110 protein-coding genes and 5 pseudogenes (1 of these 115 only partly in view) are annotated in these 111,699 nt (G+C 62.8%); 72 read left to right on the forward strand and 43 right to left on the reverse strand.

Translation table 11 applies throughout. The features are described 5' to 3' along the window. Positions 1-1,434 precede the first annotated feature (1,434 nt). From IVB36_RS16160 to IVB36_RS16175, 4 genes and pseudogenes are all read right to left on the reverse strand, one after another. Entirely contained in the window at positions 1,435-2,001 is a 567-nt protein-coding gene (locus IVB36_RS16160; RefSeq protein ID WP_247369580.1) for a DNA ligase, read from the reverse strand. A gap of 889 nt (positions 2,002-2,890) precedes the next feature. After that, positions 2,891-3,067, reverse strand: a complete 177-nt coding sequence (locus IVB36_RS16165) for a hypothetical protein (protein ID WP_247361395.1) — start codon at positions 3,065-3,067, stop codon at positions 2,891-2,893. Between the two features lie 77 nt (positions 3,068-3,144). Beyond that, the gene (locus tag IVB36_RS16170; RefSeq protein WP_247361397.1) at positions 3,145-3,975 is read right to left on the reverse strand and encodes an alpha/beta fold hydrolase; all 831 of its coding nucleotides are present in this window, start codon (positions 3,973-3,975) and stop codon (positions 3,145-3,147) included. A 156-nt stretch (positions 3,976-4,131) separates the two neighbouring features. After that, positions 4,132-5,927: pseudogene (locus IVB36_RS16175) on the reverse strand (POTRA domain-containing protein). A gap of 129 nt (positions 5,928-6,056) precedes the next feature. Between IVB36_RS16175 and IVB36_RS16180 the strand changes: the two are divergent. Beyond that, positions 6,057-7,349, forward strand: a complete 1,293-nt coding sequence (locus IVB36_RS16180) for a FecR family protein (protein ID WP_247369584.1) — start codon at positions 6,057-6,059, stop codon at positions 7,347-7,349. 59 nt (positions 7,350-7,408) lie between these two features. Beyond that, positions 7,409-10,147 (forward strand): EAL domain-containing protein, encoded by a 2,739-nt coding sequence (locus IVB36_RS16185; protein WP_247392151.1) that lies wholly within the window; start codon positions 7,409-7,411, stop codon positions 10,145-10,147. 197 nt (positions 10,148-10,344) lie between these two features. On the opposite strand, the gene IVB36_RS16190 is transcribed toward IVB36_RS16185, so the two are convergent. The 6 genes from IVB36_RS16190 to IVB36_RS16215 all read right to left on the reverse strand — a co-directional run bounded on the left by IVB36_RS16190 (position 10,345) and on the right by IVB36_RS16215 (position 14,312). After that, the gene (locus IVB36_RS16190) at positions 10,345-11,088 is read right to left on the reverse strand and encodes a hypothetical protein (protein ID WP_247392153.1); all 744 of its coding nucleotides are present in this window, start codon (positions 11,086-11,088) and stop codon (positions 10,345-10,347) included. Further along, on the reverse strand, positions 11,085-11,501 hold the full coding sequence (locus tag IVB36_RS16195) for a phage holin family protein (RefSeq protein ID WP_247392155.1): 417 nt from the start codon (positions 11,499-11,501) through the stop codon (positions 11,085-11,087). The genes IVB36_RS16190 and IVB36_RS16195 overlap by 4 nt, the downstream gene beginning before the upstream one ends. Further along, positions 11,498-12,097, reverse strand: a complete 600-nt coding sequence (locus IVB36_RS16200; protein ID WP_247296978.1) for a hypothetical protein — start codon at positions 12,095-12,097, stop codon at positions 11,498-11,500. Before IVB36_RS16200 ends, IVB36_RS16195 begins: the two co-directional genes overlap by 4 nt. A 92-nt stretch (positions 12,098-12,189) precedes the next feature. Beyond that, entirely contained in the window at positions 12,190-13,173 is a 984-nt protein-coding gene (locus IVB36_RS16205) for a DUF3618 domain-containing protein (RefSeq protein WP_247392157.1), read from the reverse strand. Positions 13,174-13,579: 406 nt separating this feature from the next. Then, positions 13,580-13,765, reverse strand: a complete 186-nt coding sequence (locus tag IVB36_RS16210) for a hypothetical protein (protein ID WP_085395299.1) — start codon at positions 13,763-13,765, stop codon at positions 13,580-13,582. 262 nt (positions 13,766-14,027) lie between these two features. Further along, on the reverse strand, positions 14,028-14,312 hold the full coding sequence (locus tag IVB36_RS16215; RefSeq protein ID WP_085361071.1) for a hypothetical protein: 285 nt from the start codon (positions 14,310-14,312) through the stop codon (positions 14,028-14,030). A gap of 244 nt (positions 14,313-14,556) precedes the next feature. On the opposite strand from IVB36_RS16215, the gene rocF reads away from it, so the two are divergent. The 4 genes from rocF (at position 14,557) to IVB36_RS16235 (ending at position 17,895) form a co-directional block, all read left to right on the forward strand. Next, positions 14,557-15,534 (forward strand): arginase, encoded by a 978-nt coding sequence (gene rocF, locus IVB36_RS16220; protein WP_026232832.1) that lies wholly within the window; start codon positions 14,557-14,559, stop codon positions 15,532-15,534. A 161-nt stretch (positions 15,535-15,695) separates the two neighbouring features. After that, positions 15,696-16,967 (forward strand): sulfite dehydrogenase, encoded by a 1,272-nt coding sequence (gene soxC / locus IVB36_RS16225; RefSeq protein ID WP_247392166.1) that lies wholly within the window; start codon positions 15,696-15,698, stop codon positions 16,965-16,967. Further along, entirely contained in the window at positions 16,954-17,496 is a 543-nt protein-coding gene (locus IVB36_RS16230; protein ID WP_247392168.1) for a cytochrome c, read from the forward strand. Before soxC ends, IVB36_RS16230 begins: the two co-directional genes overlap by 14 nt. Before the next feature lie 102 nt (positions 17,497-17,598). Further along, positions 17,599-17,895 carry a hypothetical protein gene (locus tag IVB36_RS16235; protein WP_018454872.1) on the forward strand — a complete coding sequence of 99 codons (297 nt, stop codon included), beginning with the start codon at positions 17,599-17,601 and terminating at the stop codon, positions 17,893-17,895. 6 nt (positions 17,896-17,901) lie between these two features. Here IVB36_RS16235 and IVB36_RS16240 read toward each other — a convergent pair whose 3' ends face one another. Further along, complete coding sequence (locus IVB36_RS16240; protein ID WP_247392170.1) at positions 17,902-19,116, reverse strand: mandelate racemase/muconate lactonizing enzyme family protein; 1,215 nt, start codon at positions 19,114-19,116, stop codon at positions 17,902-17,904. 167 nt (positions 19,117-19,283) lie between these two features. Here IVB36_RS16240 and IVB36_RS16245 point away from each other — a divergent pair, with 167 nt between their 5' ends. After that, positions 19,284-19,472, forward strand: coding sequence for a hypothetical protein (locus IVB36_RS16245; protein ID WP_247392173.1), 189 nt, complete (start codon positions 19,284-19,286; stop codon positions 19,470-19,472). A gap of 153 nt (positions 19,473-19,625) precedes the next feature. Here the strand turns inward: IVB36_RS16245 and IVB36_RS16250 are convergent, their stop codons facing one another. Beyond that, positions 19,626-20,912, reverse strand: coding sequence for a divalent metal cation transporter (locus tag IVB36_RS16250; RefSeq protein ID WP_247392175.1), 1,287 nt, complete (start codon positions 20,910-20,912; stop codon positions 19,626-19,628). A 269-nt stretch (positions 20,913-21,181) separates the two neighbouring features. After that, positions 21,182-21,367, reverse strand: a complete 186-nt coding sequence (locus IVB36_RS16255; protein WP_018454867.1) for a hypothetical protein — start codon at positions 21,365-21,367, stop codon at positions 21,182-21,184. Between the two features lie 250 nt (positions 21,368-21,617). Between IVB36_RS16255 and IVB36_RS16260 the strand changes: the two genes are divergently transcribed. The 6 genes from IVB36_RS16260 (at position 21,618) to IVB36_RS16285 (ending at position 24,003) form a co-directional block, all read left to right on the forward strand. Then, on the forward strand, positions 21,618-21,833 hold the full coding sequence (locus IVB36_RS16260) for a hypothetical protein (RefSeq protein ID WP_085350652.1): 216 nt from the start codon (positions 21,618-21,620) through the stop codon (positions 21,831-21,833). A 473-nt stretch (positions 21,834-22,306) separates the two neighbouring features. After that, positions 22,307-22,498: an SANT/Myb-like DNA-binding domain-containing protein gene (locus IVB36_RS16265; RefSeq protein ID WP_247335279.1), complete on the forward strand. Its 192-nt coding sequence runs from the start codon at positions 22,307-22,309 to the stop codon at positions 22,496-22,498. A 107-nt stretch (positions 22,499-22,605) separates the two neighbouring features. Beyond that, on the forward strand, positions 22,606-22,782 hold the full coding sequence (locus IVB36_RS16270) for a hypothetical protein (protein ID WP_198293354.1): 177 nt from the start codon (positions 22,606-22,608) through the stop codon (positions 22,780-22,782). A gap of 426 nt (positions 22,783-23,208) precedes the next feature. Next, the gene (locus tag IVB36_RS16275) at positions 23,209-23,364 is read left to right on the forward strand and encodes a hypothetical protein (RefSeq protein WP_247392177.1); all 156 of its coding nucleotides are present in this window, start codon (positions 23,209-23,211) and stop codon (positions 23,362-23,364) included. Further along, positions 23,352-23,570: a hypothetical protein gene (locus tag IVB36_RS16280; protein WP_245288401.1), complete on the forward strand. Its 219-nt coding sequence runs from the start codon at positions 23,352-23,354 to the stop codon at positions 23,568-23,570. Before IVB36_RS16275 ends, IVB36_RS16280 begins: the two co-directional genes overlap by 13 nt. Positions 23,571-23,733: 163 nt before the next feature. Beyond that, positions 23,734-24,003: a hypothetical protein gene (locus IVB36_RS16285; RefSeq protein ID WP_247392179.1), complete on the forward strand. Its 270-nt coding sequence runs from the start codon at positions 23,734-23,736 to the stop codon at positions 24,001-24,003. Here the strand turns inward: IVB36_RS16285 and IVB36_RS16290 are convergent. From IVB36_RS16290 to ligD, 7 genes and pseudogenes are all read right to left on the reverse strand, one after another. Next, a complete protein-coding gene (locus IVB36_RS16290; RefSeq protein WP_018454859.1) occupies positions 23,997-24,203 on the reverse strand; it encodes a hypothetical protein in 207 nt (68 codons plus the stop codon). The two genes, IVB36_RS16285 and IVB36_RS16290, sit on opposite strands and share 7 nt — an antisense overlap. Then, complete coding sequence (locus tag IVB36_RS16295; RefSeq protein ID WP_018454858.1) at positions 24,200-24,400, reverse strand: hypothetical protein; 201 nt, start codon at positions 24,398-24,400, stop codon at positions 24,200-24,202. The genes IVB36_RS16290 and IVB36_RS16295 overlap by 4 nt, the downstream gene beginning before the upstream one ends. Before the next feature lie 258 nt (positions 24,401-24,658). Next, the gene (locus IVB36_RS16300; protein ID WP_018454857.1) at positions 24,659-25,336 is read right to left on the reverse strand and encodes an SOS response-associated peptidase; all 678 of its coding nucleotides are present in this window, start codon (positions 25,334-25,336) and stop codon (positions 24,659-24,661) included. Positions 25,337-25,350: 14 nt separating this feature from the next. Continuing rightward, positions 25,351-25,764: a hypothetical protein gene (locus IVB36_RS16305; protein ID WP_018454856.1), complete on the reverse strand. Its 414-nt coding sequence runs from the start codon at positions 25,762-25,764 to the stop codon at positions 25,351-25,353. Positions 25,765-25,872: 108 nt separating this feature from the next. Beyond that, entirely contained in the window at positions 25,873-26,121 is a 249-nt protein-coding gene (locus tag IVB36_RS16310; RefSeq protein ID WP_157642926.1) for a hypothetical protein, read from the reverse strand. After that, a complete protein-coding gene (locus tag IVB36_RS16315; RefSeq protein WP_018454854.1) occupies positions 26,099-26,329 on the reverse strand; it encodes a hypothetical protein in 231 nt (76 codons plus the stop codon). The genes IVB36_RS16310 and IVB36_RS16315 overlap by 23 nt, the downstream gene beginning before the upstream one ends. Beyond that, positions 26,329-27,242, reverse strand: a pseudogene (ligD, locus tag IVB36_RS16320) (non-homologous end-joining DNA ligase). Before ligD ends, IVB36_RS16315 begins: the two are co-directional and overlap by 1 nt. Positions 27,243-27,375: 133 nt before the next feature. On the opposite strand from ligD, the gene IVB36_RS16325 reads away from it, so the two are divergent. The 4 genes from IVB36_RS16325 to IVB36_RS16340 all read left to right on the forward strand — a co-directional run bounded on the left by IVB36_RS16325 (position 27,376) and on the right by IVB36_RS16340 (position 29,039). Next, positions 27,376-27,561, forward strand: a complete 186-nt coding sequence (locus tag IVB36_RS16325) for a DUF3606 domain-containing protein (RefSeq protein ID WP_007601546.1) — start codon at positions 27,376-27,378, stop codon at positions 27,559-27,561. Positions 27,562-27,602: 41 nt separating this feature from the next. Then, positions 27,603-28,136: a hypothetical protein gene (locus tag IVB36_RS16330; RefSeq protein ID WP_245288400.1), complete on the forward strand. Its 534-nt coding sequence runs from the start codon at positions 27,603-27,605 to the stop codon at positions 28,134-28,136. Positions 28,137-28,333: 197 nt separating this feature from the next. After that, on the forward strand, positions 28,334-28,540 hold the full coding sequence (locus IVB36_RS16335) for a GDCCVxC domain-containing (seleno)protein (RefSeq protein WP_026232829.1): 207 nt from the start codon (positions 28,334-28,336) through the stop codon (positions 28,538-28,540). A gap of 151 nt (positions 28,541-28,691) precedes the next feature. Next, a complete protein-coding gene (locus IVB36_RS16340) occupies positions 28,692-29,039 on the forward strand; it encodes a hypothetical protein (protein ID WP_018454850.1) in 348 nt (115 codons plus the stop codon). A 242-nt stretch (positions 29,040-29,281) separates the two neighbouring features. On the opposite strand, the gene IVB36_RS16345 is transcribed toward IVB36_RS16340, so the two are convergent. The 3 genes from IVB36_RS16345 to IVB36_RS16355 all read right to left on the reverse strand — a co-directional run bounded on the left by IVB36_RS16345 (position 29,282) and on the right by IVB36_RS16355 (position 31,722). Further along, on the reverse strand, positions 29,282-30,805 hold the full coding sequence (locus IVB36_RS16345; protein WP_247384057.1) for an FAD-dependent monooxygenase: 1,524 nt from the start codon (positions 30,803-30,805) through the stop codon (positions 29,282-29,284). Between the two features lie 269 nt (positions 30,806-31,074). After that, positions 31,075-31,419, reverse strand: coding sequence for a response regulator (locus IVB36_RS16350; RefSeq protein WP_018454848.1), 345 nt, complete (start codon positions 31,417-31,419; stop codon positions 31,075-31,077). Between the two features lie 105 nt (positions 31,420-31,524). Then, the gene (locus IVB36_RS16355; RefSeq protein WP_018454847.1) at positions 31,525-31,722 is read right to left on the reverse strand and encodes a hypothetical protein; all 198 of its coding nucleotides are present in this window, start codon (positions 31,720-31,722) and stop codon (positions 31,525-31,527) included. 549 nt (positions 31,723-32,271) lie between these two features. Between IVB36_RS16355 and IVB36_RS16360 the strand changes: the two genes are divergently transcribed. The 6 genes and pseudogenes from IVB36_RS16360 to IVB36_RS16385 all read left to right on the forward strand — a co-directional run bounded on the left by IVB36_RS16360 (position 32,272) and on the right by IVB36_RS16385 (position 36,930). After that, the gene (locus IVB36_RS16360; RefSeq protein WP_026232828.1) at positions 32,272-32,610 is read left to right on the forward strand and encodes a hypothetical protein; all 339 of its coding nucleotides are present in this window, start codon (positions 32,272-32,274) and stop codon (positions 32,608-32,610) included. A 29-nt stretch (positions 32,611-32,639) separates the two neighbouring features. After that, a complete protein-coding gene (locus tag IVB36_RS16365) occupies positions 32,640-32,966 on the forward strand; it encodes a phage terminase large subunit (protein WP_247392181.1) in 327 nt (108 codons plus the stop codon). A gap of 63 nt (positions 32,967-33,029) precedes the next feature. Beyond that, positions 33,030-33,455, forward strand: a pseudogene (locus IVB36_RS16370) (GNAT family N-acetyltransferase). A gap of 236 nt (positions 33,456-33,691) precedes the next feature. After that, on the forward strand, positions 33,692-34,960 hold the full coding sequence (locus IVB36_RS16375; protein WP_247361441.1) for a CoA transferase: 1,269 nt from the start codon (positions 33,692-33,694) through the stop codon (positions 34,958-34,960). Between the two features lie 185 nt (positions 34,961-35,145). Next, entirely contained in the window at positions 35,146-36,375 is a 1,230-nt protein-coding gene (locus IVB36_RS16380; RefSeq protein ID WP_247361443.1) for an acyl-CoA dehydrogenase family protein, read from the forward strand. Positions 36,376-36,384: 9 nt separating this feature from the next. Further along, on the forward strand, positions 36,385-36,930 hold the full coding sequence (locus tag IVB36_RS16385; protein ID WP_247361445.1) for a flavin reductase family protein: 546 nt from the start codon (positions 36,385-36,387) through the stop codon (positions 36,928-36,930). 25 nt (positions 36,931-36,955) lie between these two features. On the opposite strand, the gene IVB36_RS16390 is transcribed toward IVB36_RS16385, so the two are convergent. After that, entirely contained in the window at positions 36,956-37,882 is a 927-nt protein-coding gene (locus tag IVB36_RS16390; RefSeq protein ID WP_247361448.1) for an NAD(P)-dependent oxidoreductase, read from the reverse strand. 177 nt (positions 37,883-38,059) lie between these two features. Between IVB36_RS16390 and IVB36_RS16395 the strand changes: the two genes are divergently transcribed. The 6 genes from IVB36_RS16395 (at position 38,060) to IVB36_RS16420 (ending at position 44,406) form a co-directional block, all read left to right on the forward strand. Next, positions 38,060-39,043 (forward strand): ABC transporter substrate-binding protein, encoded by a 984-nt coding sequence (locus tag IVB36_RS16395; protein ID WP_027566680.1) that lies wholly within the window; start codon positions 38,060-38,062, stop codon positions 39,041-39,043. A 78-nt stretch (positions 39,044-39,121) separates the two neighbouring features. Then, positions 39,122-40,816 carry a dihydroxy-acid dehydratase gene (gene ilvD / locus IVB36_RS16400; RefSeq protein ID WP_247392184.1) on the forward strand — a complete coding sequence of 565 codons (1,695 nt, stop codon included), beginning with the start codon at positions 39,122-39,124 and terminating at the stop codon, positions 40,814-40,816. A 115-nt stretch (positions 40,817-40,931) separates the two neighbouring features. Continuing rightward, positions 40,932-41,777, forward strand: coding sequence for an ABC transporter ATP-binding protein (locus tag IVB36_RS16405; protein ID WP_247392186.1), 846 nt, complete (start codon positions 40,932-40,934; stop codon positions 41,775-41,777). Then, positions 41,774-42,559: an ABC transporter permease gene (locus IVB36_RS16410; RefSeq protein ID WP_247361454.1), complete on the forward strand. Its 786-nt coding sequence runs from the start codon at positions 41,774-41,776 to the stop codon at positions 42,557-42,559. Before IVB36_RS16405 ends, IVB36_RS16410 begins: the two co-directional genes overlap by 4 nt. Next, positions 42,556-43,323 carry an ABC transporter permease subunit gene (locus tag IVB36_RS16415; protein ID WP_247361456.1) on the forward strand — a complete coding sequence of 256 codons (768 nt, stop codon included), beginning with the start codon at positions 42,556-42,558 and terminating at the stop codon, positions 43,321-43,323. Before IVB36_RS16410 ends, IVB36_RS16415 begins: the two co-directional genes overlap by 4 nt. A gap of 36 nt (positions 43,324-43,359) precedes the next feature. Next, a complete protein-coding gene (locus IVB36_RS16420; protein ID WP_247361459.1) occupies positions 43,360-44,406 on the forward strand; it encodes a peptidase M29 in 1,047 nt (348 codons plus the stop codon). Here IVB36_RS16420 and IVB36_RS16425 read toward each other — a convergent pair. Genes IVB36_RS16425 through IVB36_RS16445 form a run of 5 tightly spaced genes read right to left on the reverse strand, consistent with a single transcriptional unit; the run spans position 44,403 to position 50,109 of the window. After that, positions 44,403-45,395, reverse strand: a complete 993-nt coding sequence (locus IVB36_RS16425) for a 3-hydroxybutyryl-CoA dehydrogenase (RefSeq protein ID WP_247392188.1) — start codon at positions 45,393-45,395, stop codon at positions 44,403-44,405. The genes IVB36_RS16420 and IVB36_RS16425 overlap by 4 nt on opposite strands. Positions 45,396-45,398: 3 nt before the next feature. Further along, a complete protein-coding gene (locus IVB36_RS16430; protein ID WP_247375006.1) occupies positions 45,399-46,487 on the reverse strand; it encodes an NAD/NADP-dependent octopine/nopaline dehydrogenase family protein in 1,089 nt (362 codons plus the stop codon). Further along, on the reverse strand, positions 46,484-48,007 hold the full coding sequence (locus IVB36_RS16435) for a long-chain fatty acid--CoA ligase (protein ID WP_247392190.1): 1,524 nt from the start codon (positions 48,005-48,007) through the stop codon (positions 46,484-46,486). The genes IVB36_RS16430 and IVB36_RS16435 overlap by 4 nt, the downstream gene beginning before the upstream one ends. A gap of 2 nt (positions 48,008-48,009) precedes the next feature. Further along, entirely contained in the window at positions 48,010-49,299 is a 1,290-nt protein-coding gene (locus tag IVB36_RS16440) for an acyl-CoA dehydrogenase family protein (RefSeq protein ID WP_247361466.1), read from the reverse strand. Between the two features lie 12 nt (positions 49,300-49,311). Continuing rightward, entirely contained in the window at positions 49,312-50,109 is a 798-nt protein-coding gene (locus IVB36_RS16445; protein WP_247392199.1) for an alpha/beta hydrolase, read from the reverse strand. A 216-nt stretch (positions 50,110-50,325) separates the two neighbouring features. On the opposite strand from IVB36_RS16445, the gene IVB36_RS16450 reads away from it, so the two are divergent. From IVB36_RS16450 to IVB36_RS16465, 4 genes are all read left to right on the forward strand, one after another. Further along, entirely contained in the window at positions 50,326-51,087 is a 762-nt protein-coding gene (locus IVB36_RS16450) for an SDR family oxidoreductase (protein WP_247361470.1), read from the forward strand. Positions 51,088-51,130: 43 nt separating this feature from the next. Then, a complete protein-coding gene (locus tag IVB36_RS16455) occupies positions 51,131-51,967 on the forward strand; it encodes an enoyl-CoA hydratase family protein (RefSeq protein ID WP_247361471.1) in 837 nt (278 codons plus the stop codon). A 94-nt stretch (positions 51,968-52,061) separates the two neighbouring features. Then, complete coding sequence (locus IVB36_RS16460; RefSeq protein WP_247392201.1) at positions 52,062-54,413, forward strand: bifunctional salicylyl-CoA 5-hydroxylase/oxidoreductase; 2,352 nt, start codon at positions 52,062-52,064, stop codon at positions 54,411-54,413. Between the two features lie 55 nt (positions 54,414-54,468). Next, positions 54,469-55,719 carry a flavin-dependent oxidoreductase gene (locus IVB36_RS16465; RefSeq protein ID WP_247369609.1) on the forward strand — a complete coding sequence of 417 codons (1,251 nt, stop codon included), beginning with the start codon at positions 54,469-54,471 and terminating at the stop codon, positions 55,717-55,719. Positions 55,720-55,728: 9 nt separating this feature from the next. Here IVB36_RS16465 and IVB36_RS16470 read toward each other — a convergent pair whose 3' ends face one another. Together IVB36_RS16470 and IVB36_RS16475 are read right to left on the reverse strand one after the other, a co-directional pair. Then, positions 55,729-56,184, reverse strand: a complete 456-nt coding sequence (locus tag IVB36_RS16470; protein WP_247361477.1) for a cupin domain-containing protein — start codon at positions 56,182-56,184, stop codon at positions 55,729-55,731. Positions 56,185-56,213: 29 nt separating this feature from the next. Continuing rightward, positions 56,214-57,389, reverse strand: a complete 1,176-nt coding sequence (locus IVB36_RS16475) for an ABC transporter substrate-binding protein (RefSeq protein ID WP_247384078.1) — start codon at positions 57,387-57,389, stop codon at positions 56,214-56,216. A gap of 249 nt (positions 57,390-57,638) precedes the next feature. Here IVB36_RS16475 and IVB36_RS16480 point away from each other — a divergent pair, with 249 nt between their 5' ends. From IVB36_RS16480 to IVB36_RS16490, 3 genes are all read left to right on the forward strand, one after another. Further along, positions 57,639-58,157 carry a MarR family transcriptional regulator gene (locus IVB36_RS16480; RefSeq protein ID WP_204511875.1) on the forward strand — a complete coding sequence of 173 codons (519 nt, stop codon included), beginning with the start codon at positions 57,639-57,641 and terminating at the stop codon, positions 58,155-58,157. Positions 58,158-58,302: 145 nt separating this feature from the next. Then, on the forward strand, positions 58,303-59,994 hold the full coding sequence (locus IVB36_RS16485; RefSeq protein ID WP_247335200.1) for a benzoate-CoA ligase family protein: 1,692 nt from the start codon (positions 58,303-58,305) through the stop codon (positions 59,992-59,994). A 12-nt stretch (positions 59,995-60,006) separates the two neighbouring features. Next, positions 60,007-60,471 carry a RidA family protein gene (locus tag IVB36_RS16490; RefSeq protein ID WP_247335199.1) on the forward strand — a complete coding sequence of 155 codons (465 nt, stop codon included), beginning with the start codon at positions 60,007-60,009 and terminating at the stop codon, positions 60,469-60,471. Positions 60,472-60,507: 36 nt separating this feature from the next. On the opposite strand, the gene IVB36_RS16495 is transcribed toward IVB36_RS16490, so the two are convergent. Together IVB36_RS16495 and IVB36_RS16500 are read right to left on the reverse strand one after the other, a co-directional pair. Then, the gene (locus IVB36_RS16495) at positions 60,508-61,479 is read right to left on the reverse strand and encodes a CHAD domain-containing protein (protein ID WP_247335197.1); all 972 of its coding nucleotides are present in this window, start codon (positions 61,477-61,479) and stop codon (positions 60,508-60,510) included. Positions 61,480-61,491: 12 nt separating this feature from the next. Then, positions 61,492-63,024 (reverse strand): bifunctional aminoglycoside phosphotransferase/ATP-binding protein, encoded by a 1,533-nt coding sequence (locus IVB36_RS16500; protein WP_247361481.1) that lies wholly within the window; start codon positions 63,022-63,024, stop codon positions 61,492-61,494. A gap of 191 nt (positions 63,025-63,215) precedes the next feature. Between IVB36_RS16500 and IVB36_RS16505 the strand changes: the two genes are divergently transcribed. The 5 genes from IVB36_RS16505 (at position 63,216) to IVB36_RS16525 (ending at position 69,923) form a co-directional block, all read left to right on the forward strand. After that, positions 63,216-64,046 (forward strand): universal stress protein, encoded by an 831-nt coding sequence (locus IVB36_RS16505; RefSeq protein WP_085394644.1) that lies wholly within the window; start codon positions 63,216-63,218, stop codon positions 64,044-64,046. Between the two features lie 66 nt (positions 64,047-64,112). After that, positions 64,113-66,806 carry a bifunctional acetate--CoA ligase family protein/GNAT family N-acetyltransferase gene (locus IVB36_RS16510; protein WP_247372915.1) on the forward strand — a complete coding sequence of 898 codons (2,694 nt, stop codon included), beginning with the start codon at positions 64,113-64,115 and terminating at the stop codon, positions 66,804-66,806. A gap of 103 nt (positions 66,807-66,909) precedes the next feature. Then, positions 66,910-68,046: an MlaE family lipid ABC transporter permease subunit gene (locus IVB36_RS16515; protein WP_247372918.1), complete on the forward strand. Its 1,137-nt coding sequence runs from the start codon at positions 66,910-66,912 to the stop codon at positions 68,044-68,046. 2 nt (positions 68,047-68,048) lie between these two features. Continuing rightward, a complete protein-coding gene (locus tag IVB36_RS16520) occupies positions 68,049-68,816 on the forward strand; it encodes an ATP-binding cassette domain-containing protein (protein ID WP_247335188.1) in 768 nt (255 codons plus the stop codon). A 3-nt stretch (positions 68,817-68,819) separates the two neighbouring features. Beyond that, the gene (locus tag IVB36_RS16525; protein WP_247392203.1) at positions 68,820-69,923 is read left to right on the forward strand and encodes an MlaD family protein; all 1,104 of its coding nucleotides are present in this window, start codon (positions 68,820-68,822) and stop codon (positions 69,921-69,923) included. A 6-nt stretch (positions 69,924-69,929) separates the two neighbouring features. On the opposite strand, the gene IVB36_RS16530 is transcribed toward IVB36_RS16525, so the two are convergent. After that, complete coding sequence (locus IVB36_RS16530; protein WP_247392204.1) at positions 69,930-70,247, reverse strand: cytochrome c; 318 nt, start codon at positions 70,245-70,247, stop codon at positions 69,930-69,932. A 148-nt stretch (positions 70,248-70,395) separates the two neighbouring features. Here IVB36_RS16530 and IVB36_RS16535 point away from each other — a divergent pair, with 148 nt between their 5' ends. After that, entirely contained in the window at positions 70,396-71,106 is a 711-nt protein-coding gene (locus tag IVB36_RS16535) for a helix-turn-helix domain-containing protein (RefSeq protein ID WP_247372922.1), read from the forward strand. Between the two features lie 497 nt (positions 71,107-71,603). Further along, on the forward strand, positions 71,604-72,332 hold the full coding sequence (locus tag IVB36_RS16540; RefSeq protein ID WP_018454810.1) for a Crp/Fnr family transcriptional regulator: 729 nt from the start codon (positions 71,604-71,606) through the stop codon (positions 72,330-72,332). On the opposite strand, the gene IVB36_RS16545 is transcribed toward IVB36_RS16540, so the two are convergent. Continuing rightward, positions 72,329-73,105, reverse strand: coding sequence for a cyclase family protein (locus IVB36_RS16545; protein ID WP_018454809.1), 777 nt, complete (start codon positions 73,103-73,105; stop codon positions 72,329-72,331). The two genes, IVB36_RS16540 and IVB36_RS16545, sit on opposite strands and share 4 nt — an antisense overlap. A gap of 322 nt (positions 73,106-73,427) precedes the next feature. Between IVB36_RS16545 and IVB36_RS16550 the strand changes: the two genes are divergently transcribed. From IVB36_RS16550 to IVB36_RS16565, 4 genes are all read left to right on the forward strand, one after another. Further along, the gene (locus tag IVB36_RS16550; RefSeq protein WP_247392206.1) at positions 73,428-74,399 is read left to right on the forward strand and encodes a TRAP transporter substrate-binding protein; all 972 of its coding nucleotides are present in this window, start codon (positions 73,428-73,430) and stop codon (positions 74,397-74,399) included. 86 nt (positions 74,400-74,485) lie between these two features. Further along, a complete protein-coding gene (locus IVB36_RS16555) occupies positions 74,486-75,034 on the forward strand; it encodes a TRAP transporter small permease (RefSeq protein ID WP_026232817.1) in 549 nt (182 codons plus the stop codon). Next, positions 75,025-76,317, forward strand: coding sequence for a TRAP transporter large permease (locus IVB36_RS16560; RefSeq protein WP_247297019.1), 1,293 nt, complete (start codon positions 75,025-75,027; stop codon positions 76,315-76,317). The genes IVB36_RS16555 and IVB36_RS16560 overlap by 10 nt, the downstream gene beginning before the upstream one ends. 23 nt (positions 76,318-76,340) lie before the next feature. Then, the gene (locus IVB36_RS16565) at positions 76,341-77,147 is read left to right on the forward strand and encodes an SDR family oxidoreductase (RefSeq protein ID WP_247392208.1); all 807 of its coding nucleotides are present in this window, start codon (positions 76,341-76,343) and stop codon (positions 77,145-77,147) included. A gap of 9 nt (positions 77,148-77,156) precedes the next feature. Here IVB36_RS16565 and IVB36_RS16570 read toward each other — a convergent pair whose 3' ends face one another. Genes IVB36_RS16570 through IVB36_RS16585 form a run of 4 tightly spaced genes read right to left on the reverse strand, consistent with a single transcriptional unit; the run spans position 77,157 to position 81,426 of the window. Beyond that, complete coding sequence (locus IVB36_RS16570) at positions 77,157-77,855, reverse strand: substrate-binding domain-containing protein (protein ID WP_247384107.1); 699 nt, start codon at positions 77,853-77,855, stop codon at positions 77,157-77,159. Next, positions 77,852-79,987: a molybdopterin cofactor-binding domain-containing protein gene (locus tag IVB36_RS16575; RefSeq protein WP_247392209.1), complete on the reverse strand. Its 2,136-nt coding sequence runs from the start codon at positions 79,985-79,987 to the stop codon at positions 77,852-77,854. Before IVB36_RS16575 ends, IVB36_RS16570 begins: the two co-directional genes overlap by 4 nt. Beyond that, positions 79,984-80,454, reverse strand: a complete 471-nt coding sequence (locus tag IVB36_RS16580; RefSeq protein ID WP_247392211.1) for a (2Fe-2S)-binding protein — start codon at positions 80,452-80,454, stop codon at positions 79,984-79,986. Before IVB36_RS16580 ends, IVB36_RS16575 begins: the two co-directional genes overlap by 4 nt. 15 nt (positions 80,455-80,469) lie before the next feature. Next, on the reverse strand, positions 80,470-81,426 hold the full coding sequence (locus IVB36_RS16585) for a tripartite tricarboxylate transporter substrate binding protein (RefSeq protein ID WP_247392688.1): 957 nt from the start codon (positions 81,424-81,426) through the stop codon (positions 80,470-80,472). 252 nt (positions 81,427-81,678) lie between these two features. On the opposite strand from IVB36_RS16585, the gene IVB36_RS16590 reads away from it, so the two are divergent. Next, positions 81,679-83,769, forward strand: coding sequence for a molybdopterin-dependent oxidoreductase (locus tag IVB36_RS16590; protein ID WP_247392212.1), 2,091 nt, complete (start codon positions 81,679-81,681; stop codon positions 83,767-83,769). 140 nt (positions 83,770-83,909) lie between these two features. After that, positions 83,910-84,686, forward strand: a complete 777-nt coding sequence (locus IVB36_RS16595) for an enoyl-CoA hydratase/isomerase family protein (RefSeq protein WP_247392213.1) — start codon at positions 83,910-83,912, stop codon at positions 84,684-84,686. A gap of 48 nt (positions 84,687-84,734) precedes the next feature. Here the strand turns inward: IVB36_RS16595 and IVB36_RS16600 are convergent, their stop codons facing one another. Further along, positions 84,735-85,799 carry a hypothetical protein gene (locus IVB36_RS16600; RefSeq protein WP_247392215.1) on the reverse strand — a complete coding sequence of 355 codons (1,065 nt, stop codon included), beginning with the start codon at positions 85,797-85,799 and terminating at the stop codon, positions 84,735-84,737. A gap of 1,665 nt (positions 85,800-87,464) precedes the next feature. Between IVB36_RS16600 and IVB36_RS16605 the strand changes: the two genes are divergently transcribed. From IVB36_RS16605 to IVB36_RS16630, 5 genes are all read left to right on the forward strand, one after another. Next, entirely contained in the window at positions 87,465-88,415 is a 951-nt protein-coding gene (locus tag IVB36_RS16605) for a zincin-like metallopeptidase domain-containing protein (protein ID WP_247392223.1), read from the forward strand. A gap of 108 nt (positions 88,416-88,523) precedes the next feature. After that, positions 88,524-88,766, forward strand: a complete 243-nt coding sequence (locus IVB36_RS16610) for a hypothetical protein (RefSeq protein WP_247392225.1) — start codon at positions 88,524-88,526, stop codon at positions 88,764-88,766. Further along, positions 88,766-89,827 carry a toprim domain-containing protein gene (locus IVB36_RS16615; protein WP_247392234.1) on the forward strand — a complete coding sequence of 354 codons (1,062 nt, stop codon included), beginning with the start codon at positions 88,766-88,768 and terminating at the stop codon, positions 89,825-89,827. The genes IVB36_RS16610 and IVB36_RS16615 overlap by 1 nt, the downstream gene beginning before the upstream one ends. Before the next feature lie 329 nt (positions 89,828-90,156). Beyond that, positions 90,157-91,080 (forward strand): SLOG family protein, encoded by a 924-nt coding sequence (locus tag IVB36_RS16620; RefSeq protein WP_247392236.1) that lies wholly within the window; start codon positions 90,157-90,159, stop codon positions 91,078-91,080. A 1,168-nt stretch (positions 91,081-92,248) separates the two neighbouring features. Further along, entirely contained in the window at positions 92,249-92,569 is a 321-nt protein-coding gene (locus tag IVB36_RS16630) for a DUF736 domain-containing protein (RefSeq protein ID WP_247392237.1), read from the forward strand. Positions 92,570-92,717: 148 nt separating this feature from the next. On the opposite strand, the gene IVB36_RS16635 is transcribed toward IVB36_RS16630, so the two are convergent. Continuing rightward, positions 92,718-92,945: a helix-turn-helix transcriptional regulator gene (locus IVB36_RS16635; protein ID WP_007594546.1), complete on the reverse strand. Its 228-nt coding sequence runs from the start codon at positions 92,943-92,945 to the stop codon at positions 92,718-92,720. A 230-nt stretch (positions 92,946-93,175) separates the two neighbouring features. Between IVB36_RS16635 and IVB36_RS16640 the strand changes: the two genes are divergently transcribed. The 13 genes and pseudogenes from IVB36_RS16640 to IVB36_RS16705 all read left to right on the forward strand — a co-directional run bounded on the left by IVB36_RS16640 (position 93,176) and on the right by IVB36_RS16705 (position 105,366). Beyond that, positions 93,176-93,448, forward strand: coding sequence for a DUF2285 domain-containing protein (locus IVB36_RS16640; protein WP_247392239.1), 273 nt, complete (start codon positions 93,176-93,178; stop codon positions 93,446-93,448). 164 nt (positions 93,449-93,612) lie between these two features. Next, positions 93,613-93,807: a DUF6499 domain-containing protein gene (locus tag IVB36_RS16645; protein WP_247299373.1), complete on the forward strand. Its 195-nt coding sequence runs from the start codon at positions 93,613-93,615 to the stop codon at positions 93,805-93,807. Positions 93,808-94,114: 307 nt separating this feature from the next. After that, positions 94,115-94,387, forward strand: coding sequence for a DUF2285 domain-containing protein (locus IVB36_RS16650; RefSeq protein WP_247392689.1), 273 nt, complete (start codon positions 94,115-94,117; stop codon positions 94,385-94,387). Positions 94,388-94,517: 130 nt separating this feature from the next. Next, positions 94,518-94,799, forward strand: a complete 282-nt coding sequence (locus tag IVB36_RS16655; RefSeq protein WP_247392240.1) for a helix-turn-helix domain-containing protein — start codon at positions 94,518-94,520, stop codon at positions 94,797-94,799. A gap of 21 nt (positions 94,800-94,820) precedes the next feature. After that, the gene (locus IVB36_RS16660; protein WP_247392242.1) at positions 94,821-95,996 is read left to right on the forward strand and encodes a replication initiator protein A; all 1,176 of its coding nucleotides are present in this window, start codon (positions 94,821-94,823) and stop codon (positions 95,994-95,996) included. After that, the gene (locus IVB36_RS16665; protein WP_247392244.1) at positions 95,993-96,457 is read left to right on the forward strand and encodes a DUF2840 domain-containing protein; all 465 of its coding nucleotides are present in this window, start codon (positions 95,993-95,995) and stop codon (positions 96,455-96,457) included. The genes IVB36_RS16660 and IVB36_RS16665 overlap by 4 nt, the downstream gene beginning before the upstream one ends. Next, positions 96,454-96,966 (forward strand): S26 family signal peptidase, encoded by a 513-nt coding sequence (locus IVB36_RS16670; protein ID WP_247392245.1) that lies wholly within the window; start codon positions 96,454-96,456, stop codon positions 96,964-96,966. Before IVB36_RS16665 ends, IVB36_RS16670 begins: the two co-directional genes overlap by 4 nt. A 173-nt stretch (positions 96,967-97,139) precedes the next feature. After that, positions 97,140-97,862 carry a lytic transglycosylase domain-containing protein gene (locus tag IVB36_RS16675; protein WP_247392248.1) on the forward strand — a complete coding sequence of 241 codons (723 nt, stop codon included), beginning with the start codon at positions 97,140-97,142 and terminating at the stop codon, positions 97,860-97,862. Positions 97,863-98,055: 193 nt separating this feature from the next. Beyond that, positions 98,056-99,145 (forward strand): annotated as a pseudogene (locus IVB36_RS16680) (IS110 family transposase). Positions 99,146-99,696: 551 nt separating this feature from the next. Further along, positions 99,697-101,461 (forward strand): annotated as a pseudogene (locus tag IVB36_RS40005) (DUF3363 domain-containing protein). A 37-nt stretch (positions 101,462-101,498) separates the two neighbouring features. Next, positions 101,499-103,484 (forward strand): conjugal transfer protein TraG, encoded by a 1,986-nt coding sequence (locus tag IVB36_RS16695; protein WP_247392249.1) that lies wholly within the window; start codon positions 101,499-101,501, stop codon positions 103,482-103,484. A 6-nt stretch (positions 103,485-103,490) separates the two neighbouring features. Further along, the gene (locus tag IVB36_RS16700) at positions 103,491-103,919 is read left to right on the forward strand and encodes a CopG family transcriptional regulator (RefSeq protein ID WP_018454780.1); all 429 of its coding nucleotides are present in this window, start codon (positions 103,491-103,493) and stop codon (positions 103,917-103,919) included. A gap of 130 nt (positions 103,920-104,049) precedes the next feature. After that, on the forward strand, positions 104,050-105,366 hold the full coding sequence (locus IVB36_RS16705; RefSeq protein ID WP_051112976.1) for an MFS transporter: 1,317 nt from the start codon (positions 104,050-104,052) through the stop codon (positions 105,364-105,366). Positions 105,367-105,376: 10 nt separating this feature from the next. Here IVB36_RS16705 and IVB36_RS16710 read toward each other — a convergent pair whose 3' ends face one another. Then, positions 105,377-106,696 carry a type II toxin-antitoxin system HipA family toxin gene (locus IVB36_RS16710; protein WP_247392251.1) on the reverse strand — a complete coding sequence of 440 codons (1,320 nt, stop codon included), beginning with the start codon at positions 106,694-106,696 and terminating at the stop codon, positions 105,377-105,379. Next, positions 106,696-106,947 carry a helix-turn-helix domain-containing protein gene (locus tag IVB36_RS16715; RefSeq protein ID WP_247392253.1) on the reverse strand — a complete coding sequence of 84 codons (252 nt, stop codon included), beginning with the start codon at positions 106,945-106,947 and terminating at the stop codon, positions 106,696-106,698. Before IVB36_RS16715 ends, IVB36_RS16710 begins: the two co-directional genes overlap by 1 nt. Positions 106,948-107,387: 440 nt before the next feature. Between IVB36_RS16715 and trbB the strand changes: the two genes are divergently transcribed. The 5 genes in view from trbB to trbJ are tightly spaced (at most 10 nt apart) and all read left to right on the forward strand, a layout consistent with a single transcriptional unit that may run on beyond the window. Continuing rightward, on the forward strand, positions 107,388-108,302 hold the full coding sequence (gene trbB / locus IVB36_RS16720) for a P-type conjugative transfer ATPase TrbB (RefSeq protein ID WP_247392691.1): 915 nt from the start codon (positions 107,388-107,390) through the stop codon (positions 108,300-108,302). A gap of 1 nt (position 108,303) precedes the next feature. Further along, positions 108,304-108,630 carry a TrbC/VirB2 family protein gene (locus IVB36_RS16725; RefSeq protein ID WP_085394394.1) on the forward strand — a complete coding sequence of 109 codons (327 nt, stop codon included), beginning with the start codon at positions 108,304-108,306 and terminating at the stop codon, positions 108,628-108,630. Then, entirely contained in the window at positions 108,630-108,893 is a 264-nt protein-coding gene (locus IVB36_RS16730) for a VirB3 family type IV secretion system protein (protein ID WP_085394395.1), read from the forward strand. The genes IVB36_RS16725 and IVB36_RS16730 overlap by 1 nt, the downstream gene beginning before the upstream one ends. A gap of 10 nt (positions 108,894-108,903) precedes the next feature. After that, positions 108,904-111,345 carry a conjugal transfer protein TrbE gene (trbE, locus tag IVB36_RS16735; protein WP_247392255.1) on the forward strand — a complete coding sequence of 814 codons (2,442 nt, stop codon included), beginning with the start codon at positions 108,904-108,906 and terminating at the stop codon, positions 111,343-111,345. Further along, on the forward strand, positions 111,342-111,699 hold the beginning of the coding sequence (trbJ, locus tag IVB36_RS16740) for a P-type conjugative transfer protein TrbJ (protein ID WP_247392257.1). 374 nt of this gene lie beyond the right edge of the window; only the first 358 of its 732 coding nucleotides appear in the window; its start codon is at positions 111,342-111,344; the stop codon falls past the right edge of the window. The genes trbE and trbJ overlap by 4 nt, the downstream gene beginning before the upstream one ends.

The raw sequence follows: 111,699 nt of genomic DNA on the forward strand, positions 1-111,699 counted from the left end.
GCTCTGGCGGGGGTGGCGGCGAGAACTCGGGTGGCGCAAAGGGGTCCAAGGTCGCGCATTCCGGAGAGGAAGGCTCCCGATCTGGAGGTGGCGGCGGTAACAAGGGCTCCTCGGGCTTTGGCGGCCAGGATGGAGATGACAAGAAGAAAAAGAATGAGCGCGATTGAAAAGGACAAGTGGAGCGCCGCTTAGCTGCTGTCTGGTGGGGGGAACATGCGCCGTCTCAAGGTGACAATCCTGGTCTTGGCATATGCGGTGATATCGCCCGCGTCTGCGCAAACCTGTTGCCCCACCGGCTGCGCGCCAGACGCCAATCGGTGCGTGAGCAGCGGTCCGCTGTGGACCAGATGCCTTCCTATCGCCTGCGCCGAAGATTCTCGAGGGCCGTCACGTGGGTCCGCGGTGAGCAAGCACAGAGCCGCCGTGCTCGCCCGCCGGCCAGCGCGTACCTACGTGGTCCCAGCTCAGATTCCCCCAGAGTGCCCATTGGTGAAACCGACCAAGGCGCAGGTCGGCGACGCGACCACTCAATGCGTGAACGTGTTGACTCGAAATGCGCAGTTGCGGGATTGCTTTTTTGAGGACGACGCCGGGAGGGCCGAAGACGAAAGAACCGGCCTGAACTGCCCCGATCGCCAAGCTGCGCTGGCGAGGCAGTGTCTAAAGCGCTGCGTCAACTATGCATCCGATACGACACATTTGGTTTGCGCCGGCAGCTATCCGAACACCGTCTGGCGTGTGTCTTTTGGAGCTATCTCGGGCTACGCCCTCGGTTCCGAGCATGTCGACCTTTGCGGCCCTCCGCTAAGAACGCTGCGGCCAGCTCCAACGCGCTGAGGTGCGCTGGACTGAGCCCTTGGCTGCCATCAGGGGCAGACAAGGGCCCGCCAACTGGCCCGGCTGGGAGCGCAGCGGCAGTGAAAGCCGCGGACGTCGCACAGTGCCGGGCGGCCATTGCCAGCGCCGCGGCGAACGGCCTTGATGGCCCACGGCAGACCCTACATGATCTCACGGGGTATGGGTTTGAGAGCTCCATGGTGTGATGACGCCCTGCATCCGCGACGGCTGCTCACCTCGGCGTGGTGCATTGATCGTGCGCGGACCGGCAGCCTCAGCAGCCGGATCAAGGCTGATGCGGCTCGATCGAATGGCGCGATCCGCGGGCAATTTTGTTGTCCACAGTGTGAGTTGCGACACACAGTATTGGCGCGACTCGTTATAAGTTTAACCCGCGCCTTCATGGCGCCTTTCCTCCCTGACCTTGAGCCCGTCGCAAATGACGGGCTTCCTTCGAGGGGCATTACAGGGACGCTAGATCTGCTGCGACGGAATCCGACTGGGCCTGGACAGTTGCAATCAAGTCCGTGCGGCATAGATCCCGCACGGACTTGATTCATTGGGAACTGGGCTACCCAATCATCAACTCCGCGGCCATCACAGCTCTCGATCCATTGCTGGGTGCCTGCGGTTCTTCACCTTGATCCAGTGCTTTTGCCTGCCGCCGCGGTAGGGCCGATCGCGATGCTTCGAGACGAGATCTTCAAGGCCCATGCGGCAGGCCGCCCGGAAAAGCTCCGGTCCGATCTCGCCGTGCTCGAATGGCGCGACGGTGATCCGGTCCGGCCGGCGGGCCAACAGCCGCTCCAAGTTGGTCTTGCGCAGGTGCAGCGGCAGATCGCGCAGGTCGTCGCCGTCGATGGCAAGGATGTCGGAGGCGTAGAGCTGCACCTCGTGCTCATGCTTGCGTGAGTGCAGCCCATTGAATTCTGAAACCCCATCAACGCCAAGGATCACCGCCTCGCCGTCAATGACGAAATGCTTCTGCCGCTTCTTCAGAGCGGCCTCGGCAATCCAGGGATAGCGCTTGGTCCAGTCGGTGCCATTGCGGGAGAGCAGGCGCACACGGTCGTTCTCCCGAATGACCATCCGATAGCCGTCGTGCTTTACTTCGTGGATCCAGTCCGGCTCCGAAGGGACCTGCTTGCACGGATCTCCTGGCAACGCGCCTCCTGGCCATGCACACCGGCTCGCCAACCACCTTTCAGCCGACCTAGGGTGGGATTGTCATTGGGCCTGCAATATTTGACCCCCGTATTGCCGCATCTGCGAATGTTACCCTGATGGCGCCATTGTCCGTCCCATGACATCCGTCCAATGGGGCACAGACAAATTTGTCCGCCGTGCGTTGCGGGACGCCTTGCAAATCCTCTTTGCTGCTGCCGAGTGAGATGTAGGCGAGCGAGCCCAGCAATTCGAATTCTTCAAAGAAGGGGGTGTAACCTTCTGACGAAAACAAGTAGTCGCCGGTCCAAGTCTGAAAGATATCATGCAGTGGTCGCTGAGGGCCGTCTTGCGCCGCTCAAGGCCGGGCACAATTTGCCACACGTTGTTCTCCCCGCCGGCCCATGCGCTGAGGAACAGGTGACCGACCACGTTTGAGGTGGTGTCGCGGTCGGTTATCAGCGGGAAGGTGAACAGTTTGAAGAGGTCCGCATATCGTCGAGCGGCCAGCAAGCCGAGGCCGTAAGCATAGAGGAAGAGCACCGCGGGATAGGTGCGGAGATTGATGAAACTTGACCTGGTCGATGTCGATCAGCAGCACCGATAGAATGGCGTGCTTGACGTAGGCCTCCCGCAGGAAGGCATCGAAGCTGCGCCGGTTCGCGAGCCTCGTCAGACCATCCGTGGTCGCGAGCTGCGCCAATCTGAGGTTGGCCGATGACAGCGCGCCAGAAGCGGACGGGACAAGAGTACTTCCTCCATTCAAAATTACGCTAGGTAGGAGCGGACGACGTGCCCGCGCTTGAGGGCACTGCAACCAGCAGGCAAATTCGTCTTAAATGCCGGTGCATAGGGCAATCCTGTGTGTTGTTGGCTCGCGACGCCCTCCTCATCCGCAACACGAACCCGGAAACTGCGAGAGGTCGATGCGGGCGATGATCGACCGCAGCAGCTTGCGAGCCGAACGATAGAGATGCCGGGCGAATCTCGGCGTCCTTGCCGCGGGCAGGCCAAAGCTTGTCGTATCGAGTCTTTTTGTATCAAGGCTTTCGATGGAGTGCGACACGTGCCTCTCCGAGATGGCGAGGCCCTTTCTATCGTGGTCGGCTCGCGGCAGCCTTGATCTGCCGCAAAGGGGCCGGACTAATAGTCGCCGGGGTTCATGATCATCGGGCTTCGTGTATCGGCCGGGGCGAGCGCGCTGCTAGCGCTGTCGCGCAGGAAGCGGTCGAGTGTCGCCTGGATCTTCTCCTTGACCGCATCGGGACCGCGATCGCTCATCTCGGTATGCTGTGCGCCAGTATGGATGATGTCGATGCCGCGCGCCTTGGCCTCTTCCGGCGTCGGCAGCACGCCGGGATCGGTCACAAAATGCGGATCCTTCGAGCGGAACGACAGGATCTTCATGTTGTCGCTAAGCACGAATGGCACCCGCAGATTGTCGAGCGTGATCACTTTCGACACCAGCTCCGGGTGCTGATGGGCGACATACATCGAAACGTCGCCACCGTTGGAATGGCCGACGAGCGTGATGTGGTCGTAGTCGGCGTTCTCCTGCCGCCGCTTCAACTCGCCCAGGGTGAAGAGGATGTTGGCCTCGCAGCGGATATAGACCTCGCGCCGCCCGACATATTGCTGACCGGCCTTGGTCATCAGCGGCGGATCGCTCGGCAAATCCTGCTGGATGCTGGCGACGAGATAACCGCGTGCGGCGAGCACGTTGGCTAAGAAGGAATATTCACTGGCCTTGACGGTATTGCCATTGCTGATGATGGCGAGCGGGAGCTTCCAGAGGCCAAGATTGGCCTTGGTCTCGTAATCGCGCCGTACAGCGATTTCGACCGCAATCGGCCGCTGGCGGGCGGCGTCGAACAGGGTCAACACCTCATGGCGGATCGCAAACCGGCTGACGACGAAATACTGGCCGACGCCGAGGACGCAGAGAAACGCCAGAACTGCAAACACCTTTTTCATGGTTCCGTCTCAAATCACTTTTGACTGAACATGGTCGTTGGGAACTCCCGGATCGAGCGATCGTGAGCAGGTTACGGGATTAAATTTAGGCAAGACTATGAGCCTGGGCCCAAAAAGGGCCGCACCTCGAGGGCTACAGCGCGAAGGACAAGGGGTTTACAGACAACCGCCCTTGCCGCGTTCGGAGCAGAGCCGCAGCGCGCTTGACAGAGTAAACAGAAAGCGCGGGCTGCGGCGCTCGTTGTCGGGCGCCCGGTAGCTCAGGGGAGGGCCACGCCGAGATCAGCCTGGAAATCGTCCGGCAGGAAGAACCGCACGCCAGCTCCGGCCGAGGTCAGCGACAGGCCCTCGCTCAGGCGGTAACCGTAGTTCCAGACTGCACCGGCGTCACCGAACGCGTAGAGCTGATAGCCGGTCCAGTAGTGGAAATTGAGCTTCTGGTCGAAGCGCAGTTCGAGCGAGCCGGCAAGACCGTTGTCACCGCTGATCTCGGCCGCGCCATAGCCGCGCCCGAAGGCCGCGCCGCCGAGATAGAATTGCTGCGAGGTGAACAGCGGCCGTGACGCCGTCTGGCTCGCAGCGGAGACCTTGAGCGACCAGACATCGTTGAGCGTCTGGTAGCGCGTGAACCAGAGGTTCAGCACGGAGAAGTTCGATGACGCGCCGTCGCGCGACAACAGGTCGTCGTCGAAATGCGAGGCACCGAAGATGTCGAGGCCCTGGCGGTAGGTCAGCGTCGCGAAATTGGTGCCGCCGAAATGATCCTGGAGCCGGTAGTCGGCGGTCAGGCTCGCGGTCCTGATGTGGTCGTTGTACCAGGGGCCGTAAAGATCATGCTCGGACACGTTGCTGAAGGTCGTCGCCGCGGTCAGGGTCAGCGAGGAGGATTGCGACTGCAATGGGACGATGCCGGCACGCAGCTCGAACGCCTCGGTCGTGGTGATGTCGCTGTCGAGGCGGCGGGCATCGCCCGGCCGAACCGCGCTGTACAGGACGGACCCGCCGAGACGCACGCCGTCGACACCGATCGGTGCATCGTAGGACAGCCGTGCGAAGCCAAGCTGGCGGGGGTCGTTGGCGATGGTCGACAGGTTGACCGCCAGCGTGTCGCCGGGGGTGAGATAGGAGTTGAACGCGCCGGTCGCGTAGGTCTGCCACGGCCCGACTGATGATGAGCCGAGATTGTCCAGACCGAATGAGGAGAAGACGTGCCAGGTCTTCAAATAGACGATGAGGCGGAAGCGGCCGGTCGCACCGCCGATCTCCTCCAGTGCGGTATCGGTGATCCGGACACCAGGTCTGCCGTTGATGAGAAAGAGCTGGCGTTCCAGCGTTGCCAGGCGCGACGGTTGCTCGGCCAGAACCGGCCCAAGCATCGGTCTCACGCCGAACTGCTCGGCGCCATCGCCTTTCAGTTCGGCCTGCACGATGGCGCCTTCGATCACCTGGATCCGGAGCAGGCCGTTGGCAATGTCCTGCGGCGGCACGATCGCCCGGCTCAAGTGAAAACCATCGGCGCGGTAGAGATCGCTGATCGCGCCGGCGATCGCGGCGAGATCCGCCTGCGAAACCTTCTTACCGACATAAGGCTGATAGACCGCGGCGATACGATCGGGGGAAACGGCCCGGGCTCCGCTGACGTTGATGCCGCGCAGCACGAACTGAGGCTTGGTAGCGCCGCCGGTGTTGGGCTGGTCGACTGTCGGAAGCCTGACCGGCGGACGGCTCAGCGATTCCCGCTCGGCTTGGTTTTCAAAATATTTCTGAGCTTGGCGCGGATCGAAGCCCGGCTGGTTCGCCTGCTGCGCGAAAGCCTGAGGAAATCCGGCGAAGAACGGCGCCAACAGCACCGCTGCGGTAACCAGATGCCGCTTCCCGACGCGCGCAACGCGCCTCTCCCCGTAGTTCGACGGAGATGTGCCCCTGATGCTATAAGGGTTCGTTAGCCACATGATTTTTCATACTTTTTTATGGTCAACGAATGGTTAACGCGACCGCTCCGGTGGCCGCTTCCTGCTAATCCTATGTTGAGTGATTTCGGATACCCCTCAAGGCGGCTGTAACGGGGACTGAGGATCGTCATGCTGAGCAAAATTGGAATGCGGTGCGCCTTGGCGGCTGCGCTGATCCTGGGAACGGCCTCCGTCGCATCCGCCGCGGACGATGGCGTCTGGTCGGTCGGCAAGGCCAGCGGCGAGGTCTGGGTCGCCACCAGCGGCGCGCAGCAGGTTTCGCTGAACCAACAGGAGGCACTCAAGCCCGGCGATACCATTCGCACCGGACGAAATGGCCGCGTGCTGCTCGTCCGCGGCGAGGAAACGATCCTGATCTCTCCCAACTCGGTGGTGGGTTTACCGACCGAGAGCAAGGAAGGCCTTTCGACCACCATCATCCAACAGGCAGGTTCGATCCTGCTCGAGGTCGAGAAGCGCAACGTCAAGCATTTCGAGGTCGAGACGCCCTATCTCGCCGCTGTCGTCAAGGGAACGCAGTTCAGCGTTACCGTGAATGCGGGCAGCACCAAAGTCGGCGTGCTCCGCGGCCAGGTCGAGGTCTCCGACTTCAAGACGGGACAGATCGCCCAGGTCCTGCCGGGGCAGGCCGCCACCGTCTTCGAGCATGGCAAGCCCGGCCTTTCTCTCAGCGGCTCCGGGACCTTCAATCCGATCGAGCACGGCAAGCCGCGCGCCTCGAGCATCGAGCGCGTCCCCGTGCCGAAATCGGGCCTGTCGGCCCCGCGCAACGCCGCGAACGGCCATGCGATCCATGCGCTCGGTCCGATCGACAAGGGCGCCAAGGCGGCCGCCGCGCCCAAGCCATCGCAACAGGCGGCCGGAGTTCACGCGCCCAAGGGCGGTGCTGCCAAGGCTGATGCTGCAAAGCCCGGCGTCGTGCGCATCTCGAGTTCGCTGGGCGAGGTCAAGCTGAACGTCCACAAGGTCACGCACGGGCTCGCCCACGGCGGCGGTGCCCCCGGACAGGCGCGCAACTCTTACGCCAGCACCGAGACGGTCTGGGGCGACTCGAAAGCGGGCACAACGGCATCCAACGGCACCGCCCAGACTGCGGTGACCACGAGCAGCGGCGTGACGGCTGGCACCAGTTCGTCGGCTGCGAGCACGACAATAGCCGCCACCACGGCCGGTGCATCCAGCGACGGCTCTGGCGGCGGCAACGGAGACTCCGGTGGCAAGACCAAACCGGACAAGGGCAAATCCGGTAACGGCAATTCCGGCAGTGGGAATTCCGGCAATGGTAACGGCAACAACGGCGCCACCGGTAACGGCCGGGGTAACAACGGCAACGGCAACGGCAATGGCGGCGGCAACGGCAGCAATGGTCACGGCAATGCCCTTGGCCACAACAAGCACTGAGGCGATGTCTTAGGGGATGAGGGGGCGCACCTGCGGAAGCGGGTGCGCAGGAGGATCGGGTGGGACGCTTTCGGCCGCATATTCTTGTCGTGACAGCGCTGGCGATCGCGCTGTCCACGGGGTGGCATGGTGCGCTTCGCAACGCGCTGACCGACCTGCGGTTCGCCTGGCAATCGCGTGCCGCGACCGGCAATGTCGTCGTGGTGGCCATCGACGCGCCCTCGATCGATCAGATCGGGGTGTGGCCCTGGCCGCGCCGGCTGCACGCGGAACTGTTGCACAGGTTAGAGGCCGCGGGGGCGCAGGACGTCGCTTTCGACGTCGATTTCAGCTCGCCATCCGATCCGGCCTCCGACGAGGCTTTCGTCAAAGCGCTGCGTGAGGCCGGGGGCTCGACCATCCTGCCGTCCTTCAAGCAGCCCGCGCCGAATGGCGGCGCAGCTCACATCAATCGCCCCCTGAAGCCGTTCGGCAACCAGTCGTGGCCGGCGCTGGTCAATGTCGCGATCGAATCCGACGGGCTCGTTCGCCGCTATCCGTTCGGCGAGAAGCTCGGCGAGGCCGTGATGCCGTCGATGGCCGTCGTGCTGGCCGGGCAGGACGCCAATCGGCGGCCGCCTTTCCTGATCGATTTCAGCATTCGGGCGGGCTCGGTTCCGAGTGTCTCCTACGTCGACGTGCTCCGCGGCGAAACCGCCACTCTCGACAAGCTGAGAGACAAGAAGATCATCATTGGAGCGACGGCGCTCGAACTCGGCGACCGCTTCAGCGTTCCGAATGGCCGCATTATCTCCGGACCCATCCTCCAGGCGCTGGCAGCGGAATCGATCCTCCAGAACCGGATGCTGCGCTGGACCTCTGATACCGGCATGATCCTGGGTCTCGCTGGGATCTGCCTGCTGATGGTGTATTCGTGGCGCCGCTTGGGACCGGGAATTCGCGCCGCAATCCTGATCTCGGTCGGGGCGGTTTTCGAGCTGTTGGCGGTCCTCGTGCAGGCAAGATGGCCCTTCATCATCGACACATCGCTGTTCCACATCGCGATTGTCGCCTATCTGACGGCAATTGCACTCGACGAAATCGATTTCCGAGGTCTCCTGGGGCGCATCGCCGAAAGCCGCTTTCATCGTATCGCGATGTCACTCGGCGATGGCCTCATCTGCACCGACGAAGATCAGCTCATCACCGTGTGGAATCCCGGCGCCAGTGCGATCTTCGGCTATCTGCCCGCCGAGATCATCGGCCGCCCGTTCGAAACGCTGTGCGCCGTGTCGGTGGACGGTGACGCGAGGCCGTCCACGCGCGACGCCGCGCGCCAGGCACTCCTGGTCCCTGGCGGGGCGGTCGTCGTCGAGTTCGAAGGGCGGCGCAAGAACGGTGAAACCTTCCCGGTCGAGGCGAGCTTCTCGGGCTGGCAGGGAACGGACGGCTTCCAGTACGGAGCCATCCTGCGCGATATCTCGGTCCGCAAGCGTGAGGCCGAACGCGTCAGATATCTCGCCGAGTACGACGCGCTGACCGGTCTTGCCAACCGCAACACGCTGCATGCCGGACTGGTCGGCATGATCGCGGATGCGGGGCAGCGCCCTTGCGAGGTCGCGCTGCTCGTGATCGGGCTCGACGGCTTCCAGAGCATCAATGACATGTCGGGTCATTCGGCCGGAGATCTCGTGCTGCAGGCGGTCGCTGGTCGCCTGAGAGCCGAGGCGCGCGGCGCTGTCGTTGCCCGGCTTGGCGGAGACGAATTCGCCATTGCGCGCAAAGGCGCCGATGGCGACGAGCCGATCGCGGAGTACGCCGAGCGCATCGCGCGCGCCTTCGAAGCGCCGCTTGCGACCGGCACGCGGCAGCATCGCGTCAGAATCAGCATCGGCGTCGCCATCCATCCGGAAGGCGGGCACAACGCCGACGATCTCCTGAGCAATGCCCATCTCGCTCTGAGCAAGGCAAAGCTGACCCGGCGGGGCAGCCATGTGATCTTCGAGAGCGCGATCCGGGAGGAGCTGGAGAACCGGCTGACGCTGGAGAGTGAATTGGCGCTTGCCGCCGATCGCGGCGAGTTCGAGCTGTTCTACCAGCCCCAGGTTCGCCTGGTCGATGCCAGCCTGGTCGGGGCCGAAGCGCTGATCCGCTGGCGGCATCCCGTGCGCGGCTACGTTTCGCCAGGAGAATTCATGCCGGTGGTCAATAGCTCGGCCCTGTCCGAGCGGATCGGAAACTGGGTGATGGAGACCGCCTGCCGTCAGGCACGCGCCTGGGAATTGTCCGGCGACAGAGTGCGCGTCGCGATCAATTTGTCGCCCTCGCAGTTGCACTCCGGCGATTTGGCGCATTCGGTTGCGGGGATGCTCGAAGCGACGGGGCTCACGCCGTCGCTGCTGGAGCTCGAGGTCACCGAGGACATCCTGCTTCATGACGAAGCCCGCGTGCTCGACATGTTCAAACGCATCCAGCAGCTCGGCGTCCGCGTCCTGTTCGACGATTTCGGTACCGGGTATGCGAGCCTGAGCTATTTGAAGAAGTTTCCGCTCGACGGGCTCAAAATTGACCGCTCGTTCGTGCTCGGTCTGCTCGCGGATTCCGACGATGCCGCGATCGTCGGGTCGACCATCGGTCTCAGCAAACAGCTCGGTCTCACGGTCGTGGCCGAAGGCATCGAGACCCGCGCGACGGCCGATTTCCTGGTGAGCATGGGATGCGAGGAAGGCCAGGGCTATTTCTTCGGCCGTCCGATGCCGGCGGAAGCATTCGAGCGGCAATTCTTCGCAGCCGAGTGCGCCGCCGTCAGTGCCGCCTGAACACTTGAGCTTCGCGATCAAGATCCCATAAGGTCGCTTTCAACAGCCACTTCTGAGCGATGCGAAGCAGATCTACTGCTACGAGGAGCGCTGATCACGAATCGGGAGCGCGAGCTGGGCCCCTAGATGATGCGCTGATGTTGTACGCGGAATAATTCGGAAGAGTCGCCGCGGACGTCGCGACGACTCTTCAGTGGTCACAGCACATTAGGCGACTTGGCCCTTTCACGGGCTGCTTCGACTGCATCCATCCCGGTCTGCCTGATTCGATCCAGAGCCTCGCCGCCGGTATCGGAGACCTCTGCTAACAGCGTGTCGGAGTTTTCGCGCAACGCCTGCGAGACGGCACCAACACGGGTGTTCAGGTCGGCCTTCACAGCATCGCTGGTCTCTCCGACATACTCATTCTCAATGTCGGTGGTTCTAAATGCCCCTGCGACTGCGGCGCCAATGGCCAAGCCGACGACGCCAAGCACCAGCGGTTGCTTTTCGAGCACATCAGACAATGACGACTTTGCTTTTGAGACGGCTTCGCCGCCCGGAATCTGGTCGCGCACTTTAGCGAAGCCGTCCCGCGCCATCTCTAGGCCGTCCTCGAACTGAGCCCTCATCTTGTCCGCGGTTCCTGACAGAACGCCGGATGCAGCGTCCTTGGCTGACTGCAACGTGTCTTCGCCATCGAGGGACCCTATGTGATCCATTTCGGGCGCCGTGGGCGGCGCCGCAGTGCGCTGGATCGCCGATGCCGCAGTCCGCATCGTGCTCACCCCGCCATCGACCACACTGGACGCGGCGGCCGCCGTCGACCGAGCTGCGCCCTTGATCCTGTCTTCACCAGCCATAAGCCACAGCGCGCCGCCTCCAATTAGAACGGCGGCAAGGGGATTTTCCTTGGCCGCTGCGACCAGATTGTCGAAAAAGCCGGTTTGCGTGCTCCTCATCGGACCATTCCCTTCACGGTGTCCTTGTCCTTTTCCAGCTGCCGGATGGTCTCCCGCGGCGCAAGATTACGGGCGTCCATCCGATTGATGCCGACCGCAAACAGCACGCACGCAATGGCGCCAGCGAGGATCGCGGATGTCAGGTAGGAAAGCGGTTGCGACCATCCCGCGGAGATCAACGCCGCCGACAATGCGAACAGCGCCATCACAATGGCGGGGGTCACCAGAAGGGCGCCACCGGCAATGAAGCCTGCTGCTCCCGTTATCTTCTGCACTCTGTCGCTGAGTTCAGCCTTGGCCAAGTCGATTTCGTTCTGGAACAGCTTGGCGAACTGCCCCATCGCGTCCGCTACAAGCGTGGAGATGGTCCGAAGATCGTTCTGGCTTGTCTTGATATCGTGCTGAATGGTCATGATACGCTGCCGCCTTTGAAGGACGTCGTTCGCTGCGGATTGTTGCCGGATACCGATGAGCCCTGCATGGAAGCCTGCCCGGCTCCCGTGGAAGACGTGCTTCCGCGCCACGTGTCGCCCTGCGTCGACGACGTTCCACTACTCATCCCAGGTCGCGATGAAGGCGAGTCACCGCCGGAGGCCTTCAGGAAACGGACGGCGGCGAAACCGGCGAGCACCGAAACGCCAAGGAAAGCGGCAGGCTGACGCTTTGCGAAATCGGTTGCGCCATCGAGGAGATCGCGGAAGCTGCCGTTGCGGATCTTCTCGGCGGTATCTTCAACATAGTCCGCGGCGGAGTTGATGCCGCGGGCGGCAAAAGGCACATCGCTCTCGAAGGCGCGAGCCGCTTCCCGAACATTGCCGGCAAGTCGCTCAATGAACTCGGCTCCAGTCCGCTGCTGCTCGCGTGCCTGGCCGCGAATCTGGTCCATGGTCCCCGAAGCGAGGTCCTTGGCCGCATCCCCGGCTTCCTTGAACTTGTCCTGGGCGATGTCAGCGGTTGCCCGGAAGGCCTCGTCGGCCCGCTGCTTCACAGTCGCTCCAGCCTCCGCCATTTGGTCCTTCAGGTTCTTCGGAGAACCCGCGTTCCGATCTTCATTTGGATTCGTGCCTCTGCTCAGGTCTAGATCGCTCATGGTGTGTTCCTTCAGGTATTGGAATTGCGGGAGGGATTGAAAGCGGCTCCGACGACGTCGTCGGCGGCTGTCTTGAGCGAGTCAGCGAGGTTCTGAGTCATGCGGCTGGCATGCTCACCGAGGCCGGCCTCGGCGACTCTGCTTGTTGCCGCGTCGGCTGCCGACATTGCGGCATCTTTGGCCGCGTCAAATCCAGACTGAGCGGCCTCGGCGGCGGCCCGCTTCACGCCGTCGCTCGCCTGGCCCATGGCCTTGGCTTCAACCTTGGTTTCCGGAAGAGCGGCTGCGATAATGGCTCCGATCGCCACCCCAAGCCCGGCGATTAGCGCGGCATTATCGCTAATGATCGCGCGAGCTTGTTGGGGCGCCCTTCCGGCAGCGTCCTTAGCTGCGGAGGCACTGTCCTTCGCCGCATCCACCCCGCTCTTGAGCTTCTCGCCAATCCTCTCGGCGGCTTGGGAGGCCTGTGCGCGTAAATCCGCCGCGAGACCGGCAGTCGAATCTTGCGCCTCGTCGGCCATGCTCGCGGCCTGATTGCGGGCGGAAGATAGTTGATCCCTGAGATCGCCTTGCATGGCGCGCGCTCGATCCGCCATGTCCTCGAAAACCTCGTTCGCCTTGTCCATCGCAGGGCCGGAAACCTCGGCGGCGCGGTCTCGCACGGTTTTCGAGGTGAGCGCCAAGCCGGCACCGATCATCAAAAGCGGCAAGGGGACACCACGCGCCAAGCGTAGGAGTGGAACCGCCACGGCGGTCCCGGCGGCCACGCTCCGCATCGGGTTGTCCATAACTTGCTGTTTCAGTCCGTCCACCCAGCTCTTTGTCGTGTGGGTGACATAGTCCGATACTTCCGACTTGATGTGCTGCGGCGACACCTTATGGCGGATGTCCTCGGCCGTCTCCGAGACCTGCTCTTTCAGCCGATCGACCGTAGCGGCCAACTCAGCGCGACTTCGCTCGGACTCACGCCTCAATTCTTCCACGGACCGCGTCATCACATCCCTCTCTCGCTTTTCGGATTTCTTGTATTCAAACTCACGGTTTTTTGAATTGTTCCTATGAGCCGCTTCGCAGTGGATTCGATCCACAGAGCGCACCTGGGATGGGCGAGAGTGCGACCTGATCTTCGTCAAAGTCGAGACCGCAATACAACTCAGGAGCCATTAGCGGCCTCTACCCCACGTGCGGCCCGGGGCGTCGACCGTCGTCCGTGGTGTGCACCGCTACTGCAAGCCCTTCTTGTCATAAGCAGCAATTTTGGTGCCGAAGAGGATCGAAAGAGCCGGAGCTGTGATTGAGGACCCAACTGGCTGAGCGCCAGGAACGAACCAGCTGAACGACAGCCGATCTCCGGTCAGGAAGGGTGGCGCACATGAGCTCTGGACGATCGCCCAGCGGCATCTAGTCAGCTTCTGGACTCGCCGTATCGGGGGCAGAAATCTGCAGTCCCGCCTCGTTGAGAGCATCCGCAATTTGCTTCGCGAGCAGCTTGGCTTCTTCAATTCCAATTTTTGCGTCTGGGTGATGTGCAAAAAATGCGCAAATGGTCGTGGAGATAATCGTATTCACCTGGTGCGGATCAATCATTCTGCGGCACTCGAAAACGCCGCTGCCTATCGCGCGACAATTAGGATGGGTTTAGTGAGGGGAGGTCCGGCTCTCATTGCGATGATGATCCAATCGCTGCAGGTCGCCCTGTTCTGCGGCGACCGACGGGGACACGCCTGCTGGGTATTTTCCGAAAGTACGCCAAGGGCACTCCTAGAAGCGCTATTTGCCTCCCAACGCTAAAGACGTTGCGCGGAAGCTCTCAGGCGCCAAGCCGAAGTGGCGCAAGTTTGATGTCCTTCTAGCGCCGACGTGCCACGGCGACGCCGAACAGGAAAGCAACGAACAGGCTGGCAAGCGGTGCTTCGCGCGTGATTGCGGCGACGGTCGCGAGGGGTTTTCCAGGCTTCCGTGCGTCGTCGATTGCGGAGGTTATGCGGTCGACAGCAGCATGAAGGCCACCTGCGATCTCGCCGACAGTGTGGGATACGTCCGTCGCTGCGTCGATGGCGCGCTCGGCCATGCCGGGATGCGAGGGGGACTGCGGGATCTCCGTGCTCAAGTGCGCGACCTCCAGGCTGATCATGTGACGGAGGCCGATACCTTTGGCTATCCGCGCGAGCGCTCGTTCTGAACAGCGGGTCGCTTGACCTTTGGCTATCCGCGACAGGCGCCGTGGTTTTTACGGCGGGTACCGGCCTTGAATGAGCAATTCGGCGCGCAAGCTTTTGTTCCGAGATGATGCGCCCCTGCGCGGACCGCCCCCCGTGAAACGACGGATGCGAATCTCTGTTAGGCTGGCTCAACCTTGCTGATCTCAGGAGACAGCTGTGACCGACCGGACTACGACGGATCGAGCCCGGCGCATCGCCTTGCTCGGCGCTCCCATCGACATGGGGGCTTCGCAGCGCGGTACCCTGATGGGCCCTGCGGCGCTCCGCACCGCCGGCCTTGCGACACTGCTCGAGAGCCTGGATTTCGAGGTCGTCGATTATGGCGATCTCTCGGTGGCCGAGCTCCGGGACCTCGCCGACAGGCCCCCAGACAAGGCCAATCACTACCGCGAAATTCAGCGCTGGACGCGCGTCCTGAGCCGCAGAGGCTACGAGATCGCAAAAACCGGCGCGCTGCCGATTTTTCTCGGCGGCGATCACACGCTGTCGATGGGATCGGTGAATGCCATGGCGCGTCACTGGCAGGAGCGCGGACGCGAGCTGTTCGTGCTCTGGCTCGATGCACATGCCGACTACAACACGCCGGAGACGACGATCACCGCCAACATGCACGGCATGTCGGCGGCATTCCTGTGCGGCGAACCCGGCCTCGACGGATTGCTCGGCGATGATCCCCGTGCCCCGATCGGTCCCGATCGGCTTGACCTGTTCGGCGCGCGCTCAATCGATAAGCTCGAAAAGGAGTTGATGCGCACGCGCCGGATCAGGGTTGTCGACATGCGCCAGATCGATGAGTTCGGCGTCGCCGTGCTGATCCGCCGCGTCATCGAGCGCGTCAGGGCTAGCAACGGCGTGCTGCATGTCAGCTTCGATGTCGATTTTCTCGACCCCTGCGTCGCACCCGGAGTGGGCACGACGGTGCCGGGCGGCGCGACCTATCGTGAGGCGCATCTGATCATGGAGCTTCTGCACGATTCCGGCGTGGTCGGATCAGTCGACATCGTCGAGCTCAATCCGTTTCTCGACGAGCGTGGCCGCACCGCGCGCACCGCGGTCGAACTGATCGGCAGCCTGTTCGGCCAGCAGATCGCCGACCGGCCGACCCCGAGCAATGCGATCGCGCCGGGCGAGTGACGGACGAGCCGTTTGTGCATTGCGAAGAAGATAACCGCCGTCGCCGCCACCGGATTTAGATCAGTCCAGATGGAAATCGCCTGTTTTTGAAACAGGTGCGAATTGCAAATGCTCGTCGCAGAATGTTTCATGTGGGTCGCGCTTCAGCCGAGGGTCCGCAAATGAGCCGCACGTTCGATGCCGACGATAAACCCGCGGGGACGACTCGCCGCCGCTTTCTGCGCGGCGGTGCTGCGGTGGCGGGTGGTACCGTCCTGGGCGCCCGCGCATCGGTTGCCGCCGAGACCGACAACCTTCCACCCAACATTCCCGAATGGATGAAGGCGCCCGGCGAACCGATGGGAAGCCAGCCCTACGGCGCGCCGTCACCGTTCGAGAAGGGCGTCGTCAAGAACATCTCGAAGACGCTCAAGCAGTACATCTCGGCCTCCAGCCGTACGCCATTGCAGGAGCTCGACGGCATCATCACGCCCAACGGACTGTTCTACGAGCGGCACCATGGCGGCGTTCCGACCATCGATCCGGCCCAGCACCGGTTGATGCTGCACGGGCTGGTCGAGCGCCCGCTGATTTTTACAATGGATGATCTCAGGCGTTTCCCGTCGGAATCGCGCGTCCACTTTCTCGAATGCTCCGGCAATCCCGGCTACAGCAAGCCTTACGGCAAGACCGCGTCGGACCTCGTGGGTCTGGTCAGTTGTGCAGAATGGACCGGCGTCAGCCTCAAGCTGGTGCTCCAGGAGGCCGGATTGAAGCCGGATGCCAAATGGATCGTCGCCGAAGGTGCCGACGCGGCTGCGCTGACGCGCAGCATCCCGATCGAGAAATGCCTCGAGGACGCCATGCTGGTCTACAGCCAGAACGGGGAGCGGCTGCGTCCGCAGCAGGGCTATCCGCTGCGGCTCTTCCTGCCGGGCTTCGAGGGCAATATGAGTGTCAAGTGGCTGCGGCGCCTGCATGTGACTGCGGAGCCGGTTTACTCGCGCGAGGAGACCTCGAAATACACAGACCTGCTGCCGGACGGCACCGCGCGTGAATTTTCGTTCTACATGGAGGCGAAGTCGATCATCACGCGGCCCTCGGGCGGCCAACGTCTGAGCGCGCCCGGCTTCCACGAGATCACGGGCATCGCCTGGAGCGGGCATGGCAAGATCGCGCGCGTCGAGATGTCCGTGGACGAGGGAAAGAGTTGGCAAAGCGCGCAATTGCAGGAGCCGGTGCTGACGCGTGCGTTGACACGCTTTCGCTTGCCCTGGCAGTGGGACGGCAAGCCTGCCGTGATCCAGAGCCGTGCCATTGACGAAACCGGCTATGTGCAGCCGACTCTGGCCGAGCTGCTCGCGGTGCGCGGCGAGAACTATTTCTACCACAATAACGCGATCTGGCCCTGGCGCATCGCGGCTGACGGCGAGGTGACCAATGCGCTGGCGTGAGACTTGCGAGATTGCTGTCGTCATCGTGCTGTGTGCGCTCGCAAGCGGAGCGCAAGCACAAAGCCTGTACGGCCTCGGACGGCCCGCGACGGCTGCGGAGATTGCGGGCTGGAATATCGATATCGGACGCGACGGCAGCAATCTGCCGAAGGGAAGCGGCTCGGTGAGCCAAGGGCGCGAGGTGTTCGCCCAGCAATGTGCATCATGCCATGGCGACAAAGGCGAGGGCGGGCTCGGTGACCGGCTCGTCGGTGGGCAGGGCACGATCGCAACGCCAAAGCCGGTCCGCACGGTCGGCAGCTATTGGCCGTACGCGCCGACGCTGTTCGACTACATCCGCCGCGCGATGCCGCAGAACGCGCCGCAATCGTTGAGCGATGAAGAGGTTTATGCGGTGTCCGCCTACATCCTGAACCTGAATGGACTGGTCGGAGCGGATGCGACGCTCGATGCCAAATCGCTTGCAGCGGTCAAGATGCCGAACCGCGACCGGTTCGTCGGCGATGCGCGGCCGGATGTGAAACACTGAGCGCCTTGGGGCGACCAGGTTCCCGTATCGGCTTGGAACTTGCCTTGGCCAAGGGCGGAACTCGCAGGACGCGATTGCATTAACCTGTGAGAGGAAAAGCCTATGGATTCCACGATGGCAACGGATCGCTTCGCAAACTCCATGTCCTCAGCGCTTCGCCATCCCGGCGTAATCGCGTTGATTGTGGCCGCGTTGACGATTGCTGCGATGCTCATCGTCGATCACGGACCATGGAATCGGGCCAAGACGCAGCCCGCCCATGTTGCGATGTACGCAACCACGGGTGAAGCCGCGCGGGCCGCAGGTGCCAAAATTCTCCCGACCGAACCGCACTCCCCGATCGAGCCGGAGCGGCCGGGGCCGAAGACGTCCCCAACCGTCAATCCAGTGACGCCGTAAGACGCTCTAGCCCTTCCGGCCATAGTTGAGCAATCCGCCGGTGGTCTTCGGCGGATGCGCGCGAAGGGCTTCCTCGTTCGGATCGGTGCCCCAGCCGGGCCGGTCCGGAATGACCAGATGGCCGTTCTGAATTTCGGGCTCATGCGTGAATAGTTCGCGGTCCCACGCCAGGCGATCGATGTCGATCTCCATGATGCGCAGGTTCGGCACGGCGGCGCAGAAATGCGCGTTCATCATCGAACAGAGATGGCCGTAGAAATTGTGCGGGGCAACGTTGACTTCGAACGCTTCCGCGGCGGCTGCGATCTTCATCGACTGCCAGACGCCGTTCCAGGGCGTGTCGATGATCGCGACGTCCATGGCCTGCTCGTGAAAATAGGGCAGGAATTCCCGCAAGCCCAATAGCGTCTCGCAGGACGAGATCGGATGCGGGCTTTGCCTGCGGATGTAACCGAGCGCTTCCGGATTGAAACTGTCGATCTCGATCCAGAACATGTCGAGGTCCGCGATGGTGCGCAGGATCTCCAGATAGCCCTCGGTCTTGGCGTTGAAGTTGCAGTCAAGCAAGATGTCGACGTCGGGACCTGCACCGTCGCGGATCGCTTCCAGATGCATGCGCAGATCGCGCAGGATTTTGCGATCGACGTTGATCTCGGGAGCGAAGGGCGAGCCGAAGCCCGGTCGCCAACCGGTCGGTTTGCCGTTATCATAGGAGAAGATGTTGGTCTTCAGTGCGGTGAACTTCTTCTCGCGCACCTCGCGTCCGATTGCCTTGACGCCGTCGAGGTTCTCAATCGGCGGCTTGTACCAGGACGGATGATTGATCCGCCACGTTGCGCAATGCGACCAATAGACCCTGACATGGTCGCGGATCTTGCCGCCGAGCAGTTCGTAGCAGGGAACACCGAGACATTTCGCCTTGGCATCGAGCAGCGCATTCTCGATTGCGCCGAGCGCCTGCGCCACCACGCCGCTGGCGGCAGGGCGGGTGGCCGCGAACAGCTCGGCGTAGATGCGCTCGTGCCGGAAAACGTTCTGCCCGACGACGCGGGCAGACAGGCGCTGGATCGCAGCACCGACGCCGGGCGAGCCGAAGCCCTCGTCGAACTCGCTCCAGCCGACGATGCCGTCCTCGGTCGTCAGCTTGACGAAGTGGTAGTTTCGCCAGCCGGCGTCGCAGGCGAGAATTTCGAGACTAGTTGCTTTCGACGATTGGGTCATGTCGCTCCCTGTTGCCCGGCTGGGCTTTTTTCTTTGGCCGGCGCAAGCCCGGCTCCAGCCACGATTGTTAGGCTAACGGCCTTGCGCAGTGAAGCCTGGCGGGGTGTGCAGGGAAGCCCCTTCCGAACGTTCTATCGGGAAACGCGGGGAATCCGGTGGGGACAGCCATGATCTTGCCCGGGATCGTCCTGAAAAGGCGCCATGCTCTGACGTTTTTGGACACAATCGGGATCGACCCTCCGGCCATGAGATTTCTGGCTGTGATTTCGATCCTGGCGCTGCTCACGATGAGTGGAGCCGCCATTTCCGATCAGTTTCTGACGGCCGATCAGCACGTCGCGCACGGGGTGGAATAGCGCGGCGGGCGTATACGTTTTTGTCTTGGGGGAGACAGCGATGCTTTCGATCGACCAATTCCTGCGCTTCATCAGCGTGCCGGCTGTGTTCGCGGCCTTCATCATTGCCTCGCAGATCTCGGCAGCCTTGTCGCAAGGCTAGTCAAAGGCTAGTCAGCCGATCGATGACGAGCCGAGCAAAGCGAGCACAGCCAGCGCCATCAGCGCGGTGCCGAGCCAGCCCAGCGCGACGAGCCATGACCGGCCCTTGAAGCGACCCATGATCGCCTTGCTCGAGACGATCAGCATCATCATGGCCATGATCGGAACGGCGACGATGCCGTTGAGCACCGCGCTCCAGACCAGCATGTGGATCGAGTCGATGCCGGTGAACCCTAGACCAAAGCCGATGATGGTGGCGGCGGCGATGATAGTGTAGAAGCCGACCGCCTCGTCGGGCTTCGCCTCCAGCGTCGCGCGCCAGCCGAAGATCTCCGCCACGCCGTAAGCGGCCGAGCCCGCCAGCACCGGAATTGCGAGCAGGCCGGTGCCGATGATGCCGATCGCGAACAGGGCGAAGGTGAAGTCGCCGGCGAGCGGCCGCAGCGCTTCGGCGGCCTCCGTCGCCGAATTGATGTTGGTGACGCCATTCGCGTGCAGCACCGACGCGGTGGTGAGAATGATGAAGAAGGCGATGCCGTTGGAGAGCAGCATGCCGGAGAGGGTGTCGGCCCGGATGCGCGCCAGCTCGAGACTGCCGCCGCGCTTCAGCTCGCGCAGCGGCTTGTCGCGCTTGCCCTGGTTCATCTCCTCGACCTCCTGCGAGGCCTGCCAGAAGAACAAATACGGGCTGATCGTGGTGCCGAGCACGGCGACGACCATCATGAAATAGTCGGCGCTGACATTCGTCTTCGGCCACACCGCCGCGAGCAGCGCCGTGCTCCACGGAATCTTGACGGTAAAGGCGGTCGCGACATAGGCGAACAGCGCCAAGGTGAGAAATTTCAGCACCGGCGAATAGCGCCGATAGGGCAGGAACACCTGCAGCAGGGTCGAGCCCGCCGCGAAGATCAGCGCGTGCTCGTGGTTGAGGCCGCCGATCACCAGCGAGAGCGCCTCCGCCATCGCCGCGATGTCCGCGGCAATGTTGAAGGTGTTGGCGGCGACGAGCATGGCGACGAGCGACAGCACCGCCCAGCGCGGCGCGATCTGCATGACGTTGGCGGCCAGCCCCTTGCCGGTGACGCGGCCGATCCGGGCGCTGACGAGCTGGATGGCGATCATGAACGGCGTGGTCAGAAATACCGTCCAGAGCAGTCCGTAACCGAATTGCGCACCGGCCTGCGAATAGGTGGCGATGCCGGACGGATCGTCGTCGGCGGCCCCGGTGACGAGACCCGGCCCCAGCCTCTGCAACAGCGACGGTGCGGATTTCGTGGGGCTGACGGCATCGTCGGTCATGGCAGGAGGGGTCTCGGTCGGGGCGCGTCCTTCACAAATGCTAATGAGGGAACAAGGTTCCCGGGCTGCGGGTAAGGCGCGCCTCGCTGATTTCTGAAAAAGCTAATTTGGTTTGACTCGTCGGGCAAAACACCTGTATAAGTGCATCATCGAAGAATACCCGGTGCAGCGTTGGCACGCATTCCGAGCGCGACCGGACTGCGATGGCCGGCCAGTGCGCAACCCGCGCACCGGCGAGACGTTTGTCTCCTGAGCGCGTGCGGTCGGGACTATTTGATGCTGACGAACATGCCCCAGGCGCCGGCCAGCGCGGCGCCGGCAAAGACGATCAGCGGGTTGTTGCAGAACGCACTGCCATAGGTGCACATGGTGACGCCGAACGAGCCGATCTCGTGATGGCTCGCGGAGTAGAACAGTCCCGACAGTACCAGCAACGCGGCGGCGACGTAATACATCGATGATCTCTCCGGCCCTTGCCCGATTGCGTTGGTCGCAAGGGACATTGTCCAGCATGGCGCGAACCAATTGCATCCTGGCGAACCCGCCCTGCTGCATTTGAACTAAAGTCGACCAATCCCGGGAGATGCCGTCCCAGCGGGCCGCAATCTGAACGTGCGATCGGGGCCAGAACATCTGCGCGGGAACTGTTGGACGCGCTCTCCATTAACGAACACGAACAGTCGGACCAATCGAGGGGAGTGGCCCATGGGCACCGAGCGGATGCACCCTCCGCGCTACTGGCGGATGCGGGCGGAAGAATTTCGCACCAAGGCGGACAATTGCGAGTACCCCGAGACGCGGGACGTGCTGCGCAAGGTGGCGCAAAATTACGACGAACTGGCCCGCCGCGCCGCGCGCATCTGCACCGTCGAGAGCCTGGACGAACTGCGGGGGGGGGGCGCCAACAGCAAGCCGGTTTGATCGTTCAGGGCAAACCCGCTTGATGGTTCACGACGAAGCCGATGATCGGCGGGCGCGATCATGGGGCGTCTAGGCCGTCGCTTCCATCAGAAGCGCTGCCCGTGCGATTTGGAACGAATGTCCACTTTGGTACTTAGGAACTCAGTCCTCCAACGAGGGATGAGATGAGCAGCGAACAGCAAGCAGGCCCGGCAACGAGGCCGGATCAGCATTACAAGCCGGGGCCGGCGTGCCCCAAATGCGAGAGGGGCACGCGCTGCCTGACCTCGATCTTCGACGTGAGGCGCGATTGCTCGATCCTGATCTATCGGTGCGATTCGTGCCGCGAGGACGTCTGGATTTGAGCGCGCGCCGTCGTCGGCCCATCCGCGGGACGCCCCGTCGGAGATCTCATAGCAATCTCGGATAGGAACTTCGCGGGTTTCGCCCGCTTGTCGCCTGCATCGACCACGCAGGCGAGACAGCTTCTAATCATGCAATCACGCTACCCGTTGTTGAAGAAGTGGACAGCGGAAGAGCACGAGCGGCTGAAGGCGTTGGCCGAAGCGGGCTCGCGGCCGGACGAGATCGCCGGCGAGCTTGGTCGCAGCGAAGCGGCAGTGAGGGTGCGCGCCTGGCAGCACGGCATCGCGCTGCGCCTCGTCACGCAGAAGCGCGGACCCTGAAGACCGGCTGGGTCGAAGGCGGGCATCCCGCCCCGTGTTCACTTGTGAACGGTCCTCAATCGTCTCTCGACGTACTCTGCGAATGGGCAGCAACACGGGAGCTTGTCATGCTCACCCGCGAGGACTTCGAGACGGATCTCGACCGGCAGAAAATGCACCAGCTCGATGCAAGCCAAACGACACGACAATTGCTGCGCCGTTCGCGGGAGCAGATCGCGGCATCGATCTCACTGCTTCAGCAGCAAGTTCCGAAGATCTGGCACCCTCAACCTCCAGAACGATAGAAACCTCTTCCGCCGTTCCCGCGTTTGCGCGCATGGCGGATCAAGACACCAGGCAGCGGCCGATTTGTGCTGCGTGCAACAAACCCATGACATTCATCGACGCGGTGAGTTCACCGGACGGCGCGATGGCCATCTTCCGGTGTTCCGGCTGCAACAAGCTGTCTTGGGAGAAGCCCAGGCAAGATCAAAACTAGGCCGTCGAAAAGAAACGGCCCCAGCCCGGGGGGCGAGCTGAGGCCGTGGGGGCGCCGGTCGTGCATCCGGACCGACGCACCGATAACCCTTTGGCCCGAGGAGCTGTTCCTATTTCAGGCGACCATGGACATGGCGCGGCCCGATGAAACACGCCTGAAACAGTGCTGAAACCAGATAGTCTCGAACGTCCCGCCGGCTGCGTCCGACCAACCTAGCGAAAAGGAGATCATCATGATCCAGGTTGGTTCGAAGGAAGAAGTCGCGTTTTTGCTGGCGCTGTTCGGCACCCACACCCAGCGGTCAAGCGGCCGGCGAAATCACGGCAGGCGTGAGGCGCTGGTCCCACGCCAGGCTTGGCCGAATGCCAGAGCCTCTTGCGGCTTCTGATCGCAAGGGGCGACCCGAAGGCCATCCCGCTCGCGACAGGCGCCATCGACCAATATCTGAACACCGCGCCGGTGTGCATGCGCGGCCGCGGCCTGCGCGTGCTCCAGCGCGACGCGCTCGACCAGCATGGCACTGCGGTCGGCGTGCAGCGCTCGTTCGCGGAAACGGTGGATGCCTACATCGTCGGGAAGCTTGCGGAGGAGTGAGGGGGCCGAATGTCGTTTCGCCCTGTCGCTTTCGGCTTCCTGAAGAGGCACGAACGCGGTAGGAACCGCGAAGTTCCCGGAACCCATTGATCTCCCATAGATTTTTTCGCGACTTCCGGAAACCTTTGTCCGCTTCGGACCTATTAGGGCAAAGGATGCTGCAATGCCCCGATATTATTTCGATCTGCGCGACGACACCGGTGTAGCGCTCGACGCGGAAGGCTTGGAGCTGGCCAGCTGGCGCGCCGTTCAGGCGGAAGCCGCCAAGTCGGTCGCGGACATGGCGCGCGATGCTATCCTCTCCGCGCCTGCCGCGGGCGGCAGGCAGACGATGGCGATCGACGTTCGCGATGCCAAGGGTCCCGTGATGCAGGTCAAGTTCTCGTTCGCCATCGAGACCTTCACGACGCCTGCGGCATCACGCGATCATTGACGCGTGAGAACGCCCGGCGGGGATTGCTCGGGCTCGAGTACGGCGATCTTGCGGCCGAGCTGCCAGACCTCGACCTTGCCGTGCTGCGTGAACTGCTGCGCGAAGGTGAGGGCGTTCGCATCCGACGCGGCCTCGAACGCTTCGGCCGATCGGAACACGCCGTTGTCGCCGACCAGGTAAGCGCGATATTGCTGGGTCATGTCGGTGGCCTCAGCCCTGGCGATTGCAGCCAGGCGGCAATATGCATGGCGGTCTCGTCCTGCCGCGCCTGGCGCAGCAGCATCTCGCGGCGGCGCCCCGGCGCGAGCGTGCGCGCCTCCTCGCGCAGCCGCGCGGCCTCCGCGGCGAGCCGTTCGTCGAGTGTCGTGGTCTGCTTGAATCGTCGTCGCTTCTGCATGCACGTCTCCCTCGTTCGCGTGGGGCGGGAGCAATTTCGGCGGTCTCATCACCCGGTCGATGGCAACTGCCTTGCGGTGATGGATCAATCCTCGCGCTTCTGGCGGCGAGAGGAAACATCATATGATATGTTGGCGGATTTAATTGCGCGAGCAAATTCAGCCACTTGAGCGCGTTACTCATCTTGATTGCTTGTGAGCAATGTGCACTTTTGGACAGAAGCGCATGTCTAATAGGGCGTAGGGAGCCGGCTCCCCTATTAGGAATCAGCTGTAGCGGCGGCGAATGCGTCTTCCTTCTCGATGCCGCGCGCGACGATCTTCAAGCATTCGTCTGGTAGCGGCCGTTGAAGCGCCTTGGCTTCTTCCCACGGCGCCCTTAGCCAAACGTCTCGCTCTTTCGCTGTCGTCAGCAGCACCGGCATTGCCTTCGGATGGATTGGCTCCACGACCGCATTCGGCGTCGTGGTGAGAAAACCGTACACCTGATGCGGCCCCGGAATGGGCTTCGACTTGGTGCCGCGATCGCCATTGAAAGTCGTCCAGATCCCGGCGAACGCGAACAGCGGCCGGGCGTCCGCGAGCGCAAACCACACGATGTCTTTCTTCTTGGTCTCCGGGTTGGGCTCCGGCGCGTATTCGGCAAAGCTGTTGACTGGCACGAGGCAGCGGTGCTCCGGCTTGAGCCACGCGCGCCAGTGCGGCGACGAGGTGTTGCGAATGTTCGTGACGGGCGGGCCGCCGGTACGCGGAGGGGGCGGCATGCCCCAGCGCATCAGCACCATCTCTCGCTCGCCGCCCGCATCGCGAATGATTGGCGCGGGGTAATCCGGAAACACACCCGGCATTGGCGCCAAATTGCCTTCATAGCGGCGGACGACCCGGAAGAGGTCGGCTATCGCGGCTTGGTTGGTGGTGATCGAATAGAGGTTGCACATATGTTCGATGATCCTTAGCGCTCGCCGGGCCACCAGTAAGATGCCGGATTATCCGCCGAGATTTTCGTTGGTCTTAATGCAACGAGTGCGCTTCGCTTATACGGATAGCGCCGCACTTCCGAACAGTTCTTGCATCGCATGTAGCGCTCAAGTTCATGCACCGGCGTCGTCTTGGCACGACGGACGACATCGAGTGCCACGGTTTGGTTGGTGTCGCATCCAAGGCATCGCACTTCGAGGTATAGGAAGCCGGCGTTGATGGCATCTCCGATCGTCGGCGATGGCTGCGCCGGGCCCTTATAGCCAAGCATCCGATAGTTCCAGGCCGCGCAAGCCAGTTTGTCGGCCTCCTTGCGCGCCTCCTTGGCGCGCTCGGCCGAAATCTTGATTTGAGTGCCGTAGAGATGTTGGCGGGACTTGGTGGTCATGCCGCGATCAAAGCCATGTGCCGGCCAAGCTGGCAAATTATCGATAGGTGGTAGGCGAGAAGCGCAACGGGCTACTTCCTGTCGTGGCTGTGGAAAACCAAAGCGCTCTCAAATGCTGACCAACTGGCGGCCCGTCCCCTTGCAATCGACGCAGGCCAGTTCGCCTCCGACCATCTCTGGAGGAAACAGGCAGCGTCCGCTCCCGTCGCATTCCAGGCAGACGATTTGGCCGGCGCCGCATTCGAGTTCCTCAACTTCGGTCTCGAATTCGGTGTCACAATTATGGGCGCAGTAAACCACCATCGTGGTTGTTGCACCCGCCGAACATGTCAAGTCATCGTCGATGAGTTTTTGCAAAGACACTCTCCGGATATTTCTCGATAGCTTCGACACGAAGCCACTCGACAGCATCGACGATATTGTCGGCCTCCCCTTCGGCATCGAAGCCGTTCACCTCATCACCGAGCCCGAGGTTGATTTGAAAACCGCCATTCCAAAAGGCGGCAATCGTGAAATTGATTTCACTGTCGTATAGATCCTGAAGGATGCGGGAGGTTCTATCCATCACAAGTCCTCTCTCAAGCCCTTAAAGAAGGGATGCCGGACTTTCCCCTCCGCCGACTTCGCGCGGTACTCTATTTCCGCAAGCAGCTTCGGCTCGACCCAGATGCCCTTGTGCGCGATCCGCTTGGTGTAAGGTTGCGTCTTGCGGACAAGCGGCTTCAATCGTTTGTGGACTTCTGCGGCAGATGACTTGTCGAATCCGAGGTCGACCTTGCCCGCATAAATGAGATCATCTCCCTTATGGCGACCAAGATAGATGCCGTCCCATTTGCCTTCGTCGAGCGCGAAACCGGCGATGGTCAGTGTCTCGCGTTGCCTGCAAGTCTTCTTGACCCATTTGTTACCCGTGCCGCTGCTGTAGGTGCTGTCGCGAACCCTGGAGACCACGCCCTCAAGCCCGACCTTGCAGGCATGCGCGAACATCTCGTTGCCTGCGATCTCGAAGCTCTCACTGAACTGCACTGCGGTGCCGGAGATGATCTTCTTCAACTCGGCCTTGCGCTGAAACAGCGGCAGGCCGCGCAGGTCTCGCCCATTCAGATAAAGCACGTCAAATGCCACGAGCACGATCTTGGTTGATGTGCCCTTCAGCTCGTTTTGAAGGACGGAAAAATCGGTGCTGCCATCGGCAGCAGGGACCACAACCTCGCCATCGATGATCGCCGATCCTGCCTTGATGTGCGGGCGACTTTCTTAAAGCGCTTGGTCCAGTCGTAGCCGCGACGGGTGTAGACGGTGACAGCCTCATTGGCCAAATGAAGCTGCACCCGGTAGCCGTCGAACTTGATTTCGTGAATCCACCGCGCTCCGGATGGCACGCGGTCCACCCACGATGGCAAGGCCGGTTTGATGAAGCCGGGGAAGGGCGCTTTCACCCCGAGCGCCCCCAGCCTTCGCTGACGCTGCAACGCCACTGACAAACTCCACGCAACGAACGCCTTGATTCGAATCTTCACGGCCGGATTCGTTCCGCCAATCTGGGCGAACCGGATGGGCGTGGGGAACCGTTTGATTCCTCTTGCGTTTCAGAGATGCAAGGAGAGCAACATGGCTAAAGCGAAGAAGCAGACAACTCGCGGTCGCAAGCAGGACCGCGCGCGCGTTGCGGGCGGGCAGAAATACGAAGTTGGCTACGAGGCAAAGAAGACGGGCCGCTCGGCTTCTGCCGTGAAGAAGGCGGTGAAGAAAGTGGGCAGTAGCCGGAAGAAGGTCGAGCGCAAGCTGGGCCGCTGATAGTTTTGCGTTAGCCCACAGGTTTGTGGCGAGCCGGTCGCATGAGCGACCGGCTTTCTTGCGCCTACTGGTGCGCCATCAGGAATCTCCTCAACTCAGGAACTGCGGCAGTCGCACCGGAATTGGTGCGGTGCTGGCTCGCCGCCGAGCTGGCGGAGCGGCCCCGGCCATACCTCCAGCCCCCTGCAAGCCGGGGCCGTCTCTCCGCCCACGCGATGAGGGCAGTGACGCGCTGCAAACAAAACGACAGCAATGTTGCTGTTTATTTCCAGCGACGCCACAACGCAGTTCGCTGTATGGTCCCTTTCCGTTTTTTTCCCACAGCGGATTTGATCACCATGCACCCCATCCAAGGTACGCATATTGCCGCAATCTTCAAACTGGCCACCCAGCAGCTTGAAGCACTTCGCGTCGCCCCAGAGATCCAAAAGGAATATTCCGAAATCCTCGTTTTAAGAGAGAAGATAAAACTGGCGACCGAGCTGAAGAAGGCTCGCCGGCAGCCCTTACTCGGTGCCCCCCGCGCGCTTGAAGAAGGTGGAAGAGGCTCCAAGGATCGAACATTTTTGATCTAGATCAAAGTCGCATGGCGCGGGGCGGTTCGTATGATGCCATGAGTGATAAGCCGCCCGAAAAGCCAGAAGTGATGCCCCGCGAGAGCGACGAGGCCCGGCGGCGCATCATCGAAGAGTATGCCGCGGACCGCCGCGGATTGATCAGGAAGCTGCGCCAGAAGTCGAAGGGAGCGGACGCTGCGCAGGGAACATCGCAGATGATCTTAAACTCTACCATCACGTGCCCGAAGTGCGGTCACGCTGCTACCGAGGTCATGCCGACCGACGCCTGCCAGTTCTTCTATGACTGCAAAGGCTGCGGCGAGCGCCTAAAGCCGCTCTCTGGCGACTGCTGCGTGTTCTGTTCCTTCGGCACCGTTTACTGTCCGCCGGTTCAAGAGAACGGCAGGTGCTGCTGTAGCTAGCTGCCTCTAAGGGAGTGCGGCTGCCGCGCCTGAGTTTGACACGTCGGGCAAAACACTGGCAGAATGGCATCATTGAAGATCAGCCCGCGCGGAGCAATCCGCCGCGGGCTTTTTATTTGCGGAGTCGTCATTTAAACAAACGGATTTCCAAATGACCAAATTTAGGAGAAGGACCGAGCTGCATCTTCCTGTTGCTGAGCATGTAGTCAGGGAAGGTTTCAGGGCACCAACGCTGGCCGATATCGAAACCCTGGCACAAGCCAAGACCGAAGCGGCACTCAACGTGCTTGCTACCATCATGTTCAGAGAGACAGCGAACGCTTTTGCGCGGGTGGCCGCCGCAAACTCTATTCTCGATCGTGGGTGGGGCAAGCCGGTACAGCCCTTGGCTACGGACGCGCGGCCGCGCGAATTGCTGCAACGGATCGAACGCATCATCGTACATCCGGATCATCCATCGATAGTCGACAATGAGACCAGCGAACCCGAGGCTTCGTAAGCTTCGCATCGTCTTGTCTCCAGGCGAGGAATTGCAATGGAAACACGGTCGCCACCGACTCCATTGGAGTCTCCACAGCAAGAGAACGCGGCTCTGATTGGTTTACCCCAATGGATGCGCGACGCACTATCTCATCAGCCGGCCCCCACGCCACCGCAGCAAGCCGGAAGCGTCGATGAGCCTGCGCACGGTGAACGCACGAATATTCGAATCTTGAGCCGCGTTCCCTCGCGCCTACCTGACTAGTCTGAGGCAGGTCCGAACCACCTCGTCAGCGTCTCCGCAAGTCCGTGTTGGCTCTCGTCTCCCACCCAGGCCACATGCCCGTCAGGCCGCACCAGCACGGCTTTTGGCGCCGCGACTTGTCCAATGGACGGAAGCTCCCATGCACCGTGATAGTCCGCTTCGACGAGATTGATGCGATCTGCCCAGGGCGCGATGTCGAAGCCGCTGGTCTTCCCAAAATCAAGCAGCAAGCCGCGCGCGCCGTACAGCAACGTGAACAGTCGCAGCGGACGCCCGTCCACCACGAGGTCGAGATCGGGCATGCGGCGTCCGAGCAGCGCGTGGCCTTGGCCGAGATCGTAGTGCACGTCGAGCCCGCTCATCATGGCGCCAAAACGTTGGCGCGGCGCGTCCATCGCGAGCAGTTCGGCGACGACCTCGCGCGCGGCCTTGAGGCCGTCCTCGCCGCGGCGGAGCAGGGCGATTTGCGCCATGGTGTTGCGCAAGGTCCGCGCGCCGACGGGATGGCGCTCGGCATGGTAGCTGTCGAGCAGGCTGTCCGGCGACAGGCCCTTGACCACTTGCGCGAGCTTCCAGCCGAGATTGACGGCGTCCTGCACGCCGATGTTGAGGCCTTGCCCGCCGACGGAGTGATGGATATGCGCGGCATCGCCGGCGAGCAGCACGCGGCCTTTGCGGTAGGACACGGCCTGCCGTGCCGCATCGGTGAAGCGGGAGATCCAGGACGGGTTGTGGAGGCCGAAATCGGTGCCGTAGACGGCGACGAGGGCGTCGCTGAGATCGCGGGCGCCGGGCACGCCGGTGCGATCGAGCGTCGCTTCCGTCACGACCACCAGCACGCGCCCGCTCTCGGTCTTGCTGAGGCCGTGAAAGCCGAGCGCGTCGTGGCGCAGGCCCCATGCGGGCTCGTCCCGCATCTCGACTTCGGCCATGAGATTGCTCAGCGTCGGCTCGGAGCCTGCGAAGTCGATGCCGGCGGCCCTGCGCACCAGGCTGCGGCCGCCGTCACAGCCGACCAGATAATTCGCGCGCAAGGTCTCGCCGCCGGAGAGCGTCACGTCGATGCCGGTCTCGTCCTGCGCAAAATCCGTCACCTCGCGGTTGCGATAGATCGACACCGCGAGCTCGCTGACCCATTCGGCCAGGATGCGCTCGATGTGGCTCTGCCGCAGTGTCAGCCCGTAAGGGTGCCGGGTGGGGAGGTCGCTGATGTCGAGCCTGGTCCAGGCGAAGCCCGCGAGCTGGGTGATCTGTCCTTCGCGCAGGAAACGATCCGCGACGCCGCGCTGGTCGAGAATCTCGATGCTGCGCGCGTGCAAGCCGCCGGCGCGCGTGCCGACCAGTTCCTGATCGGCGCGCCGCTCCACCACGGCGACGTCGACATGCGCGAGCGCGAGCTCCGCAGCCAGCATCAAGCCGGTCGGGCCGCCGCCGGCGATCACCACGGCGTGGTCTTCGTGGCGGGCGCCGGCGCGTTTGGCGTGGCCGCGCGTCCGGGACGTGGGAAGCAGTACAGGCATGTGAGACCCCTCGGGATGGTGTTCGGGTCGAGGGTTCTACGGCAGGGTCGGGGGCTTGAAGCAAGCCCGTTGCACCCCACATATCTGAGTGGGGAGAGGGAATCCCTTGTCCGCGTTCGCCGCGTTGACACGTCCGGCAAAACACCGGCATAATGCCATCATCGAAAAAGAGTTTGGTTCAACCCGCGCGGATGCGATCCGCCGCGGGTTTTGTTTTGGGCTTTTGGCTTTCAGACTTTTTGGCTTGCGATGTTTCGGTCTTGCGAGCTTCAGCAGATGCCGACGGTGCGCCGCATGGTGCTGGCGAGTTCCTCGAACGAGAACGGCTTTCTGATCATGGGAAGCCCGTCACGCCGGGGTTCACGTCCCGACAGCTGCAGGATCTTCAGCTCCGGGCGGCGGCGCCTGGCCAGCTCGGCCAGTTCATGACCGTCCATGCCGGGCATGTTGATGTCGGTGATGAGGATGGAGATGTCCTGGTTCTGCCTGAGCCGGTCGAGCGCATCCGTGCCGCTGTGGGCGCTGACCACCTTGCAGCCGAGTTCTTCCAGCATGTCGACCATGACGTCGAGCACGCCGGGATCGTCGTCAACAACCAGTACGGTATGGCTCATCACACAACGTTCCTCCTGAAGGAATAAACGCGCCCGCCTTGGCGTAAGTTCCGGTACGGCGTGGTCGAACGAGCGATGTTGGACTCCTCGTGCAAAGCACAAGGCCTAATCATCCTTCGAGAGATCGCCGGGCCTGGTGGGAAGATCGATGGCTCCGCCTTCGCCGTGAACGAGATCACGGTTCTGGTCCTCGGTTTCGTCAGCGTCCGGGATGATGGCCTCTCGCGTGTCGGGCTCCCCGTCGATGCGCGGCTTCTGGCCGGGCAAGTCCCGCGAGGTTTTCGGTGTCATGTTCAGTGTCATTGGTCGATCCTCCTGACCGGCTTAACGCGGGCAGGGACGGTTCGTTCGTTGACACCTCGGGCGAAACGCCGGCAGCCTGACTGGGATTGGCTTTCCGAAGGTCTCCGTCGGCTTTGATTCGCAAAAATCGAAATAGAGCTTGACCCGTCGGGCAAAACACTGGCATAGTGGCATCATCGAAAAGTTCGCAACGCCCGCGCGGGACCAAATCCGCCGCGGGTTTTTTCGTATCCCATTTTCGGAATCGGACGGCGGCCCACGCATCACGGCCACGCACTCGCTTGAAACGCGTTGAGGGAGCGCCGATCGGCGTGCCGCCGTCCGTACCATTGCTGGCCGCGCACGCGCGAACGTGCCGGCCCGCGGCGCGAGCGATCTGCTCGCGCCGCTGCGGTCTCCGGATACGGAGATAGGGTTCGCGCCCGAAACGATCGCGCCTCATTCGCGATCTGCCGCGCATTTTCTTTGTCGAGGAGAGACGATGACCGCCTATCTGATATCGCTAGCGCTCGCGGGCCTGGTTGCAATCGCGCTGTGGGAGACGTTGTCTTGAGCGAGGACATGGAAATTGCGCTCGTGAGCGAGCCGGTCCGCGCGCCTGCGCGACGGAAGACGTCCAGCGCGCGCACCCTGACCGAAATCCGCTCGCTGGCGCGGAGCCACACCAGGACTGCGCTCCGTGTGCTCGTCGGCATCATGCGCAGCGACGACGCAACGCCGGCCGCCCGTGTCTCCGCCGCCAATGCAATCCTCGATCGCGGCTGGGACAAGGCGGCGCAGCCGATCGAGAACGGAGAAGATGGCGTGCTGGAATTGATTCACCGGATCGAGCGCATCATCGTGTACCCGGGGAGCTTGCGCGGTGGGGATGCCGATCGTGACGCCTGAGCCGTGGAAAAATCGAGCGAGCGCATCCATTGTCCATCCTGAAAATTCCGACGGCCAAGATATTCGAGCCGCTGCTGCAGCCCGCGCGCTACAAGGGCGTTTATGGTGGACGCGGCTCCGGCAAATCGCATTTCTTCGGCGAGCTCCTGGTCGAGACCTGTCAGGCCGAGCGCGGTACGCTCGCTGTGTGCATTCGAGAAGCGCAGCGGACGCTGGCGCAATCTTCCAAGCGGCTGATCGAGGGCAAGATCGCCAGCCTTGGCCTCGGCCACGGCTTCAAACTGTTCAGCGACAAGGTCGCCACCGGGCTGATGGGCGCGGTTTGGCTAGGTGTCAAGGTCGTGCTGGGCAAGTGAGCCTCAATCGGCACGACATTTCTGCACTTCCACTCACATCATCTCATCCCAATGGACCGTCTCATGTACAGAATTCGCATCGTCGATGCATCCGATGACGACATTGTCGATACATTGGCCGATCTGCATCAGTCGGCGTTCTTCGATGCGGCTCCCTTGCCGCAATTCCAGTTAGGGGCGTGGTGGCTTGCCTATCACGGCGCTGAGCCAGTAGCCTTCGCCGGTATCGTGCCGTCAACGCACATTCGAAATGGCGGTTATTTCTCCAGAGTCGGTGTGTTGCAGCGGCACCGGGGACGTGACCTCCAGTGCAGGCTGATGCGGGTGATCGAGGCAAGGGCACGGCGTACTGGACGGGACAGCATCGTCCCGGATACGACGGACAATCCGGTGTCTGCCAATAATTCATCCGGGCGGGCTATCGGCTCTTCGAACCCCATGTGCCCTGGGCTTGGCCGCATACGGTACTGGCGAAAGTGGCTTCGCTGAACGAGGAGCCAAGTTTCCCGTGGTGCGGAACGCGATTCACGCAACGCAAAAAAATGGTTCGCGCGAGATGAAGCGAAACACGGAACGTTCAAGGCCCGGCAGCTTGACAGCTGCCGGCCCTGTTTGCGTATTGAAGCGATGCGGGCGAAGGACTTGCGAAGTCCGCGGTGCCGGGCTTTAAGTTTGCTCCTGCGGAAAATTCGGCAACGATAAGCCGATGTAAGGGAGCGCCGTCGATGCCCACCAAGCCTCAATTGCCGGAACGTTCGTCGCGGGCGACGGGCGCGCCTACCGCGCTCGATGGTCTGCTGGTCGTCGATTTCACGCGTGTGGTTGCCGGCCCGGCCTGTACGCAGACGCTTGCTGATTTCGGCGCGCACGTCATCAAGATCGAGAATCCAGACGGAGGCGATGACACGCGTGCGTATGAACACGCCGAGATCGGTGGAGAGAGTGCTGCCTATCTGAGCCTCAATCGCAACAAGCGTGGCATCACGCTCGACCTTACCGTGCCGGAGGCTCGTGAGATCGCGCTGGATTTGATTCGCCAGGCCGACGTGGTCGTCGAGAACTTCTCCAGCGGAGTCATGAAGAAATTTGGCCTGGACTATGAAACTGTTGCGCCGCTCAATCCGCGGCTGGTCTATTGCTCGATCTCCGCCTACGGGCGCACCGGGCCGTTTGCATCGCGTCCCGGCTTTGATCCGATCACGCAGGCGGAAAGCGGCTTCATGTCGCTCAACGGATTTGCCGATGGCCCGGCGGTTCGCACCGGACCGCCCATCGTGGACATGGCGACGGGGATGTCTGCCTGCAACGCCATCCTGATGGCGCTGTTGGCGCGGGATCGGCTCGGTCGCGGCCAGCATGTCGAGGTCGCCCTGTTCGACGTCGCGATGGGCATGACCGGTTTCTATGGCATGGCCTATCTGATCAACGGCGAAAATCCCGGTCGGTTTGGTAATTCGCCGAGTGGCTCACCTACCGTCGGCGTGTACGAGGCCTCCGATGGACCGCTTTACATGGCCTGCGCGAACGACCGGCTCTATCGCCGGCTGGTGGTTGAAGTGCTGAACAGGCCCGATCTCATCACCGATCCGCAGTTTGCAACGCGCAAAGCCCGCTCCGAGCACAAGGAGCTTTTGCGAGCAGCCATCGCGGAGGTCTTTGCGAGCGATACTCTCGAGAACTGGATGACCAAGATGAAGCTGGCCAATATTCCGGTCGGCTATCTCCGAACGGTCGAGGAGGGGTTCAATGCACCGGAGGCGCGAGAGCGCCATCGCTTGAACCGGATTCCGCATCGTACGGCGGGGTGGGTCCCGAACATCGAGCCGCCGATTGCCATGAGCTTGACCGGCCCGGTTGATCCTGTGGCTGCTCCGTTGCTGGGCGAGCACACGGAGCAGGTCTTGCGTGATACGCTCGGTTACGACGAGCGTCGGATATCGCAGTTCACCCAAAAGGGCGTTTTCGGGTCGGGCAAACCCTCGACGTCGGGCTGAGCCTGAAGGGCGATCCTACAGGCCAGGCCTCGCGCGGCTGGCGGACCATCGCTTGGCAATGCCGCCACCTTCGCTGTATCGCATCCTTCCCGCGCCTGTTCAGGACGGCCATACTCAGACAGCGCTGCCCCGGCTTGATTTGGCAAGGGTCTCGCCGCATAAATGCATGAAAGCGAGGGATACGAATGGCGCCTGGTCAAGAGCGGAGCGTGGGCCGGCCCGCAGCGGCGCAATCCGATGAACCTGCCCATGCGGCAATGATCGCGAAGGCCCGGGCGCTCGTCCCACGGCTGCGCGAGCGAGCGGCCCGGACAGAGGAGTTGCGGCATCTGCCGCCGGAAACGGAGAAGGATCTGCACGACGCCGGCCTGTTCCGGATGCTTCAGCCTAGGCGCATTGGCGGCGCCGAGCTCGATTATGTCGCCTTGATCGATTGCGCGGACCTGCTCGGACAAGCAGACGCCTCGGTGGCCTGGAATCTGGCCAATCTGGCGAGCCATCATTGGATGCTCGGCATGTTCGAACCGACGGCGCAGGATCTGGTCTGGAGTCGTGATCCGGACACGCTGATCGCGTCCTCGTTCATTTTTCCGGCCGGACGTGCCACGCGAGTTGAGGGCGGATACCGGCTCCACGGCAGCTGGCCGTTCTCCTCGGGCGTTGCCTCCTGCGCGTGGAACATGCTTGCAAGCGTCGTCTACTCCGACGATGAGGCAGACGGCATCGAGTATCGGATATTTCTGCTGCCGAAAGCCGACTACAAGGTCCTCGACACCTGGAATGTCGCGGGGCTGCGCGGGACCGGGTCCTGCGACGTGGAGGTCAGGGACGCTTTCGTGCCCGACGACATGACGGTCGCGGTCGGCGATCTTGACGGCGGTCCGACTCCGGGAAGCAAGCTCAATCCCAACCCGCTGTATGAGCTCCCCGTGTTCTCGCTGTTTCCCTACGTCCTCTCCGGCGTCGCGCTGGGGAACGCGCAGGCGTGTCTCGACGATTATGCGGAGGTCGTCCGTCATCGCATTTCTACCTACAACCACGCCCGCCTGAGCGACTTTCAAAGCACCCAGATCAAGATCGCCGAGGCCTCGGCGAAGATCGATGCTGCACGCTTGATCATGCGCTCGGCCTGTCTGAATGCCATGGAGGATGCAAGGCGGGGTCATATCCCCGATATGGCGACCAAGACCCGATATCGGCGCGACGGCGCTTTTTCAGTAAACTTCTGCACGGATGCGGTGTCGATGCTGTTTGCCGCGAGCGGAGCACGGGGCCTGTTCACGACGGGCGCGTTGCAGCGGCAGTTCCGCGATGCGCACGCGATCAACTCGCATCTCGCGTTCAATTTCGATGCGGCCGGGACCAATTATGGACGCGTGGCGCTGGGGCTGCCGTCCGAGAATCTCACGCTGTGAGGCCGGCCGATGAATGATCTGCCGAAGCAGCCGGCCGTTCCCGATCCGGCCAACGAACTCGCGAGCGACAGCTCGCCGATCGATCCCCGTGATTTTCGCAGCGCGCTCGGCACCTACGCCACGGGGGTGACGATCATCACGGCTGCGGCTCCTGATGGCAAGCCCTATGGCCTGACGTGCAATTCGTTCGCCTCGGTCTCGCTGAATCCCCCGCTGGTTCTTTGGAGTCTGGTCGTCTATTCCTCTAGTCTAACCACCTTCCAGAACGCCAGTCATTTCACGGTCAACGTTCTTGGCGTTTCGCAACAGGCGCTTGCGAGCAAATTCGCTAAATCGTCTGATGACAAGTTCACCGGTGTCGGCTGGACGCCGGGCCTCGGCAACGCGCCGGTGCTCGCCGAGAGCGTCGCCAATTTTCAATGCCGCTCGGTCAATCGCTATTACGGCGGCGACCACGTGATCTTTCTCGGTGCGGTCGAGGCCTATACTTACAATGCGAAGGAGCCGCTGCTCTTCGCGCGCGGCGCGTTCGGCCGATTTCTCGCCGACGGCTAGCACAAGCAGTCACAGCCAGCGTGCTTCACTTCGCGCTCGACGGTTCAGCGCTCCCGGCCGAAAGCTTGTAGATTTCGAGCGCATCCGCATCCGCGCCTCGCGCGGCCTTGGCGAGCCTGAAAAGTTGTCCTGCGAGCGAGGCCATGGGCACCGGCGTCGACGTCGACTGCGCGACGTCGACGACGGTATCGAGGTCCTTGAGCATCGTAGCGATATGACCAAGCGGCGGTGAGTGTATGCCCTGGACCATCCGCGGCACAAACAGCTGCAACGGAATGGAGTCCGCGAAGCCGCCGGCGAGGGCTTCGGGTAACCGGTTGGCATCGATTCCGGCGTTCACGGCAAGGCGTGTTGCCTCCGCAAGAACGGCAATCGCGCATCCGACGATCACCTGGTTGCATAGCTTTGTGGTCTGGCCGGCGCCGGTCGGGCCCATGTGGGTGAACCTGCGTGCCATGGCGAGCACGTAGGGGCGGACCCGCTCGATATCGCCTGCTTTTCCGCCGGCCATGATGGCAAGCGTGCCTTCCTCGGCCCCCTTGGTACCACCGGACACCGGCGCATCGATCCAGCCCGCGCCGTTCGCAGCTAACAATCGCGTTGCAAGGTCTCGTGCGGCGTCAGGATGGATCGACGAGAAGTCGACCACGAGCTTGCCCGCGCCGGGCGCAGTTGAGATGCTCTCGGGCCCGAAGATCACCTCTTCCACGGCAGCCGCATCCGTCACGCACATGAAGACGATGTCGGAGCTCTCCATCAAGTCGCGGGGGGTGGCTGCGCGCCTGGCACCCGCCTCGACGAGCGCGGCCGTCTTCCCTTCGGAACGGTTCCAGACAGTGACCTGATGGCCGGCCTTGAGCAGGCGCCGGCTCATCGGTGTCCCCATCAGCCCAAGGCCGAGATAGCCGAGCCGCTCGACGCCCTGCGGGTTTGTCTTGCTCGCTTCAGCCAAAGGTTGCCTCCATCTGTTGCTCCGCGACGCCGCGCGGTCGCTGCACTACCATACATGGCGTATCCCACGACGAAACCGCAGGGCCTGCATGGCTTGCTTGATTGTTTGAACCATGAAACATTTGCCACGGTCGGGTTGGATGGCGCCGGTCGGCGCCTGGGCAGCGGAGTGGGCACGATGCGAACCGTTTCGAAGTGGATCCTGGCTTTGGGGGCGGCAGCGGCCGTGAGCGCGAGCGCAGGCTCGTCATGGGCACAGCAGACAATTCGCGTCGGCTGGACGATTCCGGCCGAAGAATCCAAATACTGGATGATGCGCCGCCCGGCTGAGTTTCCCAACATCGGCAAGGCCTACAACATCGAATGGACCCAGTTTCAGGGCACCGCTCCGATGACGCAGGCCTTGGCGGCCGGCGCGCTGGATTGCGCGACCCAGGCGCCGCTGTCGCTCGCCAACGGCGTGGTTGGCGGCAACCTCAAGGCCTACATCGTGGCGCAGCATGTCTTCGAGAAGGCCGGTGGTTTCTCGGTCTACTGGGCTGTCATGGACGACTCCCCGATCAAGACGATCGCCGATCTCAAAGGCAAGACGGTCGGAATCTCCGTGATCGGCGGTGGCACCCAAGGCCCGTTCAATCTGTTGCTGAAGCAGAATGGCATCGATCCGGCCAAGGACATCAAGCTGGTCGAGGTCGGCTTTGCCGTCTCCGAAGATGCGTTGCGGCAGGGCCGCGTCGATGCGGTCAACATGAACCAGCCATTTGCCGCGCGCGCGGAGGCAAAGGGCGGCACGCGCAAACTGTTCTCGCTGTCGCAGGCGATGCCGAACATCGTGCACATTCTGGAAGCCTGCCGTGCCGATTTCGTCGACAAGAACCCGGAACTGGTGAAGGCTTACGTGCGTGACATTACCTCTGGCATGAAGAAAGCGCTGGCGAACCGCGAAGAGACGTTGAAGGTCGTCAACGAAGTCCTGAAAGCACCTATTCCGGTTCTCGAGACCTATCTGCTTAAGGACAACGATTTCGGCCGCGATCCGGGCGCGGCACCGAATTTCCCCGCGATCCAGAAGATGCTGGACATCTACGCGGAGACAGGGATGCTGCCAAAATTGGATGTCGCGCAATTCAAGCATTCGACGATTGTCGCTCCGCTGCAATAGGCGATCGGGCGAATGAACCGAGCGAGAACGTCGCCGCGTCCAGGATGATCCGGGACGTTGCATGAAGAAGATGCACGTATGAAGAAGCTCCGATCTCGGATCACGACGGATGGCCTCGACCGGGCTCCGCACCGCGCGTTCATGCGCGCCATGGGGCTCGACGACGCTGCGATTGCCAAGCCGATGGTCGGCGTCGTCAGCATGAAGGGCGAGCAGACGCCCTGCAACATGACGCACGACTTTCAGGTCGCAGCGGCCAAGACCGGTATCGAAGAGGCCGGCGGCACGCCGCGCGAGTTTTCGACCGTGTCGGTTTCCGACGGTATCAGCATGAATCACGAAGGGATGAAGTTCTCCCTTTTTTCGCGGGAGCTGATTGCCGACTCGATCGAAGCCGTCGTCCATGGTCTCGCCTACGATGCGCTGATCGGATACGGCGGATGCGACAAGACGCTTCCCGGCGTGATGATGGGCATGGTCCGGTGCAACGTCCCGTCCATTTTTATCTATGGCGGCAGCGCGCTGCCGGGCCGCATAGACGGGCGAACCCTCACCGTGCTCGACTCCTACGAGGCTGTCGGCAGCTTCATGACCGGAGAGATCGACGGCGCCACGCTCGAGCGGATCGAGCGCGCCTGCCTGCCGACCATCGGCGCGTGCGCCGGCCAATTCACTGCCAACACCATGGGGATGGTGTCGGAGGCGATGGGCCTCACCATTCCCAATGTGTCGATGGTGCCGGGTGTCTATGCCGAGCGCGCGCAGATATCCAGGCGGGCCGGCCGCCTCATCATGGAGATGCTGGAGCGCGGTGGGCCGTTGCCGCGCGACGTCGTGACGCGGAAATCCCTGGAAAACGGTGCGGCGATCGTGGCTGCCACGGGCGGTTCGACCAATGCTGCGCTGCATCTGCCGGCGATCGCGAACGAGGCCGGGATCGCATTCACGATCGACGATGTCGGCGAGGTTTTTGCCAGGACGCCGCTGATCGGAAACCTGCGGCCTGGAGGCAAATATACGGCGAAGGATGTCTACGACGTCGGCGGCGCTGCCGTGGTGATCCGGGAGCTGATCCAGAGCGGGCATATTGATGGCAGTTGCCTGTCGATCACGGGCCGTACGCTTGCCGAAGAATATAGCGCCTCCAACGCTCCTGACGGAGAGGTCGTTTACGCGGCTCGCGCGCCGATCATGCCAGATGGCGGTGTGGCAGTGCTGAAGGGAAACCTCTGCCCTGATGGCGCGGTGATCAAGGTCGCGGGGCTGAAGAGCCAATTGTTTGAAGGTGTGGCGCGCATCTTCGAAGACGAAGAGGCTTGTGTCGCAGCGGTTCGCGAACGCAGCTACAAGGCGGGCGATGTGCTCGTGATCCGCAACGAGGGACCGGTCGGCGGCCCCGGCATGCGCGAAATGCTCGGCGTCACCGCGCTGATCTATGGCCAGGGCATGGGCGAGAAGGTGGCCCTGATCACGGATGGACGGTTCTCCGGCGCCACCCGCGGAATGTGCGTGGGCTATGTGTCTCCCGAGGCCTTCATCGGCGGTCCGCTGGCGCTGGTACGCGATGGCGACAGGATCCGGATCGATGCCGCGAACCGGCGGATGGATATGCTGGTCGACGAGCAGGAACTCACTGCTCGCCGACACGATTGGAAGCCGCGTTCGCCTCGTCACCGTGCAGGCGCGCTAGCGAAATATGCCCGATTGGTTGGCCAGGCACCGGGCGGGGCCGTCACACATGAGGGGCCCGCAGAATGGCCCTGGTTCGGATGACGCGGCGAACCTGCCGGAAACAGCCACTGGTCTGGCAAGTTTCTTGCTAAGCTCGTGTCGCTGGCGGATGTTCAGCAAGCCTGTTGCGCAGGGTTCGCGAACGAAGTGAGACGGGATGAAGGTAGTGCCTTCGAGATCGAGCGAAAGGGTGAGACCGGTGACGCCGCAAAAACCGGCTTCTGCAATCATCGAGATCGAGAGCGTCTCCCAGGTATTTCAGACCTCGGCGCGCAAGGATCATGTGGCGCTATCGGACATCTCTCTGGCGATCGAGGAGGGAGCCTTCGTCTCGATCCTTGGTCCGTCCGGCTGCGGCAAGTCGACATTGCTCTACGTTGTCGGCGGCTTCGTCAGCCCAACCAGCGGCTCTGCAAAGATCAGGGGACGGATAATCACGGGACCAGGGCCGGATCGCGGTCCGGTATTCCAGGAGTTCGCGTTGTTTCCGTGGAAGACCGTGCTGGGCAATGTGATGTATGGCCCTCGCCAGCAGGGCGTGCCCACCACCGAGGCGGAAGCGCAGAGCCGAGCTCTTATCGAAATGGTCGGGCTCAAGGGCTACGAGAATTTCTATCCCAAGGAGCTGTCCGGCGGCATGAAGCAGCGCGTGGCACTGGCTCGAACGCTGGCTTACCATCCTGAGGTTCTGTTGATGGACGAGCCTTTCGGCGCGCTCGATGCTCACACGCGAACGCGCCTGCAGAACGATCTGTTGAGTATCTGGGAGCGTGATCGCAAGACGGTGCTGTTCGTCACCCATTCGGTGGACGAAGCGGTTTTCCTGTCGGACAAGGTCGTGATGATGTCGAAATCCCCCGGCCGCATCCGCGAGGTCATCGACATCGATCTGCCGCGGCCGCGCCGCCGCAGCGAGCTGCTGCTCGACACTCGCTACCAGAAATACGTTGTCGACATCGAGCGGATGTTCGACGAGGTCGAAGATACGGGATCAGCGTCATGACATCGCTGACGGCCCTGGCCAAGCGTACCGCCCCGGTGTTTGCCTGCATCGGGCTTCTTGCGGCATGGCAGGTTGCATCACTCGCGCTAAAGAACGACAGCTTTCCGACGGCGATCGAGGCAATCCGCGCAATCCCGGACATCCTCGGAGACAAGGAAGCGCTGATCAACATCCTGGCCTCGCTCCGCCGCATGGCGGTCGGGTTTGGCATAGCGGTATCGGTTTCGATCCCGCTCGGCCTGTTGATGGGCCGCAGCCGGGCCGTCGCGGCCTTCTTCAATCCGCTCCTGATGGTGATCTATCCGGTGCCGAAGGCCGCCTTGATGCCGATCATCATGCTGTGGCTCGGCGTTGGTGACATCACGAAGACGCTGGTGATCTTCCTCGGCGTCAGCCTGCCCGTGATCTATCACAGCTTCGAGGGCGCCAAGGCGGTGGAAGAGAAGATGCTATGGTCGGGCGCGGCGATGGGGCTTTCGCCTGCGCAACGGCTGGTCCGGATCGTACTGCCGGCGGCGCTGCCGGAAATTCTGACCGGTTGCCGCACCGGACTCGTGCTGGCGCTGATCACGATGATCACCAGCGAGATGATCGCGCGTCAGTCCGGCGCCGGCAACATCCTGTTCAATGCACTCGACATGGGCCAATACGACACCGTCTTTGCGATGATCATCATCGTCGGCGCGATGGGAATCTGCCTGGATGCAATCTTCGAGCGGGTCCGCGCAAGGCTGGTGCGCTGGTCTGAACCGCAGTTCGATATGCCGCTGAGCTTCTCATGATGCCGCAGCTTCGCTCCACCAGCATCATCCTTGGGCTCGCGCCGATTGTGCTGGTGATCGCGCTGTGGCAGGGCCTTGTGTCATTTGGCTTTGCGCCTGCGGTGTTGCTGCCGCCGCCGGGATATGTCTTCGGCAGGTTGCTGCAGCAACTCGTGACATGGTCGTTTCAGCAGGAGATCGCGGCGACCCTGATCCGGTTGTTTGCCGGCTTCGCGATTGCGGTCGTGCTCGGTGTCAGCTTCGGCATCGCGGCCGCCGCCAGTCCGGCTATCAACGCCGTGGTCCGGCCGATCGTGCGCGTGCTCGCGCCGTTGCCCAAGGTCGCGCTGTATCCAGCATTGCTGCTGCTGCTCGGCTTCGGTCATGGATCGAAGATCACCCTGGTCGCGGCGGATGCACTCTTTCCCATTTTGTTGTCTACTTATTACGGCGCTTCAACGGTGGAGCAGAAGCTGATCTGGTCGGCCATGGCGGCGGGAACGCCGCGCTATCAGATCCTGTTCAAAGTGGTGCTGCCGGCCGCGATGCCGTCGATCCTGACCGGTTGCCGGATCGGCCTTGTCATTTCCTGCATCGTGGTGTTTCTGGCGGAGATGATCACGTCGAGCGACGGGCTCGGACATGTGCTCGTCACGGCGGCCCGGACCTTTCAGGCCGTCGACATGTTCGTGCCGCTGATCACGATCTCGCTGTTGGGCCTGATCCTCAATGGTCTGCTGGGGGCAGTGCGCGCGTATCTGCTGCGGGGTTTCCCCGAAGCATGAACTGACGAAGAAGAAACAGAAAGACGGGAGTAGGCCATGCTGGCTGATCGCATTGAGGCAAAATGGATCGACGCATTTTGCGAGATTTTTGAGCGATGCGCCGTCAAGGCCGGCGATACCGCGGCGATCCTCTCGGAAACCCAGTCACGTGCGTTGAATGTTCACCTGGCGGAGCTCGCGCTGCTGCGCCTGGGCGCGCGACCGTTTCACGTGGTCATGCCGACCCCGCGTAACCGGAATATCGTTCCGGTTCGCTCGACAGGGGCGAGCGAGGCGATCCAGCGGCTCGGCCCGGTCATCACGGCGCTTCAACAGGCCGGCTTTGTGGTGGATTGCACCATCGAGGGCCTGATGCATGCGGTGGAGACACCCGAGATCCTCAAAGCCGGCGCGCGCATCCTGGTGATCTCCAACGAGCATCCCGAAGCGCTGGAGCGGATGGTGCCGGATTCCGCGCTCGAGAAGCGCGTTCGCGCGGCGGCGAAGATGCTGCGCGGGACCAAGCGGATGCGGGTGACGTCAAAAGCCGGCACGGCGCTCGACGTCGATATGGTCGGCGCGTCCACGGTCGGCGTTTGGGGCTGGACGGACAAGCCCGGTACGCTGGCGCATTGGCCAGGGGGCATCGTCGTCAGCTTCCCCAAGAGCGGAACGATCAACGGCACGCTGGTGATGGCGCCCGGCGACATCAACCTGACCTTCAAGCGTTACCTGACCTCGCCGGTGAAGATGACACTGAAGGACGATTATGTCGTCGAGCTGGAAGGCGAGGGCACTGATGCCGCAATGATGCGTGCCTATCTTGCCGCCTGGGGCGATCGGGAAGCCTATGCGGTCTCGCATGTCGGGTTCGGCATGAATCCGGGTGCGCGCTACGAGGCGCTGTCGATGTATGACCAGCGCGACACCAACGGCACCGAAATTCGCGCTGTCTCCGGCAACTTTCTGTTCTCGACCGGTGCCAACGAATTCGCTGGCCGCTACACGGCGGGTCATTTCGATCTGCCGATAATGGGGACGACGATCGAGCTCGATGGCGTCGCGGTGGTGCGTGAAGGGGTGCTTCAGAACGTCTTCGGCTAGGTCCGATCGAGCACAGGCGGGCGAGCCAGGTCAAAGTGCCGGAGCAGGTCGACCATGGCCTGAAGCCGTTTTGCTCGATAGGCGTCGACGTCCATGCCGGAATAATCGAGAAAGCCTGCGCCCGTGCGCAGGCCGATCCGGCCTTCGTGCATGTTGCGGCTAATGACGTCCGGTGCGCGATAGCGGTCGCTGCCGAGTGCGCCCTCGAGATAGCGGCTGGCGTAGTACAAAATGTCGCCGCCACCCCAATCGATGAATTCGAGCAGCCCAAGCACGGCGTAGCGGAAGCCGAAACCGTAGCGGATCGCCTTGTCGATCTCCTCGGCGCTGGCGACGCCTTCTTCGACCATGCGCGCGGCCTCGTTCATTGCCAGCGCCTGGATGCGCGGGACGATGAAGCCGGGAGACGCTGCGCAGACCACCGGCACCTTGCCGATGCCTTCGAGTAGCGCCTTGACCTCCTCGATGATGCCTGGATCGGTGGCCTTGCCTGGCGAAACCTCGACCAGCGGAATCAGATAGGCCGGATTGAGCCAGTGCACATTGAGGAAGCGGCGAGGATTCACGATCGCGCCTGAGAGATCGTCGACGAGGATGGTCGACGTCGTCGATGCGATGATCGTATCGGGGCCGACTTGTTTTGAGGCCGCCCCCAGCACATCCCGCTTGAGCTCGACGACCTCGGGGACTCCTTCAAAAACAATTCCCGCATCGGACAGTGCCACCTCGCTCTGGCTGGCCGGCACCACCGAGACCCGCGCAATGAGCGGATCAACATCCGCCTCGGTCAATAGCCCCAGCTTCGACAGGCTGGCAAAGGTCTTGCTGATTTCGCCGAGCGCATCGGCCTGCAGCCTGGCGAAATCTTCCACTGAACGGGCCTTGATGTCGATCATCGTGACCGTATGCCCCGCATAGGCAAACGCGACGGCGATGCCGCGGCCCATGCGGCCGGCGCCGAGACAAGCGATGATGGCTCGGCTGGTCATCGCTTAAAATCCCTTGCGAAGAAGCGTTTGCAATGCGGTTTTGTCGAGATTGCCGAGTCCCAGCGTCTCGAGGGTCCGGCCGCCTTGCGCGAAATCCTCACCGCAAACTGCGCCGCCAATGGCCAGGAATGCCTTGGCCAGCGGCGTAGCCACGCGCGCCAAGCCGGCGACGGAGACCAGCAGCGATAGCCCAAGCCGCAAATCTTCTCTCATATAGCGGTGCTCGGTCAGCACGATCCGCTCGCGCCAGTCGCCGGAATCGGTCAGCCGGTCATGCGAGCCGCGGCCGTACATCCAGATCTCGCCTTCCTTGGCATAATGATGGGCGAGCGGAAAATGCGGTGCGCCATATCCGAGCGCCTCACGCACGGCAATCCGTTCGCCGTCGAGCGCGTCGGTGACCCTGCGAATCGCGGCTTGCGTTCCTTCCTTGTGGATGTCCCACTTTTCGAAATGCTCGATCGAGCCTGCATTCATGACGATCAGCGGCGGATGGATAATCGGGCCTGCGTTCATCAGCGCCCCCGAAAGAGCGTCTCCGCACGGCTCGATTGCGCCGGGGAAAGCCTGTCCGATCACCTCAAGTGCGCGCGGCGCCTGATCGAGCGGGAAAATGCCGACCGGCAGTCGCTTGGCGCGGATGGTGATCGCGACCTCGAACGCGCCGTGCTTGCGGGTTAGCCAGGGCAAGGTCCCGGTTTCGGCAAAGCTCGCCTTGGCGTGGTTGCCCGCATCCCGCGCAGCCTGGGCGAAGATCATCGAGCCGAAGGTCGCCGGCGGCAGAAACACGACCTGTCCATCCCGCAGATGTGGAGCAAGCAGGCGTGCGATATCAGTCTGCGCGAAGGCGGGGGCAGGGCACAGGATCAGCTCTGCACCGTTGACGGCCTCGGCGATGCCGGTCGTCACCAGCGCCAATTTCACGTTATGACGGCCGTTATGATCTTTCACCAGGACGCGCGAGCCGGCGGCGCGATGTGCTGCGACCTGATCCGCGTCGCGGCGCCAGAGCCGGACCTCATGTCCCGACAGCGCAAAATCGCCTGCGGCCGCGAAAGAGCCGTTTCCTCCCCCCAGAACCGCAATCTTCAAGATGCTTCTCCTTGCGTGCGCGATTGCGCATCAAGCTGTTTCAGCAGGAAATGCTGGACCTTGCCGAGCGCTGTGCGCGGCAGGTCCGTGACGAAAATGATGTCGCGCGGAACCTTGTACCGGGCGAGCTGGGCCTGGAGATGCACTTTCAACGCGTCTGCTTCCAGTCGACCGCCGGATCGCGGGATCACATAGGCGATAGGCACCTCGTCCCAGCGTGGATCGGGCCGGCCGATCACGGCGCATTCGCTGACATCGGGATGTTCGAGCAGGACGCGTTCGACCTCCGCCGGATAGATGTTCTCGCCGCCGGAAATGATCATGTTCTTCTTGCGGTCGCGCACCCAGAAATAGCCGTCCGCGTCGCACAGGCCGATATCGCCGGTATGATACCAGCCGTCGTGCAGCGCATCGCGCGTGGCGTCCGCATTGCCCCAATATTCGAAGAACACGTTCGGGCCGCGCACCGCGATCTCGCCCGGTGCGCCCGCCGGCACCTCGTTGCCGGCCTGATCAATCACTTTCGCTTCGCAGCACAGGCCGGCAAGTCCGGTCGAGCCCGCGCGCGAGAGATCGCCACCAAGCCGGGTGTAGACTGCAATGGGGCATGTTTCCGTCGAGCCGTAGACCTGGAGCACCGGGACGCCACGCGCGACGAAACGGTCGATCAGATGCGGCGGCACGATGGTCGAGCCGGTCGCGACGGCTTTGAGTGACGAAAGGTCGGTCGTGGTCCAGGCGGGATGCTCGCTTACGGCCTGGATGATCGCCGGCACCATCACGGTCAAGGTCGGCCGCTCCCGTTCGATGGCTGCAAGCGCGGTGTCCGGCGTGAAGCGTGCGTGAACCGTGACCATCGCGCCCAGCTGGAGCGCCGCCGTGGTCTGGATGTTGAGGCCACCGACGTGGAAGAACGGCAGCAGCGTCAGCACATGGTCGTCAGACGTCATGTTGTGCATGTGTTGGCTCATGACGCCGTTCCAGAACAACGCCTCCTGGCGCAGCACCGCGCCTTTCGGTCGTCCGGTCGTTCCCGATGTGTAGACAATGAGGAGCGGGCAGGAGAGATCGGTGTGCGGGTTGCGGCCGGTGCCCCGGCTCCGAGCCAACAGGTTTTCGAACGTCGTGCCGTGAGGCGGCTCGAAATCGAGCCCGACAATTGCAGTGCCCTCGAGCTCGGCAAGAATTCCCTCAAAGGCCTGCTCGAGCACCAGGACCTTGGCGCCGGCATCATTGAGGATGAAAAGCTGCTCGGCGACAGCCAGACGCCAGTTCAGGGGCACCAGCATCGCGCCGAGCCGCGCGCAGGCATAGAGCAGAACCAGATAGTCCGGCCGGTTCAGACTGAGGATGGCAACGCGGTCGCCCCGGCCTACGCCAAGCTCCTGCTTCAATGTCGCCGCGGTCCGTTCGATCCGCGCAGCGAACGCTGCATAGCTCAACCGTTCGCCTTCGAAGGCAATGGCTGTCTTGTCTGGCGCGAACGCCGCGTTGCGATCGATCAGACTACAGAGGTCCACCGTCAGTCGTCCGTTTCGCCGGCCTCGTACAGTGCCTCGCGCCCGATCCGGTCGAGGCAGAGCTCGGCTGTCCAGGGCAGCATCAGCGAGCCGCAGCGGCTGTCGCGATAGATCCGCTCGAGCGGCAGCGAGCGCAGCATAGCCTGACCGCCGCAGGTGCGGATCGCGAGCGCGGCGAGCTCATTGGCGCCCTCCATCACCGAATATTGCGCGGCATAGGCGCGCAGCACCTGCTCCTTGCTCGGGTTGGCGCGCGCCTCGGTGACCGCCTGGAACCAGATTGCCTTGATCTGCTCGAGCTTGATCTGCATCTGCGCGACCGCAATCTGCTTGGTCGGATACATCCTGCGCTTGACAGGCGGCATGCCCGGTACTTCGCCGCGCAGATATCGCACGGTGAAGTCATAGGCGGCTTGAGCAAGGCCCATATAGGTCGGCGACAGCGTCAGGAACATGTGCGGCCAGCGCATCGCGGCCTGGAAATAGACACCCCGCGGCATCAGCGCCGAATCTGCCGGCACGAACACATCCTTGAACAGCAGCGTGCGCGAGACCGTTCCGCGCATGCCGAGCGGATCCCAGTCGCCGACGACCGAAACGCCTTCCGATTTTGCAGGAATGGCGAGGTAAAGCGTATTGCGGCGGGAAGCCTTCTCGCCTTCCTCGATCTCGGTGCAGAGAACACCGTAATAGTCGGCATGGCCGGAGAGCGATGCAAAGATCTTCTTGCCGTTGACGATCCAGCCGCGCTCGATCGGCCGTGCTTGCGTGCCGAAAGCGACGCCGCCTGCCGCTGCCGCACCGCCCTCCGAGAAGGGCTGCGAATAGATCGCGCCATCCTCGACGATGCGCTTGTAGTGGACTGCGCGCCGCTGCTCGTGCTCGGCGCGAGTCTCTGCATCCATGTCGAGATCGTCGGCGAGCGGGCCCGACCACAGCGTCGAGCAGACATGCATGTTCCAGGTGAGCGCAGTCGCGCCGCAATAGCGGCCGATTTCGGCTGCCGCGAGGGCGTAGGTTTGATAATTCGCTCCGAGCCCGCCATGCTTCTTGGGCACGGCAATACCGAGCAGGCCGACGCGATGCAGGTCGCGATAGTTCTCCGACGGGAAGATCGCCTCGCGATCGTAAGTCGCGGCACGGCTGGCGAACACGCTCTGGCCGATCTCGCGCGCCCGCGCGATGATGCCGGCCTGCTCCTCGCTCAGTCGGAATGCGACGGGATCGAAGATCGGTGCATCCAGCGCGACCTTGTCAGTCGCGCCGATGGTCTTGCTGACTTGCATGGTCATGGCGCAGTCATCCTACGTGTTGATCGCGACGGAGTTCAGGAACCGGCCGAGGGCCTCGTCAAAGGCATCGGGGCGCTCAAGGTTTGCAAGATGGCCGACACCGGCCAACTCGACATACTCGGCAGATGGAATGTAGGTCGCCGTCTTCGCCGTCATTGGGGCTGGTGCGTTGTTGTCCTTGGAGCCGGACAGCAGCAGCGTCGGGATGGAAATGTCCTTGAGGGTGCTGCGTTGGTCGAAGCCAATCAACGCCAGCATCATGGCGCGATAGCTCGCCTCGGGCACGCTTGCCATGCACTCGCGTGCAAGCTCCATTCCCCTGGGATCAGGATCGTCGCCCACCAGTTCCTTCACCAGCGAGGGAGCCAGCGACTTCATCGTTTCGCCGCGATCGAGCGGCCCCAGCCGTGCGGCGATAAACGATGTCTGCCAATCGCCGTCGGCCTTGCCGAAGGCCGGGCTGGTCTGCGCCAGCACGATCGCGCGCGCCGGTTTCGCGGATTGCACCAGCCATTTCTGGACGATCATGCCGCCGATGGAATGCCCGACCAGAATTGGCTTTCTAGCACCAAGCTGCTCGATGAATCGCTGAAGCGCGTCCGCCAAGGCAGCGATGCTGACGCTGGGGAGCGATGCCGACCCACCATAGCCAGGCATGTCCCATGCAATCGCGTGGAAGCGGTCACCGAATGTGGCAAGCTGCTGCCGCCAGGCCCGTGCCGCACCGCCGATGCCATGCAGGAAAATCAGAGGTGTCCCGCCCGGATCGCCCGCTGCTTCATAGGCGAAGCGGCCGTCCTTTGTTATCATTGGCGCAGGCTGCGACACGTGACATCCTTTTGCTCGGCCCTTCGATGCTAACAGGCCTGTGAGGGATGGGAAGAGATAATTTTATACTTAAAGCAATTTTCGGGCCGGTCTTCGACGTGCGGCTGTTCGAGGGGCCGCGTCGAGCTTCGTTTGCAAAAGTTTGAAGGTTAAAATATATCGGGAAGAGCGATCAGCAGAATGCAAGGAAGCCAGCGCATGTCCGGATTACCGCATTCGCCGCACGCGCTGGTGACCGGTGGCGGTCGCGGCATCGGTCGCGCCATCGCAGCAGCGCTCGTCGAGGCCGGTGCCACGGTGACCGTCCTTGGGCGGAACGCTGCGACGCTTGAAGAGGCTGTCAGCGCAGGGGCAGCGCATTTTGAGGCCGTCGCCGACGTCTCGGACGAAACCTCAATGAAAGTCGCCATCGCTGAAGCGAGCGCGCGGAAGCCGATCGATATCCTGATCGCCAACGCGGGAAGCGCCGAGTCCGCGCCGTTCTCCAAATCCGACAGCGCCCTGTTCGCGCGCATGATGGACGTCAATTTCATGGGCGTGGTCCATGCTGTCAGCGCTGTGCTGCCCGGGATGAAGGACCGTCCCTATGGTCGTATCGTCGCGATCGCGTCCACGGCGGGGCTCAAGGGATACGCCTATGTCAGTGCTTACACCGCAGCCAAGCACGCTGTGGTCGGTCTCGTGCGGTCTCTCGCTCTCGAGATGGCCGGCAGCAACGTGACCGTCAACGCGGTGTGTCCCGGTTTCACCGACACCGATCTCGTCGCCGGCAGCATCGAGAACATCATGAAAAAGACGGGGCGCAGCCGCGAGCAGGCCATTGCCGATCTCGCGAAACATAATCCGCAAGGGCGATTGATCTCTCCTCGCGAGGTCGCGGATGCCGTGCTCTGGCTGTGCGGCGAGGGCGCCGGCGCAATCACCGGGCAGGCAATCGCTGTTGCCGGTGGTGAGATTTAGCGCGCATGGCAAAGGTGCGGAGCAAGGAAGCCAAGGAGATCGTATGAGCAGACCAGCCAATCCCGTGACCTTACCGCTTGCGGACTATTCGCCGCAGCACTTCCTGCTGGCCGTCGTCGATGGTGTTGCAACCGTGACACTCAATCGTCCGGAACGAAAGAATCCGCTGACCTTCGATAGCTATCGCGAACTGACCGATTTCTTTCGCGCCTGCGCGTTCGACGATGCGGTCAAGTCCATCGTCATGACCGGCGCTGGCGCCAATTTCTCGTCCGGCGGCGATGTGTTCGAGATCATCGGGCCGCTCGTGAAGATGGACACCAAGGGGCTGACGGCGTTTACGCGGATGACCGGCGATCTCGTCAAAGCGATGCGGGCCTGTCCGCAGCCGATCGTTGCCGCTGTTGAAGGCATCTGCGCCGGCGCGGGCGCGATCATCGCCATGGCATCGGACATGCGGCTAGCGGCGAGCGGGGCCAAGGTCGCATTCCTCTTCAACAAAGTGGGCCTTGCCGGTTGTGACATGGGCGCCTGCGCGATCCTGCCGCGGATCATCGGACAGTCCCGCGCTTCCGAGTTGCTCTACACCGGCCGGTTCATGACCGCGGAGGAGGGCGAGCGCTGGGGCTTCTTCAGCCGCCTCGTCACCCCGGAGCAGGTGCTGCCGCAGGCTCAACTGCTCGCCAAGCAAATCGCGGAGGGCCCGACCTTTGCCAACACCATGACCAAGCGGATGCTGGCCATGGAATGGGCGATGTCGGTGGAGGAGGCGATCGAGGCGGAAGCTATTGCTCAGGCGCTGTGCATGACGACGGCCGATTTCGAACGGGCCTTCGAGGCTTTCGCCAACAAGGTCAAGCCGGTCTTCAGGGGCGACTAAGCCGGGCTTTGCCGGCAGCCTGCTGCAATGGGGACTTGCGCGAGATTATTTTAGGCTTAAAATAGTTTCGCCGGGTTGAATTGGCGAGGCTCCCATGAAAGTCGCGATCATCGGTGGCGGACCTGCGGGTCTCTACGCTGCAATCCTCCTGAAGAAGCAGCGGCCGAGCGCCGAGATCGCGGTATACGAGCGCAACCGCGCCCACGACACCTTCGGCTTCGGCGTGGTGTTCTCGGACGCCACGCTTGATAATTTCGAGAAGCACGATCTTCCCAGCTATCGCCGCATCACCCAGGAATTCGCCTGCTGGGATGACATCGCCGTTCACTTCCGGGGAACGGTCCATCGGGTCGGTGGCAACGGCTTTTGTGGCTGCTCGCGGCAGAAGCTGCTCCTGATCCTCCAGGCGCGCGCGCGCGAACTGGGGGTCGTCCTGAATTTCGAAGCGGACGTCGAGGACGAATCCCGCTTCGCCGACGCCGATCTGATCCTGGTCGCGGACGGCATCAACAGCCGCTTTCGCGACAAATACGTCGATCATTTCGCGCCGGAGGTCGATCTGCGCGCCAACAAATTCGCCTGGATGGGCTCGACCAGGCCGCTGGATGCCTTCACGTTTATCTTCCAGGAGACGGAGTGGGGGCCGTTCATCGCCCATGCCTATCAATATGAAGCCGGGCACTCGACCTGGATTTTCGAGACCGATCCGGAGACGTTCGAACGCGCCGGGCTGACAGGGCTGAACGAGACCCAGTCGGCTACGCGAATGGCGGAGATCTTCGGCTGGTTCCTCGACGGTCACCAACTGCTCACCAACCGCTCGACGTGGCGCAACTTTCCGATGATCCGCAGCAAGCGCTGGGTCAAGGACAACATGGTTCTGCTCGGCGACGCCAAGGCGAGCGCGCATTTCTCGATTGGCTCAGGCACCAAGCTCGCAATGGAAGACGCGATCGCGCTGGCCGACGCAATGGACAAGGCGCCCAGCATCAAGGCGGCGCTGGACGTCTACGAGCACGGCCGCCGCGAAGAGGTCGAGAAGACGCAGCACGCCGCTGACGTCTCGCTGGTCTGGTTCGAGCATGTCGACCGATTCTGGGATTTCGATCCCGTGCAGTTCGCCTTTGGCGTGATGACGCGCTCGAAGGCGATCACCTATGACAATCTGAAACTCCGCGCTCCCGACTTCGTGGCTGAAGTCGATAAGTCGTTTGCCAGGCAGGTTCGCAACAGCGGTTTCGAAGTTGACACCGAGAAGCCGATGGTGCCGCTGTTCCAGCCATTCCGGCTGCGCGAGATGGAGATAGCCAATCGCGCCGTGGTGTCGCCGATGTGCATGTATTCGGCGAAAGAGGGAGTGCCGACCGATTTCCACCTGGTGCATTACGGATCGCGTGCGATCGGTGGCGCCGGTCTGATCTTCACGGAGATGACCTGCGTTGCCCGCGACGCCCGCATCACGCCCGGCTGCACAGGACTGTGGAATGACGAGCAGGAGGCATTCTGGCGGCGCATTGTTGATTTCGTCCATGCGAATTCAGCCGCAAAAATCTGCCTGCAATTGGGGCACGCCGGGCGTAAGGGTGCGACCAAGCTGATGTGGGACGGCATGGACCGTCCGCTCGAGGAGGGCGGCTGGGAGGTGTATTCGGCATCGCCGCTGCCCTATTTCCCCGACAGTCAGATTCCGCGTGAGCTCGATCGGGCCGGCATGAACGTAGTGAGAGATGCTTTCGTCGCGGCGGCCGAGCGCGGCGAACGCTGCGGCTTCGACATGCTCGAATTGCACTGCGCCCACGGCTATCTGCTTGCGAGCTTCATCTCGCCGCTGACGAACACCCGCACGGATGAGTATGGCGGCTCGCTCGAAAACCGCCTGCGCTTCCCGCTCGAGATCTTCGAGGCGCTGCGGGCCGTATGGCCGTCGCACAAGCCGATGTCGGTGCGCATTTCCGCGACCGATTGGGCCGAGGGTGGCATCGGCGGCGACGACGCGGTGGCGATCGCGCGGGCTTTTGCCGAAGCCGGCGTCGATCTCGTCGACGTCTCGACCGGGCAGACCGTGCGCGATGCGCAGCCGATCTATGGGCGCATGTTCCAGACCCCGTTTTCCGACCAGGTCCGCAATGAGGCGCGCGTGGCCACCATGTGCGTCGGCAACATCACGACGGCGGACCAGGCCAACACCATCCTGGCTGCCGGCCGGGCGGACCTGGTCGCGCTCGGGCGGCCGCATCTGGTCGATCCCTTCTTCACCATGCGGGCGGCGGCCTGGTACGGGGCGGACGACGCGTTCTGCCCGCCGCAATATCTTCCCGGAAAAGATCAGATTTTCCGCAACAGCGTGCGCGACCGGCAGGATCTCGAGGAGCTGAGAATTAAGGCTAAGCCCAAGACCCGGGCCGAGCTCAAGGCGGAGGCGACGAAGCCGCTTGCGGCGGAGTGACCGCCCGTGCGAATTTGGCCGCGTTGCCTGGTGTGTACCGAGTGGAGTGAGGGCGATGAAGGCGATTATCGTCGGTGGCGGTATCGGTGGTCTCACCACCGCGTTGATGCTGCGCTCGCGGGGCCTCGCTTGCGAGATCTTCGAGCAGTCCGACACCATCCGCGAGCTTGGCGTCGGCATCAACACGCTGCCGCATGCCATGCGCGAGCTGGCAGGCCTTGGTCTGCTCCAGCAGCTTGACGATGTCGCGATCCGCACCGACCAGCTCTATTACCTCAACCGTCACGGCCAGGAAGTCTGGCGCGAGGCCCGCGGCATCGACGCCGGCCACGATGTGCCGCAATTCTCGATCCACCGCGGTCGACTTCAGGGCGTCATCCATCGGGCTGTCGAGGAGCGGCTCGGGCCGGAGGCCATCCACACTGGCTGCCGCCTCGGTGCCTTCACGCAGGACGAGAGCGGCGTCACCGCTTACTTCTTCGACCGCTCAGGCGCGCACATCCATACCGCGCGCGGCGACATTCTAATTGGTGCCGACGGCATCCATTCGCGGGTCCGTGACACGCTCTTCCCGAGCGAGGGGCCGCCATGCTGGAACGGCCTGATGCTGTGGCGCGGTGCGCGGGATTGGCCACTGTTCCTCACCGGCAAATCGATGATCGTGGCCGGTGGCCTCAACGCCAAGGTGGTGATCTATCCAATCGCGGAGGGATCGAGCCCGGCGAGCCGTCTCACCAACTGGGCGGTGCTGGTGAAGGTCGGCGAGGGCAATGCCCCGCCGCCGCGGAAGGAAGACTGGTCGCGGCCGGGCCGGCGCGAGGAGCTGATGCCGCATGTGGCGCGCTTCTCGGTGCCCTACGTCGACGTGAAGAGCCTGATCTCGGCCACGCCCGAGTTCTACGAATATCCGACCTGCGACCGCGATCCGTTGCCCTATTGGTCGTCGGGCAGAGTTACGCTGCTCGGCGATGCCGCGCATCCGATGTATCCGGTCGGCTCAAATGGCGCCTCGCAGGCGATCCTCGATGCGCGCTGCCTCGCCGACGCACTGGTGCGCGCCGAGCATCCGCGCCAGGCATTGCTTGAATACGAGAAGAAGCGCCTGCCGATGACCGCGGATATCGTCCGCTCCAACAGGCGTGGCGGTCCCGAGGGCGTCATCGACGCCGTCGAGCAGCTCGCGCCTGATGGTTTCGACAATGTCGACAACGTGCTGAGCTATTCCCAGCGCGAGGCGATCGTGCGCGGCTATGCCACCAAGGCTGGCTTCGCCGCAGTGCCGGGACTTGCGGCGGTGCGGGCTTAAGATGCCCTGCTAGCCGCCGGGAGGTGGCGGCAGGAAGTGGATGTTGAACTCGGCGGCCATCGCCACCACGTCCTCGGGCTTCTGTTCCTTCATGTTGTGGAGGCCCCAGAACAGGTCGAACAGCTTGCGGGTCGGTGACACCCAGAACAGCACCTTCGCGGTCTGCCCCGATTTGTTGAAGATGCCGTGCGGCACACCCATGCCGAGCCGGATCAGGTCGCCCGCGGTCGCCTGCGACTCGGAATTGCCGAGCATGAAATCGAGCTTGCCCTCCAGCATGTAGAGATATTCATCCTGGTCGGGATGGATGTGCGGCGGCACGAACGTGCCCGGTGGCAGCGTCGCATGCCAGGAGAAGCTGTGCTCCGTGTTGCTCTTCGGCACATAGGTCTGGCCAAGAATGTTCCAGGAGATGCCCTGGATACCCTCATTGGCCCGTGTAATGCCGGTGATTTCGCTCTTCATTGTGATCCTCCCTCAACGCGACGTGCGGCTTAGTTCGCCGCCTTGCAGTCCTTGGCGTAGCGGTCGCCGTAATTCTCAAAGACCTTCTGAACGATCTCGGTCTGGAACTTGCCGTCCGCGCGCTTGGCGACCTTGGTCAGGTAGAAATCCTGGATCGGATAACCATTGGTGTTGAACTTGAAGGCGCCGCGCAGCGAGGTGAAGTCGGCCTTTTTCAGAGCGGCCGCGACCGCATCCTTGTTGGAGAGATCGCCCTTCACGGCTTTGACGGCGCTGTCGATCAGCATCGCGGCATCATACGCCTGGAAGGCGTAGGTGCCGGGCACGCCGTTATAGGCGGCCTCGTAGGCGGCGACGAACTTCTTGTTCTGGGGATTGTCGAGATTGGGCGCCCAGTTCGCGCCGCCGAACATGCCGACCGCCGCGTCCTGCTGCGCCGGTAAGGTCGATTCATCCACCGTGAAAGCCGAGAGCACCGGAATGGTGTCGGCGAGGCCGGCCTGCTTGTATTGCTTGACGAGATTGACCCCGAGGCCGCCGGGCATGAACGTGAAGAGCGCATCCGGTTTCTGCGATGAAATCTTGGAAAGCTCCGGCTGGAAGTCCAGCGTGTTGAGCGGCATGTAGGATTCCTCGACGATCTCACCCTTGTAGTCGAGCTTGAAGCCGGCGACCGAGTCCTTGCCGGCCTGATAATTCGGCACCATCAGATACATGCGCTTGTAGCCGCGATCCTGCGCGACCTTGCCGAGGATTTCGTGCACCTGATCGTTCTGATACGAGGTCACATAGAAGAACGGGTTGCAATCCTTGCCGGCAAAAGTGGATGGGCCGGCATTGGGGCTGATCAGGAAGGTTTTCGATTCCGTCACCGGCCGGTGGATCGCCTGAAGGATGTTGGAGAAGATCGGGCCGACCACGAAGTCGACCTTGTCGCGCTCCAGAAGCCCCTTGACCTTGGTGACCGCTGCGTCCGGCTTCAATTCGTCGTCGACCACTACGACCTCGACTTCGCGGCCGCCCATCTTGCCGCCGAGATCCTTGACCCCGAGCGCAAAGCCGTCGCGAACCTGTTGGCCGAGTGCAGCGGCGGGTCCCGACAGGGTCACGATCACCCCCAGCTTGATCTTCTCCTGGGCGAGGGAAGGACTCACCGCGGTGCCAAGCAGCAAGGCGGCTGCGGCCAACGTCATTTGCGTCTTCATGATCTGTCCCCCGTGACAACAGGACTTGCGCTGCAAGCCGCTACTCCAATCCAAGTTTATGCCGATGATTGCTGCCGCGGCAAGCGAGCTCAAAGCGTCGTCATCCGGCGGGCAGCGGTGCATGCAAGTGGCGCGCCAATTATTTGAAGCCTAAAGAAATCGGCATGGGGTTGATTGTTGCGGCTTTACGCTTGCAGCCGGCGTCGATTTATTTGAAGCTCAAAACGTGGGGATCCGTGCCGGGCGCCAATGCCGGCCGTGAGTGACTGCATCAACATGCTCGATTCCGAGACCAAGGCCGTCGAAACTCCGGAGGATCACGCCGAAGAGCTTCGGCTGTGGCTGCGCCTCTTGACCTGCACGACCCTGATCGAGGGCGAGGTTCGTGGCCGGTTGCGGCAGCGCTTCGACGTCACATTGCCCCGTTTCGACCTGATGGCGCAGCTCGACAAGGCACCCGACGGCATGACGCTGTCCGACGTCTCCAAGCGCATGATGGTCTCGAACGGCAACGTCACCGGTCTGGTCGAGCGCCTCGTGGAATCCGGTCATCTCGACCGCCGCACGTCGGAGACCGACCGCCGCGTCCAGGTCATCCGGCTGACTAAACTCGGTCGCGCCGAGTTTCGCAGAATGGCCGCGGAACACGAGACTTGGATCGCCGATCTCTTCGCCGATCTGACGCCGAAGGATGTGCGCGAATTGATGCGGCTGCTCGCCAAGACCAAGGCATCGGCGCAGAAATCGGCCGCTCGCCGCCGGGCGTAGGTCCGCGGCTGAGGCACCACCAATCCCGTTGCCGCCGGAAAAAGCACGGGATGCCCAAAATCCGCTATTGCGCGAAATTGCTTTAAGCCTAAAATGTTTCCGAGTGAGTGCTGCCGGGTGCTTTCCATGCTGAAAGGAGCGTGCGATGGCCAACGCCGCCAAGGTTCAAATCTCGGGCTCGCATGACGACAATGCCGCGACAGCCCATGTCGATGCGTTCGCGCGGCAGCATCTTCCGCCACGCGAGCTCTGGCCGGAATTCATCTTCACACGACCGGAACTGCAATATCCGCCCCGCCTGAACTGCGTCAGCTATTTCCTAGACCGCTGGGTCGAGCAGGGACATGGCGACGCTGCCTGCGTGATCAGCCCCGCCGTCAGCTACACCTATCGTGAGCTGCAAACGCTCGTGAACCGCATCGCCAATGTGCTGGTCGGCAAGCTTGGTCTCGTCACCGGCGGGCGCGTGCTGCTTCGCTCGGCCAACAATCCGATGATGGTCGCGACCTATCTGGCGGTGATCAAGGCCGGAGGCATTGTGGTGGCGACGATGCCGCTGTTGCGCGCCAAGGAGCTGTCCTATCCGATCCAGAAGGCGGAGATCACACTCGCGCTCTGCGATGGCAAGCTCGCCGAGGAAATGGAGAAAGCGAAAGCCGCAGCCCCCAGCCTCAAGCGCGTGGTCTATTGGGGCACCGCCAGTGGCGACTCGCTCGAGGCGCTGATGGGGGATGCAAGTCCGGAGTTCAAAGCCGTCGATACTGCATCCGACGACGTCTGCCTGATCGCGTTCACGTCGGGCACGACCGGCGATCCCAAGGGCACCATGCATTTCCACCGTGACATGCTGGCGGTCTGCGATGGTTATGCGCGCAACATCCTGCGGGCGGAGCAGAAGGATCGCTTCGTCGGCTCTGCACCGCTCGCCTTCACGTTCGGCTTCGGCGGCGTGCTGTTTCCGATGCACATCGGCGCCTCCTTTGTCGTTCTGGAGAAGACGGCGCCCGACGACATTCTGAATGCGATCGAGCAGTACAAGACCACGGTCTGTTTCACCGCGCCGACCGCGTACCGGGCGATGATTGGCAAGCTTCCGGGCCGCGATATTTCCTCGCTTCGCAAATGCGTGTCCGCCGGCGAGACGCTGCCCAAGCCGACATTCGATGCCTGGCTAAAGGCGACCGGCATCAAGCTGATGGACGGCATCGGCTCGACCGAGCTGCTGCACATCTTCATCAGCGCGACCGAGGACGAGATCCGCCCCGGTGCGACGGGCAAGCCGGTGCCGGGGTATGAAGCGAAGATCGTCGACGATTCCGGCAATGATTTGCCGCCGGGCACGATGGGACGGCTCGCGGTCCGCGGGCCGACCGGATGCCGCTATCTCGCCGACGAGCGGCAGCGCAAATACGTCCAGAACGGCTGGAACATCACGGGCGACACCTATCTGATGGATAGCGACGGCTATTTCTGGTATCAGTCGCGCTCGGACGACATGATCGTGTCGGCCGGCTACAACATCGCAGGCACGGACGTCGAGGCGGCGCTGCTCACGCATCCCTCGGTCGTCGAATGCGGGGTCGTCGGCGCGCCAGACGAGGCGCGCGGCATGATCGTGAAGGCCTATGTCGTTGCCGCGCCGGGCGTAACGCCGGATGCCGAGCTCGTGGCTGCGTTGCAGGAGCATGTCAAACGCGAGATCGCGCCATACAAATATCCGCGCGCGATCGAGTTCGTGACGCAACTACCGAAGACCGAGACCGGCAAACTAAAGCGCTTTGCCCTGCGGCAACTGGCGCAGACCGCGGTGCCGTCCTCCGGCGTCGCGGCGGAATAGAAGGATAGAAAATTGTCAGTGACCACGCCGAAAGGCCCGCACCTCGCGGTGCTGCCGACAACAGCCGAGGATAAAACCCGCTCCAGGGCGCAGGTGCTCCAGCCGTCCGGTTGGCCGGTACCGAAAGGCTATGCCAACGGCATGGCCGCCGAGGGACGCATCGTCGTCACTGGCGGCGTCATCGGCTGGGATGACGAGGAGCGTCTCGCGGAGGGTTTTGTCGCGCAGGTGCGCCAAACCCTAGGCAACATCGCCGCGATCCTTGCGGAGGCCGGCGCGCAGCCCGAGCATCTGGTGCGCCTGACCTGGTACGTCGTCGACATGGACGAGTACCTGACGAACCTGAAAGAGCTCGGCAAGGCCTACCGCGCGATCTTCGGCGCGCACTACCCGGCGATGGCGCTGGTTCAGGTCGTCCGGCTCGTCGAGAAGGCGGCGCGCGTCGAAATCGAAGCCACCGCCGTCATTCCGCGCTGAGCCGACGGCTGGCCCAACTCGTCTTGGCGAGAGTGTCTAATCCTCAGGCTCCGCATTCGGCGCAAGGTCGGCGGAGCGGAACGGCTTGGCCTTGTCGAGTTTCCGGTAGGCGCGCGAGGCGGTCCGCAACAGTTTCTTTTCGCGCTTGCGGTTGAGGAAGCGAATGCCCGCCTCGGGAACGGCCTCGTTCAATGACGCCGCCAAGGTTTGCCCTCGCGCATCGTCATTCAATCGTCCGAGGGACTTTTGCGCCTTGCGCAATTGCTTGAGGATCGACTGCTGCTTTGTCAGCGACTCGTCTGCGAACAGGTCCTCGAGCGACTCGATCGAATAGGTCAGCCGCTTGTTGAGAAGCCGCAGCTTGTGCCGTTTCTCGACGTCGAGCTCGCGCAATTTTCGCGCTTTCTTGAGCAGCGTCTTTTCCCATTCCGTGAGTTTCGCTGTTGCGTGGTCGGCGAGCGTGCACCGGCGTAGCCTGATAGCTTCCTTGCTGCGCCGGGTCGACCAGGGGCCGCTCTCGATCCAGGCTGACGTCTGCTCGACGAGATGGCGATACCGCGCGGATTGCAGCGCGCGCGCCAACTGGCGATGGCTCTCGGCGCGCTTCTCATCCCAGTGCTGGAGCTCGGCAATCACGGTCAACTCGCCGCCACTTTCGGCGATGACCCGTTCGATCGCCACGTCGAGGTCCCGTACCACGCCGAGCTGGCTATTCAGCCATTTCAGTTCGGTCCAGACCTCCGGGCGAAGGGCGTCATCGACCATCGGCGAGAAGAAGCGGATGGCGGTGCGCAGATGCGTCAGTGCAATCCGGATCTGGTGCAGTGCCTCGGGATCGCCGCGGCAGGTGCCGTCATGCTGGGCGCGAACGGCGGCGAGGTGACGGCGGGCGATGATCCGGAACGCCGTGTCGCAGACCATGCCGGGGCTGAGGCGGCCAGGCAGGGCATTGCGCCTCGCCGCAGGCTTGACGCGCGCGGCCGTCGAACTCGTGCTGGGTCGCGCCATTTGCAGATTGCCTTACTTGCTCTCGGCGATCGCGTCCCGGCAGTTCTGGAGCGTCTGCTCTTGCGTCCCGGATGCATCGATGGTCGCCCAACCGACATGGCCGATATTATAGTGCTCTTGCAACGCGGCAACCTCTTGCGTGGCGTCGGATGCGTCGCCCCGGCGGCCCCCGATCCGCGCCTGCCGGGTCGGGAGGTCTGCAACCAGAAATAGGCCGCTCAGCGGCACGTTGCGCTCGCGCGCCAGTGCGGCAACCGCGTCTCGTTCGTCCTCACGGGCGAACACGCCGTCGATGATCGCTGAATGGCCTTGCGCCAGCACCCGCCCGGCGTGCTGAGCCAACGTGTCGTAGACGCGGGACGTGACCTCGGGTGTGTATGCGGATGCCGGCAGCCGGTCCGTTTCCTCGACCCCTAACATCTGCTTGCGGACGAGGTCGCTGCGCAGCACGACGGCGCCCGGCTGCGGCGCAACGTCCGGCGCGAGCGCGCGTGCCAAAATCGTCTTTCCGGTGCCTGACAATCCGCCGATTGCAATCAGTCGGGGAGCGGGCGGCTGGATCAGCGCGCGGGCGAGGCCAAAATAGCGCCGTGCACCGTCGAGAATACTGGGATCACCGGAATGCGGCGGCTTCAGCCGTGCCAGCGCGACTTGGGCGCGGATCGCCGCCCGGACGGACATGAACAGCGGCAGTGCGGAGAGCGCGTCGAGATTTTCGACCGGAGTCGCGGCGAGATAGCGGTTCAGCACGATATTGGCCGCGCGTGGCTGATCGTGGTGCAATAGGTCCATCAATCCGAATGCGAGATCGTAGACCACGTCGGTGGTTGCCATCCGGGCGTCGAACTCGATCGCGTCGAATAGCACCGGCCGCTCGTCGATCGACACGATGTTCGCAAGATGCAGGTCGCCATGGCACCGGCGCACGAAGCCTTGACGGCCGCGCTCTTCGACCAAAGGCCGGAGGCGGAGGAACATTGCTTGCGAGTCTCTGCCGAGTTCTGCGATCTCTTCGGCTTCGAAATGATTGCCGGTCCGCAGGCCATTGCTGTTGCCATCGATCAGGCCGGGGATGGAGGAAACCCATGCGTAGCCGTCGGCGCGAACAGCCTGCGCATGCGAAGCCGCGATCGCGTCGGCGACAGCCGAGGCAAAAGTGTCATCCAGCGCTCCGGCCTTGGCCAGATGATCCAGCGTCCGGCTTTCGTCGAAGCGCAACATGTCGACCGCATACTCGATCGGCCGGCCGCTTCCGTCCACCTTCACCGATCCATCGGGCTCTTCCGTGATCGCCACGACGCGGTGATAGATCTGCGGCGCCAGCGGCCGGTTGATCCTGATCTCCTCCTCACACGCCGCCTTGCGCTTCTCGAGCGTGGAGTAATCGAGGAATGGAAATTGCACGGCGCGCTTGATCTTCAGAGCGCGTCTGCCTTCAAGAAAGACCGAAGCTGCGTGCGTATCGATCCGCCTCACGTTCGGATGACCCGCGGAATCGGTGAGCGCCGCAAAGATCCGGTCCTGGGTCGCAGAATCGTCTGTCATTCAGCTGGTACGTCCAGATGCGTCGGAAGGCGGCTCGCGGGCGAACAGGGTAATCCATAGAAGCAGATCGCGGCCAGTCCTTGGCTTCAGTCAACGCCTGTCTCCTTCCGAGCGGTCGCAGTTCCCGGGCTTGACGAGGATCAAGCGTCCCGACCAAAGCCGGCCTATTCTGGCGCCTGAGGAGAATCCCGATGCCCATCAAGGACGTCTTTCTGCCGCTCGTCGGCCAGCCACGCGGCCCGGCCCTTGCGGCGATCGAGAAATGCGTGGCCGTTGCCGCCGACCTCGGCGCCAGGATCACCGCGGTTGCACTCGAGGAGGATGCCTTCGTGCGGCCGAAGGTGATGCTCCCCGATGCGGCCGAGGCAAACGGCTCGCTTGGGGCGGGCGACAGTCAGCATCTCCTGGATGCGTTCACCCGCGCAACCTCCCGCACCGGCATTCGCGCCCAAAGCCGGTCGGCCAAGGTGCCGGCAGACCAGATCGCGTCAGTCCTGGCCGAACACGGACGCTTCAGCGATCTCACGCTGCTCCCCGTGAAGCCGCACGACAGCCGAACCGAGCACATCATCGAGACGCTCCTGTTCGAATCCGGGCGGCCAGTGCTGCTTTGCCCGGAGCAGCATGTGGACGAACTGCGACCGGAATTCGAGAACGTCATGATCGCCTGGGATCACTCGGCGCGTGCGGCGCGGGCGGTCGGCGATGCGCTGCCTATCCTTCAGGCAGCAGCCCTGGTCCGCGTGGTGACCGTGGCGGACGACAAGTCCGACGCGATCGTGCAATCCGGCACGGCTCTGGTCGATCATTTGAGGGAACACGGGGTCTACGCCTCGTTCGAAACCGCGAAGGGCAACGGCAGCTCGATTGGCAAGGTGCTCGGAAGCTGGGCGAATTCCCATGCCATCGATGCGATCGTGATGGGCGCCTACCATCATTCGCGCCTGAACGAGATCGTTTGGGGCGGCGTGACAAAGACCGTCATTGGCGAACCACCGTGCTGGGTTATGCTCTCGTACTAGGCGGTCCAGTTTATCGGCCTGATCGTCAACCATCGGAACCGCCACCGACCGGGCGCATTTGCTTTCATGTCAACCTATCGTCTGAAGAAACTGCTGTCGCCGCGTTCGGTCGCGCTCGTCGGTGCGAGCGCCCGCCCGGTCTCCGTTGGACGCGCCGTTCTGGAGAACATCCGGAAGGCCGGATTCACGGGACAGTTCGGCCTCGTCAATCCGCGCCATGCCGAGATCGGCGGCGTCGCGGCCGTGGACAGCCTCGATCAATTGCCGTTCTTGCCCGAGCTTGTGATCATCACCGCGCCGGCGCGCGCGGTTCCCGGCATTGTCGATCAAGCCGGGCGGCGCGGCTCGGCGGGTGCCCTGATCGTCTCGGCCGGGCTCGGCCACGGACCGGGGTCCCTGCACGAGGCCGCCGTCACTGCGGCCCGCAAATACGGCATGCGGCTGATCGGGCCGAACTGCTTGGGCATTATGATGCCCGGCGTGAGCCTCAACGCGAGTTTTGCCGCGCACATGCCGGGGCCCGGGAATCTCGCGCTGATCTCGCAATCGGGGGCGATCGCGGCCGGCATGGTCGATTGGGCCGCGCAGCGCGGCGTCGGCTTCTCCGGCATCGTCTCGATCGGCGATCAAATCGACGTCGATCTTGCCGATCTGCTCGACCATTTCGCGATGGATCACAAGACCCGCGCGATTCTGCTCTACATCGAAGCTATCAAGGACGCGCGCAAGTTCATGTCGGCCGCGCGCGCTGCGGCGCGCGTGAAGCCCGTCGTCGTGGTGAAGTCCGGGCGAATGGCGCAGGGCGCGAGGGCGGCTGCCACCCATACCGGTGCGCTTGCGGGCGCCGACGCCGTCTACGACGCGGCGTTCCGCCGCGCGGGTGTCCTGCGGGTCTCTGATCTGCGCGAGCTGTTCGATTGCGCCGAGACGCTCGGCCGCGTCGAGTCGCCGGCGGGAAAGCGCCTCGCCATCCTGACCAATGGCGGCGGCATCGGTGTTCTCGCTATTGACCGATTGGTCGAGCTCGGCGGCATTCCGGCGACCATCTCGGCGGACGCGCGCAAGAAACTCGACGAGGTGCTGCCGCCGACCTGGTCCGGCGCAAATCCCGTCGACATCGTGGGCGACGCCGATGCGTCGCGCTATGCGGCGGCGCTCGACGTGTTGCTTGCCGATCCCGACAACGATGCGGTCCTCGTCCTCAACGTGCAGACCGCGATCGCCTCGGCTGCCGATATCGCAACGATGGTGACCGAACGAGTCAAGGCATATCGCGAGAAGCACCGCAGTTGGGCCAAGCCCGTGCTCGCCTCGTGGATCGGAGCAGACCAGAACATCATCGAAACACTGTCCGGCGCCGGCATCCCGAACTATCCGACCGAGGATGACGCCGTGCGCGGCTTCATGTACCTCGTGAGGCACCGCGAAGTCGTGGAGGAACTGAGCCAGGTCCCACCCGCAATGCCCGACACGTTCGTGCCGGACGCACGTGCCGCAAGACAGATCGTAGCTGCTGCCATCGCGGACGGCCGCCAATGGCTCGAACCCGTCGAGATCAAGCACCTGCTCGAAGCCTACGATATCGCGATGGTGCCCACATACGCGGCGGCCGATGTCGAGCAGGCGGTGGCCTACGCGGAAGAAATCTTCGCGCAAGGCGGCACCGTCGTGCTGAAAATCATGTCGCGCGACATCGTCCACAAATCCGATGTCGGCGGCGTCGTGCTCAATCTCACCATGCCTGAGGCGGTGCGCACCGCTGCCACCGACATTATCGCTCGGGCGAGAAAGCTGCGTCCCGAAGCTCGCATCGAGGGCGTCATCGTGCAGGCGATGGTGGTGAAGGCGAAGGCGCGCGAGTTGATTCTGGGCCTCGCCGACGATCCGACCTTCGGCACGGTCGTTGTGTTCGGCCGCGGCGGGACCGCGGTCGAGATCATCAACGACAAGGCGCTTGCGCTTCCGCCGCTCGATCTGCAACTGGCCCGCGACCTGATCGACCGCACGCGCGTGTCCCGGCTGCTTCGCGCTTACCGGGACGTGCCGGCGGTGAAGCCCGACGCCGTCGCCATGGTCCTGGTCAAGCTGGCGCAGATGGCCGCCGACATTCCCGAGATCCGCGAATTCGACGTCAATCCGCTGCTGGCGGATGAAACCGGCGTGACCGCGGTCGATGCCCGCGTCGCGGTCGGGCCGCCGCAACGGAAGTTTGCCGGCTCCGGCGCCGCCAACTTCGCGGTTCGGGCCTATCCGTCGCAATGGGAGCGCCACCTCAAGCTCAAGGAGGACTGGCGGATCTTCGCGCGGCCCCTGCGTCCGGAGGACGAGCCGACCATCCACGCATTCCTGCGTCATGTCACGGCGTACGACCTTCGTCTGCGTTTCTTCGCGCCGATGAAGGAGTTCACCCACGAGTTCATCGCGCGCCTGACCCAGCTCGACTATGCGCGCGCGATGGCCTTTATCGCATTCGACGAGGCGACCGGTGAGATGGTCGGCGTGGTCCGACTCCATTCGGACTCGGTCTACGAGAGCGGTGAATATGCGATCCTGCTGCGGTCCGATCTCAAGGGCAGGGGGCTGGGATGGGCCCTGATGCAGCTGATCATCGACTACGCGAGATCGGAGGGCCTCAAAGCGATCTCCGGTGATGTTCTCAGGGAGAACACCACGATGCTGGAGATGTGTCGCCAGCTCGGCTTCGATGTGAAGCCGGATCCGACCGAGCCGGATATCTGCGATGTCAGGCTGAAGCTCTGAGTGCGCCGCTACAGCTGGCCTTGAGACAGGTCAAGCCGGCCGCCCCATGCTGGCCTAGAACTGCCGGCTGAACGGGCCCCGGTTGTCCCGATGAGGTGGAATCGTGAACTCCGAACCGCTGTTGCTGGCGAGGCCCTCCGGCGAAGAGCTGAAATTGTGCCCGGAAGGGCCGTGGATTGCCGCGAACGTGTCGATGCTGGAGACGTTGTCCCGGTCGGTCGGGGCGGACGTCGATCGATCCAGAGCCGTGACGCTGGACTTGTCGGGCGTCAGTGCGCTCGACACGCTCGGCGCCTGGGTCCTGGAAAAGCTATCGCGCAGGGCCTCATCATCCGGTCGACCGGCCGAATTTGTCGGTGTCGCCGACCATTTCAGTGGCCTGATGGACGAGGTGCGCCAGGTCAACCGCCACACCCCGCCGCCGGCGCCTGCACCCAACCCTGTTCTGCTGGGGCTGAACGATCTCGGCAAGTCAACGGTCGGCGCGCGCGAAGACATCACGATCTTTCTTCAAATGCTGGGCGCGCTGTTCATGGCCCTGATCGGCGTGCTGCGCCGGCCGCGCTCGCTGCGACTGACATCGCTGATCTATCAGCTCTACCGCATAGGCTGGCAGGCCATCCCCATCGTTGTGCTGATCACCTTCCTGATCGGCGCCATCATCGCCCAGCAGGGATTTTTCCATTTCCGCAGGTTCGGCGCGGAGTCCTACACCGTCGACATGGTCGGCATCCTGGTGCTGCGCGAGCTTGGCGTGCTGATCGTCGCCATCATGGTCGCCGGGCGCTCGGGAAGCGCCTACACCGCCGAGCTCGGCTCGATGAAGATGCGCGAGGAGATCGATGCGCTCTCGACCATGGGACTCGATCCCGTCCATGTTCTGATTCTGCCGCGGGTTGCGGCCCTGGTGATTGCGCTGCCAATCCTTGCTTTCATCGGATCGATTGCCGCACTCTATGGCGGCGGCCTGGTCGCGCAGTTCTACGGCGGTATGGCGCCGGCGATCTACATCGCGCGGCTGCACGAGGCGATCTCGGTCACCCATTTCGAGGTGGGCATCCTGAAGGCGCCGTTCATGGCGCTGGTGATTGGAGTAGTCGCCTGCAGCGAGGGCTTGCGCGTGAAGGGCAGCGCCGAGTCGCTGGGACGACAGACCACGACGTCGGTGGTCAAGTCGATCTTCCTGGTGATCGTGCTCGACGGCCTGTTCGCGATCTTCTTCGCCTCGATCGGAATGTGATCATGGGCGAATCGCAAGAGCAGTTCGCGATCCGCGTCCGCGACCTCGTGGTCGGCTTCGGCCGGCAGACCGTGCTCGATCATCTGACGCTCGACGTACGCCGGGGTGAGATCCTCGGGCTCGTGGGGGCGTCCGGTGGCGGCAAGTCGGTGCTGATGCGAACCATCATCGGCCTCATCCCGCGCCAAGGCGGGACCATCGAGGTTACGGGACGGCCAATCGGCGGCGGCACCGAAGGCGCGGCCACGACCTGGGGCATCCTGTTCCAGCAGGGCGCGCTGTTCTCTTCGCTGACGGTCCGGCAGAACATCCAGTTTCCGCTCCGTGAAAATCTCGTCCTGTCGCAGGAGCTGATGGACGAGATCGCGATCGCCAAGCTCGAAATGGTCGGGCTGCAGGCGCAGGACGCCGATAAATATCCGGCGGAGCTATCCGGCGGCATGACCAAGCGCGTGGCGCTGGCGCGCGCGCTCGCGCTTGATCCGCCGATCCTGTTCCTGGACGAGCCGACCTCGGGCCTCGATCCGATCGCGGCGGGCGATTTCGACGCGCTGATCGGGACCCTGCAAAAAACCCTCGGCCTCACCGTGTTCATGGTCACCCATGATCTGGCGAGCCTGACAACGGTCTGCGATCGGGTCGCCGCGCTCGCCGACGGCAAGATCGTGGCGATCGGTCCGATGCGCGAACTGCTGCAATCCGAGCATCCCTGGGTGCGCGCCTATTTCCACGGCAAGCGCTCGCAGATGCTGCAACACGAGATGAGATGAGACATGGAAACCCGCGCTCCCTACGTGCTGATCGGCAGTTTCGTCCTGGCCGCGATCCTCGCGGTGTTCGGCTTCGTCTACTGGCTGAACAACACCGGCGGCATCGGGCCGCGCACGAGCTATCACGTGCAATTCCAGGGCCCGGTGCCCGGTCTTCTGGTCGGCGCCGGCGTGCTGTTCAACGGCATCCGCGTCGGCGAGGTCACCCAGCTCGGGCTTGCGCCGGATAATCCACGTTTCGTCAATGCGACGATCTCGGTTGCTTCAACCACGCCGGTGCGTGCCGACAGCAGGGTCGGGCTCGATTTCCAGGGGCTGACCGGCGTGCCGGTGGTGACGCTGGAGGGAGGCGTCATCGTCACTAAATCCGGCGAGCCCCCGACCTTGATTGCCGAGGCCGGTGCGGGCCAGAGCATGACGCAGGCCGCGCGCGATGCACTGCGGCGGGTCGACACCGTGCTGGAGGACAATTCGGGCCCGCTGAAGGACACCATCGCCAATCTCAAGACCTTCTCAGACGGGCTTGCGCGCAACACCGGCAAGATCGACGGCATTTTGGCGGGCCTGGAGAAGATGACCGGCGGCGGAACGCCGGCGCAGAAAGTCACCTATGATCTGCGCACGCCGCAGAACCTCGGTCCGGGCGGCAAGACGCTCTCGGCGTCACTGGCCATCCCCGAGCCGACAGCGGTCGCCATGCTCCAGACCCAGCGCATGCTGTTCGCGCCGGGCGGCGATAATCCGGGCTTTGCGGACTTCCTCTGGGCCGACAGCATTCCCAAGCTGATACAGGCGCGTCTGATCGACAGTTTCGAGAACTACGACATCGCCCACGCGCCGTTGCGCACGGCCGATCTCGGGCAGGCGGACTATCAGCTGCTGATCGACATCAGGCGCTTCCGCATTGCCACCGAGGGGGAGACGCGGGTCGAGATCGGGCTGTCGGCGCGGATCGTCGACAAGAACGGCAAGGTGATCGCCTCGCGTCTCGTCGAGACCAGCGAAAAACTCGACAAGATTGTGCCGGCCACGGCGGTCGCAGCGTTCGATACGGCCTTCACGCGCATCGTGAAGGAGCTGATCGGCTGGACGGTGCAGGCGGTGTGACGCCGGCTATTTCAGGGTCTTGAGGTAGGACAGGAGATCGTGGATCTGGTCCGGACTGAGCTCGAAGGCCGGCATGTCGGCGTGGCCGGTGTTGATGCCCTCAGCCAGCGCCTCCCCAAGGCTCTCGATGGGATAGCGCTGGTGCAGGGCCCGCAGCGGCGGTGCGATCTTGAGCGGACTGTTCGACGCACGGTCGATCGCGCGGCAGCGCGCGCAATGGGCTCGCGCAAAGGCCTTGCCGCGTTGTTCGGCGGTCGGGGCAGCCAGGACAGGCGTCATCAGAAGCAACCCGATCAACCCGTGACGCAGCATTCCTTGCAGCATGTAAAGTGACCCCGTTTAAGTCTGGGAGAAGAATAGGGCGGGAATTCCCTCCAAAATTGATCTGGGTCAACCGGCTTTGGCGCACTGCAGTAAAATGCAGCTGCGCGGCGGGATGGGCCTGATGGGCAGCCGGCGCTTGGAGCGGTCGATGAAGCCCGTAGTCACGATTGAGCCGAACTGGCAGCTCTGCAGCGATTGCGCCGTCCGCGCATCAGCGGTCTGTTCGTCTTTGGATGCGGCCGAGCTTCGGGAATTCGAGCATCTCGGTCGGCGCGTCCATTTTTCCTCAGGCGAGACTGTGTTCTCCGAGGAGGACATCACGACCTCGTTCTACAATCTCCTCGAGGGCGTCATGCGGCTGTACAAGCTGCTGCCCGACGGCCGCCGGCAGATCGTGGGCTTTGCCTTGCCCGGCGATTTCCTGGGGATGAATATTTCTGGCAGGCACAATTTTTCGGCCGATGCGATCGGCGCGGTGACCGTATGCCAGTTCGCGAAGTCACCCTTCGGCCGTTTCATCGAGGACCGGCCGCATCTCCTCAGGCGGATCAACGAGCTGGCGATTCGCGAGCTGAGCCAGGCCCGGGACCACATGGTCCTGCTCGGCCGCCGTTCGGCGGACGAAAAGGTTGCGGCCTTTCTGCTCGGCTGGCGCGAGCGGCTGGTCTCCCTGAAGCGGGCGTTGGACACGGTTCCGCTTCCAATGAGCCGCCAGGACATCGCCGACTACCTCGGCCTGACCATCGAGACCGTCAGCCGCACCTTCACCAAGCTGGAGCGCCACGGCGTGATCGAGATCATTCATGGCGGGATCAGCCTGCTCGATCCGGCGAAGGTCGAGGCCTTGGCCGCAGCCTGATTCCGACGCAGCGCGGCTCGATTTTGATCGGGATCAATGCATTCGGCCGGGTGCCCCGAATAATGCTCAAAACCACAGGGGAGAGCATCATGCCGGCTGACGCGTTGCTTATGAGCACCATTGTCGTGGCAATCTTTGTCACCTTCGCCGGGGCTCTGGTCTGGGCAGACCGGCAAACCAGTGCAGGCCGGCCCGAGTCGGACGTCAAGCGTCGAAGCTTCTGAGATCACCGTCCCATCCTGCGGCGCCCGCGGGGCGGGCTATGCCGTGCAAGTTCGGGACGCTTGGTAGCGCCTCAACGCAAGGTGGCGTGCCGCACTTGCAACTCTGCATCGACTGGGACGCATTGGCTCATCCTTCGGCTGCCGGCTTCACGCCTGACCGCGGCATTTTCGCCGCGTTTGCCTCAAATAGGGCGCATGCTTTCCGGTTGAAAAACTGGGCTACACTGACTACGCAGGGACCCCAGTGCCTCGCAGTCTTAGGAGCCCAGTGGCGTGCCTCAGGACAAGACCGGCGACGACCCCCGACAAGCGGCGGGGAATAAATTATCGGTCCTGCGCAAGCACCCGATCTTTGCGGATCTGGAGCCGGAGGCGCTGGATCAGCTCTGCCGTTACGCCAAGCACACGACGGTGAAGCGCGGCGCGACGATCGCCGCCAAGGGCGATCCCGGCAACAATCTTTTCGCGGTGATCACAGGGACGGTGAAGATTTCCTCGTCGTCGCCCGACGGCCGTAACGCCATTCTCAATCTGATCGGTCCCGGAGAGATCTTCGGCGAGATCGCGGTGCTCGACGGCGCCCCCAGGTCGGCCGATGCGACCGCCAACACCAATTGCGAGCTCTACATCATCGATCGCCGGGACTTCCTGCCGTTCGTGAAGAGCCAGCCGGCGCTCGCAATGAAATTCATCGAGCTGCTCTGCGCGCGCCTGCGCTGGACCAGTCAGCAGGTCGAGCAGGTGATCCTGCAAAATCTGCCGGGCCGGCTTGCGAGCGCGCTGCTCGGCCTCACCGAAGAGCGCAAGTTCGACTCCGGCAGCGGCACGCTCGCCATCACGCAGCAGGAGATCAGCGAGATGGTGGGGATGACGCGCGAGAGCATCAACAAGCAATTGCGCGCCTGGGCGGGCCGCAACTGGGTTCGCCTCGAGCACGGCGCCATCGTCGTGCTCGACATTAATGCCTTGCGCGAACTCGCCGAGAGCGGGCTCGACAGCTAGCTGTCGATGATCGCGACGGCGCGGGTCCAGCCCGCGGAGGCCCGCTCGATCTTCACCGGAAAGCACGAGACGGTGAACCCGGTCGAAGGCAGCTGGTCGAGATTGTGCAGCTTCTCGAGGTGGCAATAGCCGATGTGCCGCCCCGCCTTGTGGCCCTCCCAGATCAGGCCGGCATCTTTCGTTTCGGCATATTTCTTCGCGGTGTGGACGAACGGTGCGTCCCAGCTCCAGCCGTCGGTGCCGGTCAGCCGCACGCCGCGTTCGAGCAGATACATGGTGGCCTCGTAGCCCATGCCGCAGCCTGAGCTGACATAATCGGCTTGGCCGAACCTGGCGCCGGCGCCGGTGTTGACGACGACGATCTCCAGCGGCGACAGCGCATGCCCGATCCGCCTCAACTCCTTCTCGACGTCGTCGGCGCTCGCCACGTAGCCGTCGGGCAGATGCCGGAAGTCGAGCTTCACGCCGGGCTGAAAACACCATTCCAGCGGGACCTCGTCGATCGTCCATGACCGCTCGCCGCGATTCATGGTCGGATGGAAGTGCCAGGGCGCATCGAGATGCGTGCCGTTATGGGTCGACAGCGAGACCTGCTCGACGGCCCAGCCCTGGCCGTCCGGCAGATCCTGTGCCGTGAGGCCGTCGAAGAACTGCAGCATCCGCGGCAGGCCCTGCTGGTGATCGATGTACTGGATCGTCGGGTGATTGCCCGGCGGATCCGCCGTCACGTCGTTTCTGAGCGGCACGGAGATGTCGATCAGCTTCCGCGGCATAGGCATTCCTCGGGATGTCCGTTTTGCTTCGCTGCATCTTGAGAGGACCGCACCGGCGGCGTCAAGCAACGCGCATGAACGCTTGCCGCGCCAGACGACAGATGATTTCGGAAAAACCGGACGTTGAGCCGGCTGTCTGCCCAAAGCCAGTCTGATCCATCGATGCAACTCTAGCATTGATCGATGCCGGATTTGGCTTGGACAGAGAATGCCGCGCGCCCTAGGGACGACGATGGCGCTTGACTTCACACCGGAAGTGGAGCGACCCAAGGCGGCCCGCAGCATCTGCCCAACGATATAATCACCTCAGGAGGAAGCCCAGATGAAGATACTCACCGGCGTCATCGCAGCCGCTCTGCTGGCGGTCTCAGCCCCCTTGGCGACCGCACGCGATTTCCGTTCCGCCGACATCCATCCCGCCGATTATCCAACCGTCGAGGCCGTCAAGTTCATGGGCAAGCAGCTCGCCGCGGCGAGCGGCGGCAAGCTCGGCGTGAAGGTGTTCCCCAACGGTGCGCTGGGCTCCGAGAAGGACACCATCGAGCAGCTCAAGATCGGCGCCCTCGACATGATGCGGATCAACGCATCGCCCTTGAACAACTTCGTGCCGGAAACCATCGCGTTGTGCCTGCCCTTCATCTTCCGGGACACGCAGCACATGCGCACTGTCCTTGACGGCCCGATCGGCGACGAGATCCTGGCGGCTATGGCGCCCGCAGGCCTGATCGGCCTTGCCTATTACGACAGCGGCGCCCGGTCCATTTACACCGTCAAGGCACCGATCAAGTCGCTCGCGGACGTCAAGGGTCTGAAAATTCGCGTCCAGCAATCCGATCTGTGGGTCGGCATGATCCAGAGCCTCGGGGCCAATCCGACCCCGATGCCCTATGGCGAGGTCTATACCGCTCTCAAGACCGGTCTGGTGGACGCTGCCGAGAACAACTGGCCCTCTTACGAGTCCTCGCGCCACTTCGAGGCCGCCAAGTTCTACAACGTCACCGAGCACTCCCTGGCGCCCGAAGTTCTCGTGATGTCCAAGACGGTCTGGGACACGCTGAGCAAGGAGGACCAGGCGATGGTCCGCAAGGCGGCCAAGGAATCGGTGCCCGTCATGCGCAAGCTCTGGGACGAACGCGAGCAGGTCTCCCGCAAGACGGTCGAAGCGGCCGGCGTTCAGGTCGTGACGATCGCCAACAAGGCGGAATTCGTCGACGCGATGAAGCCGGTGTACGACAAGTTCGCGGGTGACGAGAAGCTGAAGAGCCTCGTGAAGCGTATCCAGGACACGAAGTAAGGCCATAGCGTCGGTCCGGCGTTGCCGACTGGCGACGCCGGACCGACGCATTGGACGCGCGCAAGGAGACTTGCAAGGAGACTTGGATGACAGACCCTCACGTCGCAGACCACGAACTGGACGTAGCCGGACGCCCGTCCACCGGCTTGCTGTCCCGGATCAATGCTCCCGTCGCTCGGCTAGGGATGTATCTGTCGGTGACCGGGCTGCTCGTCATCGTCACCATCGTCTTCTACCAGGTGTTCGGACGTTACGTGCTCAATTCCAGCCCGACCTGGACGGAGAACCTTGCGTTGGTTCTGATCCTGTATGTCACGTTGATCGGCGCCGCCGTCGGCGTGCGCGATGCCGGGCATATCGGCATGGACAGTTTGCTGGTGATGCTGCCGGATCGCGCGCGGGAGAAGATCGAGCTTGTCATCCACGTCCTGGTCGCCGGCTTCGGCGTCGCGATGGCCTATAACGGCTGGATCCTCGGAGCCTCGGTCGGAACCGTGAAGATCCCCAATCTCGGGCTGCCCGAGGTCATCCGCTACGTGCCGCTGATCGCCTCCGGCGTCCTCATCGTCTCCTTTTCAATCGAGCACATCATCGCTCTCCTGCGCGGCGAAGAGGTCGTCCCCTCATGGAATTGATCATCCTCGGCGCCACTTTCTTCGGCTTCCTGGTCCTCGGCGTCCCCGTCGCCTTCGCGATCGGCCTCTCGGCGATTTGCACCATCCTCTACGAAGGCCTGCCGGTCGCCGTCATCTTCCAGCAGATGATGTCGGGGATGAACATCTTCTCCTTCCTCGCCATCCCGTTCTTCGTCTTCAGCGGTGAGCTGATGCTGCATGGCGGCGTCGCCGACAAGATCGTGCAGCTTGCCAAGAATCTCGTCGGACACATCCGCGGCGGGCTCGGCATGTCGAACGTGGTCGCCTGCACGCTGTTCGGCGGCGTGTCCGGCTCGCCCGTGGCCGACGTGTCGGCGATGGGGGCGGTGATGATCCCCATGATGAAGAAGGAAGGTTTCGACACCGACTACGCCGTCAACGTCACCACCCATGCTTCGCTGGTCGGAGCGCTGATGCCGACCAGCCACAACATGATCATCTATGCGCTCGCCGCCGGCGGCAAGGTTTCGATCGGCGCGCTGATCGCCGCCGGGCTCCTGCCGGCCCTGGTGCTGATGGTGTGCATGCTGGTCGCCGCTTACGCGGTCGCGGTGAAGCGAGGCTATCCGGCCGGCAAGTTCCCGGGCTGGCCCGCGGTTTTTCGCTCGCTCGCAGCCGCTCTGCCCGGCCTTCTGATCGTCGGCATCATCCTGGCGGGTATCCTGTCCGGTGTGTTCACGGCCACCGAATCCGCGGCCGTCGCGGTCACCTATACGATCCTGCTGACGTTCTTCATCTACCGTACCATGACCTTGCCGAACTTCCTGCGCGCCGCGGCCAAGGCGGTGAAGACCACGGGCGTGGTGCTGCTGCTGATCGGCGTCTCCACCATGTTCCAGTATTTGATGGGGCTTTACGAGGTGGCCGACTTCGCCGGCGAGATGATGAGCAAGGTCTCGACGCAGCCCTGGGTCATCTTCCTGCTCATCAACGTCATCCTGTTCGTGCTGGGCACTTTCATGGACATGGCGGCGACCATCCTGATCTGCACGCCCATCTTCCTGCCGATCGCGATGAAGGCAGGCATGGACCCGGTGCAGTTCGGCATGCTGATGCTGATCAACTGCGCGCTCGGGCTGAACACCCCGCCGGTCGGGACCACGCAGTTCGTGGGCTGCGCCATCGGCGGCATCTCGGTGGGCGCGGTGATGCGCACCATCCTGCCGTTCTACGCCGCCCTGATCGCAGCTCTGATGTTCGTGACCTACGTCCCCGCCTTCTCGCTGTGGCTGCCCCGCCTGTTGATGGGCTACAAGGGATAGCAGCAATACAGGAGAATCTATCCGTGACTGACTATCGCAAGCTCTTCGATCTCACCGGCAAGACGGCCGTGGTGCTCGGCGCGGCCTCGGGCATCGGCAAGTCGTCGGCCGAGGCGCTGGCCGGGCTCGGCGCCCGTGTCGTCTGCGCCGATCGTGCGATTGACGCCGCCGAAGCAACCGCCGCCGGCATTCGTGAGAAGGGCGGCTGGGCCGAGGCGGCTGCGTGTGACGCCTCGAGCGCTGCGGACGTCAATGCGCTGGCCAAGACCGTGATGCAGAAATTTTCGCGGCTCGACATCGCGGTGACGACGCCCGGGCTCAACATCCGCAAGACCATCCTCGACTACACCGAGGAGGATCTCGACCGCGTCCTCAACCTCAATATCAAGGGCACGGTCTGGTTCTTCCAGGCCTTCGGCCGCATCATGGTCGAGCAGAAGGGCGGCAGCATCATCGCTTGCTCCTCGGTGCGGGCGGTGACCATTGAGCCCGGCCTCGGCGTCTACGGCTCGACCAAGGCGGCCATCGGCCTGCTGGTGAAGGGCTTTGCCTCCGAGGTTGGGCGCTCTGGCGTGCGCGTTAACGCGATCGCGCCGAGCATCGCCGAGACCGCGCTGACGGGCCCGTTCAAGCAGCGTCCCGACATCTACAATCTCTATGCCGGCCACACCGTGTTCAACCGCTGGAGCAGCGCCGACGAGGTCGCGACAGCCGTCGCCTATCTCGCCTCGGACGCCGCGAGCTATGTCAGCGGCAGCACGCTGTTCGTCGATGGCGGCTGGACTGCCGTCGACGGGCCGCCGACCGGCCTCACCCAGTTGCACACGTAGGGCGCTTACCTACCCGGTGAAGCCGGCGCGCTGGCGCAGATCCTTGCGGTCCGCGCCGGTCAGCAACGCGATCAGCGCGGCCGCCTGTTGCGGATGTGCGGCCCGCGTGGTCACGCCGGCCGTGTACATCGTCACCAGCTCGCAGCCCGGCGGCAGAGCTCCTGACAGTGCGATGCCGTCGGTCGCGATAATCTCGGTCGCCTGGGTGCAGCCGATCGGATGCGCGGCGGTGGACGCCGCAAGCTCCCGCATCGCGGTCGCGCCGTTCGGAAAGATTTTGAGGCGCGAGGCGACCTCGTAGGCGATGCCCAGCTGATCCAGCACCTTTGCGACGTGCTGTCCCGCCGTCGAGGCTTTCGTGTCCGGGACGTAGATCGCGTCGGCGCTGCGCAGCACCTCGCGCAAATCGGCCTCGGTCTTCACGGTCACCTTGGGATCGCGGCTGCGGAGCGCCAGCGCGGTCTCGACCCGCCCGACATCCGAGATCGAGGAGGGGACGACGAGCGTCTCTTCGGCAAGCTCTGCAAGCAGCGCCTGCGTCAGGATCACCAGATCGGCCGCCGTTCCCGCCCGCAGCTTGTCCGCCATGATGCCGACCGCCCCGAACTCGCCGTCGATGCCGAAGCCGGTCTGCGTCTTGAAGGGATCGCCGAGGCCGCGCACCAGGCCTTGCGCCGCGCCTCCGCTCAAAATGCTCAGTGTCGTCACGATGCCAGCTCCATGGCTGCAATGATCTTGTCGCGGGTGATCGGCAGGTCGCGCACGCGCACGCCGAGGCAATCGTAAACGGCATTCGCGATCGCGGCCGTCACCGGGCCGTGGGCGGCCTCGCCGGCGCCGACGGGCTCGATCTCCGGCCGCTGCACGATCTCGACATCCACCATTGGCACCTCGCTGAAGGTGAGGATCGGATAGTCGGTCCAGGACGTCGATGTGACGCGCGTGCGGTCGAAGCGGACGCGCTCCTTCAGCACCCAGCTCGTCGCCTGGATCGCGCCGCCCTCGATCTGGTTGATGACGCCGTCCGGGTTGATGGCCTCGCCGACATCGACCGCCAGCGTCAGCCGCTTGACGCGGATGTCTTCAGTGCCTTCGACCTCCGCAATGGCGGCGCAATAGGCCCCCGTATTCTTGTAGCGGGCGAAGCCCACGCCATGACCGATGCCGGCCTGCTTCTGCGGTTTCCACTGCGCGCGTCGTGCCGCGGCCCGGATGACGTCCTTCGCGCGCTCGTCGCGCAGATGGCGCAAGCGGAACGCGATCGGGTCTTCGCCGCGCAGGGCGGCGACCTCGTCGAGCAGGGACTCGATGGCGAACACATTGCCTTGTCCGCCGAGTGTGCGCAGCGCCGAGGTCCGCACCGGCATCGTCAGCAGCCGGTGGCTCGTGACCGTCCAGGACGGGAGGTCGTAGAGCGGAACGGAGTTGCGGTCGCCGCCGCCGCCATTGGCTGGGGGCGGATTGGTCGAGATCAAGCGCGGGTAGGGGTTCGTAATCTCGGTTGCGGCGAGCAGCGCGGGCTGGGCCGCGCGCCCCGGCCGCGCCGCGTGGCCGTTGCTCCAGATCGCATGGCGCCAGCCGACGATCTCGTTGTCCGCATTGAGATCGGCCTCGATCTCGATCGCCATCGCCGCGCCAAACGGTGCATAGGACATCTCGTCGTGGCGCGACCACTGCACCCGCACCGGACGGCCGCCGGCAGCTTTCGCCAGCAGCACGGCATCCAGCGCGACGTCGTCGGCGGCATTATGTCCGTAGCAGCCCGCGCCTTCCATGTGCTCGACCACAATGTTTTCTGGCGGCAGCTTGAGCACGATCACGAGGTCGGCCCGCAGCAGGTAGACGCCTTGGCTGTGGGTCCACACGTGGACGCGATCGCCGTTCCATTGGGCCATCGCACAGGACGGTGCGATCGAGGCATGCGCGATGTAGGGACGGATGTATTGCCGGCGGAGGGTGCGAGCAGCCTCCTTTATCGTTGCCGCAGTCGTCCGGACATCGATCACGGTGGTCTCGACCGGCTGGCTCTTCAAGAACCCGGCCAGATCATTTTCATCGGGCAGCGGCTCGCCGGCCGACCATGTCCCGCCCTTGCGCAAGGCTTTCAGCGCGGCTTCCGCCGCTGCCTCGCTGTCGGCGACCACGCCGGAAAAACCGCCATCGCGGACGATCGCGACGAGGCCGGGAACGGCTCTCGTCGCCGTCTCGTCGAGCGCGATCAGCCTGGCGCCCGAGATGTCCGGCCGCAGCACGCGTCCGTGCAGCAAGTCCGGCAGCGGACAGTCATGGATAAAGCGCGCCCGTGCCAACACCTTGTCGGGAATGTCGAAACGCTGGACCGAATGTCCGGCCACAGTGCGCTTGGCGACAATCTTCGCCGTCGCGCCCGCAATGGCGTCGTGGTCGAGCGAAACGTCGCCGGCCAACTCCCAATAGCTGGTCCTGACATTTCCGGGGCCCGAGATCGTGCCGTCCTGGATATCGAGCAGCGACGCATCGACACCGAGACGTTCGGATGCCGCGGCGAGGAAGCGCTGGCGGACCTCGGCACAGGCGTGGCGCAGCGCGCGGCCGGACTGCTGGATCGAAAGGCTGCCCGAGGTGACGCCCTCGTTCGGGCTTGCCGCCGTGGAGGCGCGGATCATCTCGATGCGGCCAATATCGACGTCGAGCTCGTCGGCTGCGATCTGTGCCAGGGCCGTGACGATGCCCTGGCCGATCTCGACCTTGCCGGGCGAGATCGCCACACGGCCGTCGCCGACGAGCTTCACCCAGGATGACAGCTTTGGATTGGCCGCAAGGCTAACCGGCAGTGTCGGGGCAGGGGACGGCGCACTCATGATGTCGCCATCTCCGCGGCCGCCCGCAACACGGCGCGGACCATGCGGTTGTGCGATCCGCAGCGGCACAGATTGCGATCAAGCGCGGGTCTCACCTCCGCCTCCGTCGGCGACGGATTGCGCTTCAGCAGCGCCGCCGCGCTGATCAGGATTCCCGATACGCAATAGCCGCATTGCATCGCCTGCTCGGAGATAAAGGCGCGTTGCAGCGGATGCGGTTGCTCCGCGGTGCCGAGGCCTTCCACCGTGACGACCTCCTTGTTGGCGACCGACCACATCGGCATGTCGCAGGAGGCCATCGCGCGATCACCGACCATGACATGGCAAGCGCCGCACTCGCCGGCCCCGCAGCCGAAATGCGGACTTGTGACGCCGAGCCGGCCGCGCAGCACATCGAGCAGCGTCTGATCCGGATCGGTCTCGACGGCCGTCGCCGTGCCGTTGAGCTGGAATTGAATGGTCGGCATTGTCGCGCTACGGCCTCAGGACTTGTCGAATTTCTTGACTACGTCCGCCCATTTCACGATGTCGCCGCGCAGGAACTTGTCGAATTCCTCCGGCGTCATCGACATGGGCACCGCGCCCTGCGCAGTCCAGAGTTTGACGATGTCGGGACGCTTCACCATTGCGTTCACGGCGGCATTGAGCTTGTCGATTACGGGTTTCGGCGTGCCGGCCGGAGCCATCAGGCCGAGCCAGATCGTGGCTTCATAGCCTGCGACACCCGCCTCGATCGCTGTCGGCACATTCGGCAGCACCGCTGAGCGCTGCTTGCCGGTGGTCGCGAGCGCGCGGACCTGGTTCTCGCCGATATTCGGCGCCATCGCCGGCACCGCGTCGATCATCATCTGCACCTGCCCGCCGATCACGCCGCTGCGTGCCTCGCCGCTGTTGCGGTAGGGGACGTGGACGAGGTCAATGCCGGCCATGGCTTTGAACAGCTCGCCGGCCATGTGATAGGGCGTGCCCTGGCCGGAGGAGGCGTAGTTCAATTTGCCCGGCTGCGACTTGGCGAGGGCGACGAACTCCTGCAGCGTCTTCGCTGCGACTTGCGGGTTCACCACGATGACGAGATCGGAAGAGTTCACCGGTGCGATCGGCGCGAGGTCGCGCATCAGCTCGTATTTGCGCTTGTCCGGCGTCAGCAGCGATTCGTTCGCGGTCTGGGTGTTGGACATCATCAACAGCGTGTAGCCGTCGGCGGGCGACTTCGCCGCTTCGACCGTCCCGATGACGCCGCCCGCGCCGGTGCGGTTCTCGATCACGAAGGGCTGGCCAAAACTCTCCTGGAGCGCATTGCCGATCTGCCGGGCCGCGACATCGGCGGGCCCGCCGGCGCCGAAGGGCACGACGATCCGGACCGTGTGGTTGGGATAATCCTGCGCCAGGGACGGGGCTGCGGCGAAGGCGCAGAGCAGACCGGCGGCCAGCGCCAGCATGAATTGTCGGGCCGTCACACCCACCTCCCTGATGTCGTTCTTGTTGGTAAGCACTGTAGCGGCAGGGGAGGCGGACTGTCGACGCCTCACAAGGCCGATGGTGCCTGGAATATCCGACGGTTTTCGGTGTGGCGGCGCCGCTCTTCGCGGTCGCGGCAGGAACCGGCGGCGCACGCGGTCTGAGCAAATCGCATGGGCGTTGCCGGATAAATACCCTCGGCTGACAGGTATTTTGGTGTTACCAAATTGGACATGAACCAGCACGCCAAGATCGAAATCCGCCATTCGACGTGTCCGCATGATTGCCCGTCGGCCTGTGCCCTCGACATCGAGGTGGTCGAGGGGCGCAGCATCGGTCGTGTCCGCGGTTCGAAAAAGCAGACCTATACGGCCGGCGTGGTCTGCGCCAAGGTCGCCCGATATGCCGAGCGCATCCATCACCCCGATCGGGTGACCTATCCGCTGCGCCGAACCGGGCCGAAGGGCTCCGGCCAATTCGCCCGGATCACCTGGGACGAGGCGCTGGACGAGATTGCGGATCGCTTCAACCAGGCCGAGCGCGAATTTGGCGCGGAGTCAGTCTGGCCCTATTATTACGCCGGCACGATGGGGCTGGTGATGCGCGACGGCCTCAACCGCCTCACCCATGTGAAGAAATATTCGCGGTTCTATCAGACCATCTGCGCAAATGTCGGCCGCATCGGGTTCGCGATCGGCACCGGCAAGATCGCCGGCGTCGATCCGCGCGAGATGGCGCTGTCCGATCTGGTGGTGATCTGGGGCACCAACCCCGTCAACACGCAGGTCAACGTGATGACGCACGCCGCCCGTGCCCGGAAGGAGCGCGGCGCCAAGATCGCGGCCGTCGACATCTACGACAACGAGACCATGAAGCAGGCGGATATCAAGATCATCCTGCGGCCCGGCACCGACGGCGCGTTCGCCTGCGGCGTGATGCATGTCCTGTTCCGCGACGGCTATGCAGATCGCGCCTATATGGACAAGTACACCGATTGCCCTGATGAGCTCGAGGCGCATCTGAAGACGCGTAACCCCGAATGGGCGTCCGCGATCTCAGGGGTGCCGGTGGCGGAGATCGAGGCCTTTGCCAAACTGGTCGGCGAGACCAAGCGGACCTTCTTCCGGCTCGGCTACGGCTTCACCCGCTCGCGCAACGGCGCGGCGCAGATGCATGCTGCAAACTGCATTCCCGCGGTGACCGGCGCCTGGCAATATGAAGGCGGCGGCGCCTTCTTCAACAATTACGCGCTGTGGCACTTCAACGAATCCATCATCGAAGGTCACGACGCCATCGATCCAACCATCCGCGCGCTTGACCAGTCGCAGATCGGCCGCATCCTCACCGGCGATTCCAAGGCCCTGCACGGCAAGGGTCCGGTCAAGGCGCTGCTGATCCAGAACACCAACCCGATGACCGTTGCACCGGAACAGGCACTGGTGCGGCAGGGGTTTGCGCGCGAGGATCTGTTCGTCGCGGTGCACGAGCAGTTCATGACCGAGACGGCCGAGATGGCCGACATCGTGCTGCCGGCGACGATGTTCATGGAGCATGACGATCTCTATTACGGTGGCGGGCACCAGCACATCTCGGTTGGGCCGAAGCTGATCGACCCGCCCGGCGAATGCCGCTCCAACCACGAGGTGTTGCAGGCGCTGGCGCCGCGGCTTGGCGCCAGGCATCCGGGGTTCGAGCTGACGCCGCGTGAATTGATCGACGCGACGCTGAAGCTGAGCGACCACGGCGACATTGCCGGCCTCGAAGCCGACCTCTGGCGCGACCTGCAGCCGGACTTCCGGACGTCGCATTATCTCGACGGCTTCGCCCACGCCGACAGGAAATTCCATTTCAAAGCGGATTGGGCGCATCCGCCGTTCGGCCAGACGATGGGTGACTACGACAAGATGCCGTCGCTGCCGGACCATTGGGCGGTGATCGAGCATGCCGACCAGGCCCATCCGTTCCGGCTTGCCACGAGCCCGTCGCGCAGCTTCCTCAACACGACCTTCAACGAGACGCCGTCCTCCCAGGCGCGCGAGGGCAAGGCGAGCGTGATGATCCATCCCCTGGATGCGGCCGCGCTCGACATCGCCCATGGCGATGCCGTGACGCTCGGCAACACCCGCGGCGAGACAACGCTGATCGCCACGCTGTTCGAGGGCGTGCGCCGGGGCGTGCTGATCGCGGAGTCCGTTCATCCCAACAAGAACCATATCGGTAACCGCGGCATCAACATGCTGACGGGCGCGGACACCATCGCGCCGATCGGCGGCGCCGCTTTCCACGACAACAAGGTCTGGATCAGGAAAGCGGTGGCGGCCTGATCCGCAACATGCGCTTCGATCGGGTTACAAGTTTGTGTCGAGACGCTAAAGCGGCGCCGCGCCGCAGATTGCCCTTGCACCTTTGGCCCGAGCTGCCGCAAATGGCTGCAAAACGGAGAGCCCAAGGAAGCGAGCGCGCCATGACCGACACCACAGCCGTGATCATCGAGAAGCGCGGGCAGGCGCTCTGGATCACCATCAACCGGCCGGAGAAACGCAACGCGCTGAATGGCGAGGTCATCGCCGGCATCGCACGCGGCTATCGCGACGCCCATGACGACAAGGATGTCCGCATCATCGTGCTGACGGGGGCGGGCGAGTTCTGCGCCGGTGCGGACCTGCAGAATTCCGGCGCGGCTTTCGCGATTGATCATTCGAAGCCGAATGTCGACTATGCCGATCTGTTGCGCTTGTCGCAGAACGCGACCAAGCCCGCGATTGCGCGCGTTGGCGGCGTCTGCATGGCCGGCGGCATGGGCCTGCTCTGCATGACCGACATGGCCGTCGCCGCCGATCACGTCATCTTCGGCCTGCCGGAAGTCAAGGTCGGCGTATTCCCGATGCAGGTGTTGAGCCTGTTGCAGTCCATCGCTCCATCTCGCCTCGTCAACGAATGGGCGCTGACCGGCGAGCCGTTCGACGCGAAAGCGGCGCTGGCAGCGGGCTTGCTCAATTACATCGTGCCCACGGCCGAGCTGGATGCCAAGGTCGACTGGCTGATCGGCCGCATCGTCGATAAATCCCCGACCGCGATCCGCCGCGGCAAATACGCGATGCGCGCGATCGCCTCAATGTCGTTCGACGAGAGCATCGCCTACACCGAAAGCCAGATCGCGCTGCTCGCCATGACCGAGGATGCCAAGGAAGGGCTGAAAGCATTCAGCGAGAAGCGCAAGCCGGTGTGGACGGGAAAATAGGCGATCCTTTGAGCGCATTCATCGGTTTTGCCGTCGGCCGACGTGCCTTTATTCCGAGGGGAGATTGGCGTTTACCCGAACAAGGAGAGATCTTGTCCGCTCTTCGCGACGCTTTTTTGTGGCAATGATCAACTGCCTGGCCGTACGCTTGGCGTAGGTTGGCAGTTGGCGACTTGATCTATGACGACCAGCCGCGCGCAACTCTGCATCCGTGAGATCGCTGTCGGCGCCCTCGGTAAATCCTCCGTGTCGGAAAGACCTAAAAGAAAGCTCCTGACGTAGGCCAGCCTCTGTGATGATGGCTTTTACCACACTACGGAGATAGCGGAGATCCTTGCGTGGGGTAATCCATGGTAGCGGGATTGCCGACTGACGATGCGCATGATCACGACGGAATACCAGACCGGAGAGGGTGGTCCTCTTGATCTCGTCGAGTTCCTCCATAAGCTCAGGAAAGAGAGGGGTGCCCGTTTCGTCCGATAGGGGCCACCAGGCCTCCTCTCCATTCTTCGGATGCACGATTCTGACGCTATTTGGCCGCTCGCTGGGTCGATAGTGCGAAATGTCGAAGGCGCCAAACACGTGCTGCTCTCGCTGCAGCCACTCCCACGACAATAAAGCAGCTGTTGCGATCGAGCGGTAATCAAGCTTTCTCGCGGCAGCTCTGAACGCGACGAGTTCGTCCCAAGTTGCGGTCGGTGTGGGCCGTATCGGTTGCCCAGGCGGATGAGATTTTAGTCCCATCCGGGAAAACGGATTGGTCGCTGGTACGATCCTTTCTTGAGCACGCTGACCAACGAACCAAGCACGGCGACAGGCCGCCATGGCCATAGTTACATAGCGACGACGCTCGCGAACGACGACCTCTCCACTGTTGTTGACTTTCGTCACAACCAATAATTTTCGATAAACTGCGTCGACGAACGCTTTGGTGAAATCGGACAACTGTTTAGACCCAACGCGACTTCCATCTTTCAGCTCGTGATTGGCGAAAAGTGCTAGACTTTTTGTGTAGTGCCGCTGTGTAGCGCTTTCGATTTCGGTCCACTTCTGGTGAGCTTGGAAGACGCCGAGGAGCCAATCGAACGTGCCGGGTTCGATCGTCGCCGGCATGATGTCGCTTAGACCCCGTGAGTGCCAACTGTCGAACGCCGGCAAAAGGACTTTCTCTACCCGCTCAACGGCACTTGCGTAATCGCAGCCTAGAGCTTCAGGGTTTAAATCGCAGCCCTGTCGACGAGCCCAGGTTGGGGGTTCAAAATAGTAGGCTATTCTATTCTTCGCCAATATTTTGCGGCGACAATAACGGGGTAGATGCGGTGCCTTTTCAAGCGATATCACACCAGGCATAAAAGATCCTCCCCGTGCTTAAGATCTCTTTTTCCGGTCGACGCTGCGAAGTGGTCCATAGTCGCCTTCGACCAAACCGGCTGGCGCAGGCGCCCTGTTCCGCGAAAGCCGATTGGCGGGGGGGCGTCTCGTCGGCTGATCGCGCGCATGAGTTCGCTTGTGTCTCCAAAGTCAAGGTAAGCGGCGGCCATGTCCGCTCTCATCATCGTGGGCCAGGTTCCAGCGAGAGGGTAGCGGGCAGGTAGTGCGGTGCGCGGCGAGACTAAGCGGTTTGATCTCACTGCTGAATGCCCGTGGTGTAACATGTGCTGATTTCACTGACGAACGAGACGGGATCTGGTCGATCCAGATTGCTCTTCGTCCCTGGTCGGGGGAGCGAGAGTTCGGATTGCGGATTAAGCGGAGTGTTACGGCCAAAGAGTTTGCACCTCTACTGCGAAGCGCGGCCGGGCGGGAAAAGGCTGGATTGGCGCGCGAAAAGGAAGCCTTTGGTGTGTAGTTCTCCAAGAAAGCCAATGTCGCTCGCGAAAGAAAAGGGGAACAGTTGCGGCGCTCCGTTGGCAGGGGCCGGTATCCCGCAGGCAGCTGCTTTGGATGATAGGTCAATAGTCAATCCGACAGGTCCGATGGGAGACTTGTATCGAAGCCTTCGGATCGCTTTCGAACGTCGGAATTTGAACGTGTGGGTTGGACTAAGCAGGCCATGGTTGCTGGGCTGAGTACTGCTCGGCCGGCCATTGTTCAAATGGTTCAATTGTCACTCACGTATTGGGACTGAATATTTGCAGATATCCGTGAGCTGCAGGCCGCTCGCGACGCGCTTGAGCCGGATGGACAATGCAAGGCCGAATGCCCCGAACTGCGCCGGGATGGGTAAATAGGGACTAAGGTATTTTTCGACGCGCCGACGAATTCAAGCGACGAAACGAGGTCCTCTGGTCGAGCCCTGGCGAGTTCTCCCGTTTGCGCGCGTGCGGCTGCGCCGCAACGGGCTCTTGTGAACCGAGCCGCGCTGCGTCTCGGCCATCCGGCTTCGATCCCTCGCGCAGGGATAGCGGAGCTCCTCGCCGGGGGCACTCGGAAAAGGGGCTCGCCTTGCGGCGATCGCTATCACTGCCCCGTTCCCGGGTGCCGCTATTAAACCGGTCTCGTCGCTGCACTCGGATCCGCGTGCCCCTTCGGGTCGCGATGCTCACGCTCTCCGGGTGCCATTTTCCATAGGGCGATACGCCCCTGGCGCACGCCTGGTGGGGCCTGCGGCCCCGGTAGCTCAACTCAATTTCCATGAAGATACGATGGAAGGCGGGCTGCGTTACAGATTTCGCATTCTCTCAATTAGGAGGAGAGAGTCAGAGTGTCGGCCGGGTTTTGCCATGACGGGTTACAGGCTGCGAGAGAGGCTCGCGGTCCCCGTCGCGGAGACCCGCGATGTCCAGACACTATCTTCGGGCGCGCACCGGTGAGGACCGGGCAAGCCTTTATGACGACATCACCAACAAGATCATCGCCGAGCTGGAGGCTGGCCGAGTGCCGTGGGTGCAGCCCTGGGGCACGGCGGCGGCGAAGGCGCCTTTGGCCATGCCGAAAAGCGCAGCATCCGGCCGCCACTACAACGGCATAAACATTTTAATTCTATGGGGTGCTGCTATCGAACACGGATTTACAGGGCAGAGCTGGCTTACCTTCCGCCAGGCGCTGTCGCTCGGTGGTCACGTCCGCAAGGGCGAGCGCGGCACGACCGTCGTCTACGCCGACAGCTTTGTGCCTGCCTGCGAAAAACGGCGCGCGCATGAGACCGGTGAGGAAGCGCAGGCTATTCCGTTCCTCAAGCGCTTCACGGTCTTCAACAGCGATCAATGTGACGGCCTGCCTCCAGAGATCGCAACAACGGCGCCGCCCCCGCCGCCAGGCCTGATCCGGCCGCAGGTGGAATACCTGATCAAGGCGACCGGCATCGACTTCCGCATCGGCGGCAACCGTGCCTTCTATATGCCGACGGAAGATTATGTGCAGGTGCCGCCTCCGCAGGCCTATTTTGAACCAATCAATTGGCATCGAACGGCCCTCCACGAGCTGGCGCATGCCAGTGGCCATCCATCGCGTCTCAACCGTGACCTGTCAGGCAGCTACGGTACCAAGAAGTATGCCTTTGAGGAGCTGGTTGCGGAAATCTCGTCTGCGTTCAGTTGCGCCTCGCTCGGCATCGTGCCGACGGTGCGGCATGCTGACTATATCGGCTCATGGCTTGAGGTCTTGCGCGAGGACAATCGTGCCATCATCCGGGCTGCTTCCAAGGCCGGCAAGGTTGCCAATTATCTTCTTGGCGTTCTCCCAGAACCCGTCGGCGACATGCCGACGGAGGACCAGCAGGCGGCGTGAGGTTCTGCTCGGTGGGCGCGCGCACAAGAGTGAGAGGGGCAGGGTCGTTTCCGTGACGGGTTGGAGGCCGAGAGAGAGGCTCCCGGCTGCCCGTCGTGGAGAATCAGCATGCCAAAAGCTGTCCAAAAAATCGCGTCGGCCGATGTCGCAGTGACCCGTGGAAAGCACATCGAAGTGTCGGGATCCCATGCCAAGATGCGCAAGAGCTTGCGAGGCTACGGCCTCTTTGGAGAGATCACCTTTTGTAAGCTCCGCATGTTCGTGCGGATGCACGCGAGCGGCATAGAGATGCTGTCGAAGGTGCTCAACCGGTATCCAGTCGAAGGTGTCCTTTGGCAGGAGGCGGCCTGATGTCCCGCCAACCTTGCGAATTGGCACGCCGCCTTGCGCGAGAGGCGGAGGCGGTATGCCGACGCTATCTCTCCAATGGCAAGCGGGCGGGGCGGTATTGGGTGGTCGGCGACGTCCACAACAACCCGGGCCGCTCATTGTTTGTGCGGCTCCAGGAATCGCCGAAGGGAGCGGCGGGCAAATGGACCGATGCCGCAACCGGCGCGCATGGTGATCTCCTCGACATCATCCGCGAAACGCTGGCTTTGCGAGACTTTCGTGAGGTCGCCGAGGAGGCGAGGCGCTTTTTGAACCTGCCTCGCTCTGAGCAGAAACCTGCCCCAAGACCTATTCCCTCGGTCGTACCGCCCGGATCGCAGGAACCCGCCCGTCGGCTCTTTGCGATATCCAGCCCGATCGAGGGGACCATTGCCGAGGCATATTTGCAGGGCCGCGGCATAACCCGCATCCACCATGGCGGCAGTCTGCGCTTCCATCCACGCTGCTACTATCGGCCGGACGACCATCTGCCGACCGAAACCTGGCCGGCAATGATCGCCGGCGTCACGAATCTCGATGGTCGGATCACCGGCGTGCACCGGACCTGGCTCGATCCGGACGGCTTTGATCGCGTGCGGCTCGGCAAGGCTCCGATCGATACTCCACGGCGCGCGATGGGCGATCTGCTCGGCAACGCCGTTCGGTTCGGCGTGGTGGATGACGTGCTCGCTGCCGGCGAGGGTATCGAGACCATGCTTTCGCTACGCTACCTGCTGCCGACTATGCCGATGGCGGCCGCGCTTTCGGCTAATCACCTCTCCGCCATGACGCTGGCGTCTAGCCTGCGCCGGCTCTACATTGCGCGCGATGCCGATGCCGCCGGTGGTGCGGTCGTGGCAACTCTCAGCCAGCGCGCAGCAGACGCCGGCATTGAAGTGGTCGTGCTGTCGCCCCGGCTGGGCGACTTCAACGAAGATCTGCATGTCTTCGGTCTCGAAGCCCTCCGAGCAGCGCTGCGGTTTCAGCTTGCGCCAGAGGATGTCGTTCGCTTCCTGCATTCGTCGATGGCGGCCGCGGAATAGCTCCCGGTCTTTGATCGACGTTGATGGGCCGGTCATAGGCGAGGCCGATACCGGAAGAGGACGCGACCTCGGCCTTCTAGAGGGCGATCGGACGGCAGCCGGCCCGGGCCGGCAATGGCTGCGTCCGGCTATTTTCCGCCGCGCGCCAGCGATGTGAAGACACATCATGCGGTTGGCCGCGCGCTTTGCATCGCGAAGCAAAATAGCCGGTCTCCGCCATCCTCCGCTGCCGCTTCGGCCTGTCGGGTTCTGGCCCGTTCCGCCTGCCGTCAGAGGATCGCCACGAAGGCCGCGATGGTCGCGGCCGATCCGGCAAAGGACCTCTTCTCATGATCGACCGTGACGATATCGAACCGCCGCATGCCTCTTCCCCGACCGACCACATCCTCACTGAATTACAGCTGTTCGGCTATCGACCCTTCGACGACCAACCCGATCCAAGACCGCTCCCGGAGGGCAAGATGATCGTCGGTGCCATAGCGGACATCTTTGATGCCCTGGTTGCGACCCTGAACGACACGCGACTTGAGCCGGACCTTGACGATCTGCTCTGGTCGACTGTCAACCTGTTCCATCGTGCCCTCGACCGCATCGAACGGCAGCTCGATAACAACGAACAGGCGCAGCATAAGAGCCAGCGCGAGCAGAACGGCTCGGAAGTGCGTTCGGTCGAACTCGAGCGCCTGACGGCCGAAGGCATCTCGCTGATCGAGCGCCGCAATTGCCTGGAGCTATTCCGGGACCAGGCCATCGAGCAATTTGAGGTCCACACCGGCTCGGCCTGGCGTCCTCGGTCGGGATCATTGGTCAATCACCGAACGCTCACGGCGGCAATGATCGACTCTCGTGACTTCATCGCCGCCAAGCGTCGTTCCGAGACCGAGGTCATGTTGCCACCAGGACCGAAAATTGCACTCACCGGTGGGCTCGACTTCAATGACCATCATCTGATCTGGGATCGTCTCGACAAGGTTCATGTCAAGCATCCCGACATGGTCCTGCTCCATGGCGGCTCGCCCAAGGGTGCCGAACTGATCGCCTCCAAATGGGCGACCACCCGCAAGGTACCTCAGATCGCCTTCAAGCCTGACTGGACGAAACATGCCAAGGCTGCCCCCTTCAAGCGCAACGACGCCATGCTCGAACTCCTGCCGATCGGCGTCATGCATTTCCCGGGCACGGGAATTCAGGACAATCTCGCCGACAAGGCGAAGCGGCTCGGCATTCCCGTCTGGAAGTTCGGCGGCGCATGAGCGCCGTCGCCTCGAAGACGCCAAGGTGGAGTTGCACGCCGCAACTCAGCCTCGTTTCGTTTTTACATCGCAAAACTGCGCCGTGTGGTGGTGGAAGGCGCGATTGATAAATCCATGCACACGGAGCCACCGCCATGCTTGCCCTTGGGCTTGTTCTCAACATACTTGGCATCAGTCTGTTCTGCTGGGTGATCTTTGCCTCGCAGTGTATGCCGTGCCGTTCTTCGTCGCACTCAGTATCGGGATGTTGGCATTTCGCCATGGGGCAGGCGTCTTCGGCGCACTGCTTATCGGAACTACTTCTGGCGCGCTAATGCTTGCCGCTGGTCAGGTCACCGTCGCCTTTGGTCGGTCCTTGGCCTTGCGCGTCGCGATTGCAACCGTATTCGCACACCTGCGGCAATCGCCGGCTATCATGTGGTGTTCGCCCTATCGCAGATCGGTGTGCCGTCGTCGGCTTGGCGCCACGTCTTCGCTTGTTTGGGCGCCGCTTGCATCAGCGGCACGGCATAGGCGCGTTTGACTGTTTTCGCGAACCCGCCCGTCGGAGTCGGTCGGGGTGCTGGAGAATACGGCTCGCCCAGTTCTTCCAGCAGCGACGCACGAGTGATGAGGCTTCGTCGCCATCATCGGCCGAGCAAGACCGCACAGGGCACCACGTTGAACGAGGCGGCGTCGAGCTTGAGCGAGAGGTAACCGCACTTCTCGTCAGAGCGCTCTAAGCAAGCCGTAGCAATCTCTGTCTGATCCACATAGTTGCGTGGAGCGGCGCGCCGCGCTCGATCATTCGTTCCGAGACGATACCGCCCTTTGCGGCAGATTGTTTCTCTTTGTCCGGCGAACCGTACCGACCTCTTGTTCTGCACAATCGAGATTCGCCAAATCTTCTCCCAAGGTTGCGGTTCAGCACGCGGACGCACGTGGCCTCTTTGATGGCTTGATCTGGCCGAAGACCGGCTGCGCCTCGATCGTCTGAGCCGCAACGCCGTTGATGCGACTTTCTTCCCCTGGGCTTGCGCCCATTCCTCGCGAGGCAAGAAAGTCGCAACAACGGCGTCCTCCGCTGCGCTCCGGCCCGCGAGCGGGTGCGTCGCCGATCGTCCTCGGCCTCTAGATCGCCATCGAGGTCGCGGTGGTCGCGGGCTCGAAACACAACAGGAGAAGTGACATGGCTAACATCGGTTCTTTCAAGAAGGTCGGCAACGACTTCCAGGGCGAGATCGTCACCCTGAGCCTGCAAGCCAAGGGCGTCCGTATCGTCGCCGAGACCAACCGATCCAACGACAACGCTCCCAGCCACCGCATCTACGTGGGCCGGGCGGAGATCGGCGCAGCTTGGTCGAAGCGCTCTGAAGAGGGCCGCGATTACTTCTCGCTCAAGCTCGATGATCCTTCGTTCAACGCGCCGATCTACGCCAACCTGTTCGATGATGAAGGCGGCGAGGGCTACACCTTGCTCTGGTCGCGGCCCCGCAAGAGCGGCGAGTAGACGCTCCGCCAAGCCCCGTCCGGTCCGCCGGGCGGGGTGTGGGCGCCTGTTCGAGGCCTCACGCACGGCCGCCGATCCAGCAAGCCGGATCGGCGGCCGTGACGCGTGTCCGTGTCGGGCGCTCCCCCGCTACCCGGCTCGCGGAAGTTCATGATCGAACTTTGGACACCTTCTCCTCAAGCAGATCTGCAGGCCGAACCCCTAGAGCTTGGGCAATCTGCCAGATCGTTAGCAATGTAGCGTTCTGCAACCCTCGCTCCATGCTACTCACGAAGGCTCGATCGACGCCCATGCGTTCCGCCACCGCCTCTTGGCTCAAGCCAAGGGCCAGTCGAAATCGACGCGCGTTCGCTCCGAAAACCTTGCGGATATCCATCCGCAGGATAGGAAGCAATCGCGTATTTTGGCGCTACGTGTTATAATACGCGGAGCTGGGTGTTGAAGGTCACGGACGGAGCCTCGATTGCTGAATATGTGGGGAACGCGGCTTCTTGAACGCTCGCCCGAGCTCGTGGCATGCCATATGCTACAGAACGGAACTGTTCGAGCCGGCAAGGCTTTCGCCTCGCAATTTTATTTTCAATCCCGCGCACATAGTAGCCTCTGATGTCAAAGCCGTCGCTGGATCCCGACGTCGCGGATGTCGCGCCGAACGAGCCGGCGCTGACAGCCTATGACGAACAGCATGTCGTCACGTACATTCGCCTTCTGCAGGCGGAGGGCGAGGGGGCGAACTGGCGCGAAGTGGCTCGAGTCGTCTTGCACATGGATCCAGAGCGAGAGCCGGACCGCGCGCGGGCCGCATATCAGAGCCATCTTGCGCGCGCCAAGTGGGTGACTGAGCAGGGACGCCTCTTACGCGGTACTGGCTCAAAATAGAAGAGAATTGCCGACTACAGGCGTGCAGCAAGAACGATTTTCTCCCGCTAACCGGTGGTCATTCTCATGCACCACGTGGTGCCAAACTAGGGGCTTCCTACAACCGCCTCGTTCATAATTATTGCGCCGCAATCTTGTTCGTTAAGTGCAATGGGGCGGAAGCAATGCCTGAATTCGACTGGCGATCGCCGGATTCGTTTAAGAGTCTAGAGAACGCTGAGATCACTGAAATCGCCTGGGTAGGCCTTCGTATGAACGTGGACTACCAACGTGACTACGATGCGATCGTCGCTAGCAGCTCAGACGGCGAGGTGAGCGAGGAATTCAGGAGGAGGTGGGGCCTCTGCTTTCGCGCATGACCCGCAGAGGTCGTTCCACGAGCAGACAATCTTTTGGGCGCCCGAGGTTCTCCCGACCGTCGTCCCGGTCGTTGTAACCGATTCAACGCCTGGTCAAGGCCCAACGCCTCAGCCGCCGCTTGATCCTGCATCTGGTCAGGTGCGCCGTGCCGCTGACGGCTGGCATGCCGTGCTGCAAATCGGTTCGGTGAAGCATCGCATCTGGTCGAAACAGCCGCTGACCGCAGGCGCTCGCTATGCGGCCGATTTGCCATTTGACGGCGATTTCGAGGCGCGCGCGCATGCCGCCACGCGGCTGTGGCGCGCGATGAATGGACGCGCGCCAGGGCCTCCCTTTCATCGCGTGCCCAAACAGCGGCGCGAACGACTGTGCGCAGCCCTTCGCGCGGTCGCCGCGTATCTCGCTGGCGCGACTTATCGCAGCATCGCAGAAGCTCTGTTTGGCAAGCCGCGCATATCCGATCGTGGCTGGAAAACACACGATCTGCGCAGCCGAACCCGTCGCCTTGTACAAAGCGGCCTCGCATTTGTGCGCGGAGGCTATCGCAAGCTGCTTCGGCCGAGGCGCAGGGTCGAGTAGCGCCTTCATGGGTGGCCGAAAATGGACCCCCCAATATTCGGCATCCCCCTCCGAGATCGCGCTTCTCCATGATGACCCCACACACGCCGGCGCCGCCATCCGCGGTGCGCTGTCATCCTGGAGTTCTCAAATGCCCGATTCGACGGCCGGTCTACCTCCGCGATTCCTGCGAACACCGGAGGCTGCGCGTTACCTTGGCCTCTCCGGTCGCACGCTCGAGAAGCACCGCACGTACGGCACCGGGCCGACGTATCGGAAGATCGGCGGGCGCGTCGTGTACGCCCTGGATGACCTAAAAGCATGGGCCGATCTCGGCGCCAAGACGTCGACGTCAGACCCCGGCAAGGGCACTGTGCTGCCGGCCAAGAAGCATCCGGTCCTGCGTCCTTATGCAGGCCAGGAGCGTCGCTGATCGCGGGCGAGAGCAGTGAACATGCGATGCAAAGACCATTCCGAGCGCGACCAGCTAGAGCTCTTTCAGGCGGTCCCTGGGGATATCGCGCCGCGCGATGCGCAGGATCTGATGGCTTATCCATTCTTCTCGCTCGCAAAAACAAAGCCGATTGTACCAATCGATTTTCGTGCCGGTGCGATCGCAATTCGTGTCGAAGCCGCGCGGGAACATGGCATGGCGACCATCCGGGATGCAGATGTTTTGATCTGGGCCGCGTCCCAGATCGTCGAAGCCCGTGACGCCGGCTTCAAGAAGTCGCGCCTGATGGCTGCAGCACCTTACGCGATACTGACGTTTGTCGGCCGCGGTACCAGTGCGCGCGATTATGACCGGCTGAAGGCGGCTCTCGACAGGTTGCAGTCAACGACGGTGCTGACGTCGATCCCTCAACCGGCAGAACGGCGGCGGCATCGCTTCTCCTGGATCACCGACTGGAAGGAGACTGCCGATGCAAATGGCCGTCCATTTGGGCTCGAGCTGATTTTGCCGGATTGGTTCTATGCGGGCGTCATCGATGACGCGCTCGTGCTGACAATTGATCGCGCGTATTCTGATCTGACGGGCGGACTTGAGCGGTGGCTCTACCGGCTCGTGCGCAAGCACGGCGGTCGTCAGAAGGGCGGCTGGAGCTTTGATCTTGTGCGCCTCCATGCGAAGTCCGGCATCCTCTCCCCGCTCAAGCACTTCGCTTACGACGTACGTCAGACCGTCCAGCGCCAGACATTGCCCCGGCTATCGGCTCGTGCTCACGCGCGATCCGAACGGGACGGAGCGGCTGAATTTTGCGCCTACGCCTGTCGATCCCCAAACGGCACGCCTACGCCGGCGCGGTCTCATTCCAAATTCGGAGGACAACCTGTGAATCAGCGCGCGCTATCGGGGACCGCAGCCCTCGTGCTATCAGGGACCCAATCCTCGTGCTATCGGGGACCGAAATCGAGCTTAAGAGCTTGTTTCTCCGCGCTTTCCAGCCGCTCTAACTTTACTAACCAGAAATCCTTCGAATTTCTTCTAACGGACCAGACCACAAGCCGCATTGGGGGCGAGTGGCAATGGCGGGCCGTCAGTCCTGCTTGCCTTCAGAAGCAGCCCACTCACTTCACCGACCGCAAAGCTCACGGCTCCCGGTCTCAGCTTCAGGGGGCGGCGGCATGAGCGATCTCACTGAAGTGGAAGTGTTGTGGCTCGAGAAGCGGATTGAAAACCGCATTCGGTTTGGGCGCATTTCTGAGGAGAAGAAGATCGATCGTCACCGGCGCGTCCTGTCATTCGCGCCTGGCAGCATCTTTGCTTTCGTCCGTTGGACCTCCAGCGACTTTGGTACGATCATCTCGCGGATTGACGTCTTGCGCGCGGTCGCACCAGGACAGCGCTGCTCGACCGTGCCGTATGTCAAGCCGGGCGGAGAGATTTTGCTGCGGCTCTCCGGTTGGCCGAAGGTCGAACGGGTGCTGCAGATGGTCGACGCCGTCGAAGCGCTTGGCATCGATCCCGCCGACGTCGCTCCTGATCATTGGCATCACGTTCATAACCGTCTATCCGTGAACGAAAATCCGCGTCCGTATACGAAAGCGCGCCATCAGGCCTGGCTTAATCGTCAAAGGGTGATGCGATGACGCGCCGTCTCATCATGCTGATAACGACGTTCGTGGTTGCTGCTGCGCTTGTCACGACAATCGTTCTGGAGCCGCTTCCGCTCTACATTTGGAATGCATCAGCGAGCGTGCCAATCGGTCTCTATCAGTTGCGACCGGCAAAACGGTTCCATGTTACTGAGCTGGTCGCCGTTCAGCCGCCGGAACCGCTTGCGACCTTTCTGGACTTGAACGGCTATCTGCCGGTCGGCATCCCCATGCTCAAGCGGGTCTTAGCGCTGCCCGGGCAGACGGTCTGCCGAAGCGGGCTCACGATTTCGGTTGATGACATTGTGATGGGCGAGGCGCGGGATCGCGACGCTCGCGGGCGGTCGTTGCCGAAATGGCGGGGCTGCCGCGTGGTCGGCGACGGCGAGCTCTTTATCATGAACTGGCAGTCAAGCGACTCGCTGGACGGCCGATACTTTGGATTCATGCCGTCGTCGGCCGTCATGGGCCGTGCGCTCCCTTTATGGACGTGGGAGGAATGATGGTGCGTATTGTGCGTTTCTGCCCCGCCATTCCTCTGTTCGATCGATTGCGGGACCATTCCTCCGTTCCGACCAACAATTACGCGGCCGTCGCGCGCAGCGGCGGTCCAGGGCGGCCGAAAGGCCGGCGCGAAGCGGCTTTACCCTGGACGGGCGCTAGCACGGCGGCATGCTTGCGCTTGTTCGAGAGGAGCCTGCGCGTTGTCGTACCGCTGTTCGCTGCGGTGACCGTGAGTAGCGTTCTTGCTGTCGCGGAGACGCGACCCGCAGACCCAGCAGCGAGGTACGCGACTAGCGATCCATTTGCGGAGTTCGTCGAGAAGGCCTCGCGTCGCTTCGGCGTGCCGGTGCGCTGGATACGCGCAGTCATCGACGTCGAAAGCGCCGGAGACGTGCGCGCCAGGTCGCCGAAAGGCGCCATGGGACTGATGCAGATCATGCCGGAGACGTGGGCAGAGCTGCATCTGCGGTACGACCTCGGCAACGATCCCTACGACCCCCACGACAACATTCTTGCGGGGAGTGCGTACCTTCGCGAACTGCGCGACCGCTTCGGTGCGCCAGGCTTCCTTGCAGCCTACAACGCGGGACCTGCTCGTTACGGAGAGCATCTCGCCGGCCGTCCATTGCCAGCTGAGACTCAGGCCTATTTGCAGAAGCTTGTGCTAGGCATCGGCAGCGATAGTGCGGCTTCCAGCGCAGTCGCGAGTCTGCGACCATCGGCAGCTGCGCTCTTCGTTGTGCGGCCTGAAAGTTCAAAGACCGCTGCCCGGTTGGAGCCTGGTCGCCCGCCGAATGCGGCTCCGAGGACCGCCTCCGTTCACGACATTTCAGCCGTTGTGCCAAAGGCAGCAGGGTTGTTCGTCGCGAGATCTGATGCGGAGGGTCCGAGATGAGGGAATGCGCAAGCTGGCATGCATTGGCGGGCCCTGGGGAACAATGGGCGGAAAGGCGAGAGCAGTGGGGAGGCACGACAGCAGGACTGCCGCCCGTAATCGGTCTGGGCCGGGACGCGCGGCAGGCGATCAAGTGGCCTGCAGGATGAATGACGGGCACAATGCGCATCTGCAGCAACGCGGGAGGCGCGCAATGGAATACTTCTGTGGCCTGGATGTCGGCATGGACGAGACGGCGATCTGCGTGGTGGACGACAAGGACAAGGTGATGGTGGAGACGGTGGTGGTGACCGATCCCGAGGCGATCAAGACGGCGCTTAAGCCGTATCTGTCCCGCTTGCGGCGGGTCGGTCATGAGGCAGGCTCGTTGTTGCCCTGGCTGCATCCGGAATTGCTCCGCCTTGGCCTGCCGGCGTTGTGTCTGGAGACCCAGCACGTGCGCGCCGCGTTGAAGGCGCAGCGCAACAAGACTGACCGCGCGGATGCTCTCGGCCTTGCCCACCTCATGCGCACCGGCTGGTTCCGCCAGGCGCATATTAAGAGCGAGGCCTGCTACCGGCTGCGGCTGTTGTTGACGCATCGGCGCAATCTGAAGCGCAAGTTTGTGGATCTCGAGAACGCGATCCGGCACTCTCTGAAAGTGTTTGGCATCCGGCTGAACCGGGTCGGGCGCGGCGGCTTTGCGCAAATGGTGCGCGAGGCGGTTGCCGGTGATGCGCTGGTCAGTGAGTTGATCGACGCCATGCTGAACGCGCGCGCGGCGCTGTGGAAGGAGTACTGCCGGCTGCACGATCTGGTCGTCAAGCTGGTGGCGAGCCATGAATTGTGTCGGCGCTTCATGCAGATTCCGGGTGTCGGTCCGGTCGCAGCGTTGAGCTTTATGACCGCGATCGACGATCCCAGGCGGTTCAAACGATCGCGCGACGTGGCGGCCTATTTTTGGCCTGACCTCGCGGCGCTGGCAGTCCGGTTCTTCGATCGACGTGCAGGGGCGGATCAGCAAGGCCGGCGATCCGGACGTGCGGCGGGCGCTTTATGAGGCGGCAAGCGCGTTGCTGACCCGCTTCAAGCGCAAGGACAAGGTCAAGACCTGGGGCATGGCCATCGCTAAGCGCACCAGTCACCGTAAGGCGACCGTTGCGGTGGCGCGCAAGCTGGCGGTGATCATGCATGCAATGTGGGTCGACGGCACGTTCTACTGCGGCCATCCGGGCGCATCGGAGGCGGACGTGAGCGCACGCGCTGCCGCCAAACGACGCAAGCTGCTCGGAGCCCATGCATGATCAACCGCGAGCAGAATACCGATCAATGACCCGATTAACGTAATGCGTTGAACACGGAGCTCCGCGACAGCGGAAGAGACCTTGGTGCAGATCAACGACGACGGAACGCACGCTATCTTGCCTGTGGCCACGCACGCGACGTGCAATGTGGACCACGCCGGAGTGCCTGTGATGTGGCTCCGTCATGCCGATGGAAAATTCCGCCGCGACGGCATCCACGCTGCCTTGCTGCAGCGACCTGTCGCTGAGCGCGGAAGAGTGCACGGCGCACCGGGACTCGTGGCTGTTGTAGCGCGTCGCGTTCAGGCGTGGCGCAGAGGGCCTTGTCGCAAACGAGAAAGGAAGCGAGAGTGGCTGAGATCAGACAGACGACACGACCGATTAAGAGGGCGAGATAAAAGAGGCTCGCCGGTCGAACCACAAGCCGTTGACATGGCTTGGGTTCTGGCGTGCCGGTCGGTCGGGTCGCGTGCCGCGCTTTCAATTTTGACGAGTGCAATCAACGGCGTTTTCGGCACCGCGTGCGCTTTTAATCGCTCGGAGGCACTGCCGTGAGCGTGGGCGACAGCGACCTGCGTATTCGGCCTGGGCGCATCCGCAACACCCGCGCGCCCAAGCCCAAGAGCTTCATCAATCAGGTGCTGCGGGCGGCGAAGAAAGCAGGACACACCTCGGGGCAGGCCGCGGCCGGCCGGCGTTCGACGGCCTATGGGCGCTCGACGTTTGGCCGGGGGCGCCTCGCCTTTAGCCGCGCCAGATTGTTCAGCCCGACGCGGCGCGTTTTGGTGAAGGCGCGCGTGGTTCGCCACAAGGGGCGAGCCTTCCGCTCCGCACCACTGACCGCCCATCTCTCCTATCTGAAGCGCGACGGCGTGACTCGAAGCGGCGAGAGAGCCGAGATGTTCGATGAGGGCTGCGACCGCGCCGATAGCGCGGCCTTTGCAGAACGGTGCAAGGACGACCGGCATCATTTCAGGTTCATCGTCTCACCAGAGGATGTCGGCGACATGACCGACCTGAAGGCCTTCACCCGCGATCTCGCGAAGCAGATGGAGACCGATCTCGGTACGCGGCTCGATTGGGTGGCTGTCGATCACTGGAACACCGATAACCCTCATGTCCATCTTCTCGTGCGGGGAGTAGATGAGCAAGGGGCAGATCTCGTGATCTCCCGCGACTATATCAGCCAGGGCCTGCGCTCGCGCGCCGAGGAACTGGTCGCCATCGAACTGGGCCCAAAACCCGAGCACGAGATCCGCAATTCACTGGAGAGGGAGGTTTCGGCTGAACGATGGACGCGGCTCGATCGGGAGATCCGGCTGGCGGCAGATGAGACCGGGTATATCGATCTCCGCCCCGAACATCCCGGTAGCTCCGATCCTGAAATCAGACGCCTGATGGTCGGCCGCCTGCAGCATCTGGAGAAGATGCGCCTTGCCGTATCCGCCGCACCAGGCGAATGGATGGTCGGCCTCGAGGCCGAGCGCAGCTTGCGCGACCTCGGCATGCGCGGCGACATCATCAAGACCATGCACCGCGCCTTTACCGAGCGTGGAGAAGCGCGCGGCGTTGCCGACTTTGTCATCGAAGGTGGGACAGCCTTCGTCCCAGATCATCGGACGGTTGGTCGATCGGGGATTGCACGATGAGTTGACGGGTGAGGCTTACGCCCTGATCGATGGAACTGACGGACGCGCGCACCACGTCCGCTTCCGAGGGATCGAGGCCTTCGAACAGGCGCCGCCGATCGGCGGCATTGTCGAAGTCCGGCGCTTCGGCCAAACCGGCGATCCGCGCCCCACCTTTGTGCTCGCGACCCGCTCCGATCTCGATCTCAGTGGGCAGATCACCGCAAGAGGAGCAACCTGGCTTGACCACAGGCTGGTCGAACGCGACCCCATGCCGCTCGCCATGGGCGGATTCGGCCGCGAGACCCGCGACGCCGTGGAAGCCCGTACCAAGCATCTGGTTCAGGAAGGTCTGGCGCGCCGGAAGGGCCAACACATCATCTTGCAGCGCGACCTTCTGGACACGTTGCGCCGACGTGAACTGGACGAGGTGGCGGCAAAAGTCTCGACCGACACCGGCCTGCCTTACGTGAAGGCGGCCTACGGGGAGCATGTGGCGGGCACCTATCGGCAGCGCCTGACGCTCTCCTCGGGGCGCTTCGCCATGATTGATAATGGGCTCGGCTTCCAGCTCGTGCCTTGGTCGCGCGAGCTCGAGAAGAGGCTCGGCCAGCACGTCACCGGCGTCGTGAAGGACGACGGTGGCATCGAATGGGGCTTTGGTCGGAAGCGCGACCTCGGCCTCTAGCATTCTCTCCACTGCAGTTGCGCAAAGGACTTTCGCGATGTCTGGAACCAAGATTCTCTGGGGGCAGGTGATCGTTGTCGGCCTGATCGTCTTGCTGGCCATCTGGGGCGCGACCGAGTGGACGGCTTGGCGGCTCGCCTGGCAGCCCGAATTGGGACGTCCCTGGTTCGAACTGGCGGCCTTCAAAGTCTACTACCCGCCTGTCTTCTTTTGGTGGTGGTTTGTCTACGACGCCTATGCGCCGCACGTCTTTGTTGAGGGCGCCTTCATCGCGGCGTCGGGGACATTCATTTCGATCGCCGTGGCGATTGGCATGTCGGTCTGGCGGGCGCGCGAAGCCAAGAATGTCGTGACCTATGGCTCGGCGCGCTGGGCTGATGCCGGAGAGGTTCGAGCGGCAGGGCTCCTCGGTCCAGATGGCGTGGTGCTCGGTAAGCTTGACCGCGACTACCTCCGCCATGACGGACCCGAGCACGTATTGTGCTTTGCGCCCACCCGGTCGGGCAAAGGTGTCGGCCTGGTCGTTCCCTCGCTGCTGGCCTGGCCCGGCTCGGCCATCGTTCATGACATCAAGGGCGAGAACTGGCAACTGACCGCCGGCTTTCGCGCGCGGCATGGCCGCGTCCTGCTGTTCGATCCGACGAATCCAAAGTCGTCAGCCTATAATCCGCTTCTCGAGGTCCGTCGTGGGGAGTGGGAGGTTCGCGACGTTCAGAACGTGGCCGATGTCCTGGTCGACCCCGAAGGCTCGCTCGACAAGCGGAACCATTGGGAGAAGACCAGTCATTCGCTCTTGGTCGGCGCCATTCTCCATGTCCTCTATGCCGAGGCGGACAAGACCTTGGCTGGCGCGGCCGCCTTCCTGTCGGACCCGAAGCGGCCGATCGAAGCGACGCTGAAGGCGATGATGACCACGCCACACCTCGGCGAGCATGGCCCCCATCCCGTGGTCGCCTCGACCGCACGTGAACTACTCAACAAATCCGAGAATGAACGCTCCGGCGTCTTGTCCACTGCCATGTCGTTCCTCGGGCTCTACCGGGATCCTGTCGTGGCCCAGGTGACCCGACGTTGCGAGTGGCGGATTGCAGATCTGATCGCTGATAGCCGGCCGACGACGCTTTATCTGGTGGTGCCGCCCTCCGATATCTCACGGACCAAGCCGCTGATCCGTTTGGTGTTGAACCAGATTGGTCGTCGCCTGACCGAGGATCTGCACGCCCGCGACCGGCGGCATCGCATCCTGATGATGCTGGATGAGTTCCCAGCGCTTGGGCGGCTTGATTTCTTCGAGTCCGCGCTCGCTTTCATGGCGGGGTACGGGATCAAGAGTTTCCTGATCGCGCAGTCGCTCAATCAGATCGAGAAGGCCTATGGGCCCAACAACGCCATCCTCGACAACTGCCACGTCCGGGTCAGCTTTGCGACCAATGACGAGCGGACCGCGAGGCGAGTATCCGATGCGCTTGGTACGGCGACCGAGATGAGGGCGATGAAAAACTATGCCGGACACAGGCTAAACCCGTGGCTCGGGCATCTGATGGTCTCGCGGCAGGAGACGGCGCGCGCGCTTCTGACTCCTGGCGAAGTCATGCAGCTTTCGCCGTCGGACGAGATCGTCATGGTGGCGGGTACGCCGCCGATTCGAGCTCGGAAGGCTCGCTACTATGAAGATCGGCGGTTTACCGAGCGGGTCTTGCCGCCGCCCGATCCAGCCGCATCCGGCCGGTCACCGCGAACGGACGGATGGTCTGCATTGGGAGCGCCCAAGCCGGTGTCGCTTCCAAGCGAAAGGGGGCGAGCGGAGGAAGATCCGGCGAATAGCGGCCTTCGTCGCGAGCCCGAACTCCCCGATCACGTCGCCATCGCCAAGGAGACGGCCGAACCGATGCCGGCCGAGGAATTTGCCGTCGTTCTTGACGACGACGAGGACGCGGTCCGCCAGTCCCGGCTTCTCCGTCAGCAAATGCGCGGCGTCGCCCGTCAAGCCGCTATGGACCCGAATGACGGCATGGAGCTCTGAGACGCTATGCGCGACCGGATGAACGTGTATTTCCCGCCGGAGCTTCTGAAGCAGGTCTCGGATCTGGCGGATCGCCAGAAGCTCTCGCGGTCTGCGATCGTGGAGGCGGCCGTTGCTTCGTTTCTGTCGCCGGATGGATCGGACAGGCGGGAGGCGGCGTTTACCCGTCGCCTGGATCGGCTGTCGCGTCAGATGCAGAGACTGGAGCGTGACGTTGGTTTGACAGCCGAGACCCTGGCTCTCTTCGTCCGTTTCTGGCTGACGGTTACGCCACCGCTGCCGAACGACGCGCAGGCGGCTGCACAGGCAAAAGGCCGGGAGCGGTTTGAAGGATTTGTCGAGGCGCTCGGGCGTCGTTTGCAAAAGGGGCAGAGCTTTCTGCGTGAGATACCGGAAGATATCGTCCGTCAGGAGCCCGCCGGCGGACCTGACTGATCGCTCTCAATGCGCCATCGCGCGAACCCTTCTTTTTCTACGCCAGCCTACGACCAAAGTGATTCAGCCGAGCCTATAAAAAGCTGGACGCGCTATCGGCTCGAATGAGTTGATGAGCAAGAGGGTCGGCATGCAAGTTACAAGGACGTGGCGTCTCACCGTGCGCGTATTTCTACCGTTTGCTGCTGGCTACTATCTTTCGTATCTATTTCGGACGATCAACGCCTTGATCGTGAGTCATCTCAGCTCGGATGCCGGGCTTGGGTCAGCCAACCTCGGACTGCTTACGTCAGTCTATTTCCTGGTCTTTGCGGCGGCTCAGATCCCGGTCGGTATATTGTTGGACCGCTTTGGTCCGCGTCGGGTCCAGAGCGCGCTGCTCTGGTTCGCAGCACTGGGCGCCGGACTGTTCGCCGTATCGACCGGCTTCCTGTCGTTTTTGATCGCGCGTGCGATGATCGGGCTTGGCGTCGCGGGGGCGCTGACGGCAGGACTTAAGTCCATCATCCTTTGGTTCCCCAGGGAGCGAGTTGCCTTGCTCAACGGCTACATGATCATGCTGGGATCACTAGGAGCGGTGACCGCCACAGTTCCCCTCGAACACCTGCTCGCTTGGATGGGCCGGCGGCAGCTCTTTGAGGTCCTGGCGGCTGCGACAGGTGCCACAGCGATCCTCATCTATGTCGTAGTTCCAGAACAACGCGTTATCCCATCGAAAGCACCAGTCTCCGCCACCCTGGGATCCGTTTTCAGCGACAGGCGCTTCTGGCGGATAGCCCCGTTGTCGGCGACTTGCGTTGGTTCAGCTTGGTCGCTGCAGGGATTGTGGGCATCACCGTGGCTTGCAGACGTGGAGGGGCTCGATCGCGCAGGCCTCGTCAGACAGCTGTTCATCATGTCGATCTTTCTCAGCGGCAGTGCCTGGTTGTTCGGTATGACGATCCATCACGTCAAACGAACAGGCCTCACGGCTGAGACGATATTCGCGATGCTGGCCGTGCTGTTTATCGCAGCCGAGCTAGCCTTGATCCTGCGAGTACCTCTGCCGTCCATCTTGCCCTGGTCGGTTGTCGCAATCATCGGAACGGCAACTGTGGTCAGCTTTGCCGTGATAGCTGATTATTTTCCGTCGGAGCTTGCCGGCCGTGCCAATGGCGCCTTGAACGTCTTGCACTTTGGGTGGGCATTTCTGGCACAATATGCGACCGGAGTGATCCTGGAGCAATGGTCCACGAACGATGGCCATAGGTCGATCTTGGCTTATCAAGTCGCGTTCAGTCTCAACGTAGCGCTGCAGATCGCGGCGTTGGTTTGGTTCGGGCTACCTTGGATCCAATCCTTTGCTTGCTGGATGAATTCAGTCCCTTCCACCATGCCGGTCAGCGCTTTCGATGTGGTCGAAGCAAGCATTTTCTGCGAGCAATCGGACGGCGAGGTGGAGTGGTGACCCGCGCGACCTAAGCGCCACTCTCCGTCGTGACGAGGCTGTTGAGGCGTCGCTTGGCGCCGGTCGCGATGGATTCTGCCATCGCCTGCGGGAAATCCTTCGGCAGCTTCGCAATCGTTGTGTCGATCTTCGTGCCAGCCGTATCCGCGAGCTCTTCGATGATACCGCGAACCACGCTGTCGGGCAGGCCGCAAGTCTTTGCGGTTTGCACGAAATGTCGGCCGAGAATCGTGTGTACTACGTAGTGGCGACTATTGCCGATCGCCATGGCGAGCTTCATCTGGTTTTGCGTGATCTGCTTGGCATCGAGGCTCGGTTGCGTTGAGATGATGTCGTACAGCGGCGCGAGGACGAATCGTCCGCCGGGCGAGAGGTGGATGCTGAAATTCTTGGCGTGGCCGTCAGTAGCCGCCAGAAGCCAGAAAACGATTTGTGCCTTGAAGAAGGTCGCCTGGTCGGTCGCCGGTGTATCGCTGCCTTTGAGGAGATCAGAGATATTTCGGATGTCCGGGCCGCCGTCCGATTCGTATTTGCGCCCGGGCGGGACGGAAAGCGCCTGACAGCAATCTTCCTGTGGCAGGCGCAGAAGCCGTCCGTCGTGCGCCCATGTGCGGTCGAAGCGCTCAACGGCGAGCACGCGCCGGCCCGCGAAATCAACGATGCGCGACTTGGCGACGGGCAAGTCGAGCGCGGCGACGAGCTTCAGGCAGAGATGCTCGTTTTCAACGCTGTGGGTCAGGTCGACGCCGCTCGGTAACCTGCCGATCTGCGGTTTGATGATGTGCGTGGTGGCGGTCGTGCCGTGCGGCACATGCCACTTGTCCTTCCAGTAGAGAAGGGCGGTTTTTTCCTGGGCTCCAGCCAGAGAGATACGAAACTCCTGATCGGGACCGATGCCGAGCGGATTGTTGGCGAGATTGGCAAGGATCGCCGCGATGTCCTGGTCGCTCGCGACGCGAGCGTCAATCGCGCCCGCCGCTCCGGGTGCCGTTCCATCCGGAAGGAATTGCAGGGCGCCGACACAGTCGCGGCCGATCGCGGAAAGCAGGCTGTAAGCATCGGCTCCGCCGGCATGCGCGCGTTCGGCGACACGCCGGCGGATGTCGTCGTTATCGGGAAGCAGGTTATCGAAGACTGCAATGACGGGGTCACCGATATAGCGGTCTTCGCGTAGAGGCATCGATACCGAGACCGGGATGGCGTTCTCCCATCCCAGCCAGGCTTCGTCGTATTGGAAATCGATGGCGCCGCTGCTCTCCCGCCGCAGCCGCCCGACCAGACGAGCGTTCAGGTAGACGTTGAGAGGCGCTCGGATAGGACGGCGTCCCATCAGAACAGATCCTCGATGGCTTTGGCCGACACCTTCGTGCGTGGTCGGAGGACCAGTTCCAGGTCGAGCGCGGCCAGCGCATCCATGAGGATGCGCAGTTGCGTCGCTGGTTCGCCGGCCTCCAGCTTCGAGACAGTCGCTTGGCGCGCGTGCATCTCGTCGCCTAGGCCGCGCTGGGTGAGTTTTTTTTGCCGGCGGTGCCGCTTAATGGCGGCGCCAAGCTGCTGCGGGGTGCGAGCGATCGTATCCATTGGAGCTTGATACGGGAACGCGTATAAAATGTCAATATACGTGGATGCGTATATCAATAAATATACGACATCGCGTATAGGATATTAATATACGCAGTCGCGTATAGCGCTTTGGCCCGATCACACCGCAGGCGGACGTTGCAGTGATTGAATGAATAGCGCCGGCGCCACGGTCATACTATGAGCGCGTATGATGAGGCCGAGTGGTGAGCAGCAACTCGCAAGCGACCCGGTGCGATTGAGTAAGCCTCAAACATCGGTTCTCGGTCTTTCTTTTTCTACGCCAGTCTACCATCACCGAAAGCGCTCGTTGCGCCAAGCCCATTGATGCCTTTTCTAATCATCCCCACCTGAGGGCCCGCTGTGGAGGTCCTCATTCGGTGGGGACGTCGGTGGCAATCCATTCCATCCAATCGGAAGCGAATTCGCGCGGTGCGCGAATGCTGCGTAGCGCGCTTGGCGCGGCGATTGCCAGCTACCTCGAGGATGAAACGATCATCGAGGTGATGCTGAACCCGGATGGGAGGTTGTGGATCGATCGGTTGTCGAGCGGCTTGATCGATACAGGCGAAACTTTGTCCGCAGCAGATGGCGAGCGCATTGTTCGCCTGGTGGCGCATCACGTCGGTGCCGAGGTGCATGCCGGCGCGCCTCGGGTCTCGGCCGAATTGCCCGGAACCGGGGAGCGCTTCGAAGGTCTCTTGCCTCCCGTCGTGGCAGCTCCGGCGTTCGCGATCCGCAAGCCTGCTGTCGCCGTCTTTACGCTCGACGACTACGTCGCCAGAGAGATCATGTCCTCGAAGCAGGCCACAATCCTGAAGGGTGCGGTCGCCGCTCGTAAGAATATCCTTGTCGCCGGTGGGACATCGACCGGCAAGACAACGTTGACGAATGCGCTCCTGGCCGAGGTGGCAAAGACCTCCGATCGTGTCGTTCTGATCGAAGACACGCGCGAACTTCAGTGCAAGGCGCCCAATCTTGTAGCGCTGCGGACCAAGGACGGCGTAGCCACGCTGTCGGATCTCGTCCGCTCCTCGCTGCGCCTCCGTCCTGACCGCATCCCGATCGGCGAGGTCCGCGGGGCCGAAGCTCTCGACCTTCTCAAGGCGTGGGGCACCGGTCATCCCGGCGGCATTGGCACCATTCATTCAGGCAGTGCGCTCGGCGCTCTGCGGCGTCTTGAGCAGCTGATCCAGGAAGCGGTCATCACGGTTCCGCGTGCCCTGATCGCCGAGACCATCAACCTCGTCGCCGTGCTTGCGGGGCGCGGCGCCGATCGTCGCCTCGCAGAACTCGCCCTTGTTACAGGGCTTGGCGCCGCCGGCGACTACAGCCTTTCACCAGCAGGAGACTGACATGCGTCCACGATTCCGTATTCCCCGAGAAGCTGCTTTGCTGGCGATTGCCAGCCAGGTTGTACTGACGACGGCGCCCGCATGGGCGGCCGGCTCGAACATGCCATGGGAGCAGCCCCTCAATCAAATCCTGCAGTCGGTCGAGGGGCCGGTCGCCAAGATCATCGCCGTTATCATCATCGTCGTAACCGGACTCACGCTCGCGTTCGGGGATTCGTCAGGTGGCTTCCGCAGGCTGATCCAGATCGTGTTTGGTTTGTCGATCGCATTTGCGGCCTCTAGCTTCTTCCTGTCGTTCTTCTCGTTCGGCGGTGGCGTGGTGATCTGATGGACGAGGCGGTCGCAGGTTTTGTCGTGCCGGTTCACCGTGCGCTTACCGAGCCGATCCTGATGGGCGGTGCGCCGCGGGCGGTCGCCATCGTCAACGGCACGTTGGCGGCAGCTCTTGGACTCGGACTGCGGCTCTGGATCGCAGGTCTTGTCCTCTGGTTCATCGGCCACATGGCCGCCGTCTGGGCCGCCAGGCGCGATCCCGCCTTTGTGGATGTCGTGCGGCGCCATCTGCGCATTCCCGGTCATCTCAACCTCTGAGTTCTCGGTCATGATGAACCTTGCCGAATATCGCCATTCCAATGCGCGTCTTGCCGATTTCCTGCCTTGGGCCGCCCTCGTCGACGAGGGCATCATCCTGAACAAGGATGGCTCGTTCCAGCGGACAGCGAAGTTCCGTGGACCCGACCTCGATAGCGCGATGCCAGCTGAACTTGTCGCGGTCGCCGGTCGTCTGAACAACGCACTTCGCCGCCTGGGATCCGGCTGGGCCGTGTTCGTTGAGGCTCAGCGCCATTTTGCCGGCAGCTATCCTCCGAGCACATTTCCGGATGTCGCATCCGCGCTAGTCGACGCCGAGCGCAGGGCCCAGTTCGAGGAGGCCGGCGCCCACTACGAGTCCAGCTACTTCCTGACTTTCCTCTATCTGCCTCCAGAGGAGGGCGCAGCCAAGGCAGAGCGACTGCTCTATGAAGGGCGCGATCGGACCGTTGGAGCCGATGCTCGCGAGGTACTTCGCGGCTTTATCGATCAAACCAGCCGCGTACTCGGACTTCTGGAAGGATTCATGCCCGAATGCGCATGGCTCGATGATCAGACCACGCTGGCCTACCTGCATTCGACGATCTCGACCAAGCGTCATCGGGTTCGCGTGCCCGAAATTCCCATGTACATCGATGCGTTGTTGGCGGACCAGCCGCTGACCGGCGGGCTAGAGCCGATGCTGGGATCAGCCAATCTGCGCGTTCTCACGATCGTTGGCTTTCCGGGCGCGACGACGCCAGGAATTCTGGATGATCTCAATCGCCTGCCGTTCTCTTACCGCTGGTCGACGCGCGCGATCATGCTCGACAAGACCGATGCCACCAAGCTTTTGACCAAGATCCGGCGGCAGTGGTTTGCCAAACGAAAGTCGATTGGCGCGATCCTCAAGGAGGTGATGACTAACGAGGCGTCGACACTGCTCGATACCGACGCCCACAATAAGGCGCTGGACGCCGACGCGGCGCTACAGGAACTGGGTTCGGACCAGATCGGACAGGCCTTTATCACCGCGACCATCACGGTCTGGGACTCCGACCCCGGTGCCGCCGATGAAAAGCTCCGTCTGGTTGAGAAGGTCATTCAGGGCCGCGATTTCACCTGCATGATCGAGACGGTCAACGCCGTCGAAGCCTGGCTCGGCAGTCTGCCCGGGCATGTCTATGCCAATGTGCGGCAGCCGCCGGTCTCGACCCTCAACCTCGCCCATATGATTCCGATGTCGGCTGTGTGGGCGGGCGAGGCGAGGGATCTGCATTTTGGCGGTCCGCCGCTCCTGTTTGGCAAAACTGAAGGTTCAACCCCGTTCCGGTTTTCGCTTCACGTCGGTGACGTCGGCCATACTCTGGTGGTGGGGCCGACAGGTGCTGGCAAATCCGTCCTGCTGGCGCTGATGGCAATGCAATTCCGCCGTTACCCGAACTCCCAGGTGTTTGCGTTCGACTTCGGTGGATCGATCCGCGCGGCCGCGCTCGCCATGGGCGGCGATTGGCATGATCTCGGTGGTGCCTTGTCTGACGGAGGCGATCAAGCGATCGCGTTGCAGCCGCTGGCCTGGATCGACGACGCTTCCGAGCGCGGATGGGCCACCGAATGGGTCGGTGCGATCCTGGCACGGGAAAAGGTCGAGATCACCCCAGAGGTCAAGGACCATCTGTGGTCGGCACTGACGTCTCTCGCGTCAGCGCCGAGGGAGGAACGTACGCTTACGGGCCTGTCGGTCCTCTTGCAATCGAACTCCCTGAAACGCGCCCTGCAACCCTATTGCCTCGGCGGTTCTTCTGGCCGGCTGCTTGATGCCGAATTCGAGCGCCTTGGCGAGTCCTCGGTTCAGGCGTTCGAGACCGAAGGGTTGATCGGAACGAGCGCGGCGCCAGCCGTGCTGGCGTACCTGTTTCATCGCATTGGAGATCGTCTCGACGGGCGTCCCACGCTTCTCATTGTCGATGAAGGCTGGCTCGCGCTCGACGACGAGGATTTTGCCGGCCAGCTTCGCGAGTGGCTAAAGACGCTTCGCAAAAAAAATGCGTCCGTCATCTTCGCCACCCAGTCGCTTTCGGACATCGATGGTTCGGCGATCGCGCCGGCGATCATCGAAAGTTGCCCGACGCGTCTGTTGCTGCCGAACGAGCGGGCGATCGAACCGCAGATCACGGCGATCTACCGTCGCTTCGGCCTCAATGATCGTCAGATCGAGCTTCTGAGCCGGGCAACGCCCAAGCGTGACTACTACTGCCAATCTCGCCGCAGCAACCGGATGTTCGAACTCGGGCTTGGCGAAGTTGCGCTCGCATTCACCGCAGCCTCCTCCAAGACGGACCAGGCGGCCATCGCACAGCTCCTCGCCGAGCATGGACCTGATGGCTTCGTGCCGGCCTGGCTCCAGCATCGCGGCGCCGCCTGGGCCACGGACCTGATTCCGAGTCTCGTCAATCTGGAGAAGTCGCAATGAGACGCCTTGGCCTATTCGCCGCGGCTGGCACAATCGCCCTGACGATTTGCGTCACGGCACCCGCTCGAGCGCAGTGGATCGTCTTCGATCCCAACAATTACGTCCAGAACGTGCTGACTGCCGCGCGTGAGCTGCAGCAGATCAGCAATCAGATCACCTCGTTACAGAACGAGGCGCAAATGCTGATCAATCAGGCGAGGAATCTGGCAAGCCTGCCGTATTCCTCACTCCAGCAACTGCAATCCTCGATCCAGCGGACCCAGCAGCTGCTGGCCCAGGCCCAGCGCATCGCCTACGACGTCCAGCAGATCGACCGTGCGTTCTCGACCAGCTATGCGCCTGCCAGCGGCAGCC

The organism is Bradyrhizobium sp. 35, from assembly GCF_023073215.1.
GTDB classification, from domain to species: Bacteria; Pseudomonadota; Alphaproteobacteria; order Rhizobiales; family Xanthobacteraceae; genus Bradyrhizobium; species Bradyrhizobium canariense_D.

Bases quoted from the DNA above. Each gene is read 5' to 3' on its own strand.
- IVB36_RS16170 (WP_247361397.1), bottom strand. From the start codon at position 3,975: ATGAAAAAGGTGTTTGCAGTTCTGGCGTTTCTCTGCGTCCTCGGCGTC.
- IVB36_RS16180 (WP_247369584.1), top strand. From the start codon at position 6,057: ATGCTGAGCAAAATTGGAATGCGGTGCGCCTTGGCGGCTGCGCTGATC.
- IVB36_RS16190 (WP_247392153.1), bottom strand. From the start codon at position 11,088: ATGAGGAGCACGCAAACCGGCTTTTTCGACAATCTGGTCGCAGCGGCC.
- IVB36_RS16195 (WP_247392155.1), bottom strand. From the start codon at position 11,501: ATGACCATTCAGCACGATATCAAGACAAGCCAGAACGATCTTCGGACC.
- IVB36_RS16200 (WP_247296978.1), bottom strand. From the start codon at position 12,097: ATGGCGGAGGCTGGAGCGACTGTGAAGCAGCGGGCCGACGAGGCCTTC.
- IVB36_RS16205 (WP_247392157.1), bottom strand. From the start codon at position 13,173: ATGACGCGGTCCGTGGAAGAATTGAGGCGTGAGTCCGAGCGAAGTCGC.
- IVB36_RS16210 (WP_085395299.1), bottom strand. From the start codon at position 13,765: ATGATTGATCCGCACCAGGTGAATACGATTATCTCCACGACCATTTGC.
- IVB36_RS16215 (WP_085361071.1), bottom strand. From the start codon at position 14,312: ATGATCAGCCTGGAGGTCGCGCACTTGAGCACGGAGATCCCGCAGTCC.
- soxC (WP_247392166.1), top strand. From the start codon at position 15,696: ATGAGCCGCACGTTCGATGCCGACGATAAACCCGCGGGGACGACTCGC.
- IVB36_RS16230 (WP_247392168.1), top strand. From the start codon at position 16,954: ATGCGCTGGCGTGAGACTTGCGAGATTGCTGTCGTCATCGTGCTGTGT.
- IVB36_RS16235 (WP_018454872.1), top strand. From the start codon at position 17,599: ATGGATTCCACGATGGCAACGGATCGCTTCGCAAACTCCATGTCCTCA.
- IVB36_RS16240 (WP_247392170.1), bottom strand. From the start codon at position 19,116: ATGACCCAATCGTCGAAAGCAACTAGTCTCGAAATTCTCGCCTGCGAC.
- IVB36_RS16245 (WP_247392173.1), top strand. From the start codon at position 19,284: ATGATCTTGCCCGGGATCGTCCTGAAAAGGCGCCATGCTCTGACGTTT.
- IVB36_RS16250 (WP_247392175.1), bottom strand. From the start codon at position 20,912: ATGACCGACGATGCCGTCAGCCCCACGAAATCCGCACCGTCGCTGTTG.
- IVB36_RS16255 (WP_018454867.1), bottom strand. From the start codon at position 21,367: ATGTATTACGTCGCCGCCGCGTTGCTGGTACTGTCGGGACTGTTCTAC.
- IVB36_RS16260 (WP_085350652.1), top strand. From the start codon at position 21,618: ATGGGCACCGAGCGGATGCACCCTCCGCGCTACTGGCGGATGCGGGCG.
- IVB36_RS16265 (WP_247335279.1), top strand. From the start codon at position 22,307: ATGCAATCACGCTACCCGTTGTTGAAGAAGTGGACAGCGGAAGAGCAC.
- IVB36_RS16270 (WP_198293354.1), top strand. From the start codon at position 22,606: ATGCTCACCCGCGAGGACTTCGAGACGGATCTCGACCGGCAGAAAATG.
- IVB36_RS16275 (WP_247392177.1), top strand. From the start codon at position 23,209: ATGATCCAGGTTGGTTCGAAGGAAGAAGTCGCGTTTTTGCTGGCGCTG.
- IVB36_RS16285 (WP_247392179.1), top strand. From the start codon at position 23,734: ATGCCCCGATATTATTTCGATCTGCGCGACGACACCGGTGTAGCGCTC.
- IVB36_RS16290 (WP_018454859.1), bottom strand. From the start codon at position 24,203: ATGACCCAGCAATATCGCGCTTACCTGGTCGGCGACAACGGCGTGTTC.
- IVB36_RS16295 (WP_018454858.1), bottom strand. From the start codon at position 24,400: ATGCAGAAGCGACGACGATTCAAGCAGACCACGACACTCGACGAACGG.
- IVB36_RS16300 (WP_018454857.1), bottom strand. From the start codon at position 25,336: ATGTGCAACCTCTATTCGATCACCACCAACCAAGCCGCGATAGCCGAC.
- IVB36_RS16305 (WP_018454856.1), bottom strand. From the start codon at position 25,764: ATGACCACCAAGTCCCGCCAACATCTCTACGGCACTCAAATCAAGATT.
- IVB36_RS16315 (WP_018454854.1), bottom strand. From the start codon at position 26,329: ATGGATAGAACCTCCCGCATCCTTCAGGATCTATACGACAGTGAAATC.
- IVB36_RS16325 (WP_007601546.1), top strand. From the start codon at position 27,376: ATGGCTAAAGCGAAGAAGCAGACAACTCGCGGTCGCAAGCAGGACCGC.
- IVB36_RS16330 (WP_245288400.1), top strand. From the start codon at position 27,603: ATGAGCGACCGGCTTTCTTGCGCCTACTGGTGCGCCATCAGGAATCTC.
- IVB36_RS16335 (WP_026232829.1), top strand. From the start codon at position 28,334: ATGATCTTAAACTCTACCATCACGTGCCCGAAGTGCGGTCACGCTGCT.
- IVB36_RS16340 (WP_018454850.1), top strand. From the start codon at position 28,692: ATGACCAAATTTAGGAGAAGGACCGAGCTGCATCTTCCTGTTGCTGAG.
- IVB36_RS16345 (WP_247384057.1), bottom strand. From the start codon at position 30,805: ATGCCTGTACTGCTTCCCACGTCCCGGACGCGCGGCCACGCCAAACGC.
- IVB36_RS16350 (WP_018454848.1), bottom strand. From the start codon at position 31,419: ATGAGCCATACCGTACTGGTTGTTGACGACGATCCCGGCGTGCTCGAC.
- IVB36_RS16355 (WP_018454847.1), bottom strand. From the start codon at position 31,722: ATGACACTGAACATGACACCGAAAACCTCGCGGGACTTGCCCGGCCAG.
- IVB36_RS16375 (WP_247361441.1), top strand. From the start codon at position 33,692: ATGCCCACCAAGCCTCAATTGCCGGAACGTTCGTCGCGGGCGACGGGC.
- IVB36_RS16380 (WP_247361443.1), top strand. From the start codon at position 35,146: ATGGCGCCTGGTCAAGAGCGGAGCGTGGGCCGGCCCGCAGCGGCGCAA.
- IVB36_RS16385 (WP_247361445.1), top strand. From the start codon at position 36,385: ATGAATGATCTGCCGAAGCAGCCGGCCGTTCCCGATCCGGCCAACGAA.
- IVB36_RS16395 (WP_027566680.1), top strand. From the start codon at position 38,060: ATGCGAACCGTTTCGAAGTGGATCCTGGCTTTGGGGGCGGCAGCGGCC.
- ilvD (WP_247392184.1), top strand. From the start codon at position 39,122: ATGAAGAAGCTCCGATCTCGGATCACGACGGATGGCCTCGACCGGGCT.
- IVB36_RS16405 (WP_247392186.1), top strand. From the start codon at position 40,932: ATGAAGGTAGTGCCTTCGAGATCGAGCGAAAGGGTGAGACCGGTGACG.
- IVB36_RS16410 (WP_247361454.1), top strand. From the start codon at position 41,774: ATGACATCGCTGACGGCCCTGGCCAAGCGTACCGCCCCGGTGTTTGCC.
- IVB36_RS16415 (WP_247361456.1), top strand. From the start codon at position 42,556: ATGATGCCGCAGCTTCGCTCCACCAGCATCATCCTTGGGCTCGCGCCG.
- IVB36_RS16420 (WP_247361459.1), top strand. From the start codon at position 43,360: ATGCTGGCTGATCGCATTGAGGCAAAATGGATCGACGCATTTTGCGAG.
- IVB36_RS16425 (WP_247392188.1), bottom strand. From the start codon at position 45,395: ATGACCAGCCGAGCCATCATCGCTTGTCTCGGCGCCGGCCGCATGGGC.
- IVB36_RS16440 (WP_247361466.1), bottom strand. From the start codon at position 49,299: ATGACCATGCAAGTCAGCAAGACCATCGGCGCGACTGACAAGGTCGCG.
- IVB36_RS16445 (WP_247392199.1), bottom strand. From the start codon at position 50,109: ATGATAACAAAGGACGGCCGCTTCGCCTATGAAGCAGCGGGCGATCCG.
- IVB36_RS16450 (WP_247361470.1), top strand. From the start codon at position 50,326: ATGTCCGGATTACCGCATTCGCCGCACGCGCTGGTGACCGGTGGCGGT.
- IVB36_RS16455 (WP_247361471.1), top strand. From the start codon at position 51,131: ATGAGCAGACCAGCCAATCCCGTGACCTTACCGCTTGCGGACTATTCG.
- IVB36_RS16460 (WP_247392201.1), top strand. From the start codon at position 52,062: ATGAAAGTCGCGATCATCGGTGGCGGACCTGCGGGTCTCTACGCTGCA.
- IVB36_RS16465 (WP_247369609.1), top strand. From the start codon at position 54,469: ATGAAGGCGATTATCGTCGGTGGCGGTATCGGTGGTCTCACCACCGCG.
- IVB36_RS16470 (WP_247361477.1), bottom strand. From the start codon at position 56,184: ATGAAGAGCGAAATCACCGGCATTACACGGGCCAATGAGGGTATCCAG.
- IVB36_RS16475 (WP_247384078.1), bottom strand. From the start codon at position 57,389: ATGAAGACGCAAATGACGTTGGCCGCAGCCGCCTTGCTGCTTGGCACC.
- IVB36_RS16480 (WP_204511875.1), top strand. From the start codon at position 57,639: ATGCCGGCCGTGAGTGACTGCATCAACATGCTCGATTCCGAGACCAAG.
- IVB36_RS16485 (WP_247335200.1), top strand. From the start codon at position 58,303: ATGGCCAACGCCGCCAAGGTTCAAATCTCGGGCTCGCATGACGACAAT.
- IVB36_RS16495 (WP_247335197.1), bottom strand. From the start codon at position 61,479: ATGGCGCGACCCAGCACGAGTTCGACGGCCGCGCGCGTCAAGCCTGCG.
- IVB36_RS16500 (WP_247361481.1), bottom strand. From the start codon at position 63,024: ATGACAGACGATTCTGCGACCCAGGACCGGATCTTTGCGGCGCTCACC.
- IVB36_RS16505 (WP_085394644.1), top strand. From the start codon at position 63,216: ATGCCCATCAAGGACGTCTTTCTGCCGCTCGTCGGCCAGCCACGCGGC.
- IVB36_RS16510 (WP_247372915.1), top strand. From the start codon at position 64,113: ATGTCAACCTATCGTCTGAAGAAACTGCTGTCGCCGCGTTCGGTCGCG.
- IVB36_RS16520 (WP_247335188.1), top strand. From the start codon at position 68,049: ATGGGCGAATCGCAAGAGCAGTTCGCGATCCGCGTCCGCGACCTCGTG.
- IVB36_RS16525 (WP_247392203.1), top strand. From the start codon at position 68,820: ATGGAAACCCGCGCTCCCTACGTGCTGATCGGCAGTTTCGTCCTGGCC.
- IVB36_RS16530 (WP_247392204.1), bottom strand. From the start codon at position 70,247: ATGCTGCAAGGAATGCTGCGTCACGGGTTGATCGGGTTGCTTCTGATG.
- IVB36_RS16535 (WP_247372922.1), top strand. From the start codon at position 70,396: ATGAAGCCCGTAGTCACGATTGAGCCGAACTGGCAGCTCTGCAGCGAT.
- IVB36_RS16545 (WP_018454809.1), bottom strand. From the start codon at position 73,105: ATGCCGCGGAAGCTGATCGACATCTCCGTGCCGCTCAGAAACGACGTG.
- IVB36_RS16550 (WP_247392206.1), top strand. From the start codon at position 73,428: ATGAAGATACTCACCGGCGTCATCGCAGCCGCTCTGCTGGCGGTCTCA.
- IVB36_RS16555 (WP_026232817.1), top strand. From the start codon at position 74,486: ATGACAGACCCTCACGTCGCAGACCACGAACTGGACGTAGCCGGACGC.
- IVB36_RS16560 (WP_247297019.1), top strand. From the start codon at position 75,025: ATGGAATTGATCATCCTCGGCGCCACTTTCTTCGGCTTCCTGGTCCTC.
- IVB36_RS16575 (WP_247392209.1), bottom strand. From the start codon at position 79,987: ATGAGTGCGCCGTCCCCTGCCCCGACACTGCCGGTTAGCCTTGCGGCC.
- IVB36_RS16580 (WP_247392211.1), bottom strand. From the start codon at position 80,454: ATGCCGACCATTCAATTCCAGCTCAACGGCACGGCGACGGCCGTCGAG.
- IVB36_RS16585 (WP_247392688.1), bottom strand. From the start codon at position 81,426: ATGCTGGCGCTGGCCGCCGGTCTGCTCTGCGCCTTCGCCGCAGCCCCG.
- IVB36_RS16590 (WP_247392212.1), top strand. From the start codon at position 81,679: ATGAACCAGCACGCCAAGATCGAAATCCGCCATTCGACGTGTCCGCAT.
- IVB36_RS16595 (WP_247392213.1), top strand. From the start codon at position 83,910: ATGACCGACACCACAGCCGTGATCATCGAGAAGCGCGGGCAGGCGCTC.
- IVB36_RS16600 (WP_247392215.1), bottom strand. From the start codon at position 85,799: ATGCCGGCGACGATCGAACCCGGCACGTTCGATTGGCTCCTCGGCGTC.
- IVB36_RS16605 (WP_247392223.1), top strand. From the start codon at position 87,465: ATGTCCAGACACTATCTTCGGGCGCGCACCGGTGAGGACCGGGCAAGC.
- IVB36_RS16610 (WP_247392225.1), top strand. From the start codon at position 88,524: ATGCCAAAAGCTGTCCAAAAAATCGCGTCGGCCGATGTCGCAGTGACC.
- IVB36_RS16615 (WP_247392234.1), top strand. From the start codon at position 88,766: ATGTCCCGCCAACCTTGCGAATTGGCACGCCGCCTTGCGCGAGAGGCG.
- IVB36_RS16620 (WP_247392236.1), top strand. From the start codon at position 90,157: ATGATCGACCGTGACGATATCGAACCGCCGCATGCCTCTTCCCCGACC.
- IVB36_RS16630 (WP_247392237.1), top strand. From the start codon at position 92,249: ATGGCTAACATCGGTTCTTTCAAGAAGGTCGGCAACGACTTCCAGGGC.
- IVB36_RS16635 (WP_007594546.1), bottom strand. From the start codon at position 92,945: ATGGATATCCGCAAGGTTTTCGGAGCGAACGCGCGTCGATTTCGACTG.
- IVB36_RS16640 (WP_247392239.1), top strand. From the start codon at position 93,176: ATGTCAAAGCCGTCGCTGGATCCCGACGTCGCGGATGTCGCGCCGAAC.
- IVB36_RS16645 (WP_247299373.1), top strand. From the start codon at position 93,613: ATGCCTGAATTCGACTGGCGATCGCCGGATTCGTTTAAGAGTCTAGAG.
- IVB36_RS16650 (WP_247392689.1), top strand. From the start codon at position 94,115: ATGAATGGACGCGCGCCAGGGCCTCCCTTTCATCGCGTGCCCAAACAG.
- IVB36_RS16655 (WP_247392240.1), top strand. From the start codon at position 94,518: ATGCCCGATTCGACGGCCGGTCTACCTCCGCGATTCCTGCGAACACCG.
- IVB36_RS16660 (WP_247392242.1), top strand. From the start codon at position 94,821: ATGCGATGCAAAGACCATTCCGAGCGCGACCAGCTAGAGCTCTTTCAG.
- IVB36_RS16665 (WP_247392244.1), top strand. From the start codon at position 95,993: ATGAGCGATCTCACTGAAGTGGAAGTGTTGTGGCTCGAGAAGCGGATT.
- IVB36_RS16670 (WP_247392245.1), top strand. From the start codon at position 96,454: ATGACGCGCCGTCTCATCATGCTGATAACGACGTTCGTGGTTGCTGCT.
- IVB36_RS16695 (WP_247392249.1), top strand. From the start codon at position 101,499: ATGTCTGGAACCAAGATTCTCTGGGGGCAGGTGATCGTTGTCGGCCTG.
- IVB36_RS16700 (WP_018454780.1), top strand. From the start codon at position 103,491: ATGCGCGACCGGATGAACGTGTATTTCCCGCCGGAGCTTCTGAAGCAG.
- IVB36_RS16705 (WP_051112976.1), top strand. From the start codon at position 104,050: ATGCAAGTTACAAGGACGTGGCGTCTCACCGTGCGCGTATTTCTACCG.
- IVB36_RS16710 (WP_247392251.1), bottom strand. From the start codon at position 106,696: ATGGGACGCCGTCCTATCCGAGCGCCTCTCAACGTCTACCTGAACGCT.
- IVB36_RS16715 (WP_247392253.1), bottom strand. From the start codon at position 106,947: ATGGATACGATCGCTCGCACCCCGCAGCAGCTTGGCGCCGCCATTAAG.
- trbB (WP_247392691.1), top strand. From the start codon at position 107,388: ATGCTGCGTAGCGCGCTTGGCGCGGCGATTGCCAGCTACCTCGAGGAT.
- IVB36_RS16725 (WP_085394394.1), top strand. From the start codon at position 108,304: ATGCGTCCACGATTCCGTATTCCCCGAGAAGCTGCTTTGCTGGCGATT.
- IVB36_RS16730 (WP_085394395.1), top strand. From the start codon at position 108,630: ATGGACGAGGCGGTCGCAGGTTTTGTCGTGCCGGTTCACCGTGCGCTT.
- trbE (WP_247392255.1), top strand. From the start codon at position 108,904: ATGATGAACCTTGCCGAATATCGCCATTCCAATGCGCGTCTTGCCGAT.